Raw genomic sequence first — 115343 nt, 5'->3', positions numbered from 1 at the left:
CACCTACCGCGCGGCGGGCGACGACTACGATGTGGTGGTGCGACTGCGGCCCCAGGACCGCACCGACGTGGCCAACCTGGGCGCGGTGGCGCTGCCGCTGGGCAGCAGCGATGTGCCGATCAGCAGCCTGACAACTATTGTCTCGGATACCGGCCCGACCTCCATCCGCCGCAACAATCGCATGGCCGAGATCGTGATCGGCGCGAACAACATCGGGCGCAATGTGAATGATGTGCAGGCCGATATGCGGGCGCGCGTGGCGGCGGCGGATCTGCCGACGGGGGTGATCATCAGCAACGGCGGCTCCTCCGAGGATCAGAGCGAGGGCTTCCGCTCGCTGCTGCTGGCCGGGTGCCTATCGGTGCTGCTGGTGTATGTGGTGCTGGCCTCGCAGTTCGGTTCGTTCCTCCAGCCGCTGGTGATCATGCTGGCCATGCCGCTCAGCTTCCTGGGCGCGTTCGTGGGCCTGTGGCTCACCGGGCTAGAGCTGGACATCGTCTCGATGATCGGCATGCTGATGCTGCTGGGCCTGGTGGTGAAAAACTCGATCCTGCTGGTCGATTTCACCAACCAGCTGCAGGCGGCGGGCATGGGCAAGGAGGATGCGCTTGAGCGGGCGGGCGCGGTGCGGCTGCGGCCCATCCTGATGACATCGACCACCATCCTACTGGGCGCGGTGCCCTCGGCCATCGGCCTGGGCGAAGGCTCCGAGCTGCGGCGCGGCCTCTCCACGGTGGTGATCGGCGGGGTGATCACATCCACGCTGCTGACGCTGCTGCTCATTCCCACGGCCTATAGCCTGCTCCAGTCGCTCACCGCGCGCGTGGGGCGCGGCCAGCAGCCCCAGGCCGCGCCCGCGCCCGCAGGCGACGACTAGGGCGCGTGGCACGGCGGCTGCTCATGCTGGGCAGCGGCAGAGCGAAGGAGCAGACGATAATGGCATATGAGGCATACGATCAGGGCGCTGGGCGGGCGGCCCGCTACGCGGCGGCGCTGGGGCTGTGCGCGCTCACCGGGGCGCGCTCGGCGGGGCCAGCCGCGCTGGTGCGGCTGCTGGGCGGCGGGCGCGGCGGGCAGGCGCTCAGCGCCGCGCTGGCGGCCGCCGCCCTGGGCGAGCTGGTGGGCGACAAGCTGCCGACCACGCCCGACCGCACCAGCCCGCCCGCGCTGGCCGGGCGGGTGGCCATCGGCGGGGGGCTGGGCGCGCTGCTGTGGCACCGCGAGGGCGGCGCGGCCTGGTGCGGGGCGGTGGCTGGGGCGGCTGCGGCGGCGCTGGGCACCTACGCCACCTACCACCTGCGCCGCTGGCTTGGCCGCGCCCTGGCCGCGCCCGACCCGCTGCTGGGCGCGGCGGAGGATGCGCTGGTGCTGGGCGCGGGGGCCTGGCTGGCGCGCAGGCTGGGCGCGGGCCTGCCCAGCGCCAGCTAGCCGCCGACCTCGCGGCTAAAGTAGCCGATCACCTGATCGGCGATATGCTGCGGGTAGTCGAGGCCGCGCTGGCCGAAGATCTCGACCGCATCCTGGTTGAAGGTTCGCATCCCCGCGCTGATCGCCGCCGCATATGCGGCGGCGTCTGGCGTGGTGAAGTAGCCCAGCAGGTGCCGCTGCTTCTCGTGCGGCACGCACTGCCGCACCTTGGTTTCCCACGCTCCCCAGTCGAGCGTATCGTAGGCCGTCAGCAGCAGGTCGACGTGGGCGTGGAACAGAAAGTCCATATTCTTGATGATCTTGAAGATATCGCCGCGCTTGAAGTACTTGACCTGCATCTCGGCGTGAAACCAGTAGGTGTCGAAGCAGCGCTGCGGGTCGGGCAGGGCGCTCTCGGTGCGCAGCCCACGGTCGAGCAGCGCGGCCACATCGCCGCTGGCGTCGTAGATGATGTGCTCGCGGGTGCAGCCCTTCAGGTGCTGGCGGCACCACCAGTTCTCAACATGATCTTCGTTGAGGATAAAAAAGTCCAGCTGGTGCAGATTCTGCTTGATCCGTATGAGATTGCAGAAGTTCTTAAAGTACGCGCTGTTGTAGTCCTCGGCCCAGCAGATCAGCAGCTCGTCGCAGGCGTGGCGCACGAATCTGGCCACATCTAGCGAAAACGCCTCGAAGTGGCGCTGGGGCACCAGAAACACTGGGTCGTAGTCGGAGTACTGATCGGACGCCCCGTGGCTGATCGACCCATAGTGCCAGCCGCCCTTGCAGCGCGGGTCGGCCTTGATCACCTCAATCATCCGGCTGAATCCATCGACAAGATCAGGATGCATGCGTGGATACTCCTTTGTATGCGTCTCCTGCCCGTAGATTGCGCTCGGGCAAGTAGTGTCGCCTTTGTGGCTCTTTTACGGCGATATGGCTATGCTGCGCTCTCTCTAGATGAATTACCACCGCCATGGGGCCTATTTTGATCGTAGGCGCTGGGATGTGTGCGTGGGCTACGTGGCGAGCGCGGTGGAGCGCGGCGCGCCGGCCCGCTTCGGCTTCACGGGCGAGCTCCAGCAGGGCAGCAGCGTGCACCTGCGCGCGCGGTGGTACAATGCCGCCAGCGGCAGCTTCGCCAGCGTCGACCCCTACGCGGGCGACCCCGCCAACCCCGCGCCGTATATGTACGCCTCCAACCAGCCGACGCTGTTCACCGACCCGAGCGGGCGGTGTATCTTTTTTGCAGGTGTTGATGCGGTGGGCTGCATTCTCATAGGCGCGGCAATCGCGGGAGGCGCGCTGGCGGTCGGTTTATCAGTTAATCAGGCAGTATCACAGTGTGGCTATGCGCACTGCTTTGATGGATTGTGGCCAGATGCCGCTACTATAGAAAACAATAGTGCCCAGATTGCTCGTGGATGGGATTTTGTTTCCCGAGGTGGCCAGGGTATGTGTGGACAGACAACAATCAGTTCTCACAACAAGCGCCGACCGGGTTGACCCACACCGGGCATCCCCAGCCACCCATTTAGTATGAGCCGCCCACCGGGCCGACACAGCGCAATCCGTCAATGGAGGTCTCGGGCTTCCCGCTGCCTGGGCCATCCTGCCCGGATCAGGAGGGCTTCAGCCTCAATGGGCCATTCGATTGGTCCTCGTTCCGCACCCCGCCCATGGACCCAGGCCCGCAGGTACATGGGCCGCAGGTATCGGCTATAAAAATGGGAAGGATTAATATTCTTGATTATCCTATAGGCACAGGATTTTCTGGAGTGTATAATCGAGAAACTGTCAAATATCTACTTATGCCTAGCAGTAGCGAGTTAACCACTGAACAGGAAGATGCTGGGTAGGTTCGGAGGAAAACAGGACATATTACAGTTCAAGAGCAGTTGCACGAAAAGGGTTTAGTTACTGACTATTATCAAGATGTGGGTTTTGCGATAATTTACGTAGAATATAACAAGCTAGTAGTAACATTTCGCTCTATGGGTGTAAATCAGCCTTTATATGGCAGTTCTTAACCACCTGCGGAAATTATAAATGAAGTAATGGATTCTATATTTCAGGACGCTCCCGGTATTACTGTAGATATAATGGATAGTTACCCATGATATATCTATAGTAAGTAAAATAAATATCCAATATAACCGTATTGAATTTATGTAAATATGGTTATATTGGATGGATGAAAGGGTGAAAGAATGAGCATTCAAATAGGGTCTCCTTTCTTATTAGACATTATCGACTTACCTGATGGTGCAGAACCTTTAATTTTACGTTGGATCGAACCTGGAAAGATTCGAATGGGTAGTAGTTGGTTAAACGAAAAAGAAAAATGCTTTGATGTTTATCTTACTGAAGGCTTCTGGATTGGACAATATGTAATTACCGAAGCACAGTGGTATACTATCACCGCATCATGTATGCCAAAGATAGATAAAGAAACATACAATCGACCTATTGTTCAAGTCAGTTGGGAAGAAGCTATATCTTTTTGCGATATACTTAATGCTAAATTTTCCGATCAAATTCCAGGTTTATATCAATTTAGCTTACCCTCAGAAGTGCAATGGGAATATGCTTGCCGAGCAGGAACAGAAACCCGATACTATAATGGTAATGAAGAAGCTTATCTTGATCAAATCGCTTGGCACAAAGAAAATAGCGGCGGAATGCTGCAGCCTGTAGGAAAAAAAGAACCTAATCAATGGGGATTATATGATATGATAGGAAATGTTATGGAGCTATGCTTTGATGAACCCAGTATCTATCCTAGTAGCGTTGTTTTTGACTGGATTGGTAAAAGTTCATCATTCACAACAAAGCGTGATCAACATATTGCATCTCGATTTCATATTTTTCGTAGTAGTCATTTTGCGATGCCCCATAACTCAGAACTAGTTTGGGCCACATTTTTTGACGAACCTGCTCTTATTAAGTATGACCTCAAAAGTCCTTGGATAGGCTTTCGAATAGCATTGCGAGTTGTGCAATAGAAGAAAACATCGCAATTTAATAGGCTCTTTCTGACAATCCGATATCGGGGTAGGCCTATTTATGCATCTTTGCAATTTACAACGCTAAGGAAATGCTTCACAAAACCGGGCTAATTGCTATCTTCCACCTTGGTCTTCCTGCCGCGCACCAGCAGGATGCGCCGCCCCCCCCACCGCGCCCCTACCTCCTCCCTCAAAACTTCACATAATCCACCGCGTTATCATCGAGGGTCTGCACGTCGTGCGCATACCGCATGGTGGTGCGCGGACCCTTGTGCCGCGCCGCCGCCTGGGCCACGCTAGCCCCGCCCCGGATGGCCAGGGTGACGAAGCTGTGCCGCAGCGCGTGCGGCAAGCGGCCCTAGGCTAGGGCCGACTCTAGCTCGGCCCTGGCCCAGCGCTCGGCCAGGATGAAGTACCCGGTTGGGATGGCTCCAACCCACCTCCAGCATGCCCTCGCCGCTACTGCTATCAATCTCATTGGCCGACAGCAGCTATCTCGGCTCAACCCCTAAGAGTCAAGACTTTATCTCAAAGTGCTCCACAGCGGCTGGCGCGGCGGCGAAGGGCGCAATCATGGCATACCACTCGGAAAACAGCGGCCCTTGCCGGAAAGCCACGGTGTGGTCTTCCAGCGTGTCCCAGAAGGCCTGCAGGATGTAGCGCTCGGGGGATTCAATGCCATGGTGCACCTTGCAGCCCTGAAATCCCTTGGCGCGCACCGCCACTGTGTCGATGCCGCGCTGGACGGCCTCTTCAAAGGCTGCGTTCTGACCGGGGTGAATACGGATGTCGGCAAGTTCAACAATCATGGGAAGCTCCATTCGTTAGCGATACAAGAAAGAGATATCGACCGATGATGTGGTCGTCACTATCCATCCGTGCTGGATGGCCAAGCCAGGCTCACCCCATGGGGATGACGACCAGTTTTCCTGCGGGTGAACTGGTGTTCTCAAGCTCGATGATGGCCGAGATCGCCTCGGACAAGGGCACGGTTCGGCCAATGGTCGGCGAGAGCTTGCCTTGCTCTACCGCTTCTACAAATTGCGGCGTCGCGTGCCCCATAACGGTCTGATGGCGGGGCGAGAGCATGCTCCAGATCATCTTTGAAGCTGTTGGAACAATATGCAGCGCCACACCGCCGCGTTTGAGCATCGTGCCACACTGGCGCAGCGACAGCGCGCCATGCGTATCGAACACCACATCGAAGCGACCGCGATAGGCATTGGCATTGAAGGCGCGATAGTCAACGGCTTCCTTGATGCCCAGGGCCAGCGCCTCATCACGTCGGGATGCACCACAGCTGCCAGTGACCTCTGCGCCGCGCATCCCAGCGATTTGCACTGCGATACGCCCAACCCCCCCAAGGCAGCCCGCGATGAAGACCCGCTGGCCAGCTTGCAGCTGGGCCTTGTCGATCAGCGCAGTCCAGGCCGTCCCGGCGACCACGGGCAAAGCGGCGGCCTTCTCGAACGAAAGGGACTGCGGTTTGCGGAAGACCATCGTATCATCGGTGACCAGCGCCTCGGCGAATGCGCCCGCCGCCTTCAACCCCGCTGCGCCGTACACCTCATCACCGACGTTGAACCGGGTCACATGCGGGCCCACGGCCTCCACAACGCCCGCGAAGTCGTGGCCGAGGCCGCGCGGAAACGTGCGGCCCGTGATCAATTTCATCTCGCCTTTGAACATCTTCCAGTCCATCGGGTTGGCGGCTGCCGCCTTGACGCGAACACGGATTTGCCCGGGGCCGGGGTCGGGGGGCGTAAAATCCTCTAGGCGTAGTACCTCCGGTCCGCCGTAACGATGATATTGGATACGCTTCATCCCCACTCCTTTGCGCTACTCCCATCTGTGGGCTACAATATGTCAGTGACTGACTATACCACAAATGTCAGTCACTGACAATACCCAAAATGTCAGTGGCTGACAATAAGGAGCCTCCAATGCCTAAAAAGAGTGCCGAGGCGCACCGCAAGTTGCAGCAGGCGGCTTTAGAGCTGTTCCGCGAGCGCGGCTACGAGCAGACCACAGCAGCCGAGATCGCGGCGCAGGCTGGGGTGACGGAGCGAACCTTCTTCCGGCATTTTGCAGACAAGCGTGACATCCTGTTCGACCGCGAGGTGAGCGTGCAGGCCGCGCTCGCTGAGGCCATCGCCAGCGCGCCTGCTGATCTTACGCCGATGCAGGTTCTGCTGCTCGCCTTCCATGGGATGGAAGCGATCTACGAAGATAATCGTTCATTCTCGGCACCTCGGCAGGCAATCATCGCCGCGACACCGGCCTTACGGGAGCGGGAGCTAACCAAAATGGCGGCCATGATCGCGGTGCTGGCTTCGGCGCTGGAGCAACGAGGGGTCGACCCAAAGCTGTCGACCCTGGCTGCCCAAGTCGGCACGGCGGCGTTTACCTACGCGCTGATGGAGTGGCTTGACGATACCTCGTCTGGGTTGGGTGCTCATCTGGATCGCGCCTTCAATCAGCTCGTTCTGTTGTCCTCGGGGTTTCGGGAGCAATGGCATGAAACGTCCGGTTAGGTGGAATCGTATAGACGGCCCCATCGCATAGCCGCGCAAGGAGTGCATTTCCCCCTTCTCTGAGAAATTCACATCATCCACGGGTGGGGCGAGCGGCCTACATCTTCCCTTGGTGTCTTGGAGCCATAGAGGTACATCGTTCTTCGCGCCTTCGTGGTAAAGAGCGCTCGGCCCCGCCGCGCGCCGCGCGTTCTCGCGTACAATAGGGCGATAATCTTGGCCCGTGTGTGGCAACGATAGCGAGAACACAGATGCAACAGGCGACGAAGAGCGTGCCAGCGGCGCGCTCGTTTGATTTCCGGGTCTTTTCGGCCTACGCGGCCATCTACATCCTCTGGGGGTCGACCTTCCTGGCCATCTGCTACGCGGTGGAGAGCATCCCGCCCTTCATGCAGAGCGGGGTGCGCGCGCTGATCGCGGGCGGCATCCTGATGGCGTGGGCCTGGGCGCGCGGCGAGCGCCGCTTCCGGCTGGCCGACTGGCGCAGCGCAGCGGTGGGCGGCTTCTTCTTCTTCGTGGTCTGCCACGGCCTGCTCAGCTGGGGCGAGCTGCGGGTGCCCTCGGGCGTGGCCTCGGTGGTGCTGGCGCTCATCCCGATCTGGGTGGTGCTGCTGGACTGGCTGCGCCCTGGCGGGGTGCGGCCTGCGGGGGCCACGCTGTTCGGCGTGGGGCTGGGCTTCGTGGGCCTGGTGATGCTGGTGGGGCCGGGGGCCTTCGCGGGCGTGGGCGGGCTGGATGTGGTGGCCACCATCGCGCTGGCGCTCTCGGCGCTGGGCTGGGCGGTGGGCACGATCTACAGCCGCTACCGCCCGCTGCCCTACTCGGCGGTGGCCACCTCGGCGCTGCAGATGCTGGCGGGCGGCGCGCTGCTGATGCTGATCAGCGCGGCCAGCGGTGAGTGGAGCGCGCTCACCCCCGCCATCCTGGACACGCGGGCCTGGCTGGCGGTGCTCTACCTGGCCGTGGTCGGCTCGGTGATCACGTTCAGCGCCTACAGCTGGCTCATCCAGGCCAGCTCGCCCTCGCGGGTCTCGACCTACGCCTATGTGAATCCGGTGGTGGCGGTGTTTCTGGGCTGGCTGCTGGCGGGCGAGCAACTGACGCTGCCCACCATGGCGGCGGCGGGGGTGATCGTCGCGGCGGTGGTGGTGATCATCACCAGCCAGGGCCAGGCTGCGAAAGCGCGCTAGCTGGCGTGCAGATGCCAAAAAGCGGCCCGCGACCCAGGCCTGGGTCGCGGGCCGCTTGCTGCGCTGTGGCTAGCGCGGGTGCAGCGCGGGCAGCTGCTGGTAGAGCGCCTGCCACTCGGCGAAGGTCAGCGTCTCGGCGCGGCGGTCGGGGTTGATCTGGGCGGCGGCCAGGGCCTCGCCCATCTGCTCCTTGCTCACCTGTACGCCGATCGAGGCCAGGCCGCTGGGCAGCGCGTTCGAGAGCTTCTTGCGGGCCTGCAGGAACCCCGCCTTGATCAGGCGCATGTGGCTGGCGATCTCGGCCTCGGGCACCAGCGGTTGGGGCCGCACCCGCAGCCGCATGATCGCCGAGTCGACGGCGGGCGGCGGCAGGAAGCTGCTGCCGGGCACCTTCTCGATGATCTCGGCCTCGGCGTAGACCTGCACCGAGTGGGCCAGCACGCTCAGGTCGCCGGGCTTGGCGGTGATGCGCTTGGCTACCTCCCACTGCACCAGCACCACCAGCACCGTGGGGCGCTGGGCTGATTCCAGCAGGTGCCGCAGCACCGCACTGGTGATGGCGTAGGGCAGGTTGGCCACCACCTTGTAGGGCTGGCCCAGCAGCTCGGCGGGCGCGCCGTTGGCGGCCAGCGCGGCCTCGGGCGCGATCTTGAGGATGTCGGACTGGACGATCGAGAGCTTGGGGTCGTGGCCCAGCTCGGTGTGCAGGCGGGCGGCCAGGCGCTTGTCCAGCTCCACCGTCACCACGCGGGCGGCGCGCTGCAGCAGCTCCCAGGTGAGCACGCCCAGGCCGGGGCCGATCTCCAGCACGGTGTCGTCGGGGGCCAGCTCCGCCGCGCGCACGATCGTCTCAAGGGCGTAGGAGTCGAGCAGAAAGTTCTGGCCCATGCCGCGCGTGGGCGTCAGCTCTAGCGTGCGCAGCGCGGCCTTGATGCGGGCGGGGTGGATGTAGGGATTCTCTAGCGACATGCAAAACCTAGTGCGGCGGGCGCAGGGGCCGCCGCGTTATGTGAGCGGAACAATAATCTTGACAGTGGTGCCCTCGCCGGGGGCCGAGTACAGCTCGGCAGCGCCGCCGATCAGCTTGGCGCGCTCCTCGATGTTCAGCAGGCCGAACGAGCCGCGCTGCTCGTAGGATGCCAGCACCTTCTTCAGCTCGAAGCCCAGGCCATCATCCTGCACAGTGGCCTCCAGCCGGTTGTTGCTCTGCTTCAGGCGCACCCAGATATGCTTGGCCTTGGCGTGCTTCAGCGCGTTATTCACCGACTCCTGCACGATATTGAACAGCGTGCTCTCGGCCTTGCTGTCCAGGTCGGCGGTGATTTTGTCGGCCTCAAGGATGACCTGGGTGGCGTTGCCCTGGAAGCGCTCGACATACTGGCGCAGCGTGTTGTCTAGGCCCTGTTTCTCCAGCACCAGCGGGCGCAGCTCGAACAGCAGGGTGCGCACATCGTGGGTGGTGCGCTTGGCCAGCGCGGCCAGCTTGTCCAGCTCCGGCTCCACGCGCGAGGGGTCGCGCTCCAGCAGGCGCTTGATGAACTCAAGGTTCATGGTGATCGCCGCCAGAGCCTGGGCCGGGCCGTCGTGCAGGTCGCGGGCCAGCTGGTGTCGCACGTCCTCCTCTTTCGAGATCAGCTTATTGCGCTCCTCGCGCAGGTCGTGCACCAGCTGGGCGTTGTGCAGCGCGATAATCGCGTAGTTGGTGAGCGCCGTGACCATGGAGAGCTGGTTGGCGTCGAAGGCGTTGTCATCGCTGGCGGCGATCACGAACATGCCGTAGCTCTTCAGCCCGGCGCGCATGGGCACCACGCACGCCGAGCGGCATGTGCGCAGCGCCTCGAAGATCTGCAGCTCGGGGTGCTGGGCGGGCGCGCCCACGATCACCGGCTCGCCGGTGCGCATGGTGTTGCCCACCGGGCCATCGGTGGTGATCGGGCGCAGCTGCTTATCGTTCTCGCTCAGGCCCACCGATGCGGCCACGTAGAGCTCATCTGGCATGCCGGTGGAGAGCAGGGTGAGCGCGCTGGTGTAGGGCACCAGCTTGCGGCACTCCAGCAGCATCACGTCCATCACACTCTGGTAGTTCATGGTGGTGGAGAGCGTGTAGGCCACCTCGAACAGCGCCTTGGTCTGCTCGCGGTAGGCCAGGGCCTCGTGGGTGGCGCGCTGGGTCTCCTGGCGGGCCTGCACCACGCTGTGGCGGTTGAGCTGGCCGCTGCGGTCGGCCAGGCCGCCGGTGAGCCATGGCACGATGATCAGCGCGGTGCAGCGCATGGCCAGCGCCACGATCGCCAGCAGGTTGGATGTGGGGCCAAGCTCGATCTGCATGCGCAGGGCCAGCACCGCCGCCACATAGCCGCCCGCCGCCAGGCAGCCCAGCAGCAGGCTGCGGCGCGCGTTCATCTGCATGCCAGCGCCCACCAGCGGCAGAAAGTACAGCGGGTAGAACAGATCGCCGCCGCTCTGGCCGAAGTAGGCCAGTAGCGTGATGATGATCACATCGACATAAAAAGCTAGCCGATTGATTGACGTCAACGGCTTGACAAACAGGGCCAGGGTTTCGAGCAGGCTAAACAGCGCGTGGAAGCCGATGATCAGCACCACCGGCTGGCGCATCCAGGCAGGCGAGAGCAGCTGGTCGCCGGTGATTAGGCCGCTGATCAGCACCAGCACCAGCACCACCACCCATCGGACCGCCAGGTAGAACGCCTCGCCGCCGAACACCACCTTTCGACTCCCAGCCGCCTGTGGTTGGACCGAGTTATCAGTAGCCGCCAATGCATCCCTCCAGCAAGAAACAGTGAAGATCAGGGGATACGGTCGCTAGATCTGGTCGAGCAGCGCGCTGGCCCCGCCGAAGCGCCGCACCAGCCGCTGCTTGAGCAGCTTGCGGGCGTGGAAGAGCCGCGATTTGATCGTCCCTTCGGGCAGCTCAAGGATCTCTGCGACCTCTTGGATCGAGTACTCGTGCAGGTAGAAGAGCGCCAGCACCGCGCGGTGGTTCATGGGCAGCTCCTCCAGGGTCGCGTGCACGATGTCTTGGATCTCGTGCTGCTCGGCCAGGTGCTCTGGCGAGCGCCCGTGGGGGGCGAAGAGCCGCTCGGTGAGCAGCGTGATCGGCTCCATGAGGTTCCAGCCCCGGCGCGCGCTGTTGTACGAGAGATTGGCCGCCACGCGATACAGCCAGGGCAGCAGCGGCTGCGAGCCATCGAGCTTGGTGGCGTTGGTGTACAGCCGGTAGAAGGTGTCCTGCAAAATCTCTTCGGCGGTCTCGTTGCTGCGCGTGATGCTCTGCGCGAGGGTGTAGATCGGCCGACGATAACGCGCAAAAAGCTGCTCAAGGGCGTCGATATCGCCCTGGGCAACTTGCATCAGCAGCAACGCATCGTTCGGTTGTCGATCATCCTTCTCGCTATTTAGCATACCTATGCACATTCTGCGCCGTTGCCGACGTTTGCGCTGGCATTGCGCAAGAAGGATACCACAAAATAGCGATGTTGGTGTAGGGCTATGGTATCGGCGCTGGGCCTATGCGCTCTCAGCAGAGAACGATTCTTTTACCACCAAGACTCCAAGACACCAAGGAAGAAAAGTGAACGAATACCCATGAAGCATGAAGATTCGACGAGAAAAGAGATAAAACCTTTGCGCCTTCGCGTCTTCGTGGTGAAAATTTTCGGTTACGTAAGAACGCGTAGGCCCTGGGTATCGGCGGCGGCGCGCCCCATGGCCTCAATATGCGCAGAAGGACCAGAGCGTATGCTCCGGTCCTTCTGGAGAGCGCTGCGATTCCTACGTGGAATCGGCCTCGTCGGATGTGCTAGATCATCGCCTTCAGCGCGGCCACCGAGCTCGCCACGGCCTCGGCGCTCTTCTTCACCTCGGCCAGCTCGGCCTCGTTCAGCGGCAGCTCGATGATCTTCTCCACGCCGTTCGCGCCCAGCACACAGGGCACGCCGAAGTAGATATCGTTCAGGCCGTACTCGCCCTCTAGGTAGCAGGCGCAGGGCAGCACGCGCTTCTTGTCGCGCAGGATGGCCTCGACCATCTGCACTGTGGCGGCGCTAGGCGCGTAGTAGGCCGAGCCAGTCTTCAGCAGGTTCACGATCTCGCCGCCGCCCTTGCGGGTGCGGTCGATGATCTTCTCCAGCTTCTCGCCCTCCACGAACTCGGTGACGGGGATGCCCGCCACGGTGGTGAAGCGGGGCAGCGGCACCATCTCGTCGCCGTGGCCGCCCATCAGCACCGCCTGGATGTCCTCGACGGACACGCCCGTCTCCTGGGCGAGGAAGGTGCGGTAGCGGGCGCTGTCCAGCACGCCGGCCTGGCCGAGCACGCGGTTCTTCGGGAAGCCGCTGACGGTCTTGGCCAGGTAGGCCATGGTGTCCAGCGGGTTGTTGACAATGATGATCACCGCGTTGGGCGAGAGCGGTGCGGCCTTCGAGATGCAGTCGCGGGTGATGTTGGCGTTGATCTTGATCAGATCCTCGCGGGTCATGCCGGGCTTGCGCGGCGCGCCCGAGGTGACGACGATCACGTCCGAGCCAGCGGTGTCGGCGTAGTCGTTGGTGCCGACGATGTTCAGGTCGTAGCCCTCGATCGGGGCGGCCTCAAGCAGATCCAGGCCCTTGCCCTGCGGAACGCCCTCGACGATGTCGAGCAGCACCACGTCGGCAAGCTCTTTCGTCGCGATCCAGTGAGCGGCGGTAGAACCTACGAAACCAGCCCCGATGATGGTCACTTTCGAGCGCATGGAAAGCCCCCTTATAGGTGATCCTTCGCGGCACGTGCGGCGAAGAATCGACGATTCTTGCGGAGCGATGATAATACATGTTTGGTGGCGTTGTAAAACGCCCGCACCACTGGAGTATCGCCCCTGAATATGTGGTGCACTGTAGATTGTACTTGCAGATCGGCGTGTTGAGCGTTACCGAACTGCAATTTGCAAGCGGCAATCTGCAATTATTGTGCCATTTTAAAAAGATAGCTCCTGCGGAAGAGAAAGCCTCCGCAGGAGCATGGCGTGGTGCCTGTGGTGCGATGCTAGCGCGCCCTGGCCCGCAGCTTCTCCAGCGAGGCCGCTAGGTCGGGCGGCAGCGGCGACTCGCAGCGCACCGGCTGGCCCGTGCGCGGGTGGTCGAAGGCCAGCTGGTAGGCGTGCAGGAACTGGCGCTGCAGGCCGAACAGCGCTCGGGGGCGCTTGGGGCCATACAGCGCGTCGCCCAGCACGGGGCGGTGTATGTGGGCGAAGTGCACGCGGATCTGGTGGGTGCGCCCGGTCTCCAGCTTGGCCTCCACCAGGGTGTACTCGCCCAGCTCCTCGATCACGCGCCAGTGGGTGCGGGCCTCGCGCCCGCCTGCCACGATCGCCATGCGCAGCCTGTCGCTGGGGTGGCGCGCGATCGGCGCATCCACCACGCCCGTCTGCTGCTTAAAGCGGCCATCGGCCACCAGCAGGTAGCGCTTGTCCATGGTGCGGGCCTGCTGCTGCTGCTGGATGGCGTGCAGCGCGGCGTCGTTGCGGGCGATCACCAGCAGGCCGGATGTGTCGCGGTCGAGCCGGTGCACGATGCCGGGGCGCAGCTCGCCGCCCACGCTGATGCCGGGGTAGCGCGCCAGCAGCGCGTTCACCAGGGTGCCGTGGCTGTGGCCGGGGGCGGGGTGCACCACCATGCCCGCTGGCTTGTCGATCACCACCAGGTCGTCATCCTCGTAGACGACCTGCAGGGGGATGTCCTCGGCCTCGATCGCCACCGGCGCGGGCGGTGGGCGGCGCACCGCCACCACGTCGCCGGGCTGGATGGCCGCGCTGGGCTTGGCGGGCTGGCCGTTGACCAGGATCTGGGCCTCGTCGATCAGGCGGCGGGCCATGCTGCGCGACAGATCCTCGATCTGGTCGGAGACATAGCGGTCGAGCCGCTGGTCGCGGTGCTCGGGCTGGGCGGTGAGCAGGATATCTTCTTCTTCCACCGCGCGCCCCTACGAGCCCTGCTCGCCCAGCGCGGCCTCGTCGGCCACGGGGGCGGCGGGCTGCTCATCGCCCTTGATCGTCAGGTAGAGCGCCATGGCCACCACGCCGCAGCTGATGCATGCGTCGGCGAAGTTGAAGATGCCCGGAAACCATGTCACGTGCACGAAGTCGACCACGTAGCCCTGCCGCACGCGGTCGATGATGTTGCCCACCGCGCCGCCGATGATCGCGCCCAGGCAGATCTGGATGAGCGGGTTGTGGTGCGGCAGGTGGTAGCGGTAGAAGTACAGCGCGCCGATGCTGATCAGAATCGAGGTGAAGGTGAAGAACTGCGGGATGTTCTGGAACATGCCAAACGCGACCCCGGTGTTCCGCACATAGGTGAACTTCAGCCAGTCGCCAAGCAGCGGCACGCTGGTGCCTGGGACATCGCCCAGAAGCTGCAAGATCCAAACTTTTGTCAGCTGGTCGAGGATGACCACCACGATGGCGATCAGCGCCGGAACCAGCCAGATCCGTGGGAGACCACGCGTCACGTATTTTTCTCCTGCTCCACAAGCTGTTGGCCTTCAATTGTATAGCGGGCGTAGGGCAGCGCCTCAAGCCGCTCAAGCGGGATCTGCGCGCCGGTGCGCTCGCACACGCCGTAGGTGCCGCGCGCGATCCGCCCCAGCGCCGCGTCGATCTCGGCGATCAGGTCGCGCTCGTTGCTGTCGAGCGCCATGTCGCGCTCGCGCAAAAAGGCGTCCGAGGCGCTCTCGGCGGGGTGGTTCGAGACCCCGTAGCCATCCTGCTGATCGTCGCTGGCGGTGACTAGCCCATCCTGGCGGGCGGTCAGCTGGTCGCGCTCGCTCTGGAGGCGCTGGCGGAAGTGCTCAAGCTGCTGCGTGTCCATAGGTTCGCTCCATCATCTCTGGTGCCGCGCGGGCTGCGCGGCGGCGGGTGCGTGCGCATCACGCCGTGTCGACCGAGCGGTACCCGGCGATGCCCGATGGCGCGAACGTCTCGGCGAGCGAGTGGAGCAGGGCGGCGACGATCGTCAGCTCGTCGCGCAGCGCCTCGCGGATGGTCTCGGGCTGGCGGTTGCTCCAGAGGTCGCTCAGATCGGTCACGTTGGTGCCGATCAGCTGCACGTAGGCCTGCACCGGGCGGTCGTTGCTCAGCCGGTAGCCGCGCCTCACCTCCACCGCGATGTACTCGGCGGCGGTGAAGAGCTCGGGGGCGATCTTGCGGATGGCGGCGCGCACGGCGGCGTGGAAGGCCCGCGAGAGATCGGTGTCGTTGCGCTCGGCCTGCTGCCGCACATCGATGGTGTAGGTCCAGGTTAGCTCGGTGACACCTGGCGATATCTGCACACCCTCGGCATGCAATTGCTGTGCCGGGCTCCATGTGAAGCTGACCTCGACCCAGGGCACCGTCACGCCCTCGCCCAGCGGCTCCGGGTGCTCGGGGAAGAGCTCGGCGCGGTAGGTGCGCTCAAGCACCTCGGGGTTGATCGTCTCGTTGATGGTATGCTCGTGCAGGCCCACGAACGCCCACGCATCTTCGAGACCGGCGGCAAGTTCTTCGTATGTGATCACAGAGTATCCTGTTCGCTGTATTTTGACTCTCTATTGTACTGCGAAGCAGGGGTGGCGGCAACTAGGTGCGGCGGCTTTTCTCGGGCCTATGGGTGCTCGTTCGGCAGCGCGATTTTACCACCAAGACTCCAAGACCCCAAGGGACCACGGGAACGAATTATATGCTTTGCCGCCGACAGCGGGTGCGCATGGGCGCGATGGATGCGGCGTAGATTGCATCGTCATACCCCCATTATTTGTGCTTCCTTGGTAGTTTGGTGCTTTGGTGATAAAACGGTCGCTTGTGCTCAAAATGGCAATTTGACAAAGTTTTGCAAGTATACTATGATAGTTTTAGTTAACAACTTTATAGACGCTTATCCAGAGAGGCGGAGGGACCGGCCCTATGAAGCCTCGGCAACCACCTACCAGCGCGGCGCACCACATGTGCCCTAGCGCGGCGGGAATGGTGCCAAATCCGGCAGCGACGACTGGAAGATGAGCGGCGAGTCCTGGATACTGGCCCCTTCCCACTATGGAAGGGGCTGTGTGTTTTCTGCGGCGGCCTGCCACATCCCCATCTGCGGCCCTCCCTCGCTGGATCAAGCGCCTACCGCTATCGCGCCAGCTGCTGAAGGGAGCCGACCGCTATGAGTTCACACGCCACATCCGCCGCATCGTTCGATCTGAGCGCCCAGGTGACCGGGCACGACAACCAGGTGCCGCTGCTGGATGGCAGCTGTACGCGCCCGATCAACTTCGACCACGCCGCCAGCACCCCCGCGCTGCGCTCGGTCCACGAGACGGTCAACAAATTCCTCAGCTGGTACAGCAGCGTGCACCGTGGCACCGGCTTCTCCTCGCAGATCTCCACCGCCGCCTTCGAGAACGCCCGCACGATCGTGGGCGGCTTCGTGAGCGCGCGCCCCGACCAGCACGTGGTGATCTTCGGGGCCAACACCACCTGGGCAATCAACAAGCTGGCGCGGCGGCTGGCCTTCCGCCCCGGCGAGGTGGTGATCACCAGCGAGCTGGAGCACCACGCCGACGATCTGCCGTGGCGGCAGGTGGCCCGCGTGGCCTACATCCGCGTGGATGAGCGCGGCCAGCTGGATGAGGATCACCTGGCCTACCTGCTGAAGCAGCACGAGCGCCGCGTGAAGCTGGTGGCGATCAGCGGCGGCAGCAATGTCACCGGCACGCTGCCCAACATCCACCGCATCGCCGAGCAGGCCCACGCGGCGGGGGCCAGGATCGCGGTGGACTGCGCGCAGCTCGCGCCCCACCGCGCGATCGACATCGGCGACCTGGATGACCCGGCCCACCTGGACTATGTGTCGCTCTCGGCCCACAAGCTCTACGCCCCGTTTGGCACCGGCGTGCTGATCGGGCGGCGCGACACCTTCGCCAACGGCACGCCCGAGACCGTGGGCGGCGGCACGATCAAGGTGGTGACGCCCAGCGACATCATCTGGGCCGATGCGCCCGCCCGCGACGAGGCGGGTACGCCCAACGTGGTGGGCGCGGTGGCGCTGGCCGCCGCCGTGCAGGCGCTGGAGCGGATCGGCATGGACAATGTAGCCGCACACGAGGCGGCGCTGACCGCCGCGCTGCTGGAGCGGCTGCCCGAGGTGCCCGGCATAAAGATCTTCGGCGATACCGACCCGGCCAACGCGGCCAGCCGCCTGGGCGTGGTGCCCTTCCAGATCGAGGGTGTGGACCACCGCCTGATCGGCGCGGTGCTGAGCAGCGAGTACGGCATCGCGGTGCGCAGCGGCGCGTTCTGCGCCCAGCCCTACCTGCGCCGCCTGCTGAACCTCTCGGACGACGAGCTCTCCTGCGAGCCGACATCCAAGCCGGTGGGCCTGGTGCGCGCCAGCGTGGGCCTGGCCAACACGCTGGAGGATGTGGATGCGCTGGTGGCCGCGCTGCACACCATCGCCAGGGGTGAGCACCGTGGCACCTACGAGCTGGACACGCACGAGGGCGTGTTCCGCGCCCAGGGCTGGCAGCCCCGCCTGGAGGACTACTTCGACCTGTTTGCGGCCTAGGCTTTACACCCTAACGTAGATGGTGGCAAAAAGGGCAGGGCAACCTGCCTTTTTTGTAGGGTCTATGCGTTCTGTCTGCGCTTTGTTTGCGTTTTGGCAGCTTGGGGCAAATCGGTTTTTTCCTTTGTGCCTTCGGGTCTTCGTGGTACATAGAGTCTGGTGCTGCTTGGTGTTTTGGTGGTTAAACCGTTCTGCCGAATGAGAACGCATAGCCCTGGCCCTTTTTGCACCCTGTTTTCTCGCGCCGTTCGGTGGTATCATTGGGCTGTATCCGCCGCCCAGCCCTCAAAATGCATGACACGAACGCTGCGCGAGCTTTTTGTCGATAGAACCCGCCAGATCGACGCCTTCCAGAAGATGATGGATGGCACCTCCCCGCGCCGAATCATGGTTCTCACTGCCGGGCCTGGGATGGGCAAGAGCTGGCTCATCCACACCTTCGAGCAGCTGGCGCAGGCGCGCAGCCTGCCGCTGGCGCTGTTCGACTTTGCCGATGGCAATGCCTACGACGCCCTCACCCTGATGACCAAGGGCCGCGACCTGCTGGGCGCTGGCGGCTTCGCACGGCTGGCGCAGGCGCTGGTGGATGCTGCCACGCCCCACGTGCAGGTGGATGTAGTCGGCGCGCCTGCGCCCGCCCCGATCAACCTGAGCAGCGCGACCGTGGGCGGCGATGTGACGATCAGCCAGGGCAACACCACGATCACCGGCAACACCTTCAACATCCAGACCAGCGACCCGCTCATCCGCCGCGCCATCGAAGATCGTATCACCAGCGTGTTTTTTGAATGCCTGGCCGACCTGAGCCAGCAGCAGCGCGCCGTCTTCCTGTTCGACAGCTACGACCGGCTGAGCAGCGACGACGATGGCTGGGCAGCCAGCCCGGTAAACCGCTGGGTGGTGGGCGAGCTGCTGGCCCGCATGCGCGATGGCCGCCTGCCCAACGTGATCGCGGTGCTGGCCGGGCGGCGCGCGCCCAGCTTCGGGGTCGAGTGGAATGATGTGCTGGGCCGTATCTCGCTGGATGCGCTGTCGGATGACGATGTGCGGGTGTACCTGCGCGAGCGGCGGGGCCTGGGCGTGATCACCGACGCCGAGATGCTGCGGCTGAGCCAGGCGATCGGCGGCAACCCCTCGGTGATGGGGATCGTGGGCGACAACCTAGAGCAGGCCAATGGCGCGAAGGCCACCGCCGACGACCAGTGGTAGGGCGAGGAGCCGGGGAGAACAGTGATGTCGGACGATCTTGATGTTTCCTGCCCGAACTGCGGGGCGGCCAACCCGCCCGACGCCCTGCGCTGCCGCCAGTGCGGGCGCGAGCTGGCCCCCCAGGGCGCGCAGGCGGTCTCGGCGCTGAGCCGTGAGATCGACCGCGTGACCGACCCGCTGCTGGCGCTGGGCGCGATGGCCCCGCGCGAGCTGATCGGCACCTCCATCCAGCAGATCCTGGCATCCGCCGGGCCAAAGCAGGCCGATGTGCTGCGCCGCGCGGCCATCCCGCGCTGGTTCGACGAGGGCGTGCTGGGCGTGCTGCGCGAGCGCGACGACGGCAACGACCGCGTGCTGGAGCTGCTGCGCGGCTACAGCTTCGTGCGCCCGATGGATCAGGCCCGCTACGCCTACCACGACGAGGTGCGCGAGGCGCTGCTGGATGAGTGGCGGCGCGATGACGCCGAGGGGTTCGCCCAGATCAACCGCGACCTAGCGCGCTACTTTGGCGATCTGGCGGTGTCGCTGGCCCCGGCCACCCCGCTGCCGCGCGGCCTCGCCCAGCAGACCGTGTGGGTGGCGGTCAGCGGCTCGTGGGATATCTACCGCCGCGAGGCGCTCTACCACCAGCTGGCCGCCGACCAGCATGCCGGCATGGATGCCCTGCTGCTCGCCTTCGGCGAGGCCGAGGCCGAGCACCAGCTGGGCGAGGCCGAGGCCCTGCTGCAGATCCCGCGCGACATCCCGCTGGGCGAAAGCTGCACCTACAAGCTGCATTTTATGCGGGCGCGCTTCGAGAAGGCCTCGCTGGCCCTCGACCAGGCCGAGCTGCACCTGAGCGAGCTGCTGCGCATAGCGGATATGGACGCCATGCTGCGCGCCCAGGTGCAGCAGGCCCTCGGCGAGATCTACGTCGAGACCGCCCGCTGGGTGCAGGCCACCGAGATCTACCACCGCGCGCGGGCCACCTACGAGGATCTGGGCAGCCGCGAGCATGCCGCCGAGATCTGGCGGCTGCTGGGCGAGGCCTACCAGGCGCTGGGCGCGAGCACGGGCGGCTGGCATGTGCCCGCCTACCCGCGCAACCCGCTGCTGCGCGGGCTGGCCATGCTCTGGGATTGGCTGATGTCGCTGCCGTTCTACCCGCTGCTGCTGCTGATCCGCTCGGGCGACGAGGTGCTGCCCAGGCCGCGCTACTTCGCATCCTACCAGAACTGGACGCTGATCTGGCTGTTCCGCGCCGCGCTCTCGTGCTACGAGCGGGCCATGGCCGCATTCCGCGAGCTGGGCGACGACGTGGGCATGCTGCGCACTGAGCGTCAGATCGCCGATATCGTGCGGAAATTTGGCTACCCCGAGCGCGCGCGGGCGCTGCTGGCCTCGGCCAAGGCGCGGCCAGCGGCCCAGGATGCGCATACGCGGGCCTGGCTGGATGTGGTGGTGGCCAAGTCGCTGATCAACCAGGGCAGGCGCGCCGAGGCCGAGCAGATGATCGGCCAGCTGATCGCGGTCTTCCGCGAGCAGAGCGACTTCCGCCTTGAGGCGGTGGCGATCGGCATGCAGGCCCAGCTGCTGGCCGACGCCCAGGACTACGAGCAGGCGCTGGCACGCTACCGCGAGTGCCTGGCCTATGTGCGCAGCTGGGGCTATGTGGTGGGCCGCGAGCAGCTGCTCTACCACTTGCGCATGATCCGCCGCCGGGTCGGCCCCGGCGAGGTGGCGCAGCAGATCGCTGCCATCCTCGCCGCCGAGCCAGAGAAGCAGTATGTGGCCCGCTTCCCCAACTCGCAGCTGCCGCTGCTGCGTGTGCTCTCGGTCATCGCCCTGCCCATGGCCATGCTGGTGATGGCGGTGTTCGCGCCCAGCGCCACGATCACGCGGGTGGCGCAGCTGGCCACGCTGCAGATCACATTCGATCCGCTGCGCAGCCTGGTGGTGCTGGCGGTGCTGCTGGTGCTCTATGGTGCGATCTACGCTGTGGTGGCGGTGGGCGTGATCTCGTTCGTGGCGCTGGGCGACCTGAGCCGCGAGCAGCCCGATCTCTTCGTGACGGACACTGAGGGGATCGCCTACTACAATGCGCGGGGCGAGCTGAGCCAGCACTTCCGCTGGCGCGATGTAGGGCGCTGGCTGCGGATCGAGCGCAAGCTGTGGAGGATGCCGATGGCGCTGCTGACGGGGGCATTTCTGGAAAATCGCGTCGGCGATGATATGCACATCGAGGGCATCACCGGCTGGTTCACGAGCCTGCAGGAGGATATCGACACGCGGCTGCAGGCGGTGCGCAGCCCGGTGGAGCCAGAGCACTATGGCTTTGTGGTGCTGCGCAGCCGCGCCGGGGCTACGGCGGCGGCGGGCATGGTGCTGCTGGCGATCTTCCTGGCCGATCACGCCGCAGGTGCGCCGCTCGCCAGCGTGCTGCCCGCGCCGATCTACGTGGCGCTGGCGCTGCTGGCCTTTAGCGGCCTGCTGACCGTTGGGCCGGTGGTCTACTGGGTCGGCATCATGCCGATGGCCATGCGCCGCGTGCTGGGCATCCGCGACTACTTCCCCTTCGCAGCCGTGGCCGCAGGCGGGCTGATGCTGGCCGCCGGGATGCTGGGCATGGTGCCGCTGCTGCGCCCGCTCAACATTGGGCTGGCGGTGAGCGGCGCGGCGGTGGTCGCCTACGCCCTGGGCCAGCTGGCCCAGCTGCCCAGGCACCTGATCCGCGCGGCGGTGGCGGCGGCGGTGGTGGCGGCGGCGGCTGGCTACGTGGGCATCCAGGGTATCTCGACCTACAACTTGCTGATCTCGCAGGTGGAGGCCGAGCGCGCGCTGGATGTGCTGCCCGCTAGTGTGCAGGAGCACGCGGCGGGGGCTGCGATCCAGGCGGGCGACCGCGTGCTAAACAATAGCGATGCGACTACGATGGAGCAGGCCCAGGCCTACCTGAGCCAGGGCAACGCCTACTATGCGGTGGGCGACTACGACCGCGCATGGGAGGCCTACACGCAGGCGCTCAGCCTCTACGACCAGGTGTCGGGTGACCAAGCGGCCAAGGCCAAGGCGGCGGCGCTCTACAACCGCTACATGGTCTGGAAGATGCGCGGCGGTCGACCGAACGCCGCAGATGTGACCAACCCCGATCTGCGCGCGGCCTGCGATCTGGCCCCGCAGATCAGCGCCGAGTGCGTGCTTATCCAGTCCTATGATGATGGGCGCTGATCTCGAACCTGCCTATCCCCGCGCCGTGCGCTGCTGGCTGTGGCCGAGCGCCTCGGCCACGATCTGCGCCAGCGGTGCGCTGCCGCCCTCGGCCCAGGCCGCCGCCGCCTGCCGCCCGTCGAGCGCGGCCACCACCTCGGCTCGCCAGCGGTCGTGGGTGGCCTGCTCGCTGGGGCTGAGCGGCATCGCGACCGCGCTGAAGATCGCCTCGGCGGCGGCGTAGAAGCGCGCCGCCTGCGCCGGATCGCCAGCGTGGATCGACACCACCGCCTGGGTGGTGAGGTTGAACGCGATCTGCACCTGGTTGCCAAGCTCCCACGCGAGGCCGAGCGCCTGCCTACCCAGCCGCTGCACCTGGGCGATATCGCCGGTGTGGATGGCGGTGGAGGCGAGGCAGAGGCTTGCCATCGCGACGCCCAGCGGGTAGCCGATCTGCTCGTAGATCGCCAGGCTCTCGCTGAGCAGCGGCGTGGCTACCGCCGCATCGCAGCGGTGCACCCCCACGATCCGCCCGATGTTCAGCAGCATATTGGCCACCCGCTCGCGGTTCCCCAGCGCGCGAAAGTCCGCAAGCGCCTCGCGGAATAGCTCCTCGGCGCGATCCAGCCGCCCCACGGTGTAGGCCAGCTGCGCCATCTCGGCCAGCGATTCGGCCAGGTAGCGCGGGTCGCCGAGGGCGCGGGCGGCGGCCACATGCTGCTCGGCCAGGTCGGTGGCGCGGGGCACATCGGCCTGGTCGACCGCCATCATCAGCGCGCCGTGCAGCGCGTGGATGCGGGTGCGGTCCAGCGGGAGCGCCACGCTCGCCTCTAGCGCCGCATCCAGCCAGCGCCGCCCCTCCTCGAACAGGCTGCGCACCTTCCAGAAATCGGCCAGCTCGCCTGCCATCGCCAGGGCCTGGGCCGCGTCGTCGCGCAGCAGCCAGGCCAGCGCGACGCGAATGTTGTCGTGCTCGATGTTGAGCCGCCGCAGCCAGGCGGCCTGCTCTGGCCCGAGCAGCTGGGGCTGGCCCTGCCGCACCATGGCGGCGTAGGCGCGTGCGTGGCGTCGGCGGGTGGGGGCAGACTCGTCGCCCGCGTCGAGCCGCTCCAGCGCGAACTCGCGGATCGTCTCAAGCATGCCGATGCGCGGGTTGATCTCGGGGCTGTCGGAACGCGGCGGCAGCACGTAGAGTAGGCTGTGGCTCACCAGCGCGAAGACGATCGCATCCACCTGGGCCTGCGGCTCGGCGCACACCTCCGCGATCATGTCGAGGGTCGCGCCGCCGCTGAACACGCCGATCTTCTGAAACATGCGCCGCTCGTCGGGGGCCAGCAGCCGGTAGCTCCACTCGATGGTGCTGCGGATGGTCTGCTGGCGGCTTGGCCGATCGCGCCCGCCGGTGAGGAAGGCGAGCCTGCGGTCGAGCTTGGCCAGCAGCGCCTGGGGCGGGAAGAGCTTGATGCGCGCCGCCGCAAGCTCGATAGCGAGCGGCAGGCCATCGAGCTGGTAGCAGATCTCGGCCACGGCGGCGGCGTTCTCGGCGGTGATCTCGAAGGATGGCCGGGCGGCGCGGGCGCGGGCGCGGAACAGCCGGATGGCCTCGTACTGTGTGAGCTGGGGCAGCGGCGGGAGGCGCGCGCGGTCGGGCAGGCCCAGCGGGGGGATGGGCAGCTCGTGCTCGCCCATCAGGCCCAGCGCGATCCGGCTGGTGGTCAGCGCCTTCAGCCGGGGGCACGCGCCCAGCAGGGCGGCCACATCGGCCCCGCCATCCACCACCTGCTCGAAGTTGTCGAGCAGCAGCAGCGCCGCGTCGCCGCGCAGCGCCTCGGCCAGCTGCGCCAGCAGCGGCCCCGCGCCGCGCGGCAGGGCCACGGCCTGGGCGATGGCGGCCAGCACCAGCGCCGGGTCGGACACCGGTGCGAGGTCGACAAACCACACCCCGCCGGGGAAGCTGCTCTCCAGCAGCGCGATGCTCTCGACCGCCACGCGGGTCTTGCCGGTGCCGCCCGGCCCGGTGAGCGTGACCAGCCGCACGTCGGGGCGCAGCAGCATGCCGCGCAGCTCGGCCAGCTCGCGCTCGCGCCCGATCATGCCGGTGAGGTGCGTGGGCGCGCCGTGGCGTGCGTTCGCGGCGGGCAGCACGGCTGGCGCTGGGCCGGTGCCGCGCGCGAAGGCTACGATGGCGGCGACCTGCTCCTGCTCGCCACCGAGCACCATGGCCAGCCGCGCCGCCAGCTGCTTGGATGGGCGGGCGCTGCCGGTTTCGATATTGCGCAGGGTGCCCAGGGCGCATCCGGCCTGCTGCGCTAGCTCGGCCTGGGTGAGATCGAGCTTTTTGCGCTGCTGCTGGAGCCATCTGCCAAACGGGATCGTTGCGGTCACGGGTGTTCCTTCGCTCTGTGCTTGTTTTGCCTAACTATTATCTAGTGAAGAGGGTGCAGCTGCAGCCAGGGCATCCTGCGGCGCAGCTCGGCGTGCAGCTGGCTGTTCTGCGGGTAGCCGAAGCCCGAGATCGGGATGCTGTAGCGGATTGGCTCGCTGGCGGCGATCGGCGGGCGCAGGCGCTGCTCCCACTGGCGAAAGTCGGTGTTGTTCGGGTTGAAGTACATGTTCATCATGTAGCTCATCAGCGTGCGGTCGATCGACTTGATGTTCCAGTAGGGCGCGGTGAAGCGCACCCCTGGCGCGTCGTACTCTAGCGCGGCGGGCGAGAAGATGAGCATGCGGCTGCCAATGTGGTCGTGGAAGATCGCGCTGGTGTCGCCGGTGCTGGCGGCCTGCTGCGCTGGCCCGGTAGCCAGCAGCGGCTGGCGGCAGCGCTTGCAGATGCTGCGCTCGCGGATGTTCGGCAGGCCGCAGTGGGGACATGGGATCATGGGTTGCTTCCTTGATGTGCGGATGTAGGCAGCGTTCCCAGCGGTTGGTGCTTCTTTGCTCATGGATACTGCGACGTGTGCTCATAGACGTGTGCGCCTATCGTAGCACATCTTCCCTGCCCTACGGTGGCGACCCGCAGATGTGCGTGCCAGGCCATGCCGAACACAGGTACGCCTGATGGTGTCTCCCCCTTGGCGGCAATGCCGCGCCAGCGATGCGATCCGTTCCGTAGGGGCAAGCCTCGTGCCCACCCACGCTGTCGTTGTTGCGCACATCGAACGCCCATGCGGTTCGGGCGGCGCAGAGCGTAACGGAACGCGCCGAAATCATCGGATTCGGGATTCGATGATTTCGGCGCATGGCGATGGGGCGGGCACCAGACCCGCCCCTACACCCGTTGGAGATCATTGCAGGCATCGGATCTGGGGCGATGACCGCAATGTGGGATTGTTGTTGCTCCCTCCCCGCTCGGCCCATGTGGCGTCGTATTCAGACGGGCTACGCAGAAAAGTGCCATTTGCCGCACCACATCCGCACACATGCCAAACAGTATCTTTATAGCTTCTGAACATCGAGCCGCTATCCTTCACAGCGGAACAAGATCGGTCTGCCAGGGTGAGGCAAGGGCGCATCCCCACGCCGCAGAGCGTTGATCATACCAGGCAATGTTGGCGTGCGAGCACTGGGCTGGCGCGCCGCGAGAGGGGACAGAGCGTATGGCAGTCACACGTGAGACATTTCGCGCGGGCGAGGAGCGCGCGGCGCGGCGGGTATCGCGCCTGCCGTTCGGCCTGAGCTGGACCGCGCTGGCCCTGCTGGGCATTGTGGCGCTGGCGGCGGCGCTGCGCTTCGGCAACAGCGGCGCGATCGGCCAGGCCAACACCTACTACACGGCGGCGGTGGAGGCCATGCTCCAGTCGTGGCACAACTTCTTCTTCGTGTCGGCGGAGCCGGGCGGCTCGGTCTCGGTGGACAAGCCGCCAGTGGGGCTGTGGCTCCAGGCGATCTCGGCCTACTTCCTGGGTGTGAACGGCTTCGCGGTGGTGCTGCCGCAGATCCTGGCGGGCATCGGCTCGGTGCTGGTGCTGTTCCATCTGGTGCGGCGGTCGTTTGGCAGCGTGGCGGGCCTGCTGGCCGCGCTGGCGCTGGCCGTCACGCCGGTGGCTATCGCGGTGGAGCGCAACAATACGCCCGACGCCACGCTGATCTTCACGCTGCTGCTGGCGGCCTGGGCCTTCCTGAAGGCGGCGGAGGCCAAGCGGCTGCGGTTTCTGATCCTGGGCGCGGTGCTGGTGGGCATCGGCTTCAATATCAAGATGATGCAGGCGCTGCTGCCGCTGCCCGCCTTCTACGCGATGTACCTGTTCGGCTCGGAGCAGCGCTGGTGGAAGAAGATCCTGCACCTGGGGCTAGCCACGGCGGTGCTGGTGCCGGTGGCGCTCTCGTGGGCGATTGCGGTGGACATGACGCCCGCCGACCAGCGGCCCTATGTGGGCAGCAGCTCGTCGAACTCGGAGATCGACCTGATGGTGGGCTACAACGGCCTCCAGCGGCTGCTGGGCAACCGCAGCGGCTGGTCGTGGCAGAGCATCTCGCAGATCTTTAGCCGCACATCCTCGGGCGGTGCCACGGCGGGTGCCGCGCAGCCCGATGGCCAGAGCGCACCGAGCGCACCGGGCCAGATGCAGCCGCCGAGCGGCCAGAGTGGCGCCGATGGGCGGCAGGGCCGCGCTGGCCAGGGCGGCTTCCCGGGTGGCGGGCAGGGCTTCCCGGGCGGGCAGGGCGGCCCAGGTGGCGGTGGGATGGGCGGCGGCAACATGTTTGGCACGGGCAACCCCGGCGTGCTGCGCCTGTTCCAGTCGGGGCTGGCGGCCCAGGTGAGCTGGATGCTGCCCTTCGGCCTGATCGCGCTGGCGGCGATGGCTACGGCGGCGTGGCGGCGCGATCAGATCGTGCTGCGGCGCGGGGTCATCCTCTGGGGCGGCTGGCTGCTCACCTGCGTCGTGTTCTTCAGCGTGGCTGGGTTCTTCCACCAGTACTACCTGGCGATGCTGGGCGCGCCGCTGGCGGCGGTGGTGGCGATCGGCGCGGTCTGGATGTGGCGGCTCTACCGCCAGAGCGGGCGGCTGGCGGCGGCGCTGCTGGCCGGGGCAGCGGCGGTCACGCTGGCCTACCAGGTCTACGCGGTGAACATGTACGGCTCGCTGAGCTGGTGGGTGGTGCCTGCGGTGGCGCTGGCGGCGCTGGGCGCGGTGCTGCTGGTGGCGGGCCTGTTCGTGGATGGGCGGCGGCTGCCCCAGGCGGCCTTCGCGCTCATCGTGCTGGGGCTGCTGGTCATCCCCGGCGTGTGGTCGGGCCTCACCACGGCCTACGCCAACACCAGCGGCGCGATGACCCAGGCATACAGCGGCCAGAGTGGGCAGGGCGGCCCAGGCGGCATGGGCCGCGACGGCGGCAGGCGCGACGGCGCGTGGTCGAGCGGCCAGCAGCCCAGCGCGCCTACCCAGGGCGATGCGGCGCAGAGCGGCGGGAAGCAGTCGCTGGTGGCCTACCTGCAGGAGCGCACGCAGGATGTGAAGTACCTGCTGGTGGTGCCCAGCTCGCAGGCGGGCGCGGAGTATGTGCTCCAGACCGGGCGGCCCGTGCTCTACGCGGGCGGCTTCAGCGGCAGCGACCCGGTGATCGACGCCGAGGGCCTGGCCAAGCTGGTGGCGCAGGGCGATGTGCGCTACGTGCTGTGGGGCGGCGACCGCGGCGGCCCGGGCGGCGGTAGCTCCGGCATCACCAGCTACCTCCAGTCATCCTGCACGGTGGTGACGGATGCGAATGTGGACATCAGCGGCGCGCGCGGCGGCCCGGGCGGCGGGGCCTCGACCCTGTACGCGTGTGGTGTGAGCTAGGGCGGCGCAGCGTCGGCGATGGGCGTGGCATGCATCGCGTGTCTGCCCGATGCACGCGGCGCAATACCATGCGCACGATGTGGGCGGGCACGAGACCCGCCCCGACGTCGGCGATGGGCGTGGCGCACGTGGCGTTCATGGTGGGCGGGCACGAGACCCGCCCCTACGTCGGCGATGGGCGTGGCATGCATCGCGTGTCCGCCCGATCACATAAAAGAGCCAGTACAATCGGTAGAAAAAGATCAAACATGCGATATATCACGATATATACTCTATTTTTCATACTATGAGCTATATTCACAAGATACTATAGGCGGTTTTGAAAGTGAAATGATGCCGTAGATATATGTGTGTGTTAAGAATAGTTTGAGATTAAAGTCATATGGTCAAAAATACTCGGTAATAATCATGGAATACCGTGTAGATTGATAGAATGGCGCGTAGATTGACTTAAGGTCAGGGGGAAGTGACCGAAGGCCAGGGGGAAACGACCGAAGGCCAGGGGGAAGTGACCGAAAGTCAGGGGGAAATGACCGAAGGTCAGGGGGAAACGACCGAAGGTCAGGGGGAAACGACCGAAGGTCAGGGGGAAACGACCGAAGGTCAGGGGGAAACGACCGAAGGTCAGGGGGAAACGACCGAAGGTCAGGGGGAAACGACCGAAGGCCAGGGGAACTGACCGAAGGCCGCGCATCCGGCCCTGGGCGAAGATGCGCCGAGCGACCGTAGGCAATGTTTGGAGCGTTGCCAGCGGTCGCTCGGTTTGGGGTAGCGATAGCCTACCCCGCTCGCGCCCGCTCTACCACGGCGCGGGCCTCGGCGGAGAGCCGCGTGATCTCGTCGAAGCGACCGGCGGCGATCAGCTCGGCGGTGGCCATCCAGCTGCCGCCGCAGGCCACCACGTTGGGCAGCGCCAGGTACTCGGGCAGGTTGGCGGGCTTGATGCCGCCGGTAGGCATGAAGCGCACGTCTTGGTAGGGGCCGTGCAGCGCCTTGAGCATGCGCACGCCGCCCGCCTCCTCGGCGGGGAAGAACTTGAGCAGGCGCAGGCCCCTGGCCAGCGCCATCTGCACCTCGGTGGGCGTGGCCACGCCGGGCAGCATCAACACCGCGTGCTCGCGGCTCCAGTCCACCACGGCGGGGTCGAAGCCGGGCGAGACGAGGAACTTTGCCCCGGCGTCCGCCGCCTGCTGGGCCTGGGCCACATTCAGCACGGTGCCCGCGCCCACCAACAGCTCGGGCACCTCGCGGGCGATCTGGCGGATGGCCTCGGCGGCGGCGGCGGTGCGGAAGGTGATCTCGGCGCAGCCCAGCCCGCCCTCAAGCAGGGCGCGGGCCAGCGGCACGGCGTCCTCGGGGCGGTCGATCTTGATGACGGGAACCAGGCCAATCTGTCCCAGCGCTGCGGTGATGGTATCCATGGGCGTCTCCTTTGTCGTAAAAATGGCGTGTCCGCATTATCGCACGGCTGGCGCGGCGCGCTGCGGCCTATGGCTCGGTCTTGAGGGCGCAGCGGAAGCGCAGATCGAGCACTTGGTCGGCACGGTCGGTCAGCGCACGCAGCCGCAGGCGGTAGGCGGTGGTGGGTGTGCCTAGCAGCCCGAACGAGGGGATGGGGTCGACGGTCGGCTCTAGCAGCGCGGGGTCGAAGCGCAGCGTCACGTTGCCCAGGATGCCCTCCCAGGTGGCCGTGCCCTCGGCAAGGGTGGGCTTGCGCAGGCTGATCAGGCACTCCTCAAGCGAGGTCGGCGGGGCGCTCAGGCGGAAGCTGTCGCGCAGCACCATGGTGGCCGCCTGGGCCTCGTGGTCGATCTGCCAGTCGAACGAGCGAATGAGCGAGTCAAGCTCGTCGCTGGCGTAGGCGTGGGTCAGATCGAGCACAAAGCGCACCCCGGCGGGCTGCCGCTCGTAGTGCAGCACCCGGGCATCGTACCTGCGGCCCACCTGCTGGGGCTGGCCGTTGATCAGCGGCACCGAGTGGCCGTAGGAGCTGGCGTGGATGTCCTCGTAGCGCTGGCCGCCGAAGTACTGGCGGGTGTAGATGCCCGGCCCGAGGTCGGCCAGCAGGCTCTCGCCGCCCACGTGCAGGATGAAGTGGCCCAGGTCGTTGTGGTTGTGCGGCTCGCCGTTGTGCCCGCCCTTGGCCGAGAAGGCCAGCGCGCGGCCCTGCAGCATGCGCCGCTCGACCACCCAGCTGAGGTCGGGCAGGTAGTACGACCCGTCGCCGATCTGGCCGCCCAGCGCCGCGTCCTCGCTCCACAGCAGGTCGCGGCTGATGTGGCCCCAGCGGTAGCTGTGGTCGTAGCGGAAGCTGGGGGCGGGCAGCCCCGAGAGCGGCTGGCCGAAGCGCCGCGCCAGGTAGCAGCCCAGGCCGGGGTGGTAGCGGGCGCGCTCGGGCGTGTCGGCGTAGTTGATGTAGGTGCCGTTGCCCAGCGCCACCGCCAGCGGGAAATCGGCGATCTGCTGGATCTTCTCGCCCTGCAGCAGGTCGAGCCGCCCGCCGGTGAAGCGGGCCAGCGCGTCGGCGAAGTAGACATAGAAGGCGAACCCGTAGCCCCAGCCCTCTACGCCCTCGATGAAGCCGCCATCCTCGCTGAATCCCTCGATGAAGCTCTCCAGCGTCTGCACCACTCGTCCAATGATCCCGGCCAGCCGCTCGCGGTCATCCTCGATCGCCAGCGCGGTCATGCCCACGCTGCCCGCGCATGCCCCCGCCCAGTTGCTGTGGGTGTGCTCCCAGTGGAAGGGCCGCACGTCGCTGGCGAAGGGCTGGAGGATGCGCTCCTCCACCTCGCTGCGGATGCGGTGGCGCAGCCACGGGCTGAGCCGCTCGCCCAGCAGGGCCAGCAGCTCGGCCAGGGCGTGGCCGGTGTGGGAGGAGAAGATGTCGATCACCTGCCGGGGCGGGCGGGTGGCGCGCGCTGCCTCGTGGCCGAGCGGCAGGTGCGCTGGCAGCGCCCAGCTGTGCTCGTCGCAGATCGCCCAGATCAGGTCTTCGAGCGCGGGCAGTGGGCCGTCATCCCCGTCGACGGCCACGGTTAGGGCCAGGGCCAGCAGCCGACGGCGGCGGTCGAAGTATGGCTCCTCGTAGGTGTAGCGCTCGCCGGTGGCCTCGAACATACGGAACTGGCTGAAGGTGAGCGCTGGCGGCGGCGTGGCGCTGGCGCGGGCCGCCTCCTCGCGCATTTTGGCCAGGAAGGGCTGAAGGTGCGGCGCGGCGCGCAGCTGGCGCAGTCGCCCGGCGTCGAGCAGCACGTCGAGCGGGAAACCGGCGGGGCGCGGCGGTGCGGCCTTGATGGCGCGGTAGATAGTGTGGAAGCTGGGCAGCATGCGGTCGTTGTGCTCCTGGTGTTCCTATGGCTGGCGCGTGACGCGCGGCGGGCTGCCCGGCCCGCCGCGCAGATCGATGCGGTCGGTGCGCAAACTATACCACGCCCTGCCGCCGGCGGCGCGTGGCCGTTGGGCATGCGGCGCGGCGCATATATGCTGGCTAGGGGCGGTGGCAAGCACTTGCGTGAGGTCGCATGCGCATCTAAGGCGTTGTGATGTGCTAGGCGTAGCTCTATGGTGTTGCGGTACCCAGCCGACCAGGAGACATGTGATGCGCGTAAAACTCATCCTGCCCTCCCTCACCGAGGCGCACAGCCCATTCTTCCGCCCGGTCAAGTACTCGCTCTTCCCACCCCTTGGCCTCGCGACGCTGGCCGCCTACCTTGACCCCGATGATGCGATCGTGCTTCAGGATGAGCATGTGGAGCCGCTTGAGCTGAACGATGCGCCGCATCTGGTGGTCATCCAGGTCTACATCACATCGGCCTACCGCGCCTACGCGATCGCCGATCGCTACCGCGCCCAGGGCGCGCACGTGTGCCTAGGCGGCCTGCACGTCACGTCGCTGCCCGATGAGGCGGCCCGCCACGCCGATACGATCTTCCTTGGCCCCGGCGAGGACACCTGGCCACAGTTTCTTGCCGATTTTCGCATGGATCGCCCGCAGCCGCTGTATCGCTCCACCCAGCGCTCGCTGCTTGGCGCTCCGCCCGCCCGCCGCGACCTGATCAAGCGCCAGCTCTACCTGGTGCCAAACTCCATCGTGGTCTCGCGCGGCTGCCCGCACAGCTGCGATTTCTGCTACAAGGAGGCTTTTTTTCAGGGCGGGCGCTCCTTCTACACCCAGGCGGTGGATGACGCTCTGGCGGAGATCGACCGCCTGCCGGGGCGTCATCTGTACTTCCTTGACGATCATCTGTTTGGCAATGTGCGCTTCGCCAGCGCGCTGTTCGATGGGATGCGCGGCATGGGGCGGCTGTGGCAGGCGGCGGGCACCCTCCAGTCGGTGCTGCGCTCGGGGCTGCTTGAGCGCGCGGTGGATGCGGGGCTGCGCAGCCTGTTTGTGGGCTTCGAGACGCTGAGCCAGCAGAACCTGCGCGCCCAGGGCAAGACCCAGAACCTTGATCGCGACTACACCGCCGCCACCCGCCGCCTGCACGATCTGGGCGTGATGGTGAACGCCAGCTTTGTGTTTGGCATGGATGACGATGGCCCCGATGTGTTTGCCCGCACCGTGGAGTGGGCGGTGTCGCAGGGGATCGAGACCGCCACATTCCACATTCTGACGCCCTACCCAGGCACGGCGCTGCCTCCTTTTTCCTTCGCGTCTTCGTAGTATTCGCGCTCTTTTGTTCCTTGGTGCCTTGGAGTCTTGGTGGTGAAAAATCTTCGGCGCGCCGCGAGCATAAGGCCGTTGGGTATGCGCCAGAAGGTGACAGCGACGCCAGATTGCTCTAAGATAGGGTCGTTCTTGCATGAGTAGGAAAGCGACCGAAATATGTATAAGCGTGGCTGTGAACATATGATTGGCGACGCCCCCGAGCTGGCGTGCGCTCATCTCTTTGGGGTGGAGTACCCCGACTACTACCGCTGGTATACCGGCGAGGGCATGCGCTCCATCCTGCTCTGCCAGCAGTGCTTTGAGCAGCCCGAGCAGCGGGCGGGCACGCTGCGCCAGGTGTGCCGCGCCTGTTTCGAGCGCGTGGAGGAAGATGGTTGCCTTGAGGCGGTGGGCGGTATGCCGCAGGTGCTAGAGCGCGCCACGTCGCTGCGGTTTACCCACCGCGATCTGGCGCTGCCCGCCGATCTGCTGGGCGATGTGCTGGTCATCGCGCCGCTGCTCGGCGAGGCGCACTCGGCGTGGGTCGCGCTCACATCGTGGGGGGCGCTGGTGCGGCTCGACCTGGGCGCGGGCACGGCGCAGACCCTGGCGCGGCTGCCGCAGGGCGCGCTCGACCTGGCCGCCCCGCTGTCGCTCCACATCGCGCCCGACGGGCGGGCGGCGGCGGTGGCCAATACCTACGGCAGCTCCGGGCGGGTGGTCGATCTGGCCAGCGGCGCGGTGACGATGGAGCTGGATCGGAAGAAGTACCACGTGGATGTCTGCCAGTTTCCGCTGGGCTTCTTCATGCACGGCGGGCGGCTGCTGCTCATCCACGCCACCGACTGGAATCGGCTGGATGTCTCGGACCCGCTTACTGGTGAGTTGCTGACGCCGCGCGCCTACGAGAAGCCCGAGCCGACATCCGATAAGCAGGTGCAGCCAGAGCACTACCTCGACTACTTCCACGCCGGCCTGCACGTCTCGCCGGATGGCCGCTGGGTGGCGGATGCGGGCTGGGTCTGGCACCCGGTGGGCATCGTGCGCACGTGGAGCCTTGCCGACTGGCTGGGGCAGAACCCGTGGGAGTCGGAGGATGGCGCGTCGGAGCGGCGCTTGACCTATGCGCACTACCTATGGGATTCGCCGATGTGCTGGGTGGGCGATAGCACGCTGGCGATCTGGGGCGTGGGGGCGGATGAGGAGGTAATGCTGCCCGCCGTGCTGCTCTTCGATGTGCCGAGTAGCACGCCCACCCGCGCCTTCGGCGGGCCGCAGGTCGCCCCGCACAGCGGCTGGCCGCCCCGCGTATCGCGGCTGGGCTGGCTGGCCTACGACCGCTGGCTGTTCGCTATCTCGCCCGAGTGCGGCACGGGCGTGTGGGATGTGGCCACGGGCGAGCGCCTGCACCACGCTGCTGATTTCGCGCCCACGGCCTATCACTCCGGCGCGCGCCAGTTCCTCACGGTGCTGCCGGGCGGCGCGCTGCGCCTGAGCGCGCTGGAGGGCGAGGCCTAGCCGCCGAGTGCGCCATGGCTTGCAGATGCCTGCATCCACCGCGTCTGCAAGCCATGGGCATTTTTCGGGTACGACGGTGAGATGATCGGGCGTCATTCCGCTGTATCAGAACAAGTTGCCCTTGCAGACCTATGTATTCGCTGGGTGTTACAGGTATACTCCCCTCATCCGACAGCGCGAGCCTGGGCAGCGCTCCACAAAGGCCAGCAGGCTCTGCCGCTTCTGTCACCGGCACAAGAGAAGAAGGATATGAGGAGTAGCAAGATGACGCACACTGGACGCCACGCGGTTGTGATCGGCGCGAGCATCGGCGGGCTGCTGGCGGCCCGGGTTCTATCCGACCGCTACGAGCAGGTGACGCTGCTGGAGCGCGACAGCTTCCCGGCGGCGATCGAGCCGCGCAAGGGTGTGCCGCAGGGCCGCCACGCCCACGGCCTGCACGCCCGTGGCCGCGCCATCCTGGATGAGCTGTTCCCCGGCTTCACCCAGCAGATGGTCGCCCAGGGCGCGGTGCAGGCCGATATCTCGAACGAGATCCGCTGGTACGCCAACGGCGGCTTCCACCAGCCCACGCCCAGCCACCTGCAGGGCCTGATGATGAGCCGCCCCGGCATCGAGGAGGGCATCCGCGCTCGCGTGCTGGCCCTGCCAAACGTCAGCGCGATCGAGCAGTGCGATGTCGAGGGCATTGTGGCCACGCCCGACGGCGGGCGGGTGACGGGGGTGCGGCTGGTGCGCCGCGCCGAGGGCAGCGCCGAGCAGGTGCTGGAGGCCGATCTGGTGGTGGATGCCAGCGGGCGCGGCTCGCGCAGCCCGGCCTGGCTGGCCGCGCTGGGCTATGGCCAGGTGGAGGAGGAGCGCGTCAAGATCGATATGGGCTACACCACGCGCTACTACCGCCGCACCCCCGAGCAGCGGGCGGGCTACGTGGGCCTGGCGATCGCCGGAGCGCCGCCGGATGGCCGCAATGGCGTGATCATCGCGCAGGAGGGCGAGCGCTGGGTGGTGACGCTGGGCGGCTATAACGGCGACTTCGCCCCGCTCGACCCCGAGGGCTTCCTAGAGTTCGCGCGCACCATGCCCACGCCCGAGATCTACACTATGATCAAGGACGCCGAGCCGATCACCGACCCGGTGCCCTACCGCTTCCCGGCCAACCAGCGCCGCCACTACGAGCGCCTCTCGCGCTTCCCCGAGGGCTACATGGTGTTTGGCGACGCGATCTGCAGCTTCAACCCGGTCTACGGCCAGGGCATCACTGTGGCCGCCAACGAGGCGCTGGCGCTGCAGGCCTGCCTGGCCGAGGGCGCGCAGCGGCTGGGCCTGCGCTTCTTCCAGGCCATCGTGCCGGTGGTGGATGCGCCCTGGCAGGTGGCGGTGGGCAACGATCTGCAGCTGCCCCACGTGGAGGGCAAGCGCACGGCCATGGGCCAGTTTATCAGCTGGTACATCGGCAAGGTGCATATCGCGGCCCGCACCGACTCGGCGGTCTCGATCTCCTTCCTGGAGGTGGTGAACATGATGGCCCCGGCCACCAGCCTGCTCGCGCCGGGCATGCTGGCCCGCGTCATCCGGGGCAACCTGGCCCAGCGGCCTGCCCACGCCGCGCCCGCGCCGCAGGTGGCCGCGCCCGCCAAGGCCTAGCCGATAGTAGCCCAGCCGAGGTCGCTACCCCGAGCCGAGCAGGCACCTGCTCGGCTCGGTCTTTGTGGGGTTGACGCGCTATGCTCTTTTATTGTATTATTTTTCACATACTTCTCAGCGCGCAAAGGAGCGGCTATGATCCTCTCGCTGGTCCTCTCGGCCATTGGCATCCTGATCGCCTGGATCGCATGTGATACGCTGCTGCACCGCTTTCTGCTGCACCCGCTCTACGCCGAAAACCCCAGCCTCTGGCGTCCGCTCGACCAGATGAATATGCCGCTGGTCTACGCGGTGACGTGGGTGCTGATCGCGGTGTTTGTGCTGACCTACTGGCTGCTGATCAGCCCCAAGTCGCTCGGCGCTGGGCTGCTGTTTGGCGGGCTGCTGGGCTGCGCGCTAGGCGTCGGCTCGGGCTTTGGCACCTACATCCACATGCCGGTGCCGCGCGGCCTGGCGTGGGGCTGGTTCCTGGGCGGCTGGCTGAAGGGCCTGCTGGCCGGGGCCATCCTGGGGCTGCTGGTGGCGGGCTGATGTGGTGCGCCTGCAGCACCGCTGGGTCGTTGGGCGGACGGGCAATGGGAGAAGCATTGCCTACGCCCGCTTTTCATCTACCCCTCGCGCCTTCGTGGTTCATGTTTCTCTCCGCCCCTTGGTGTCTTGGAGCCTTGGTGGTAAACCGGTCTCTGTTTCTTCGTTCGTCGGGCCGACCGGCTTTGCTTTGATGATGATGGTTCCTTGTGGTTGATGGGTGGATGCCCTGCGCGGGCGGCGGCTAGGGGCCAGCCCCTAGCGACCCCGCGATGGGGCTACGCCCCCTTCGAACCCCCAATTTGAGGCGTTCCTATGCTGGTCGCTGGCGGCTGGTGTTCGTGCATATGGCCATCAAGACTATAGCGGCACCTTCGCCGCATGGGCCAGGTGGGTAGAGCTGGCCCATCGCCATTGTTTTCTCTTGGTGTCTTGGAGCCTTGGTGGTAAACCGGTCTCTGTTTCCCCTCCCCGTTCGTGCCTTCGCGCCTTCGTGGTTCATGTTCCTCTCCGCCCCTTGGTGTCTTGGAGCCTTGGTGGTAAACCAGTCTCTCCTCCCCTCGTGTCTTCGTGTCTTCGTGGTTAATGCGTCCCCTCGCGGTAGAGCGCCGCCTGTGCCGCGCCCCAGTTGGTGCCGGGGCGGGGCGCGTAGGTGCGCTGCGGTGCCGAGCGGGCCACCGCGGCGCGGCCCGCCTGGATGCTTGGCAGCGCGCCGCTGGCCACGGCCTGCACCAGCATGTTGCCCAGCGCGGTGGCCTCGACGGGGCCTGCCACCACCTCGCGCCCGCAGGCGTCGGCGGTGAGCTGGCAGAGCGTGGCGTCCTTGGTGCCGCCGCCCACCATGCGGATGGTGCGGATCTGCCGCCCCGTGAGCGCCTCGATCTGCTCGATCACACGGCGGTAGGCCAGGGCCAGGCTCTCCATGCAGCAGCGCACCACCGCGCCCGCGTCGGCTGGCTCGGGCTGGCCGCTGCGGCGGCAGTAGGCCCGGATGGCGGCGGGCATGTCGCCGGGGCTGAGGAAGTCGGGCGCGTCGGGGTCGACCAGGCTGCGCAGCGGCGGCGCGGCCTCGGCCAGCGCGCCCAGCTCATCCCAGCCGTAGGTGCGGCCCTCGCGCTGCCACTGGCGCTGGCACTCCTGCAGCAGCCACAGGCCGCCCACGTTCTTGAGCAGGCGGATGCTGCCCGCCACGCCGCCCTCGTTGGTGAAGTTGAGGTGCTGGGCCTGCTCGCTGAGGATGGGCGCATCCAGCTCGACGCCCACCAGGCTCCATGTGCCGCTGCTGATGTAGGCGCTGTGCGCATCCAGGCCGGGCACGGCGGCCACCGCGCTGGCGGTGTCGTGGGTGGCGGTGGCGTAGACTGGGGCGGCGTGGCGCAGGCCGCACGCCGCCGCCAGCTCGGGGCGCAGCTGGCCCAGCGCGGTGCCGGGGGCCACCACATCCGGCAGGATACGGGCGGGCACGCCCAGCGCGTCGAGCAGGTCGCCCGCCCAGCACCGCGCGCGCGCATCCAGCAGCTGGGTGGTGGATGCGTTGGTGTACTCGGCCACCAGCTGGCCGGTCATCCAGTAGTGGAATAGGTCGGGGATGAGCAGCAGGTGCGCGGCGTGGTCGAGCGTGCGGTCGCCGTGGGCGCGCATGCTGGCCAGCTGGTAGAGCGTGTTGATCGGCATCTGCTGGATGCCGGTGCGGGCGTAGACCCGCTCGGGCGGCAGGCTGCGCGCCACCGCGTCGGGCATGCCTGCCGTGCGCTGGTCGCGGTAGTGGTGGGGGTTGCCCAGCAGCCGCCCGGCCTCATCCAGCAGCGCGTAGTCCACCGCCCATGTGTCGATGCCGATGCCATCCAGCGGGGCATCCAGCAGCGCGGGCAGCTTGGCCAGGCCCGCCGTCACCTCGTGCCAGAGCCGCAGGATGTCCCAGTGCAGCCCGGTAGGCAGCTGCACCGGCGTGTTGGCGAAGCGGTGGATCTCCTGCGCCTCCAGCCGCCCGTCGCCCAGGCGGCCCAGGATGAGCCGCCCGCTCGATGCCCCGATGTCGATCGCCAGAAAGGTGTGCATGTGCTTGCTCCGTTGCAGGCGGGCGGCTAGTACAGCGTGGTCGGCACATCGAAGGCGCGGACGACCGCCCGCAGCTCCTCGTCGCTCAGGCCCTCGCCCCGGCCACCGGCCACCATGTCCATATACTCGTAGCGGGCCGCCGTCTCGATGTAGTCGATCCGGTCGGCGGCGCGCAGCACCCCGGCGTCGGAGCGCGCCATCAGGCCGTGCTTGCTCCACAGCGTCAGCTGGTGGGCGCGCAGGCTGGCCACGTTGGCCTCCATCATGTCGGGCGAGCCGGGCAGTAGGAAGGGCAGCACGCCGATACCCTCGGGCAGGTTGATGATCGTCTCTGGCTCCCAGCGCAGCAGCCGCCGGTTGCAGAAATCCTCGTCGCGGTAGGCGGCGATCTGGCTCAGGTAGGTGAGGTAGGGCGGTTGGGCGTGGATGAGCGCGTGGAAGTTGCCGCCGCCGCGCGCGAGCTGGTCGTGGTGCACGGCCAGGTGCGAGTTGAACTCGCTGGTGACGCGGGCGAAGGCCCGCTGCGGCGCGCTGTGCAGGGTGCCGCGCCTGCCCTCGGCGTCGATGGCCACCGCGCCCACACATGCGGCGGGGTCGCGCTGGATGTCGCGCAGGCGCTGGCCCGAGCCGCTGACCAGCACCACCATGCCGGCCAGCGCGGGCACGGCCAGCGGCAGCTCCACCGGCTCGGCGTTGGGGAAGATCGCGCCCAGCTCAAGCGGCCAGCCGACGCAGATCGAGATGTTGCCCGCCGCGCCCTCGCAGGCCTCGATGTCGTTCATGCGCTGGCCCGCCTCGCCCATGGAGGCGAGCAGCTCGGGCAGGGTGGGGAATGGTTCGCTGAGTGCCATAGCTTTCCTCTGTGTTGTTTGTTGTGTCGGTCGTTATTCTACGATGTCGACGGCGGTGGAACGATCCGCCGCGGTGGTGGAACGATCCGCCGCGGTGGTGGAACGATCCGCCGCAGTGGTGGAACGATCCGCCGCGGTGGTGGAACGATCCGCCGCGGTGGTGGAACGATCCGCCGCGGTGGTGGAACGATCCGCCGTGGTGGTGGAACGATCCGCCGTGGTGGTGGGTCTTTCCAGGCTGATGCCAGAGCCTTTTTTGCACGGCGCGGGCATGCCCAGCGCGGCGGCGCTTTTTTTAAATGATGCTAGCTGCGCTGCGATAGCACTGAGCGCTCGTAGCTGCGCACCTCGTTCAGGAAGGACAGGCCCACGGGCGCATCGTGCCGCTCGCAGAACTGATCCCAGACCGCGCCCCAGGGCATGCCGCGCAGCTCCTCCATCAGCGCCAGCCGCGCGGTGTAGTCGCCCTCGGCCTCCAGCTCGCGCAGCCGCGCCGTCGGCTCCAGCAGGGCGATCATGGCGGCGCGCAGCACGTTGCGCGAGCCGATGGCCCAGGCGGCCACGCGGTTGATGCTGGCGTCGAAGAAATCCAGCCCGATGTGGACGCGGCCAAGGTAGCCGCCCGCCACCACCTCGCGCAGCATGGCCTGGGTCTCGTCGCCCAGCGCCACCACGTGGTCGCTGTCCCAGCGCACGCCCCGGCTGATGTGCAGCAGCAGCTCGTCGACATACAGCAGCACCGCCGAGATCTTGTCGGCCAGCGACTCGGTGGGGTGGAAGTGGCCGCTGTCGAGGCACAGCAGGATGCCATTGGCCATGGCGTAGCCCATGTAGAACTCGTGCGAGCCGACGGTGTAGCTCTCGGCCCCGATGCCGAACAGCTTGCTCTCGACGGCGTCGAGGTTGTGGCGGCGGTCAAGCGGCTCGGCCAGGATGCGGTCGAGCGACTCGCGCAGGCGCTGGCGGGGCGCGGCGCGGTCGGCGGGGGTGTCCTTCATGCCGTCGGGCACCCAGATGTTGGTGACGCAGGGCGTGCCGAGCGCGCGCCCGAACGACGCGCCGATCTGGCGGCTGGCGATGCAGTGCTCGACCCAGAACTGGCGGGTGGCGGGGTCGGGGCTGGCCAAGGTCATGCCGCCCTCGGCCAGGGGGTGCGAGAAGCAGGTGGGGTTGAAGTCGAGGCCGTGGCCGCGCGCCCTGGCCCACTCGACCCAGCCCGCGAAGTGCTCGGGGCGCAGCTCGTTGCGGGGCACGGGGCGGCCCTCGGTCTCGGCGTAGATGGCGTGCAGGTTGAGGCGGTGCGCGCCGGGGATGAGGCGGTAGGCCTGGTCGAGGTCGGCGCGCAGCTCGTGGGCGCTGCGGGCCTTGCCGGGGTAGTTGCCGGTGGCGGCGATGCCGCCGCCCAGCGGGCCGCCGGGGTTCTCGAACCCGGCGACGTCGTCGCCCTGCCAGCAGTGCAGGCTGATGCTGACGCTGGCGAGGGCGGCGAGGGCCTGCTCGGTGTCGACGCCGAGGCTGGCGTAGCGCTCGCGGGCGAGGGCGTAGCTCTCGCGGGTGCGGTCGGTGGCGGGGAATGCGTGCTTCATGGCAGTGCCTTTCTGTCGTAGAAAGCGGGTCTGCAGGTCGGTATCGCGCGGGCGGCGCTGGTTCTTTCGTTCCCTTCGGGTCTTCGCGCCTTCGTGGTGAATCGGTTCTGCTCGGTTGGTGGGTGGATGCCCTGCGCGGGCGGCGTCCGGGGGCCAGCCCCCGGAACCCCCGCGAGGGGCGATGCCCCTTCGAACCCCAATTTGGGGCGTTCCTATGCTGTTTTCTGGCGGCTGGTGTTGGTGCATATGGCCATCAAAACGCTAGCGGCACCTTCGCCGGATGGGCCGGGTGGGTGGGGTTGGGCGGTGCGCAGGTTCCTGCCCTTTTGTTGCCCTTGGTGCCTTGGTGTCTTGGTGGTGAACGGGTCTCCCTTTTCCCTTCGTGTCTTCGCGTCTTGGTGGTGAATTAGTTCTTTCGTTCCCTTGGTGTCTTGGAGCCTTGGTGGTTAATCGTCCTCCTCGTACGCCACCTGCCAGCGGTGCTGGCCGGGGCCGACCTCGAAGGGCTGGCCGCCGGGCAGCGCGACGGTGGCGGCGGTGCTGGGTGGCACCGTGGCCTCGACGGTGAGCGTGCCGCCCGCGAGCTGCCAGCTGCACGCGGCCATGCCGTAGGGCGTGGCGTGGCGCGCGCTGGCCGATGTGAGGCCGCCGCCCGGCAGCGGCTGGATGCGGATGCGGCGGTAGCCGGGCGCGTCGGGCGCGAGGCCCGCCACCGTGCGGTGCAGCCAGTCGGCCACCGCGCCCAGGGCGTAGTGGTTGAACGAGGTCATCTCGCCGGGGTTGATCGAGCCGTCGGGCAGCATGCTGTCCCAGCGCTCCCAGATGGTGGTCGCGCCCATGGTCACGGGGTAGAGCCACGAGGGGTTCTCGCGCTGCATCAGCAGGGCGTAGGCGTCCTCAAGCGCGCCCGCCTCGCACAGGGCGTCGCACACCAGCGGCGTGCCCACGAAGCCGGTGCCGATGCGGTGGCCCTCCTCGCGCACTAGGGCGGCCAGGCGCTGCCCGGCGCGCTGGCGCTGCTCGGCGCTGGGCAGCAGGCCGAAGGCCAGGGCCAGCGCGTAGGCGGTGGCGGCGTCGCTGCTCATGTGGCCGTCGGGCGCGGCGTAGGCGGCGGCGAAGGCCTGCCGGACCTCGGCGGCTAGGCCCAGGTAGCGCTCGGCATCCTCGGCGCGGCCCAGCACCTGGGCGCTGCGGCCCACCACCTCGGCGCTGCGGGCCAGGTAGGCGGTGGCCACGATGGCGGGCGCGGTGCGGGCCTCGGCGGGGCGCTCGGGCGGGGCGGCGGGGTCGAGCCAGTCGCCGAACTGGAAGCCGGTGTCCCACAGCCGCCGCTCGCCCGCCGCTGCGGCGATGGTGTCCACCCAGGCGCGCATACTTTCAAATTGCTGGGCCAGCACGCCCGCGTCGCCGAAGCGCTGGTACAGCACCCACGGCACGATCGCGGCGGCGTCGCCCCAGGCGGCGGCGGGCGGCTGCGGCCCCCACGGGCTGTCCTGCGGCAGCACGTTGGGCACGGTGAAGGGCACCACGCCGCCCATGGCCCGCTGGTCGATCTCCAGGTCGCGCAGCCACGAGCCGAGGAACCCGGCGCAGTCGTACAGGAAGCTGGCGGTGGGCGCGAACACCTGGATGTCGCCGGTCCAGCCCAGGCGCTCGTCGCGCTGGGGGCAGTCGGTGGGGATGGAGAGGAAGTTGCCGCGCATGCTCCAGACCACGTTCTCGTGCAGGCGGTTGAGCAGCGGGTCGGAGCACGCGAACCAGCCGGTGCGCTCCATGTCGCTGTGGCAGACCACGGCGCAGATCTGGTCGGGGCGCAGCTCGCCGGGCCAGCCCTCCACCTCGGCGTAGCGGAAGCCGTGGAAGGTGAAGCGCGGCTCCCACTCCTCCGGCCCGCCGCCGCGCAGGGTGTAGCGGTCGGTGGCCTCGGCCACGCGCAGCGGGCGGGTGGCCAGCTCGCCGTGCTCCAGCACCTCGGCGTGGCGCAGGGTGATGGTGCGGCCCGCCTGGCCCTCGGGCCGGATGCGCAGCCGCCCCACCAGGTTCTGCCCGAAGTCCACCAGCGTTTTGCCGCTGGGCGATGTGAAGATCCGCGCTGGCTCGACCAGCTGGGTGCGGCGCACCGGCGGGCCGAGCGGGGCCTCCAGCGCGGCCAGGTCGCGGGCCAGCGGCGCGGCGGGCTGCCAGCCGCTGTCGTCGAAGCCGGGGCTGTCCCAGCCGGGCTGCTCCAGGCGGGCGTCGTAGGTCTCGCCGTCGTAGATGTCGCTGGACAGGATGGGGCCGCTGGCCGCCTTCCACGCGCCGTCGGTCACGATCCGCTCGGCGCTGCCGTCGGCGTAGTCGATCTCGATCTGGGCCAGCAGCGCCAGCCGTTCGCCGTAGCAGTTGCGCCGCCCGCCGCCGAAGCCCAGCCGCCCACGGTACCAGCCGTCGCCCAGCAGCGCGCCGATGGCGTTCTGGCCCTCGCGCAGCAGCGGGGCGATGTCGAAGCTCTGGTAGAGCACGCGCTCGCCGTAGCTGGTCCACCCGGGCGCGAGCACGTGGTCGCCCACCGCCGCGCCGTTGATGCTGGCCTCGTAGACGCCCAGCGCGGTGATATAGAGCCTGGCCCGCGCCACGCCCGCCCGCACGGCGAACGCGCGCCGCAGCATGGGCGCGGGCTGGGGCTGGCTGGTGTCCTCATCCCATGGGGCCGCGATGAACTGGGCATCCCAGTCCTCGGGGCGCAGCAGCCCGGCCTCTACGGCGGCGGGCGCGCTCCACGGCGTGGGCTGGCCATCCTGGCCCCAGGCCCGCACGCGCACGGCCACGCGCTCGCGCGGGCGCAGCGGCGCGAAGGGCCACGCCACCAGCGCCGACTCGCCCGACTCGGCCCGCGCGGGCTGGTCGCGCGGCTCGCCGCCCGGCCCGAAGCTGGCCAGCTCGTAGCCCGCCTGGCTCCAGCCGGGGGCCGCCGCATCCACCACCCACGAGATGCGCGGGGTGGCCGTGCCCACGCCCAGCGGCTCGCGCAGGTGCTCGAACTGCACGCGGGCGATAGATACCGCGTGGGTGTGCTCGGAAAGATCGTGCGTCATTGCCTGCTCGTTTCTTCGCTGATCGGATCGCCGCCATTGTAGGACAGATCGAGGGTTCCTGCGAGCGCGGTGTGGCGGGCGTGCTGGCCCACGTACACGCGGCACGCCCCCGCGACCACACGCCACGCGCTGGCCTGCGCATCCCAGGTGCGCAGCGGGCCGTCCGGCGCGCGCGGGTCGATGGCCACCGCCACGCGGCGCTGCTCGCCGGGGGCCAGCGCCACCCTGGCCCAGCCCGCCAGCTGGCGGGGCGGCGCGGCGGCATCCTCGGGCAGGCCCAGGTAGACCTGCGCCACCTCGGTGCCTGCGCGCTGGCCGGTGTTGGCCAGCGTGAAGCGCACCTGGATGACGCCCTCGGCGTCGGTGGCCAGCTCTAGGTCGCGGTAGGCGAAGCTGGTGTAGGTTAGGCCGTAGCCGAAGGGGTAGCGCGGCTCGATGCCCTGCGCGTCGTAGCCACGGTAGCCCACGCCCAGCCCCTCGCGGTAGTGCACCGCGCCGCCCACGCCGGGGTACTGCTCGGGCGCGGCCACCGGGCTTTCGGTCATGCTGCGCGGGAAGCTGATCGGCAGCCGCCCGGCGGGCGCGGCATCGCCCAGCAGCAGCCGCGCCACCGCCGCGCCCTGCTCCTGCCCGGCGTACCAGGCCTGCAGGATGGCGGGCGTGTGGTCGGCCCAGCTCGCCATCTCCACCGGCCCGCCGCTCATCAGCACCACCACAGTGCGCGGGTTGGCCGCCGCCACGGCGCGGATGAGCTGGGCCTGATCGTTCGGCAGGTCGAGGTTGGGGCGGTCCATCTCCTCGCTCTCGAACGTGCGGGCCACCACCACCGCCACGTCGGCGCTGCGGGCCAGCTCCGCCGCCTCGCGGATGGCGGGTGTCGCCAGCTCCGCCGGGGGCTGCCAGCCCAGCCGCAGCGCCGCGTCGCGCAGCGGCCAGAAGCCCGGCGCGTCGGCCACGTACTCCACCAGCAGCGGGTGCTCGCCCTGCGCCAGCGCGATGCTGGCGCTGGCCACCCGCGCCGCCGCGCTGGCCCCGCCGAAGGCCGGGTCGGCCTCGCCGCCCGCCTGGCTGGGCAGCTCGATCAGCGTCGCCCCGCCCACTGTTAGCCGCCCGCTGCCCAGGCATGTGAGCGAGAACGTGTACTCGCCCGCCACGTGGGCGCGCAGCGTGCCCCGCCAGCGCGCCGAGAACGGCGCGGGCATGTCCATGGGCAGGCTGGCCGCGCCCTGCGAGGCCGCGCTGAAGCCCGGGATGTCGAACAGGCCGCGCACCAGCTCGGCCCTCGGCTCGCGCCGCGCCAGGCTCGGCTCGCCCGCGAAGCTGGGGCTCGGCCAGTAGGCCGCGCTCAGGCCGCACCCCTCGCCGCCCTCGGGCGCGAGCGCGCCGGATGGCACGGCGGGCAGACCGGGCAGCAGCGCGCCCGGCCCCAGCGGGTCGCAGCCGGGGGCGTGGGCCACCGCCGCGTGCGGCAGCGCCCGGCGCAGGCCCTCCACCACGCTCACCGCGTAGGTGGGCCGCACCAGCGAGCTGCCGCCGCCCGCCGCCGCCACGCTGGCCGCATCCACCCCGATCACCGCCAGCGAGCGGATGGCCTGGGCGTCGAGCGGCAGCAGCGGGCCGTCATTCTTCAGCAGCACCGCGCCCTGCTCGGCCAGCTCGCGGGCCGCCGCGCCGTGGCGCTCCACGGGGATCGCGCCAAACGCCACCGGCCTATCGACCATGCCCAGCGCCACGGCGGGCCGCAGGATGCGCCGCACCATCTCATCCACCACACCCAGCGCCAGCTCGCCGCTGCGCACCGCAGCCAGCAGCCGCTCACCCCACATCCGCTCGCCCAGCTCCCAATCCAGCCCGGCCTCGGCGGATGCTACCGTGCTGCGGTTGGCCAGGTAGTCGCTCATCACAAAGCCCTGGAAGCCCAGCTCGCCGCGCAGAATGTCGGTCAGCAGCTGGCGGCTCTCGCAGGCGTAGCTGCCGTTCACGCGGTTGTACGAGCCCATCACCGCCGCCGCGCCGCCCTGCTGGATGGCCGCCGCAGCGGGCCGCAGGTGGATGCGCGCAGCGTGCGCGCATCCACCTGCACATCGATGGATGCGCGCTGGCTCTCCTGGTTGTTGGCCAGGTAGTGCTTGACGCAGGCCGCCACGCCGTGGGCCTGGATGGCGCGGATCTCGGCCACCGCCATGCGGGCCTGCAGCAGCGGGTCTTCGCCAAACGACTCAAACAGGCGACCGCCCACCGGCACGCGGGCGATGTCCACCGCCGGGCCAAGCATGATGTTGTGGCCGGTGGCGGCCATCTCGGCCCCCACCAGGTCGCCGTAGCGCCGCGCCGCATCGACATCCCATGTGGCGGCCAGCGCGATAGGCGCGGGCAGCGCGGTGGCGCGCTTCTCGGGGTTGCCGGGGTGGTTCACGCGCACCCCGGCTGGGCCGTCGGCCAGCGAGAAGGGCGGGATGGGCGGCTCGGTGGGCAGGGCGGCGGCTCCCTCGTGCTCGAAGGCGTGCCTGCCGCTCACGATGCGGATCTTGTCCTCAAGGCCGAGCTGCCCAAGCAGCCGCTCGACCAGCTCGGCGTGTTCTGGTGTGGTCATCATGGTTCCTTCATCGGGGGCGGGCTGCGCTTTTGGGTCTGCCGCGCCCGCCTGCCACGGCGCTGTGTGCTGTCGCAATGTTCGCCCGCCTCGGCGGCGCGAGCCTCGTCGCTGCGGGTGTGATCATGGCCAGCTGGCCCGCGTCAGCGCCTTCGCTGGATGGGCGAGGCCGCGCTTGTTGCCGTGGCGGGCGATTTCCAGTGCATGTTTGGGAATATCGTATCTTCTACGCTAAGAGTTATCATACGCTCTTGAGTGATGCGTTTGCGCCAATAGGCATATCATATGGTGAAACCAGTTCTTTAGGGCTGTATGGGTTCATTTGTCCGGTGAACCCCCCTGTCTGGGCGGTGAACCCCCCTCTTTTCCTTGGTGTCTTGGTGTCTTGGTGGTAAACGGTTCCCCTCTCCCCTTCGCGGTAAGACGATCCCTCTTGTTTGGTGGGTGTGTGCCCTGCGCGGGCGGCGTCCGGGGGCCAGCCCTCAACAGGTGTCACGTTGTACCACGTTTCAAGGCTTTTTTGGCACCCATGCATGATCGTTTGCCGATGCACTGCATTGCCGTCATCGTATCCGACCCGATGGTCGCAATGCCCCACAACGGGTGTAGGGGCGGACCTGGTGTCCGCCCCATCGCCATGCGCCGCCCGCATCGCGACCCCACTCGATGAACACGGCGCGTTCCGATGCGCCCCTCGCCGTGAGCATCGACATCATCGAACGATCCTCCGATGGGCACGATGACCACGGCGCGGGCGGACACCAGGTCCGCCCCTACGGCAATGATTCCGTCGTGCGTATGACTACCTGCTCCCCGTGACAACCAGCGGTCATGTCCCGGTAGGCGGGTTGGTTCCGCGTGCCGCACCCCAATGCCTTGCTCGGCAAAGTGACGCCATGTGAAGGTGTTACGCCCTTCGAACCCCCAATGTTGAGCGTTCCGATGCCGTTCCCTGGCGGCTAGTGTTCGTGCATATGGCCAGTTTGCGTGAGTGGCACCTTCGCCGCATGGGCCGGGCGGGTAGGGCTTGGCCCCGCGCTTTTTTCTATGACTTTTCTTTCCTTAGTGTCTTGGCGTCTTGGTAGTAGATGGTTCTTTTTCCCTTCGCGCCTTCGGGTCTTCGTGGTAAATAGGTTCTCTTCCCCTTGGTGTCTTGGTGTCTTGGTGGTAAACGGTTTTCCCTTCGTGCCTTCGGTTCTTCGTGGTTAATACGTTCTCTCATGCTGGCCAGCGGGCAGCTCCAGCGGCGGCTGGCCGGGCAGGTCGAGCGTGAACGGCACCGGCGAGTCCACCGCCACCCGCTCGCGGTCGACCGCCACGTGGATGGGGCCGTGGGGTGTGGGCGCGCTGCCTCTGGCCCAGGCCAGCCCGCCTAGGCGCGGCGCGACGCGGGCGTGGGCGTAGCCGGGCTTGGCGGGCGTGATGCCCAGCGTGTAGAACACCATGTCGCGGGTGGGTGTGCTGCTCCAGCCGTGGGCGTGGGTTCCGAAGTCCCAGCACTCGCCCAGCGTGTCGTAGCCGCCCGCTAGGAACTGCGACCAGCGGCGGTACATGGCGGGCAGCCTGTCGGCCTGGCCCGCCAGCGCCACCGCGTCGTGCACCACGTAGCTCATGAAAGGCTCGGCCAGCACGATCTCGCGCTCCACATCCCACGTGATGGTGTACTCGCCGCGCTCCACCTGGGCCTGCCAGCGCTCCATGGACTGCTCGCCTGCGCCGTTGCCCATCCACGAGCGCACCGCCAGCCGCGCCGGGTCGGTGATCGCCGCCACGATCTGGCCCCAGCGCTCCTGCGGGGCCAGCCCCGCCACAATCGCCAGCGCCCCCGGCAGCTGGCTGACCGCAGGCTGGAGCGCCGCGCCCAGCATGTGGTCGCAGTAGCAGCCGCGCCGCGCGTCCCAGAACTGCTCGAAGCCCTCGCGCACCCGCCCGTAGGCCTGCTCGGCCCAGCGCCGCCGCCCGTGGTCGCCCAGCCAGCCCGCCAGCTCGGCGAACTCGCGCAGGCCCCTGGCCCACAGCGCGGTCAGCGCGGCGCTGGCGTCCTCGGTCGAGATGCTGGCCCAGTCGATCAGGCCCCACTCGGTCACATCGCGCAGCACGCCGCTGGCATCTTGGAAGGGCAGGAACCAGCGCAGCACCCGCTCGGCGGTGGGCATGCGGGCCTGCGCGGCCTCGCGGTCGCCGCCGAAGCGCATCAGGGCGTGCAGCCCGTGCAGCCAGTGCAGCGACCAGCTGGGGATGCTGTACATCCCGCTGGCCTCGATGTCGCCCACCACCGTCATGGGCAGCAGCCCGTCGGGGCGCGGCGAGTCGGCCATGGCCAGGTAGTGCCAGGCCAGCCGCCAGTCGGCGTTGGTGGCCAGGTGCACCATCTGGTGCACCACCGCGTCGCCCACCCACGCGCGCTGCTCGCGGGTCGGGCAGTCGATCAGCGCGTCGTGCGAGCATACCTGCACGGTGCGCAGCCCCGCGCGGTAGATGCGGTTCAGCTCCTCGTCGTCGCAGGTGAAGCTGGCCTCACCCTGCCAGGGGTAGAGCCGCTCGCGCACGCCGAAGCTGCGCAGCGCCACCCGCCCGCCCCCGCCGATCAGCGCGTAGGCGTAGCGGAAGCCGTTCGAGTCGAACAGCTCGAACGCGTCGTGGTGGCCGCGCGCAGTGTAGCGCGTCCCGGCGCGCATCTTGTCCATGCTGATGCTGGCCGCCAGCGGCTCCTCGGCGTAGGAGAGGTCGAGCGTGGTGCCCGCCGGGGCATCCAGCGCGAAGCCGACCAGCCCCGAGACCACGCGGCCCATGTCGATCACCACCAGCGCCGCCCGCCCGGGCGGTAGCTCCAGCTCCAGCGGCAGCTCCGCCGCCTGCGCCGCGCCGAAGGGCAGCGCCAGCGCCGCTTGGAGCTGGGCTATGGGGCCGCCCGCCTGCGTGGGCTGCGGGCCGAGGGCCACGCTGGCCGCTGCGGGCTGCCGCAGCTGGCCGCCCAGCTGGCCGAACGGGCGCGGCAGCAGCGCGCCGTAGGGGTCGGCGGGGGGCTGGGCGCGGGCGAAGCCGCCCACGTGCATGGCCGGGATGGGCTGGGCCTGGCCCCAGCTGCTGTCGTCAAAGCCCAGGCCGCGCCAGCTGTGGGCCAGCAGCCGCGCGTCGAACACCTCCACCGGCACGCCGCCGCCGTGGTCGGTGCCGTCGCGCCCGCCCTCGCCCCAGGCGCTGGCCAGCTGGGCCTTCCAGGTGCTGTCGGTGGCCAGCCAGCCCGCCGCGCCCAGGTCGGCCTCGAACACCAGCGCGCCGGTGCCGCCCAGTGTGTTGTTGGGCTTTGCTGGCATCCAGAACGAGGTGGCCTGGCCGTAGTGCTTGACGTAGATCGCCACCACGTTCTCGCCCTGGCGCAGCAGCGGCGCGAGGTCGGCCATGTCGTAGTGCATGCGGCGCGGCTGGCTGCGGATGGGGCCGCGCGCCAGCTCGTGGCCGTTCACCCACAGGGCGTAGCGCGCGTCGGCGCTGATGCGGGCCGGGGCGCGCTGGGGCGGCGCATCCAGCCAGAAGCTGCGGCGGAACAGCCCGTGGCGCTCGCGCGGCGGCCTGGGGTCGGCCTGCCAGAACCCGCTGGGCCGCACTGGCTCCTCGGGCACCCACACCCACTGGCCGCGCCAGCGGATCGCGGGGAAATCGTGCGGGGTGATTGGTTCAGACATAGGAAAAACCTTCTAACAGTCGCGCCGCTAGCCCTTCACCGCGCCGCTGGTCAGCCCACGGATGACCAGGTTGTTCATCAGCATGTAGATGACCAGGATGGGGATGACGGCCATCGCGATGCCCGCGAAGGTCGGCCCCCACTGGCGCTGGCCGTACTGGCCCACGAAGTTCAGCAGGCCGGTCTGGATGGTGCGCAGGCTGGTCTCGTTCACAAAGGTCATCGACAGCACCAGGTCGTTCCAGATGAAGAAGAACTGCACTAGCGCCACCGTTACAATCGCGTTCATGAGCATGGGGATGACGATCCGGAAGAACACCTGGTAGATGTTCGCGCCATCCACCACCGCCGACTCGATCACCTCCAGTGGGATGGGCTTGATGTAGCCCGAGAACAGGAAGACCGTGAGCGGCAGCCCGAAGGCGGTGTAGGTGAGGATGAGACCAAGCAGGTTGTTGATCAGGTGCAGGTTGTAGTAGATGGTAAACAGCGGCAGGATCACGATCTGCATGGGCACCATGATGCCGACCAGAAAGGTCATCAGCGCCAGCTTCTGCAGCCGCCAGCGCATGATCTCCAGCGCGAAGGCCGCCGCCACGCTGGCCAGGATGATCAGCGCCAGCGAGGGGATGGTGACGATGATGCTGTTGCGGAAGTAGGTGCTCATGTTGCCGCGCGTCCAGGCGTCGGCATAGTTCTGCCAGTAGAAGCCCTCGGGCAGCGCGTAGATCGGGCGCAGGTTGAACTCCTTGGGCGCTTTCACCGACGAGAGCAGCAGCCAGATGATCGGGTAGAGCTGGATGACCAGCAGCAGCGCGATCAGGCCGCCCACCAGCACCGATCCAAGCTTCAGCCGCCGCCGCGTGGCCGGGGCTGCCGCGCCCATGGCGCGTGATGCGGTTGCCATAGTTCGTCTCCTTATGCGTTATTCCGCGTCACGCGGTAGGCCACCAGCGACACGATCAGGCAGTAGATCGCCAGCATCACCGCCACCGTGCTGCCGTAGCCGTAGGCGTTGTTGGTGAACGCCGAGCGGTACATGTAGAGTGTCAGCGGCGTGGTGGCGCTGCCCGGCCCGCCGTTGGTGAGCGCCACAATCGAGTCGAACACCTTCAGCGTGCCGTTCAGGCTGAAGATCAGCGACGAGATCAGGATGGGCAGGATGAGCGGGATGATGATGAACTGCACCAGCCGCCAGCCCTTCGCGCCATCCAGGCTGGCCGCCTCCAGCACGTCGCTGGGGATGTCGAGCAGCCCGGCGTAGAGGATGACGGCGTAGAAGCCCATGGCCCGCCAGATGTCCATGATCGCGATCACCCAGAAGGCCGAGCCGCCGCGCCCCAGCCACGAGACCACCGCCTCTTTGCCCATGAACAGGTCGATCAGCGCGTTCACCAGGCCGTACTGCGGGGCGATCGCGAACAGCTTGCTGAAGATCGCCGCCACCGCCACGGTGGGCAGCACCACGGGGAAGAACACCAGCGTGCGCACGATGGACGAGCCGCGCTTGAGGTAGAAGTGGAACAGCAGCGCCAGCAGCAGGCCCAGCACCACCTGGCCGCTGGTGACCACCGCCGCGTACTGCGTGCTGAACCACAGCGCCTGCCAGAACTTGGCGTCGCCGACAAGCTCGACATAATTTGTGATACCGTTGAAGCGGAACCCGCTCACGGGCGAGCCTTCAAAGAAGGTGTAGCCGACCGACCACACGATCGGGATGAGCAGCACCAGGGTGTAGAGCAGCAGCGCTGGCCCGATAAACACCAGGATGGCGCGGCGGTCGCGTAGCACGCGGTCCATAGGGGAAGCTCCTGTCGCTAGGGGCGGGCGCAGCGTGGCACCCGCCCGGCCTGGCCGCGCCGCTACTTCTCCAGCGCCTGCTGGATGCTGGCCACAAAGTCCTCGGCGCTCATGTCGCCCGTCACCAGCAGCTGCACGTTCTTGTACGATGTGGTCTGGGCCTCGCCCGCGAAGTAGCCCTCGAAGTAGAGGAAGGCGTTTTTCGCGCTGTCGATGGTCTGCTGCACCAGGTTGGTGAGCGCGGGCACGTCGCTGGGCATGCTGGCCACGGTGAAGCCTGTGATCAGGCCCTGATCCTTCAGGGCGCGCTCGCCAAACGCCTTGAACACGTAGGTGAGCCACTTGCCCACCAGCTCGGGGTTCTTGCTGTACTCGGCCTGGCCGATGGCGATAGGTAGGCCGGTGTTCATCGACCAGTCGTCGGCGCTGCCCGCGCCGCCCGCCACCGTGGGGGTGTTGAAGAAGCCGATGTTCTCCGCGCCGATCTGGTTGCGCTCGGCGTTGTTGAAGTCGCCCACCACCCAGCTGCCCATGTAGAACATGGCGGCCTTGCCCTGCAGGAACAGGTCGGTGGCGGTGTCGTAGTCCACTGTGCTGACGCCCTCGCCGAAGTAGCCCTTGGTGCCCAGATCCTGCACGGCCTTGGCGGCCTCCACAAAACCGGCGTCGGTCAGCTTCAGCTCGCCCTTGGCCACGCGCTCCATCACATCCGCGCCGTACTTGCGCACCGCGTAGCCGCCGATCAGGCGCGTCAGCGGCCAGCCCTGCTCGCCCGAGGCTGCGAAGGGCTGGATGCCCTTGGCGCTCAGCGCCTCGGCGGCCTTGGCCATGTCGTCCCAGGTGGCGGGCACGCTCAGGCCGTTCTCGGCGAAGATCTGCTTGTTGTACCAGATACCCTCGATGTTCAGCTCGGTGGGCAGCACATTCATGCTGCCGCCGCCGATCTTGCGCACCAGATCCGCCGCCACCGGCTTGATCGTGTCGAAGATGCCCAGCTCTTTGAAGGTCTGCTCGACGTTGACCGAGAGGCCCTTTTTGGCGATCTCGTTCATGGTGCCGGTGGCGGGCGAGACGAACAGCAGCGGCAGGCTGTTGCTGGCCACCAGCAGCTGGATCTTCTGCTCCACATCGGTCTGCGGCGACTGCTCGTACTCGTACACCGCGCTGGGGTTCTGCTGCTGGAACTCTTTGCTGAGCGCGCCGATCACGCCGGTGTAGCCCGCGTTCTCCACCTGAGCGCTCAGGAAGTGCAGCTTGACCTGGCCGCCAGCGCTGGGCGCGCTGGTCGCTGCGCCGCCCTCGGCGGGGGCTACGGTGGCGGTGGTGGCGCTCTGGCCGCCGCCGCAGGCCGCGAGCAGCAGCGATGCGCCGCCCATGCCGCCCATGGTCTTCAGGAATGCGCGCCGCGAGCTGTGGTTGTGATCCATCGTGGGTCTCCTTTTCGTGTCGTTGAAATCGGCTATGTGCGCAGCGATGCGCTCTGTTTTTGCTGGCGAAAGGTATGCGGCGGCGGCCCAGCGCCGGGTGGCGTAGGTGCGGTGCTGCGTGGCCGGTGGCGGCTGGGTGTGGCTGAGGTTAGGTGGGGTGGTGCATAGGCAGAACTCCGCGCTGAGTGTGTGCTGTGTTGGCTAGTTGTCTCGTGGTATCGGCGCGGTGAATAGCTCGCTGAGCACCACGCAGGCTGCGCCGCGCGCCCACACGATGTCGCCGCTGGGCGCGATCTGGATGTCGAGGTCGTCGGCCAGCCCGTCGAAGGCGCTGGCTAGGATGGACTGGCGCATGGGGCCGAAGTACCAGTCGCCGCAGCGCACCACCTCGCCGTTGATCACCAGGCGCTGCGGGTTCAGCATATTGATCAGGTTGGCGATGCCCACGCCCAGCCAGCGCCCGGCCTCGGCCAGCACGCGGCGGGCTAGGGCGTCGCCCGCGTCGGCGGCGGCGGCCACCGCGTCCAGCGTGGGCGGCTGGGCCTGGGCCAGCGCGCTCGGCTCGCCCTGGGCCAGCGCCTCGGCCACAGCGGCCAGGATGCCGCGCTCGCCCGCCAGCGCCTCAAGGCAGCCGCGTTTGCCGCAGGTGCACAGCGGCCCGCCCGGCAGCAGCGCCATGTGGCCGAACTCGCCAGCGCCGCCGTGCGCGCCCCGGTAGACCCGCCCGTTGCTCACGATGCCCGAGCCGATGCCGTAGCCCACCGAGATGCCCACGAAGTGATCGACGCCGCGCCCAGCGCCAAACCACTGCTCGGCGATCGCCAGCGTGCGCGAGTCGTTCTCCAGCGAGACGGGGATGCCGAAGCGCGCGGCGATTGGCGCGGCCAGGGCCACCTCGCGCCAGCCGAAGTGCGGGGCCGAGCGGCAGACGCCCAACGCCGCATCCACGATCCCGTTCACCCCGATGCCGATGCCCAGGATCTGCTCGGGCGGGATGGCCGCCGCCGCCAGGATCTGCTCGACTGCCGCGATGGTCATGCGGATCATCTCGTCGGGCGCGTAGCGGGCGCGGATGTCGTCGGGGGCGGCGCTGAAGGCCAGCGGCGCGCTGGTGCTGTGCAGCACCGTGGCGTCGAGGTCGGTCACCACGCAGTCGATCGAGTGCATGGCGAGCTTGACGCCCACCACGAAGCCCGCCTGCGGGTTCAGCCGCAGCAGGATGGCCCTGCGCCCGGCCCGCCCGCTCTCCTCGGTCTCGCCCACCTCCTGCACCAGGCCGCTCTCGATCAGGCCGGCGGTGATGCCGGACACCGCCGCCGGGCTGAGCCCCGACTGCTGCGCGATGTCGCGCCGCGAGATCGGCCCGCTGCCCTGGATGATCTGCAGCACCATGCGCTGGTTGGATTGCTTCATCAGCAGGCGGTCGGTTTTCTGGGTGTAGCTCATCGTCGCGCTTTTCTTTATTTCATTCACTGAATGAAATAAATATAGAGTACCCTTTTGTTTTTGTCAAGCAGTATTTTTTGAGAAAAAAGTGCGGCGGCACGTGCTTGGCGTGCCGCCGCGCTGGGCGTGGTGGTGGCTATTCTGCCGCCCTAGGAGGCGCGAGCGGCCCGCACCAGCGCTCGCGTGGCCGGTGCCACCTCGCTGGCGAACAGCTCGATGGTCGCCTCGTCGCCCACCGCCAGGATGAAGGTGCTGATGCCGTAGGTCAGCGCGGCGTCGGCCAGCTGGCTGGCCCACATGTCGGGCGGCCCGGCCAGCAGCCCGCGCGGCTCGCGGCTGAACTGCCCCGCGATGTTCAGCATACGCCGGATGCCGCGCGGGTCGCGCCCCGCCGCCGCCGCGCCCGCGTCGATATGCCCGTTCATGGCCTCCAGGTCGGGCAGGCCGCCGGGCAGGTAGGCCAGCGAGGGCAGCCAGCCGTCGGCGGCGCGGCCCGTGAGCCGCAGGATGCGCGGCTTGTAGGCCCCCAGCCAGATGCCGATCGGGTGGGCGGGCGCAGGCCCGCGCTTGGCCCCGACCACGTGGTAGCGCCCGCCATCCACGCGCACGCCGCCTGGCTGGCCCACATCCCAGATCTGCCGCATGATCGCCATCGCCTCCTCCAGCGCCGCGATCGACTCGCCAGCCGTCAGGCGGTCGCCGCCCATGGCTGCGATGCCATCCCAGAACGCGCCCGCGCCCAGACCCATCTCGAAGCGCCCACCGCTCAGCAGGTCGAGGCTGGCGGCGGCGCGGGCCAGCACGGCGGGCTGGCGCAGCGGCAGGTTCAGCACGTTGCCCGCCACGCGGATGCGGCTGGTGCGCGAGGCCACGTAGGCCAGCAGCGTCCATGTGTCGTAGAACTTGCCCTGGTAGGGGTGGTCTTGGAACGTGACCAGATCCAGCCCGGCCTGCTCGGATGCGATCGCTAGCTCGACGGCGCGGCTGGCGGGCTGCGCCGCCGGTGTGATAAAGCTGCCAAACTGCAGCTCGTGCCCATAGTCGCCCATGGCGTCACGCCCCTTCCTGCTGCGGTGCAATGTTGAAGTTGTCGCGGAACACGTTCTCGGGGTCGTAGCGGCGCTTCAGGTCGCGCAGCCGGGCCAGCGTGGCGGGCGGGAAGGCCTCGGCCACGCGTTCGGGCCGCAGGTCGGTCTCAAAGTTGAGGTACAGCCCCTGAAAGTGCCTCGCCATGCCATCCCACAGCGCATCCAGCCGCAGCCTGCTGGTGCCAAACGCGTTTACCGAGAAGTTGGCCTGGCGGTGGGCGTAGGCCGTGGCCTCGGCGGGCACGTCGGCCACCGCGCCGCCCAGCGCGCGGATGTGGAAGAAGTAGACCACGCCGCTCTGCAGCAGCCGCGCGGCGTCGGCGGCGAACGCGGGCGTGATCTGGCCCAGCAGCCCGGCCCGCCCCAGCGGCTCGCCCTGGCCGTCGTGGTCGGCGGGGTCGGCGTTGGCCATCACGCTGGCGTACGATGTGAGCACCACGCTCTGGTCGTACATCGGGGCGATGTCGGCCAGCGGCTGGAGCTGGCGGATGATCGTGTCGGGGTCGTCCGAGTCGACCATGGCCATCACCTGAGCGATCGGCGGCTGGCCGCGCCGGGGCGGGCCGAGGATGATCGCGCTGGTCAGGTCGCGCGGGGCGGCCTCCACCGCCGCGCCCCAGCGCTGCAGCAGACCCGCCGTGTCGCTGGCGTCCATCACCAGCTGCGCCCAGCCCACCCGCCCCACCGCGTCGGCCTCTAGCTCGAAGGCGGTGGCGATGCCGAAGTTCGCGCCCGCGCCGCGCATGGCCCAGAATAGGTCGGGGTTCTCGCGCTGGCTGGCCCGCACCTGGCTGCCGTCGGCCAGCACCACATCCACGGCGCGCACGTGGTCGATGGTCAGGCCGTGCTTGCGCGCCATCCAGCCGATGCCGCCCGCCGTGGCCAGCCCGCCCACGCCCACCCCGCCATAGTCGCCCGAGCTGATCGCCCAGCCGTACGGCTCCAGCGCGGCGGCCACATCCATCCAGCGCGCCGCCGGGCCGAGCCGCACCCGCCGCGCGGCGCGGTCGATCACCTCGATGCTGTTCATCTGGTCGAGGCTGATGATAATCCCGCCGTCGTTGGTGGAGCGCCCGCTGATGCCGTGGCCGCCGCTGCGGATGCCTAGCGGCACGCCCTGCTGCGTGCGGGCGAAGGCCAGCGCCTGCGCCACCTGGTCGGGCGTGCTGGGCCGCAGCACCAGCCCCGGCGCACCGCGCCGCATGTAGGTAGATCGCACGCGGGCGAAGGCGATGTCGCCCGGCTCCACGGCGGCCTCGCGCAGCGCGGCGGGGATGCGGTCGTAGTCGATGCCCTGCCGCCGCTTGGCCAGCGCCGCCGCCCGCCGCACCGGCCCCGCCGCGCCCTGGGGCGCTGCGGCTAGCGCGGCCTCGCGCAGCGGCGGGGCCACCTCGGCCATAAACTGCTCCATCACCTCGACGTCGTCGGCCATCAGGATGAGCGTGCTGATGCCGTGCTCCACCACCAGCGGCAGCAGGTCTTCCACCCACTGCTGGCTCGTGCCCTTCAGGAAGCCGCCGCGCTGCGCGGTGAACTGGCCCGAGATGTTCAGCAGCCGCCGGATCTCGCGCGGGTCGCGGCCGGCCTCGCGGGCGGCGTGGTCGATGGTGGCGTTGGCGGCGGCGATCTCGTGTGGCTGGATGTAGCCCAGCGAGGGCAGCCAGCCGTCGGCCTTCTGCGCTAGCAGCCGCAGCATGCGCGGTTTGTAGGCCCCCACCCAGATCGGGATGTCGTGGGCGGGCGCGGGGCCGCGCTCGGCCCCGGCCACCGCGTAGTAGTCGCCATCCAGCTGCAGCGGCCCGCGCTCGCCGGTGTCGAGCATGCCGCGCACGATGTCGATCTCCTCGCCCAGCGCGCCCACGGCCTCGCCGGGGGCCAGCCGCCAGCCACCCATGGCCTTGATGCCATCCCAGAACGCGCCCGCGCCCAGCCCCAGCGCCAGCCGCCCGCCGCTCAGGCGGTCCAGGCTGGCGGCGGCGCGGGCCAGCACCGCTGGCTGGCGCAGCGGCATGCTCAGCACGTTCGGCGCGATCTGGATGCGCTCGGTCTTCCCGGCGACCCAGGCCAGCAGCGTCCAGGCGTCCAGCAGCGCAGGCTGGTAGGGGTGATCCTGAAAGCTCACTAGGCTGTAGCCCAGCGCCTCGCTGCGCTGGGCCAGCGCCACCACGCGTTCGGGCGCGTCGCTGCGCGGGGTGATAAAGGTGCCGAAGGCGAGCGTATGTCCGTAGTTCATCACGGTGTGCCCTTGCTTAGGTTGATATATCAACCAGTATAGCAGCATGCGGTTGACATATCAACTATACTGTGGGCATGAACAAGCACCCGCTTACCCCCCAGCAGGCCGCCGCCTGGGCCAGCTACCAGCGCATGCGCGCCCGCCTCACTGGGCGGCTTGGCCGCGATCTCGCCAGCGCCACCGGCCTCTCCGAGGCCGACTACGAGATCCTGACGGTGCTGATCGCCTCGCCCGACGAGTCGATGCGCTCGCTGGCGCTGCGCTGCGGGCTAGCGTGGGAGAAGAGCCGCCTCTCGCACCAGCTCCAGCGTATGGAGCAGCGCGGCCTGCTCACCCGCGAGCAGTGCGCCGAGGACAGCCGCAGCACGCTCATCCGCATCACCCCGCAGGGCCGCGCCCTGGCCGCCCAGGCCCAGCGCCACTACGAGCAGGCCGTGCGCCAGTATGTGATGGATGTGCTCAGCGCCGATCAGGTCGCGGCGCTGGGCGCGATCGCCGAGGCGGTGCTGGCCCAGCTGGAGGAGCCGCACCGCCACTAGGATCAGGCCCATGAGCGAGCAGGAGCTTGGCCGCACCCGCGCCCTGGCTGAGGAGTACGTGGCCCTGATTGTGAATTACGCCCATCGGGGGATGATGAAAAACGATGATGTAGGGGCGGGCTTTATGCCCGCCCACATTGCATGCATCGGGGATGGTGTCGATGGATGCGATGGCCACGGCGCGGGCGGGCACGAGACCCGCCCCTACACCGTGGCGGGGCATCGCGCCCATCGGGGGACGATGAAAAACGATGATGTAGGGGCGGGCTTCATGCCCGCCCACATTGCGCGCTTCGTGTGCGCCGCGTGCGCTAGCGCGCCACCAGCGGCAGGTAGACGGTGCGCCCCGGTTCGGGCGTGCTGGTAGGCGTGGCGGGCGTGCTCGTGGGCGTGGCTGTCGGTGTGGGCGCTGTCGCCGCGCCGCCCCAGAACCCGCCGGAGAGCGCGTAGCCCCCGTCGCCCAGCGCGGCGGCGTCGGCCTGCCCGGCGGTGCCCGCCAGCACGTAGCCGCCCCCAGCGCTGGCCCCGCCCCCGCCATCCACCGTCAGCCACGTGAGCGTGTAGCCGCCCTCGGCCAGGGCCAGCGATGCGCCCAAGCCCAGCAGCGCGGCCAGCAGCAGCGCCAGCAGTATATGCGTGTGTGATCGCTTCATGGCTATCGCCCCGTCACGAGCACTTGGAAGTCGTTGTCCACCAGCGCGCCGCTGCCGTTGTAGATGTACACGTCGAAGGTATTGCCCGCCGCCACCTGGTTGGTGGCCACCATGCGCACATTGGCCGTGCCGGTCGGCGGCAGCCCGCCCACCGGGTCGCTCTCCACCGTCACCACCGGCACTAGGCTGAAGCCGCTGCTCAGCGAGCTGCCCAGCACGATGGTGTAGTACCCCGTCGAGATGCGCGTCACCGACGCGATGTTGAAGTTGGTGTCCAGCCCGCCAGCGGCGCTCACGCGCGCCCACGCGACGATGGCGTTGTCGCGGTAGCGCGTGCCCACCGGCACCACCTTGCTGCCCCCCGCGTCGTTGGCGATGAACATGCCGTTGGCGGCGCGGATGGCGAACTGGTTGTCCGCCGTGGATGAAAAGTCGGCGTTGGTGCTGTCGGCCCACACGAACGAGCCGGTGTTCAGCGCCTTGGCCCGCCGCCCCGCCGCCATGCTGAACGCGCCCGCGCTGTTGCTCAGGCCCCCTGGCACTGTGGCGTAGGCCCCCGTGGCGCGGTTGCCCTCGCCGCCACCCACGGTGGCCCCCACCGCGTCGGATGTGGTGCCGCCGCTGTTCCCGGCGGTGTTGCCGCGCCCGCCGCCCACCGTGCCGTAGTCGTCGGTCACAGACTGGGTCTGGCCGCTCTCGCCGCCGCCCGCCACCGTCGCGCCCACCGCGCCCGCTGCCACCGCGTTGCCCGCCGCGCCGCCGATGATGTTGGGGCTGGTCTCGTTCTGCTCGGTGCGCAGCCCCACCAGCGCCAGCGCGTAGGGTGCGGGGGTGAGCGACTGGCGCGGGCTGAGCGTGGCGTAGGCCGCGTCGCCAGCGCACTTGACCGCCACCTGCAGCCAGCGGCCCTGCCCGTCGAACGCGCTGCCGCCGAACTGCCCGCTCTGGTTCAGCTGCACGGTGAACAGGCCGCTGGCCACGGCCACGGCGGCCACGTTCTGCGTCGCGCCCAGCTGCGCGCCGGAGCTAGCCGCATCCCACAGGCTGAACTGGAAGTCGCAGGCGGCGGTCACGGGGCCGCTGGCGTTCTTCAGCTGGCCCTGGTAGGTGAATCCGCTGCCCGCCAGCGCCTGCGCGCCGATGGCGTCGGGATGGGCCGAGGCCGTGCTGGTGAGCAGCACGCCGAGGATGGCCACGAGCAGCACATTGGTGATGCTGTGTCCAGATGCGGGGAGTCGCATGGGGTGCCTCCTGTCTTGATCTGGTCAATAGGTACAGGCCGACATCGGTACAGGCTATGTGGTTGAAAGGTGGGTCTGAGCAAATAAACGAGGGGTGCGGCTCGATCGGGGCGGGATGTTTTGATAAGCGTAGCAATGCGGCACACAAAAGCAGGCGGCCCACCGGATGTCCGGTGGGCCGCCTGCGCCTGGTACCCCCAGCGGGATTCGAACCCGCGATCTTCACCTTGAAAGGGTGACGTCCTAGGCCGCTAGACTATGAGGGCGCACAACGCATGGGATTATAGCAGAGGTTGCCCCGCCGCGCAAGTTGGCGGGGCGGGGCGGGGTGGGGCACCTGCCTAGCTCAGGCATAGTACGGTTGGGCGCTGTATGTAGATCATCTGATGGCTTAGCAACTGTGGGTGTGCCCACCATTCCATCATGGGTGGGAATTGCATAACATCAGACAATTGGCCTACTAGTATGGGAGCACCTGGATGGCATCGACATCGATAAAGGTGCCGCAGGTTGCGCTTGTGGCAGGGCAGCTTGTTGTGCCTTTGACCGTAATGGTAATCGTGTGGATGTAGGTGTTGGAATTAGCAGGCACAGAGAAATGCTGATATTGCTGCCGTGTTACACCACCCCCATACTGATCCATATATCCCAAGTTTACCCCATCGATAGTCACTGCGGCAATACCGCGATTATAGGCGCGGGTAAAGTATACGAGTACCTCGGGGCCAGTAAAGTTGAGCCGGATCACCTGACCTGGCGTCTGTGAGAATGTCTGCGTGTTATTGATTGCGCCAGTTGCTGCCGTGTCACGAGTCCATGTGCCAATGGTGCGCATCAATGTGTCCGAGTCATCAATTGTGGTCAACCCCGGCGCGGCATCTTGGTTGACGATAAAGGCATCAAAATCGATGATGCCATTGGGCGCGCCAGGAAGGAGATAGATAGTGATGACATGGTTGCTGTTATGAGTTGATACCGGCCATGTCTTGATGACTTGGCGTCGGGTTTCGGGTGCATAGGCATTGATCTGATCAATCGTCTGACCATCAAGCTCAACCCGAAAAGAACCTCGGTTTGCCGCCATGGAGTACATGAACCCGATTGATGTGCTCTCTGGAGCGAACTGGAACGAAACGCTATTCCCTGGTGTTGTCGCGTACACAATCGTGTTCCACGCTGCCAGCGGCTCGTTGAGCAGCGTGCCCCAGCCAGGGTTGCTTGGGTCAGCAGTGTTGTAGGTTACATATCCTGCCTGCGAGGGTGGCTGCGCGTCGTAGGTACCTGTGCCCGGTGGTGTATAGCTTGGCGCGGCAACGGCGGGGGCTGCGGTCATGGTTGAGCTGAGAACGATAGCAAGGCCGCCGACAGCCATGCCGAGCGATTTCCAACTGAACTTCATACGAACTCCTTGTGTGGAAAAGAATACGATATCTAAACATGCCGTATTGCATGTTATAGATCGGTTAAGGGTGCTTGATGCGCTGATTATTGTTTTGTTAGTGTGTAAAATGAGTATATAGGGCGGAATTAATTTGTCAACAGCTTATTTATTTACATATATTTGACTTATAGTAAATAGAAAGGTATATGTTAATTTTTATGTTTGTTTGAGGTTAAGATATTTGCACAATGAGCGATATATGAGATGTGAATCGTATTAAATGATTGATTGTGGGAGGTGAAGGCTGGATTTTCGCTAGGTTCTTAGGCGGCGGTACCAAACGGATCTACCCGCCAGAATTGTTGCTCATATGTTCGGATCGGCGTATAATATCAAGCCGATGTCGCACAAGAAGGAGAGACGAGGATGACCGAGCGCCCGACCCTGCTGCTGATCGATGGCCACGCCCTGGCCTTCCGCGCCTTCCACGCCCTGCGCGAGGCAGGCATGCGCGCATCCACCGGCGAGCCGACCTACGCGGTTTACGGCTTCCTCTCGATCATGCTGGGCGCGGTCGAGGAGCACCGCCCGCGCTATCTGGCGGTCTCCTTCGACATCGGGCGCACCTTCCGCGACGATATGTACGACGCCTACAAGGCGGGCCGCGCCGAGACCCCCGAGGAGTTCCACCCCCAGCTCGACCGCATCAAGCAGGCGGTGCAGGCGCTGAACATCCCGATCTACACCGCCGAGGGCTTCGAGGCCGACGACGTGATCGGCACGCTCTCGGTGCAGGCCGCCCAGGCCGACGTCGGCTCGCTCATCCTCACCGGCGACACCGACACCCTGCAGCTGGTGAACGACCACGTGCGGGTGCTGCTGGCCAACCCCTACGCGCGCGGCAACAAGACCACCACCATCTACGACGAGGCGGCGGTGGTCGAGCGCTACAAGGGCCTGCGCCCGACGCAGCTGGCCGACCTGCGCGGCCTCAAGGGCGACACCTCCGACAACATCCCCGGTGTCAAGGGCATCGGCGAGGCGGGCGCGATCGCGCTGCTGAACCAGTTCGGCACCGTCGAGCAGATCTACGAGCGCATGGACGAGGTGCCCAACCGCTATCGCAAGCCGCTGGCGGGCCAGCTGGATGCCGCGCTGTTCTCCAAAAAGCTGGCCACCATCGTGTGCGACGCGCCGGTGCAGCTAGATCTGGCCGCCACCGAGATCGGCAGCTACGACCGCGCGGCGGTGCTGGGCCTGTTCCAGGAGCTAGAGATGGGCACCAGCCTGATCAAGCGCCTGCCGCCCAGCGGCACCGCTGGCATCGAGGTGCGCGACCTGCCCGCCGCGCCCGCGCCGCGCGCCGATGGCCAGATCAGCATGTTCGACGCGCCCGCCCCCGCCGTCCCCACGCCCAGCGGCCCGCAGCAGCTGGCCATGTTCGATAGCGGCGAGGCCGTGGGCGGCGTGGCCGCGCCGCTGGCCGCTGGCCCCATGCCCGCCATGTTCGGGCGCTACTACGCCGTCACCACCCAGCCCCAGCTGGATGCGCTGCTGGCCGAGCTGGCCGCCGCGCCCGGCTTCGCCTTCGACACCGAGTCGGATGGCCTGCGCCCGTTCGAGAGCGCGCTGGTGGGCATCTCGATCGCCACGCAGCCGGGGGCCAGCGCCTACATCCCGGTGGGCCACACCACCGGCGAGCCGCAGCTGCCCAAGGATGTGGTGCTCGACGCGCTGCGGCCCTTCTTCGCCGACGCCAGCAGGCCCAAGTATGCCCACAACGCCAAGTTCGACGTGGAGCTGCTGCTGCACGCGGGCGTGGCGGTCGAAGGCGTGACATTCGACACCATGCTGGCCGCCGCGCTGCTCGACAAGCGCAAGGGCCTGAAGGAGCTGGCCTTCAGCGAGCTGCGCCTGCCCGAGCCGATGACCGACATCGATCTGCTGATCGGCAAGGGCAAAAGCCAGATCACCTTCGCCCAGGTGCCGCTCGACCGCGCCACGCCCTACGCCGCCGCCGACGCCGACATGACGCTGCGGCTGTTCCAGGCGCTGCGCCCGCAGCTCGACGCGCTGCCCAAGGTGGCCTGGATCTTCGACCAGCTGGAGATGCCGCTCATCCCCGTGCTGGTGCGCATGGAGGCCGCTGGCATCGGCATCAACGCCGACTACATGCGCAACCTGGGCAAGACCCTGGGCGAGCGCATGGCCGCGCTGGAGCAGGAGATCTACGCCTACAACGGCAATATGCCCTTCAACATCAACTCGGGCGCGCAGCTCTCCGATGTGCTGTTCAGCAAGCTGGGGCTGGACACCACAGGGCTGGAGAAGACCAAGACCGGCCAGTTCTCGCTGACCGCCCAGGCCATGGAGTCGCTGCGCGACCGCCACGCCGACGACGCCAGCTACCACATCATCACGCTCATCCTCCAGCACCGCCAGCTCTCCAAGCTCAAGTCGACCTACGTCGACGCCCTGCCCGAGCTGGTGAATAGCGAGGATGGCCGCATCCACACCACCTACAGCCAGCTCGGCGCGGCCACGGGCCGCCTGTCGTCGAACGACCCCAACCTGCAGAACATCCCCACCCGCAGCGATGAGGGCCGCGAGATCCGGCGCGGCTTTGTGGCCGCCCCGGGCTGCCAGTTCGTCGCCGCCGACTACTCGCAGATCGAGCTGCGCGTGCTGGCCTCGATCACGCAGGATGAGAACATGGTGGCCGCCTTCAACGAGGGCCAGGACATCCACGCCGCCACCGCCGCTCAGCTGTTTGCCGTGCCCGCCGCCGAGGTGACCAGCAACCAGCGCCGCGTGGCCAAGACCACGGTGTTTGGCATCATCTACGGTATCAGCTCGTTTGGCCTCGCGCCGCGCATCGGCACGAGCCGCAGCGAGGCCCAGGCCCTGATCGACCAGATGTTCAAGCAGTTCCCCGGCATCCGCCAGTATATCGACATGACGCTGGATGCGGGCCGCCGCGACGGCTTCGTGCAGTCGCTGTATGGCCGCCGCCGCTCGATGCCCGAGCTGAAGGTGAGTGGCCCGCGCCGCCAGGCCGCCGAGCGCGAGGCGATCAACGCGCCTATCCAGGCCACCGCCGCCGATATCATGAAGCGCGCCATGATCATGGTCGACAGCGCCATCCGCGAGCGCGGCATGGCCACCCGCATCCTGCTGCAGGTGCACGACGAGCTGATCCTGGAGGTGCCCGAGGCCGAGCTAGAGCAGGCGATAGCGCTGGTGCGCGACCAGATGGAGGGCGCGGTCGAGCTGGAGAATGTGAACCTACGTGTGGATGTAGAGGCGGGGCCGAACTGGCTGGAGATGCGCGAGGTGGCGGGCTAGGGCTATGGTACAATAGCTGCCAGGAGCGCGCCGATGTGAGCCGCGCCAGGAAGCACAGAAACATGATCGACACATACACTACACCCGACAAGCGCAAAGCCGACGCGCAGGAACGTCCGGTCATCTCGGTGGTCGGCCCAGTGTTCAACGAAGAGGCGCTGATCGCCGAGTTCTGCGCCCGCGTGGCCGAGGTGCTTGAGCAGCACGGCGAGCCATTCGAGATCGTCCTGGTGAACGACGGCTCGCGCGACCGCTCCCCCGGCATCATCCGCGAGATCCACGAGCGCGACCCGCGCGTCAAGGTCGTGAACTTCTCGCGCAACTTCGGCCTGCAGGCCGCGCTCACCGCCGGGCTAGACTACACCAGCGGCCAGGCCATCATCGTGATGGACACCGACCTGCAAGACCCGCCGGATGTGCTGCCGCGCCTGATCGAGAAGTGGCGCGAGGGCTACGACCTGATCTACGCCCAGCGCGCCGAGCGGGCGGGCGAGACCTGGTTCAAGAAGTTCACCGCCTCCACCTTCTACCGCCTGATCACCCGCATCACCAGCGTGGAGATCCCGGTGGACACCGGCGAGTTCCGCCTGATGGACCGCAAGGTGGTGGACGCCCTGATCTCCATGCGCGAGTACAACCGCTTTATGCGCGGCCTCTCGGTGTGGGTCGGCTTCAAGCAGACCGGCATCCGCTACGACCGCGACCCGCGCAAGGCGGGCGAGACCAAGTTCTCCATGAAGAAGATGGTGCGCCTCGCCATGGATGGTATCACCACCTTCTCGTACCTGCCGCTGCAGCTGGCCACCTACTTTGGCTTTTTCGTGGCCGCGCTGTGCCTGCTGTTCCTGATCGTGGTGGTGGTGCTGCGCCTGTTCAACTGGACGGGCGTCGCGGGCGACCAGGCCTTCTACGGCCAGGCATCCACGCTGGTGGCGGTGCTGTTCTTCGGCGGCGTGCAGCTGATCTTCCTGGGCATCATCGGCGAGTACCTTGGCCGCATCTACGACGAGGTAAAGCGCCGCCCGCTCTATATCGTCGACACCGCGCTGGGCTTCGGCGAGGACAGCGAGCGCGGCAAGATCCGCCAGCGCTAAGCCAGGGCCGATGCGCTCTTGATTCACCAAAGATTTGTTACCACGAAGACGCGAAGGCACGAAGGTTTCCCTTCCTTTTTCCTTCGCGTCTTCGTGGTCATTGAATCCTTTTTTTGGGGTCTTGGAGTCTTGGTGGTAAAATATTCTGCCGAATGAGAACGCATAGACCCAAGCGCTGGCGGTTGTGGGATGTGTTGGCCGCATGGTACAATGTTGGAAACAAAACATTTCCTGTGGTGGACATAATCGCATTCGAAGACAACAGTAGATATGCAGCGCCTCGGCCACAGGTCGGGGCGCTTTTGTCTTAGAGACTATGCCGCACCCCAATGCGGCAAAGCAAGGAGCAACGGCTATTTCCGAGCAAACGCTTTCCCAGCAGCCTGCTGTGCGCGGCCTTCACGAGACGAAGGCCCCCCGCGAGCGCGCATTTTTGATCGGCACCGAGCTGACCGGCGGGCGCAGCCAGTGGTCCGCCGAGGACTCGCTGCAGGAGCTGGCGCTGCTGTCCGACACGGCGGGGCTGGAGGTGGTGGGCAGCGCCGCCCAGCGCATCAAGCAGCCCTACCCCAAGCACTACGTCGGCCCTGGCAAGATCCAGGAGGTGGCCGAGCTGCGCGCCGAGCTGCGCTACGACGTGGTGGTCTTCGACGACGAGCTGACCCCTAGCCAGTCGCGCAATATCGAGGCCGCCCTGGGCGCGCGCGTGATCGACCGCACCGGCCTCATCCTCGATATCTTCGCCGGGCACGCCCGCACCCACGAGGGCCGCATCCAGGTGGAGCTGGCCCAGTACAAGTACCTGCTGCCCCGGCTGCGCCGCGCCTGGACCCACCTTGAGCGCCAGGCGGGCGGCGGCGGCGGCGCTGGCGGGTCGGGCGGCGCTGGCGGCGTGGTGGGCCTGCGCGGCCCCGGCGAGACCCAGCTGGAGCTGGACCGCCGCATGATCGGCCACCGCATCGCCCTGCTGGAGCGGCAGATCGCCGATGTGCACCGCCAGCGCGAGCTGTACCGCGCGCGCCGCCGCGAGAGCGGCACGCCGATCGTGGCGCTGGTGGGCTACACCAACGCGGGTAAATCCACCCTGCTGAACGCCGTGTCGGGCGCGGGCGTGCGCGCCGAGGATCGGCTGTTTGCCACGCTCGACCCCACCACGCGCCAGGTGGATCTGCCGGGTGGCCAGCAGATGCTGCTCACCGACACCGTCGGCTTCATCCAGAAGCTGCCCACCGAGCTGGTTGCGGCCTTCCGCGCCACCCTGGAGGAGATCAAGGAGGCCGACCTGCTGCTGCACGTGCTCGACATCACCCACCAGAATGCGGCCCAGCAGACCCAGACCGTGCTGGACACCCTGGCCGAGCTGGGCGTGGGCGAGAAGCCCGTGCTCACCGTGTTGAACAAGGTCGACCTGCTGGAGGGCGTGGATGAGCGCGAGGTGGCGCAGCTGGCCAAGGAGCTTGGCCTGCCCGACGACCATATCGCGGTGTCATCCTACAAGGGCTGGGGCATCCCCGATCTGCTGGCGCGGATCGAGCAGACCCTTGCACAGCGGATGGACACGCTCTCGGCATTCATCCCCTACCGCCGCAACGATCTGGTGGCCATGTGGCACCAGCGCGGCCTGGTCGACTCCGAGCGCTTCGAGGCCGAGGGCACCTATGTCGAAGGGCGGCTGCCCCACGCCCTGGTGGCGCAGGTGGCGGCGTACCGCGTGGCCTCCATCCCCGAGTAGGTTTCTCACACTGGTCAAAAACGCCGCCCGCCCTTTGCAAAGGGCTAGGCGGCGTTTTTGTGTGGGGTACTGGGCGGCTGCAAGACATAAAAAGCGGGCGTGAGGGGAACAAAAGGCCTCGCGCCCGCCGGAACAACAGAACAAGAGCGGTGGCTATTCCATGAATTTGTAGCCGATGTTGCGGATGGTGAGCAGGTGCGCTGGCTCCTGCGGGTCTTTCTCCAGCTTGGCCCGCAGCCGCCAGATCGAGGTGGCCACAATACTGCGCGCCTGCTGGCCGGTGAAGCCCCATACGTGGCGCACGATCTGGTTGTTGGTGCAGACCTGGCCGCAGCGCTTCATCAGGAACGAGAGCAGGTGCACCTCGCGCGGGGTCAGCTCGACCGAGCGCTTCTGGTCGATCATGCACGTCTGCCGGATGGGGTCTAGCTCCCACTCGCCCACGGCCAGCGTGGTCTTGGGCGGCTGCCGCGAGCTTTCGGCGCGGCGCAGCACGGCGTTGATGCGGGCCAGCAGCTCGGCGGGCTGGCAGGGCTTGGCCAGGTAGTCGTCGGCCCCTAGGCGCAGGCCCTCGACCTTGTCCTCGGCGCGGGCGCGGCTGCTCAGGAATACCACCGGCACGTCGGAGACGCGGCGGATGCGGCGGCAGACCTCGAAGCCCTCTTGGTCGGGTAGCACCGCCTCCATCAGCACCAGATCGGGCATCTGCTGTGCAACAACGCGCATGATCTCCCGGCTGCTGCTGGCGCGGGTCACATGGTAGCGGGCCTGCTCAAGCAGCCCGGCGTTGGTCTGTAGGCTTGAGCTGTCGTTGTCGGCAACAAGGATGTGTGGCATAGTGCGTTGCTCTCCACTACGGCCCCGCTTGCTCGAATAACGCTAGTGCGACTGCGGGGTTCTTGAGGCTATTTTTACCATATTTTTACATGTCAAGTCTATTGCTTTCTGCTCACCATTTGCTCATTATCTGTCATGCTGGGGCCGTTTCTCATTCTGATGCCTTGCATGGAGAGGCAGGCGTGAAAAGCAGATGGGACTGTCTCATTATGCTGTGGCATTTTGTCCCAATATGCTGTGGAACGCTGCGCAAAAAAAAGCACAGGCGGCATTTATTAGGGTAGAATGCCACCTGTGCCCGCTGACGTTTGGCGAAGCTGCTTAGTCTTCGCGCTTCTCGCTAGGCCGCCCCAGGCCCACCGACTCGCCCGCCAGGGCCAGGGCCGTGCGGGTCTGCAGCAGGATGCGGTCGAACACTGTGGGGTCTGGCTCCTCCACCGGCAGCTCCATCACGAAGTGGTTGAGCACATGCGACTGGGTGCGCAGCAGGTCGGCGTAGCCCGCCTCGGGCTGCTCGCGGCGCAGGGCCTGCACGTGCAGGTCGGCGAACTCGCGCAGCTTGTCGGCGGTGTCCGGCGTCAGGTGGGCAGCCGCGCCGCCAATGTAGAAGCGGCTGCCCAGCGGCAGCAGGTGGACGATCAGCACCTCGCCGACCTCCACGTGGCGCGAGGCGGCGTGGTCCTCGATCGGGTACTCGGTCTCGCCCAGCAGCTCGCGCACGATGATCTCTTTGCCCTTGATGATCCGGTCGATCACATAGGGCTGGAGCCGCACGGCCTTCCACTGGCCCAGCACCTTGGCCTCGTCCTCGCTCAGCGGGAAGTCCTCGGCGGCACCGCTGGCCAGCTGCTCCACCAGGGTCTGGCCATCCTCCAGCGGGTGGTCGAAGGCGAACCATGTGAGGAAGCGCTCGGCCCCGCGATCCTCGATGTCATCTAGGTTGGCCATCTGGTCGGAGGTATACTTGCCGTTCCAGTACTGGGTGAAGGCCGCCGGGATGGCGGCGGTATGCATCTGGGCGCGCTCGACGATGCGCGGCAGCAGCGCGTCGCCCGCCTGCTTCAGCTTGCGCTGATCGGCTGCGGCTGCCTCGTCGATAGCGAGGTGGCAGTGCTTATATTTCTTGCCGCTGCCACACCAGCATGGTTCGTTGCGTCCAATTTTGCTCACAGAAAGACTCCTTCAAAATGACAGGTAGACGATAAGCTCGCGCTGGGCATCCATCAGGTGCAGCATAGCCCAGCACCAGAGCGCCGCGCTGGCGGCGGCGTAGGCCACGCGCTGCCAGCGGTGTGCGCCCGCCCGCTCGGCCAGCTGGCGCACCGTGGCGACGGCGAACAGCACCAGCGCTGGCATGACAGGCAGGAAAAAGCGCTCCTTATTATACGTCAGTGTGACGGCGGCGGTGTAGACGCCCACCCACAGCGCCAGCAGCAGGTAGCGCCGGTCGCGCAGGCCCAGCAGCCCCAGCGCCACGCCCATCAGGGCTAGCACGCCAAACGGCCACACCAGCGCCTCGTGCAGGGTCTGCTGCCCGGCCAGCTGGATGTTGTCCATCCAGTGCCGCCACAGCAGCGAGGGGTCGAAGGTGAGCGTGTTCAGCATCTGCTGCATGCTGGTGTCGCCGGGCGGGCCGCTCTGGCCGCCGAACGCGAACACCCAGATGTTGGTGAACTGCGTGGTGTAGAAGGGCCGCCCGAAGTCGCGGATGTCGAGCAGCCACTGGGGCGCGGTGGCCAGCACGAAGGCCGCGCCGCACACCAGCGGCAGCGCCAGCCGCCCGGCGCGGCGCAGCCAGGCCAGCCGCTGGGGCAGCTGCTCGGGGGCGGGCTGCAGCAGCAGCCAGAGCAGCGCGGGGGCCAGCAGCACCATGGCCTGGTAGCGGAACAGGTAGCCTAGGCCCAGCGCCAGCCCGCCCAGGGCCGCGCCGCGCCAGGTGGGCCGCTCATCCCAGCAGAGCGCCAGCAGCGCCAGGGCCACCCAGCCCGCCAGCGGCGCGTCGGTGCTGGCCAGGGTGCCATAGGCCACCACCATGGGCGCGCCCAGCAGCAGCGCGCCACCCAGCCAGCCGTAGGCCCGCCCGCATATGCGCCAGGCCAGCCCCATGGTCGCGGCCATGGTGGCGATGGTGGCCAGCCCGCCCGCCGCACGGCCAAAGAGCACATCCTGCCCGCCCGCCAGTTGGCCCAGGTAGAGCAGCAGTGGGAAGCCAAACGGGTAGAAGCCGTGGGCGCGGAACACCCGATCCCACGATCCGCCGTGGTTCAGGTGCCAGCCGTAGTCGGGGCCGGTGAGCGCCCAGAAGCTGCCCAGGCTCACCAGCAGCGCGGCGAAGAGCGCCAGCACCGCCGCGCAGGCCGCCAGCGCGGCCCAGCGCGCCCCGCCCGCCGCCCGCGCCAGCGCCAGCCCCACCAGCGCCAGCGCGGTGGCCCCCGGCAGCCACACCGCTGGCAGCCAGGTGTACGACGCGGTGGGCGGGTTCCAGGCCAGCAGCCAGAACAGCAGCGGCAGCCCCGCCGCCGCGCCCAGCAGCGCGCCTGCCCGCCAGCGCGTGAGCGGCACCAGCAGCGCCAGCAGCGCCAGCAGCGCCAGGCCCACCAGCAGCATGGGCGCGATGGGCGCGCTCCCAACCGCTAGGTCGCGCGCGCCGATCTGGCTCATTGCCATGCCATAGATCCGGTCGTCGCCCTCGCGCAGCGGGCGGGCCTCGGCCAGCAGCGTGAACTCGTGCGCGCCCAGCCCGGCGGGGGCGAACTCGGCCACCGGCGCAGGCCACAGCACGTGGTAGGTGCGGAAGCCCGGCTGGATGCCAAACGTGGCCCAGCGGCGCTGGCCATCCAGCAGCTTCAGCGTGTAGGGCTGGCCGGTGCCGGTGTCGGCGCGAAACGAGACGATGTACTGCGAGCGCAGGTAGGGGATGTGGAACCCGGCGGGGCCGTTAGTCCAGCGGAAGGCCACGCCCTCGCCCGTCACCTCTTTGGTATAGTAGCCCGCCCCCAGCAGCGCCGAGTCCTCGCCGCCCACGGTGGCGCGCATACTCCACGGCGGCGCGGTCAGCGCCCAGGTCATACCAAGGCCGATGGCCAGCGCGAGCACTGCGACGAGCGCGGCAGCAAGCGGGCTGCGGCGCAGAACAGTTTGCCGAATAGGTTGGATCACAGATCGCTTTCTTTCCCTGTGCGAACCGGCCTATTGTACCACCGCCCGCCCGCGCCGCAGGAACAGCGCCGCCGTGGCCAGCGTGGCCAGCAGGTAGCAGCCACCGGTGGCTAGAAACAGCGGCCCGAAGCCGTAGCTGGCCTGCACCCAGGTGCTCACGCTGGGCGCGAACAGGTAGCCCACCGTCGAGGCCCCGCCGATGATGCCGATCACCGTCGGTCGCAGCGCCTCGCGCGTGCGCTCCATGGCGAAGGCGTGGTAGAGCGGCTGCGCCATGTTGATTAGGCCCCCGCGCAGCATCGCCGCGCCTACCGCTACGCCCAGGCTGGGCGCGAAGCCCATGAGCAGCAGGAACGGCAGCGAGAGCGCCTGGCCTAGTACGATCGTGGCCACCTTGCCGTAGCGCCTGCTGAAGAGCGGCCCGGCCAGCACCGCCGCGCCCGTCGCCACATTCATCAGCGCGAAGATCAGGCCCAGCGCCGCATCCGACGCGCCAAAGGTGCTGCGGAAGAACAGGTTGAAGTAGGGCACCAGCAGCGCCGCGCCCACCGAGATCAGCGCGGGCGAGATCGCGAGCGCCAGGATGGCGGGCGCATCGCGCCAGAGCGCCACCAGCAGCGCCAGCGGCCCAGGCTGGTCGGGCGCGCTGGGCGCGGCCTCGCCCGCGCTGGGCAGATCAGGGGTTCTGGGTGCGGCCTCGCGCCAGGCTGGCCACCAGGGCAGCAGCGGCACGCAGGCCACCAGCGTGCCCGCCGCCGCGACCAGGAACGCCGCGCGGTAGCCGCTGGCCCCTGCCCCTAGCAGCCCTGGCAGCGGCCCCGCCAGCAGGCTGGCCAGCCCCGCCACGCCGATACCGATCGCGCTGTTGGCGCTGAACAGCGTGTCGCGGGTCGCCGCATCCGAGTGGCGCATCATCAGCGGGGCGGCGCTCACCTGCAGCAGCACCGCGCTGCCCCCCGACAGCGCCGATGCCGCCAGCAGCCAGCCCAGCGATGGCGCGAGCGCGTAGGCCGCCGTGGCGCAGGCCTGCAGCGCGCCGTTCAGCAGCAGCGCGCTGCGCAGCCCCATACGGCTGGCCAGCCACCACAGCGGCAGGCTCAGCGCCGCCGAGGCCGCCACCGCCGCCGTGGCGATCTGCCCCAGGTCGGCCAGGCTGTAGCCAAACTGGCGGATGGCCAGGTTGAAAAACAGCTCGATGACCGCTTGCCCAGCTGTGAGCAGCGCGATATGCGCGAGGTAGAGGCGGGCGGCCCCGCCGATGGCGCGCCAGTGGCGGGAAAAGCGAGCGAGCGGTGCAGACATGGGCTGTGTTAACATTCTTAAAAGCGATATGATAATGGTATAATAGTCTACTATCGTGATTGTGCAAAAAGTCACACCATAGGAGTCAGCGTTATGACCGAGCCACACGCCGTTGTGCCGCCGCTCACCATCCTCCGCCAAGGGACAGAAGTGACCATCCGCGCGCTAGGCGAGCAAGATCGAGATGCCATGCTGCAGTTTGGCGCCGCGCTCCCCACCGACGACGTGATCTACTTTGAAGATGACTACCATAGCCCCGAGATCATCACTCGGCTCGTCAACGCATCGTTCGCCGAGAACTGGCGGCAGATCGTGGCTCTGGCCGATGGCCAGATCATCGGCTACAGCGCGGTGCGCCGCCTGCCCGGCTGGTCGAAGCACGTGGGCGACATCCGCCTGCTCACCCGCCCCGACTGGCGGCGGCGCGGCCTAGGCACCGCCATGGCCGACGCGATCTTCGACGCTGCTCGCGACCTGGGCGTGGACAAGGTGATCGTGGAGATGCTGGAGACCCAGGTGGGCGGTAAGGCGATCTTCGAGCGGCTTGGCTTCCGTGTCGAGGGCGTGCTGAGCGAGCACGCGCTGGATCGCCAGGGCCAGCGCCACAACCTGCTGGTGCTCGCCTACCACATCCGATCCTAGCTGTGGCGCAGCCAATAGGCCTAGATCATATAATTTGACTACGCCTAACACCTACGAAAGAGGGATGCACCGCGTCTTGCAGCCCGCCTATTGCGCTGGTACAATAAACCTCTAGATCGCTGATAGGTAAAAAGAAACAGCATGCCAGAACATATATTAGTGATAGAGGACGAGCCTGAGATCAGCAACTACCTGCGGCGCGGCCTAGCCTTCGAGGGCTTCACGGTCGAGGTCGCAGCCAACGGCCTGGCGGGCCTCGCCGCCGCCCGCGAGCGCCCGCCGGATCTGGTGGTGCTCGACCTGATGCTGCCCGGCATCGACGGCCTGGAGGTCGCCCGCCGCCTGCGCGCCGCATCCGATGTGCCCATTCTCATGCTCACCGCCCGCGCCGATGTGGCCGACCGTGTTACCGGCCTTGAGGCCGGGGCCGACGACTACTTGGTCAAGCCCTTCGCCTTCGAGGAGCTGATCGCCCGCATCCGCGTGCAGCTGCGCCGCCGCACCCGCGAGAGCCAGCCCGCCGTGCTGCGCTACGGCCCGATCGAGATGGATACCGCCGCCCACGATGTGCGCATCGACAGCCGCCGTGTCGAGCTGACCGCCAAAGAGTACGAGCTGCTCGATCTGTTCATGCGCCACCCGCAGCAGGTGCTCACCCGCGAGGTGATCTACGATCGGGTGTGGGGCTACGACTTCGGCGGCGAGAGCAATATCATCGAGGTATATGTGCGCTACCTGCGGCAGAAGCTGGAGGCCGCAGGCGAGCCGCGCCTGATCCACACGGTGCGCGGCGTCGGCTATATCTTGCGCGAGGACTCGTAGCGGTCTGTCGCAGCCGGGTGTGCGTCGCGCACGCTCGGCTGTGTCGCGCTCCTTGCAGGCAGCTGCATCCCCTTGCCCGCCCCGCCCCATCTCCTGCGGGGTGTCACAGACCCGTAATCTTCTTACCTCGTTAGCATGCCCTCGTATATGGTATCCTCAATCTCCATCAGGGATAGGGTTGGGGATACCAAATGAAGGTCTCAAAGCTGGCGGGCTGGGTCCGCCGTCGTGAATCGCGATGGGCGCTGGTGTGCGCCAGCGGCATCGCCGCCGCCGCGCTCTTCGCCGCTATTGGCCAGCCGATCGCGGCGGCGCTGGTGGTGATCGTGGGCGCGCTGCTGCTCGACATCGAGCAGCGCAACGCCCGGGTTCGGCACCTGGCCCAGCGGCTGGTGCTCGGCCACCCGCTTGAGAAGCTAGAGGTGCCGCGCGGGGCCTGGGGCGAGCTGTGCCGCGCGATCAACACCATGGTGCAGGAGCAGCGCCTGCAGGAGAAGCTGCGCGCTAGCGGGGCCGCAGCCCTGCCCGAGGCCGGGGTGCGCGCCCTGTTCGATGGCTCGCTGCCCGGCGGCGGCAGCCAGCGCACGGCGGCGGTGCTGATGGTCAGCTGCCTTGGCCCCACGGTGCGCCGCAGCCCGCTGCACCCACCTGTCTCGGCCTGGCAGGCCCTGGCCGACTCGGCCCAGGCCACCGCCCAGCAGTACGGCGCGCTGCTGCAGCCCTGCGGCGACGCGATCATGCTGGTCTTTGGGGCCTTCACCGACCTCACCCCCGAGGTCTCGCTGCTGGCCGCCGTGTCCGCCGCCGACTCGCTGCGCGCCTCGTGGCGCGGCTCGCCGCTGGCGCTCAGCATCACCAGCGGGGTGGTGGCGATCACATCGCTGCCTGGCCTGGGCTACTGCGCTATCGGCGACCCCGTCGAGCAGGCGGTGCAGATCGAGCGCATCGCCCTGTCCTCATCCAGCTATGGCATGCTCTGCGATATGAGCGCCTACTACGCCCTGCGGCGGCACGCCCAGCACCCCTGGCAGCCCACCGAGTTCCGCATCCAGTCGCGCGATGGCCACCCGCAGATTGTCTACGGCATGCCCGCTCGCTAGCACAGGCCCCGCTTCCGCCTCAGGTCAACCACCCCGCTTTTCCACCAAAGCCGCAGCGCCCCGCGTTTGTTATCATGAACATCATCCATGCTCTAGCTGGCACCTTTGTGTGCTCTGGCGCTGCCCGACCTGTGTATGGCTGCTCGATCTTGTTTGTGCGCTTGGCCAAGATGGCTCGCCAGCCACGCTTTTTACACATTTCGAGCAGAAATACCGCATGCGGTTCGCTTGCAGCACATACCAGCGGTATGGCATCGGCTCCCATTGAGCCATTACCCCTATAGCCCCAGCCTGTAAATGCGCTGCTGTGGCGGTTTTGATCCCATCTCGGTACATAAACGTGACGCACTGCTGCCGAAGATCTGTATTATTATCCACTCAGCCACAATCCGTTGAGCGATAGAACGCCATGTGGTGCTTGGTTTGGGCGCACCCCCACGTCTTTTCGCCCGATCGACTGCATATTTTGCTCGAAGAGATCGATATGCCTTCGCAGCGAATGGGAGCGATAGTATGGCGACGATCCTCATCCTAGACGATCGAGCGGCGAACCGCGAGTTTCTGGTCACGCTGCTGAGCTATGTTGGGCACACCCTAATCGAGGCCGAGCATGCCGAAGAGGCGCTGGCGCTCGCGCGTGCCGCTCAGCCAGATCTGGTGATCGCCGATGTCTTGATGCCCGCTATCGATGGTTTCGAATTTGTCCGCCGCCTGCGCAACGACCCCCAGATCGCCAGCACGCGGGTGGTCTTCTACACCGCCACCTACCTCGAGTCCGAGGCGCGCTCGCTGGCCGAGGCCTGCGGCGTGGTGCATCTGCTGGCCAAGCCCGCCGAGCCGCAGGCCATCCTACAGATGGTGCAGCTCGTGCTCGGCGAGCCGCAGGCCTACCAGCCGCCGCCCCAAGAGGACTCGTTCGAGCAAGAGCACCAGAGCCTGCTGCTGAATAAGCTGCTGCAGAAGGTGGATGAGCTGGAGATGGTGAACGCGGGCCTGGAGCGCCGGGTCGCCGAGCGCACCGCCGAGCTGGCCGAGGCCAATGTGCGCCTGAGCGAGCTGAATGCCTTCAAGGATAACTTGCTGGCCATCGCCTCGCACGATCTGCGCTCGCCGCTCGGGGCCATCCAGACCACCGCCGATTTCCTGCTGGATGATGACTCGATCTCAGGCGAGTCGCGCCGCCTGATTCAGAATATCTACTCGTCGGCGCAGCGCCTGAGCGATATGGTGCGAAAGCTGCTCGATCTCTCACGCCTGGAGGCGGGGAAGGTCGAGCTGGATCTGATGATGCTGCGGGTGAGCGATGTGGCGTCGCAGTCGATCGAGGGCCTGACCGTGACCGCGCGCTCCAAGCAGATCTCCTGCTCGCTGCACGTGCAGCCCGGCGAGATTATGCTCTTGGCCGATTGGACCAAGCTCTCCCAGATCTTCACCAATTTGCTGAGCAATGCGATCAAGTTTACGCCATCGGGAGGTGCGGTGTGCGTGGATGTCGCCTCATCGATCAGCGGCGTGTCCATCCAGATCTCCGACACGGGGATGGGTATCCCTGACGAAGAGCTGCCGCACTTGTTCGAGAAGTTCAAGCGCGTGCATCGCTGCGGCACTGCTGGCGAGCAGGGCAATGGCCTCGGCCTGGCGATCGTGCGCCAGCTGGTCGAGCTGCATGGCGGCACCATCGAGGTCGAGAGCCAGGCGATGCGCGGCAGCACCTTTCATATCTACCTGCCCTACCGATCTGACGAGCGCCAGGAGCGCGAGGTAGAAGTAAGCAGCTAGGGATGTGTGGTCGTTGGGTGGTGATGCATAGTGGTGGGGAGCATCCCGCACAAGCGATCTGGTGTTTGCAGGTGTTGTCCCTAACCAAGGCATGCGGGCGTCGGCGCGAAACCCGGCCCGATCACATCCGCAATCTGTATCCCTCGGCTGCACATGTACTGAGAAATCTCCCCCCGAGTATGGCAGGAGGTTTGTCTATGTCCAAACGGCTAACCCGACTGGTGTTTCTGGGATCGTTGGGTGTATTGTTGGTGCTGCTCGCTACATCGCTTTTTACCATCCACCGCACGCTTGTCCTGCGCGAGACCATGCTCCAGCTGACCGATGGGACTATGCTCCACACGCGAATTGTCGATGACTTTAATGTCAGCGCCCATCGCGTGATCATCGAGGCCCAATCGATCATGCTCAGCCCGAGGGAGAGCGAATTTGAAGAGATCGATGCGGCGTTGGCCAACGCTCGGCAGGCCTCGGATACGCTCGGCGCGATGCGCCTGCCCGATTTTGGCGATGCCGCACTAGCCCAACGCTACGAGGATTTGGATGTGCAGCGCCAGAGCCTGCTTATGCTGCTGCAGCAGATGGCTGTGTCGGTGAAAGCCGATGCGCAGGTGGAAATGGGCCAGTCCGACGAGATGTTCGAGCTTGTCGAGCAGAGCGAGGATCTGCTGGGCGAGGTGGAGGAGCAGAGCGACGCGACCCTGACCTACGAGCAAGATATGGCCTGCGAGCTTGCCAAGCAGATGGTTCTAGAGGTGCTGGTGAGCGTTGTGGTCAGCCTGCTGCTGCTTTTGGCAACGGCGATTGGGGCCTATCTACTGCTTCGGCGGGCGATTGTCCACCCGCTTGTTGCGCTCACCCAGGCGCTGCGGCTGTTTACCGATCGGCAGCGCGCCGAGCCGATCGTCGTCACCAGCAAGACCGAGATAGGCGATCTCCAGCGCAGCTTCAACCACATGGCCCATGTCATCGATACCCAGCAGAGTGATCTGCGCGCCCAGATCGATCTGGCCGAGCAGGCCCGCAGGCGCGCCGAGCAGGCCCAGCACGATCTCTCGGCGCAGATGCTGGTAGTGGAAGAGCAGCGTGCGGTGATCCGCGAGATGAGCGTGCCAGTGCTGCCGGTCAGCGAGTCGATCCTGGTGATGCCGCTGGTGGGCGCGATCGATGCCGAGCGTATGACCACTATGCAGCGCCAGGCCCTGCGGGCCATCCAAGAGCACCGCGCCACCAAGCTGCTGATCGATATCACCGGCATACCGCTGATCGACACGCAGGTGGGGCAGGGGATCATCCAGATCATCCGGGCCGGGCGGGTGCTGGGGGCCGATATCATCCTGATCGGCGTGCGCCCTGAGGTGGCGCAGGCGATTGTGATGCTGGGGGTAGATCTCCCCACGCTACACACGGCGCGCGATCTGCGCACCGTGCTGCAGCTCTAGCTGCAAGACGCCGCGACGGCGGGGCACAGGCCCCGCCGTCGCGCATGCTGCCGGTGGTGCTCGCCTAGGTGCGGAAGAAGTCGATCACCGAGCTCCGCTCTTCCTCGCTGGGCATCAGCTCGATAAAGGTGATGCGGTGCCAGGGGTAGATGACGCTCTGCACGCCTGCGGTCAGGTAGCTCACATCCTTCCCGTCGCGCTTGCGCAGGTTGGTGACCCGGATGAAGTTATCGCTGGGCACCGGATCTTGATCCATGTCCGCCAAGATGGGATCTTCACCCGCAATATGCAAGATAACCGTCTTCGCCATATATGTTCCCTTTCAAAAATGATGTGTGCACCATACCAAGGCTGTTTGCTGCGGGTTAGGGGCTGATCTCAATGCGTAGGCCGAGCATGCCACAGCGTAGCTCATCCCCGTTGTGCAGGGGCTGCCGCGCCTGGGCGGCCACACGTCGGTCGTTGACAAAGGTTCCGTTTGCGCTCGACAGATCTTCTACCTCATAGTGGTCATCTTTCCAGATGATCAGGGCGTGGCGGCGCGAGACCCCAGCGTCATAGCCGCCATCCTCGTTCAGGTCGATCTCGGGGTGGATACCGCGCGCATCATCGCGCCGCCCGATCAGGAACTGCTGCTGGTGGGGCAGGCGCACCTGGCGGTTGGTGCTGAGGATGTATATCGACAGGCGGATCTCGGCTGGGGCCACCGTGGGGGCTGTCTCTGGCGCGTGGGCGGGCTTGGGCAGGGCGATCTTTTTTGGCTCGATCAGGCTTGTCGAATGGTGCTGCGGGGCGCTAAACAGCAATGCTCCGCATTCGGCGCAGAAGATAGTACCATCGAGTTGTTGGGCCTGACAGTTTGGGCAGCGTTGCATAGCACCAGTTCTCTCATCGCGTGAGGGTCAGTGTTCTAGGGGTTGCTCTTCCGTTGGGCTGCCGATCAGGCCGCGAGTGCCAAAGCGAATGCGTTTTCGTCCCTCGTCGCTGGCGGCCCCGCTGCGCAGCAGGCGGGTGGCCTCTTCTTGAATGGTGCGTGCCAGCTCGCGCTCACCGGCCTCAAACAGGCGCGTGCCTGCCATCTGCAGCCGCTTGGTTGCCTCCTCAATCCGCCCCGCCTCTAGATCGGTCCATGCGCTTGACTGCAGCCGATAGGCTACCAGGCGCTCCAGCCAGTGTTTTACCAGCGGGTCAACCTCGGTGGCCACCTCGGCCTCGGGGCGTATGCTGATGCGCACCACATCCTCGCTCACTTGGTCGCGGGCGTTGGCGGCGGGCAGGTCGTAGCGTAGGCCCAGCTTGAGCAGCGCGTGGTCGCCCACCTCCAGCGGCGGCACCACCACCTCCAGCAGGATGCTGTGTGCATCCGAGCCGGGCCAGTCGCCCAGGCTGCCGGTCCAGCGGCGCTCGCTTTCCTCGCTGATCGTGATCGGCGCGATGAAGGGGCGCACCCGGTCGGCGGCGCGCAGCATGCCGCCTGGGCGTAGGGCCGCGCTCATCGTCACGCGCTGCGCGAAGATCGAGTGCAGCCGATGTAGCTCTTCGCTGAATACCTGGCTGATATCGCTGGCTGAGAGGATGTACTGGGCGCGGCTATTCTCGCGGGCGGTCATGGTCTCCAGCAGATCTTCGTTCCACTCGACCCCGATGCCCAGCGCGGTGATGCCGATGCTGCGATCTTGGGCGCGGCGCGCGATCTCGACGCAGCGCGCTTCATCGCCATAGGTTCGGCCATCGGTCAGCAGCATGATGCGGCTGATACCGCGTGACATCATCGCACGCTGGATCTCTTGGAGTGCCACCGCCATACCCGTGGCCATCTCGGTGCCGCCCGAGGCCTCGATGCTGTTGATCGCGCGCTTCAGCTCGGCTTTCTGCGAGGCGCGCTGGCAGGAGACCACCACTTCGGCACGGTCGTTGAAGGTGACGAGCGAGAAGAAATCATCCTGCGCAAGCTGATCAACAATTTTGTTGGCGGCGTCTTTTACCTGCTGAAGCCGCTCGCCGCGCATCGATGAGCTGCGGTCGATCAGCAGGCACAGATTCAGCGGCAGTTTGGGTGCCTGGGTGGGGATTCCCTCTGGCGTCGCTTCAACAAGCACATAGAGCAGCTGCTGCTCGGTGCTGGCAGCTAGGGTGGTACGGCTGAGAGTGCGTTGAAGGCGGATTCCAGGAGCCATATACCTACATCCTACATTCTACCAAGTGCCCAGAACGAGCGGTTGGATGCCTGTGGGCTGTGCCCTTCTTCACAAGAATAATACTACGAGATAAGGTATTGTGATACCCTATGATTACGACAATTCGGGATGAGCTGGCGGCTAGAGCTCGCGGATGACCCGCGCTGGCATGCCAACTGCGAGCGAGCGCGGCGGGATATCGCGCGACACCACGCTGCCTGCGCCGATCACGCTGCCTGCGCCGATCGTCACCCCGCGTAGGATTGTCACCCGCGCACCGAGCCAGACATTTTCGCCTATCGTGATCGGTGCCGATGGTGGGCGCTCCTCGCGCCGCTCTGGCTCGAGCCGGTGAAAGTCGTTGTCCATGATGATGGTGTAGGTGCCGATATTGCACCGTGGCCCAATGCTGATCCGCTCGGTGGCGGCGATCGAGCAGCCATAGTTGATAAAGCTGCTCTCGCCGATCTCAAGCGTGCCGCCTGGGCCGACCGCCAGCTCCACAGGGGTGATGCGCGACTCGATGCGCACGCGGTTGGCGATCAGCAGCCGCCCGCGGTTTTTGACAACCGGGTGCCCCCACACACGGATGCGCGCCCCACCAAGCTCGGCGTGGCGTAGCCACCAGCGGGCGCGCAAGGCTGCGAACACAATGCCGATGTTCACGGTGCTGCCCTTCCCCTAGCCCAGCGAGACCACGATCGCGGAGATGTTGTCCTCGCCCCCGGCGGCGTTGGCGTGGGCAATCAGCGCCCGGCATGCGTCGGCTGGCCAGATCGTGCTGCTGATCAGGCGGTGCAGCTCGGGGTCATCGAGCATGCTCCATAGCCCATCGCTGCAGAGCAGCAGGTGGCTGGCCTCGCCTGTCTGGAAGTAGTCATAGTCGACCGCGACCTCGGGCGACTGGCCCACCGTGCGGTAGAGGTGCGAGCGCATGGGGTGCTCGCGCGAGTCCTCGGGGCTGAGCTGGCCAAGCTCGATCAGCCGCCCAACCGCCGAGTGGTCGCTGGTCAGCTGCTTCATGCGGTCGGGCGTCACGAGGTAGGCGCGCGAGTCGCCGATATGGCCGATGTAGACGGTGTGGCCGATCAGCAGGGCGGCGGTGCAGGTGGTGCCCATGTCGGTGCCATTGGTCTGGGCGGCATTCCAGATCGCACGGTTGGCCTCCTGCAGGGCTTTGGTGAGCATGCTCTGGATAGAATCGGTCATCGCCTCGTCGAGCGCGGGGATGATCAGATCGGCTATGAGCGAGTTGGCTGCGGTGCTGATCGCCATCCTGCTGGCTATTTCGCCGCCGTCGTGCCCGCCCATCCCGTCGGCCACGATGAAGATGCCGATCGGTACATCGCCGCTGGCCCGTGGCACGGTGGCGATCATGCCAAACACGCTATCTTGGTTGATCGAGCGGATCTGCCCAATATCACGCTGGGCTGAAAAGGCTAGGCCGTGGGCGCTCGGCTCGAAGGGCGCGGCGGGTGCGGCGGCAGGTGGTAGATCGGCAGGCTGCGCAGTCGTGGGCAGCGGGGTGGTGATGGCGCTCTCGTCGCTGCTTGCTGATGCGTAGGGGCTGTCGCCTGTGGGCGGTGGCTCGCCCGCTGTAGGGTTCTCTAGCCACCATGTGTCATCGGGTGCGTCTGCCGAGGTTGCCGTGACAGCCTCGACCGACGAGGTTTCGGCCTCAGCTGTGGGGTGTGGCGCCTCGGCAGCCTCAACCGCTGGGGGCTGCGCCTCGTCGGGCTGGGGCACAGGGTTGCCTCCCCCTGCGCCCGTTTCGTCTGTGCTGAAAACAGGGTGCTGCATTATCACCTACTCGCACATGACCCCTATATGCTAGGGGTCGCTGCTTGTCTGCCTCACGCCTTCAGTGCGTAGAGGTGATGATCCATTGAGCCGACGTAGACAATGCCCTCGTTCACGGTAGGTGACGAGACCACAGGGCCGCCGGTGGTATGCTTCCAGATCACGTCGCCAGTTGCGGCGTCCAAGCAGTAGACATAGCCATCCACCGCCCCGAAGTAGACCCGGCCACCATCGACATAGGGCGAGGATGTGATCTGGCTGCCGGTGTCAAACTTCCAGGCGGCGCGGCCATTCTTCACTTCGAGCGCGTACATCAGGCCATCGACCCCACCGATATAGACCCGGTTGCCAGCCACAAAGGGCGAGGAGTTGACATAGTGATTGGTGCGCACCTTCCAGGCTGGCCAGCCGCCCTCGGAGTCGAGCGCGTAGATGTTCTGATCCATCGAGCCGACGATCACGAGGCCATCGACAAAGGCTGGCGATGAGATGATCGGCTGTTGGGTCTTCTGTTTCCACTTCAGCGCGCCGTTGCGGATGTCGACGCTGTAGACATGGCCATCGTTGCCGCCGAAGAACACCATGCCATTGGCCACACGTGCCGACGAGCGGATGGGCATCCAGGTGCGATATTTCCAGATCCCGGTGCCACGCAGGCCATCGATCGCGTGCATATGCTGGTCATCCGAGCCGACAAAGATCACGCGGTCTTCGACGCGGGGCGAGGAGCGCACCGGCTTGCCGGTGCGGTAGGCCCAGCGATGGCTGCCGCGCCGCTGCTCAAGGGCGTAGACCCCACCATCTTCCGATCCAAAGATCACGATATCTTGCCAGATAGCCGGTGATGATGCGATCCCGCCTTCGGTGGCGTGCTTCCAGCGGAACTCGCCGCGCAGGGCGTCGAGCGCGTAGAGGTTGGTATCATAGCAGCCGATAAAGACCATCCCATTGCCCACACAGGGCGAGGATCGGATCTCATCTTCTGCCTTGAATGCCCAGATCACCTCGGCTTTGGTGGCGCTGCTGCGTGTGGCTGCTGCCACCTTTGTGGCGGCGGGGGCACTGCTGCTGGGCATCGCAACCGTGCCGCCCAGGCTAAGCAGCGCCTGCTTCATCTCGCTGGCCGACGACCAGCGCTGATCGGCCTCGTAGGCCAGCGCCCGCTCGATGATCGCCTCAAGGTTGGGGTTGATCTCGGGGTTGAACTTGTTAATCGGCCGCTCATGGAAGGTGAACGGTGTCTGCAGGCGCGGGTCGGTATTGGTGAGCAGGTGGTGCAGGGTGGCCCCAAGGGCATAGATGTCGCCACGTGGCTCGGCCATGCCGCGGTACTGCTCGGGCGGCGAGTAGCCCTCGGTGCCGATCATGGTGCCTTTGCGGTCGGTGCGCTCAAGCGTGCGCGCGATGCCGAAGTCGATCAGCACGATGCGGTCTTCGGCGGTGACAATCGCATTTGATGGCTTGAGATCGCGGAAGACGATCGGATCTGGCTCGTGGCTATGCAGGTAGCTCAGCACATCGCAGATCTGAATAGCCCAGCTGATCACGCGGGCCTCGGGGAGGGGGCCGTGGGCCTCATCGAGCACACTCTCAAGGTCTTTGCCTGCCACCAGCTCCATGATCAGGTAGACGCGGCCATTCTCTTCAAAGAAATCGTAGACCTTGGGGGTGGCAGGGTGCTGGATGGTGGCGAGCAGGCCGGCCTCGCGCTCGAAGTTCTTCAGGTTGAACAGGCGCGTGTTGGAGTCGGGCGCGCTCTGGTACATCTCTTTGATCGCGCACGAGCGCACCACATCCTTGAAGCGGAGATCGCGGCCTTTGTAGACCACGCTCATACCGCCGATGCCGATCGTGCTCTCGATCTGGTAGCGCCCCTGGAGGATGACCCCTGGCTGCATGGTGGGTGCGGCTGGCGCGCTGGGCGCGGCAGGGATGGCGGCGGTACCAGGTGCTGGCTCGGCTGGCGGTGCAGCTGCGCCAATGCTCTTGGTGGTTCCTGATTTCTTAATAAGCGGCATGCGGTCCTCCGGCGGAATGCCGAGTTCGTCGCAGTACTAGAGTGCGCACGGGGAACTTCGGCCACATAGCCGCTATTATAGGGCTATTAAGGCTGCTCGGCAACAATCTGCCGATGCCGGTTGCGTCACAATCTAGTAATGGCGAGAACATAGGTTGGTTTACACTTTTGCGGTGTGGGTATGGTACGATCGGTTTTGCTATGGTCTAGGGAAAGAACTGAACATTTTCGAGTGGCCAGTATTTTAACACAACCCGCCCGACGATTTGCCCCCCAGGCACTGGCCCAAAGCTGCGCGAGTCGCGGCTGACACTCCGGTTGTCGCCGAGCATAAAATACTCGTCGTCGCCAAGCACCCATGGCCCACACGAGGTGATGCAGCTGGTGGTTACGCCGTGAAGATATGGCTCCGCTTGTTTGTGGCCATTAAGGTAGATTGCCCCATCCTGGATGCTGATGGTATCGCCCGGAAGGCCAATCACTCGTTTGATCAGCGGGTCTCCAGTGAGGCTAGGGGTGTCATAGAATACCGCTATCTGCCCATGCTGAAAGAGGGTGATGTCGGGGCTGGGCTGGCCTGCTGCGTGGGCTGTGCCGACGAAGATGTCGTTCCAGAGGCTGCCGACCCTGCTTACCACCACGCGCTGGCCTTCGTGGAAGTTTGGCTCCATGCTGGTCTGGCGGATGACAAAGCGCCCTAGGAAGGTTGTGAGCAGCAGAAAGAGCAGTGTGGATTGGATACAGGTCTGTATGAAGGGACGAATGACCTTGCGCGGCGTGGTGTGAGATGGTAGGTGCGACACGGCAATGATCCTTATGATGCGACTGTTTGAGATACGGTAGTGCCGTATTTCTAACGTTTTGTATTGTAACAACCGCGTTTTTATGGAACAATAAGACATTGGTCCGGTGGCTGTATGCGGGATCTGTCGGTTTGGTGGCGCATAATAGTAAATAAGACGTTAAAATGGTAGATGGGAAAATGAGCATATGTCGGAATGATTACAATTTGTGCTAAACTTGCTACTAGTAATACCGTAACGTTATGGCACAATAATAGATAGAGGCTCTGTATCGGTCACAGCCTGCTGCACTAGGGGAACCCATATGTGTTTTGATGGCTATTCATAATGGCCATACCTTGATCTGACATTCGCCGTTTCATCCCCGTCCTGGTCTCACGTCTGTCACATGTTGTCTTGGAGGAAGACACATCTATGAACACACCCTTCCGTGGAATGCTTTCAGCACGCTGGCGCTGGGCCGCGATTATTGCGCTATTAAGCACATTTTTCCTGAGCCACTCTGCCTGGGCCGCCCCCGACCCAAACTTGGATGTTACCCTTTCTGATAACACCGCCACTGCGGTGTCGAATCAGGAAATTACGTATACGATCAAAATTGTTAATTCAGGCCCCACGGTTACACCCTCTATTGTTTTTACTTTTCCGGCCAATATCACCTTCCAAAGTGCCCTGCCTGCGCCCGATGCCTCAACCGCAGCAGATCTGACCTGGACCACCCAGCCAATCGCTGCGGGCGCTACGGCGCGCTTCTATGTGACGGTCAAGATTGATCCGAGCCTCAATAATGGCACGGTGCTGACATCGCAGGTGGATGTGACGACAGGGAGCGGCACCAACACCGCGACCGATGTGACCACCATCCAGGCGCCACAGCTGACCGCCACCCCCACATCACTTGCTTTCGGCAACCAGCGCGTGGGCACCACGTCGGCGGCGAAAACCGTCACCCTCAAGAACACCGGTGCCCAGCCTGTGGTACTGTCGGCATCCTCGTCTTGGTCGTTCTCCGCGGCTGGCTATGCGGTTTCCTCCACTACCTGTAATGGGGCGACGCTGGCGGTAAACGCTACCTGCACAATAAGTATCACATTCACCCCGCCGGCCACAGGTACTATCAACTCGACGCTGTCGGTCCCGAGCGATGCGCCATCCAGCCCGCTGCAGATCAGCCTGACCGGCACGGGCACCGCTCCGGCGATCTCGGTGACGCCTACGGCTCTGACGTTTGGTGTCCAGAAGGTGAACACGACCAGCGCTGCCCAGGTCGTTACCATCACCAACACGGGCGATGCGGTGCTGACCTTCACCTCGACCAATATCACCGGCAACCCCGAGTTTACTTCGACGAAGACATGTGGCGCCACGCTTGCTGCGGGGGCGTCGTGTACGATCAGCGTATCGTTCCGCCCGACCGGCACTGGTGCGCGCACCCAGGGTACGCTCACCATTGTCAGCAATGCGAGCAACACCCCCTCGGTGCCCGTGACTCTGGATGGCACCGGCGCGGCCCCTGCCGTGCTGCTGAGCACAAACTCGCTGGATTTCGGCACGCAGACCCTGAACCAGACTACCACCGCCCAGAGCGTGACCGTGACGAATGATAGCGATGTCTCGCTGGTCATCTCGTCGGTGACGATTGTTGGCACCAACCCTGGCGATTTCGCGCAGACCAATACCTGCGCGACAGTGGCAGCCCATGGGACATGCACGATCAATGTCACCTTCAAACCCACTGCGGTGGGCGCACGCAGCGCGACACTGAGCATCGCAGATGATGCGAGCGGCTCGCCCCACACCGTGGATCTTGCTGGTGTTGGTGTGAATGCTGCGATTGTGCTGAGCCCTACAACGCTGGCCTTTGGCGATCAGATCGTGAATACGGTGAGCGCTAGCCAGACATTTACCATCACCAGCAGCGGCGGCGCGCCGCTGAATGTCACGAATGTGACCTTCCCTGCCCCCTACCAGGGTACACCGGGTACCTGCACCGGCACCTCGTTCACGCTGAACCCCGGATCGAGCTGCACCTTCACCGTGACATTCGCGCCGACCTCGGCGGGCGACTTTAATCTTTCGGCGCTGATCTATAGCAACGCCAGCGCGCGGCCAGTGGGCGTAGCGCTCACCGGCAAGGGCGTTGTGGTGGCACCGGCGGTCACGCTGAATCCGACCTCGCTGGATTTCGGCTCGGTGGCCTACGGCGTGGCCAGCCCGCCCAAGACGGTGACTCTGACCAATAGCGGCAATGCTACGCTTTCGATCACCGGCCTAGTGCCGCCCAGCAATGCCGATTTCGCTGTCAGCAGCGACTGTTCGGCCACCCTGGCCGCTGGGGCATCGTGCACGATCACCGTGATCTTTACGCCGTCGGTTGGGGGCGCGGGCACGGGTGTGATCTCGGTTGAGACCAACGCGGCCAGCTCGCCCGACCTCATCCAGCTGACCGGCGTGGGCGTTGCCCCGAAGTACGGCTCCTCGCCCGCCGCTGGTGCGCTGACGATCTCAAGCGTGATCGGCTCCTCCAACACCGTGGTGATCACGGTCAACAACACCGGCAGCGCAACGCTGAATGTGAGCGCCCCTGCCGAGACGGTGGCTGCACCCTTTGGCGTCACGCCCGCCTCGGCCTACACGGTGGCGGCAGGCGCGAGCGCGCAGGTGGCGGTGACATGTTCGCCGACCGCCGCTGGCCCCTACAGCCAGGTGCTGACCTACACGACCAACGACCCCACGCTGCCCTCGGTGTCCTACAATATCACCTGCAATGGCACCGCTACGCCCACGGCAGGCTTTGCCTCGTCGCCTGCTGTGGGTGGCACGATCGCCTTCGGCGATGTGGCCGCCAATACCACGGCGACAAGCGACCTGATGATCAGCGAGGTGGGTACGGCAGATCTGATCGTAGGCCTGAAGGGCGGATCGGTTGCCACCGCCCTGACGGGTGCGCAGGCTAGCAGCTTCAGCGTCGCTGGGGCATTCCCGCTGACTGTCGCCGATGGCGCTGCTGGATCGACCTTGGTGGTGTCATGCGGCCCGCAGGCCGAGGGTGATCTGACGGCGACGCTGACCCTGACCACCAACGACCCGGCCCAGCCCGAGGTATCCTACACCCTCACCTGCAAGGGCGTGGGCACGCCGATCCACCTGCTGTACCTGCCGCTGCTGGCCCGCGCGACCGATCCGGCCGATCTGGTGGTGACCGCGTTCACCATCACGCCCATGTCGCTAAAGGCTGGTGATCCGGTGGCGGTTAGCGCGGTGGTCTCGAACAATGGGCAGACCACGACGGGCGGCTTCTGGGTGGACCTGTACCTGAACCCGACGGCTGCACCGACGGCGGCCAACCTGCCCTGGAACGAGACCTGCGGGCTGCTGCAGCCGTGCTACGGCCTCGCCTGGTATGTGGAGGGCCTGGCGCCTGGGGCGAGCATCACGCTCACCTCGAACGAGGGCAGCTACTTTGCCCAGAATAGCAACTGGATTGGCACCTTGGCCGCAGGCACCACCACCGCGTACCTGTATGCCGACAGCTGGAACCGCGATGATACGAATGGCACGCGTGTGGAAACAGGCGCTGTCGTTGAGAGCAACGAGTCGAATAACCGAGCGGATATCTCGGGGATCAGCGTGAGCGCGAGCGGTCTGCGACTGAAGAGCGCTGACACGACATCGCTGCCGCAGCGACCGCTGCACCCGAAGCAGTAGAGCAGCATCGGCGATGCGAGGCTTGCCTCGCATCGCCACAGAATGTACTACAACATCCTAAGCAAGGAGATCGACACTATGCGGATAAAAACATTTGCGACTCTTGGCCTGGCTGGGGGGATGCTGGCCCTGGCCTTTAGCCTGGGCATCCCGGCGGCGAACGGCGCTCCGGCGAGCGCCCCGCTGCTGCAGCCCTCGCCGCGCCCCACGCTGATCCCCACATCCACGGCCCGCCCGACAGCCACCACAGCGGCTACGGCAGTTGCCACCACGGTGGCCACCGCCAAGCCCCACGCCACTTCGACATCGAAGAACAATAGCAAGGAAGAGGTGGTGCGCTATGGCCACATCACTGGCACGGTCATCGATGAGCGCACCGGCGCTCCGGTGAGCTATGTGAAGGTGATGGTAGGCAGCTACACGCTGATGACCGATGTGAGCGGCAACTATGATCTGTGGGTGCCCACCGGCACCTACGATGTGGTGCTTTCGCTTACGGGTGGGCAGGGTACCCCGGTGCACGCCTCCTCGAAGGTGACGATTAAGGCCGACACGACCACCGTGGAGCACCTGAGCTTCCGATCGGCTGCGCCTGCGGTGGCTGCGCCTGCCGAGATCGCCCCGGTGGTGGCCCCCGATACGGCGGTTGCCCCTGTGGTCGTCGAGGCCCCGGTGGCCGAGGCCCCGGCTAAGGCCCCGACTCTGACGGCCAAAGAGTCGCCGGAGCGGCTGCCGACCACCGGCGAGGGCGACTCGCTGCCGATGATGGTGATGTGGGTGGCGGTGGTGCTGGTGCTGATGGGCGGCCTGCTAGCGATCCCCCCGGTTCGGCTGGCGCTGGTGCCCATGTTTGGGGCCAGCCACACCAACAAGGCTGCCGATGAGCGCCTGCTCAGCCGCCTGATCGGCGCGAAGAGTGCAAAGACTGACGAGGAAGATCGGGCATTTTTGGATGATCTGCTGAAGTAGCACATCCTGAAAAGCACGGAAGCGGGGGCGATCCTAACATCACATGATGTAGGACCGCCCCTCGGTTTTTTTGCCATTGGGAAGCCGTAAATTGCTGGTTGATAGACCCGCAGATTTCTGCTATCATATTGCCTGAAATGGATCGTACACGGTGTGGTGTCGAGCACTCCCCTGCGGTTTGTGCGCCGAAGGGGTTTTTTTTCTAGCAGATCTCAAAGATACAGGAGCGCATCATGCACGATCAGGATGTTGTGATTGTGAGCGCAGCACGAACGCCCATTGGCAAGTTCCAGGGCGCATATAAGGATATGTCGGCGACCGCCCTTGGCGGCCACGCGGTGCGCGCCGCGGTGGCGCGGGCAGGGGTCGATGCCGCGCTGGTGGATGAGTGCATCATGGGTAATGTGGTGAGCGCCGGCCTGGGCCAGGCCCCCGCCCGCCAGGCCGCGCTGGCCGGTGGCCTGCCCGATAGCGTCAGCACCATGGGCGTGAGCAAGGTCTGCGGCAGCGGCCTGAAGGCCGTGATGCTGGCCACCGCGCTGATCCGCGCGGGCGATGCCCAGGTGGCAGTGGCGGGCGGCATGGAGAACATGTCGCGCGGGCCGTACCTGCTGCCCCAGGGCCGCAGCGGCTACCGCCTTGGCCACGGCGAGATCCTGGATGCGACGGTGCACGATGGCCTGTGGTGCTCGTTCGAGAACCACCACATGGGCCTCTCTGCCGAGTGGATCGCCAGCGCCCAGGATGTGAGCCGCGAAGCCCAGGATGCCTACGCCTTCGAGTCGCACCGCCGCGCGATCGCCGCGCAGGATGCGGGCCTGTTCAACGACGAGATCGCGCCGGTGGAGATCGCGCTGGGCCGTGGCAAGACCGCCACGGTGAGCGCCGACGAGCCGCCCCGTCGCGACACCAGTATGGAGGCGCTGGCCAAGCTGCGGCCCTCGTTTACCAGCGATGGCACGGTGACGGCGGGCAATGCCCCCGGCATCACCGACGGCGCGGCGGCGCTGGTGCTGATGAGCGGCGCGAAGGCCCGCGATCTGGGCCTGCAGCCGCTGGCCAGGGTCATGGGCACGGCCCAGGCGGGCGTGAAGCCGCTGGAGATCTTCACCGCGCCGCCGTTCGCCGTCCGCCGCCTGCTGGAGAAGACCGGTACGACGGTTGATGACTACGACCTGTTCGAGCTGAACGAGGCGTTTGCCGCCCAGTCGGTGGCCAACGCCCGCGCCCTGAACCTGGATGTCGATCGCCTGAATGTGCACGGCGGCGCGATCGCGCTGGGCCACCCGATTGGCGCGTCGGGCGCGCGCGTGCTGGTGACGCTGATCTATGCCCTGCGACAGCGGGGCGGCCAGCGTGGCATCGCCTCGCTGTGTATCGGCGGCGGCGAGGCCGTGGCGCTGGCAGTGGAGCTGATGTAGCAGCACCTGGTGCTATACATATTGTTTTGTCGATGTTGCACATACCATACAAGGAGGTTCTGGCCATGACACAGCAAGACCTACTCGAAACGCTCGAAGAAGGCGTGAAGAATGGTCGGCTCTCGCCGCATCTGGCTGCTTTTATTGCCGCAGATCTGCTGGGCACCGAGGCGTCGGAGACGGATTTTGAGGACGTGGCGCTGGCAGTTGACGATGATGCCCGGCGGAACTAGCCGGGGCCGCCAATGGTTGGAAGCCACCCTTTGAGCAAGGTGCCATGGTAGGAATTCTCTGGTTGGCTTATCCCTAATCATTGGCGATTAGGCGTAGAGGCGCGGGGCAGTGTGGCCCCGCGCTTTTTTTGTGTCAGACTTTCTTCCCCCTACGCATAGAAAAGATCGCACCCCTATCGTTTATTTTGATAGATCCTGGTGGTATACCTGTTGACAAGCGCAAAAAGAAAATTATAAGATACAGCAGATCTTTCACACGGATACATAACGCTTTGACATGATGAATAGGAGCTAGGATGGACCGACGCCATAGTCTTTTGCGGCGTGCGCCGATGGTGGTGCTGATCCTTGCCATCTTGATAGGCGCGCTGCCGACACGGGCGCAGGCGCAGACCCCGGCGCGCTACTTCTCGCAGACGGGGCACTACCTCAAGGGCGTGTTTCGCACCTACTGGGAGAGCAAGGGCGGTGTGGCGATCTTTGGTCTGCCGATCACCGAGGAGTATATCCGCCGCGCCGACGGCAAGCTGGTGCAGTATTTTGAGCGCGCCCGCTTTGAGCTGCGTGTGCAGAACAACCAGGGCTTTGTGGATCTTGGCCGCCTTGGCGCAGAGGTGACGGGCATCCAGCAGCCCTCGGGCGCGATGGGCGGCGCGTTCAAGGCCTACTGGCAGAGGTACGGCGGCACCGCCATCTTCGGCGTGCCGCTCACCAACGAGTACGGCGAGGTGCAGTCCGATGGGCGCACCCACACCGTGCAGTGGACCGAGCGCGCTAAGTTCGAGCTGTGGGGCAGCGAGGTGCGCCTGTCGCTGCTGGGCCGCCTGCTCGCGCCGCCGCAGCTGCTGGCGGCCTGGCCCGCCGACACCCAGCCGGGCGCTCCGCTGGATGAGGATGGCGTGCCGCTACCCACTGGGGCGGGCAGCGACAGCTACGGCAGCACATCCGCCGCCGCGCGGGTGGTGCCCGCAAGCGGCGCTCCTGGCCAGGTCTTCACCATCCAGGGCGAGGGCTTCCAGGCGGGCGAGCCGGTGACGCTGTGGCTGACATCGCCGGATATGAAGGTGCGCTCGATCAAGCGCAAGCCCACCGCCAGCGGCGCAGGCTCGATCACTGGGTCGCAGGTGAGCTTCACCAGCGGCGACTTTAGCAACGGGCGCTGGGCGATCTCGGCGCGGGGCGAGAAGAGCGGGCGGGTTGCCATCGGCTACTTCACCGTGATCGGTGCGGTGGGCGACCCCAACAAGCTGGGCGAGATGCTGCATACCACGCTGCAGCCCATGGGCCGCGGCTCGATCGCGCCGCTGGCGGCGGTGCCGGGCAGCGCCTTTGTGTTTAGCGCCGCCGGGTTCGACCCCAACGAGGAGGTGGGCGTGTGGCTCACCAAGCCCAACGGCGCTGGCCTGGAGTCGGTGAGCGATGGGGCGGTGCAGCGCGACGGCGGCGGCGGCATGCGCGTGGTGGTGAAGCCGCAGGCCAACCTGCAGGGCGTGTGGCTGGCCACGGCCCAGGGCAAGAACACCAAGCGCGCGGTGACAGCGCTGTTTAAGCTGACCAGCGATTTCTACGCGCCGATCGGCACGCCGCGCCCGGCCAACCGCAACGGCAGCGTCAGCCCCGCCGAGGGCGGCCAGAGCACCCAGTTCAACCTGGGCGGCAGCGGGTTCCGCGCCAGCGAGCAGGCCGAGCTGTGGGTGACGACCCCCGACGGATCGTACTACCTGATGGGCAATGTGCAGGCCAATAAGAGCGGGCGGATCGCCTACACGGTGAAGTTTACCCTTCAGAACGCGCTGGGTGTCTATGGCTACCACTATCGTGGCCTCTCCAGCGGCAACCGGGTGGATCTGTATATGACCTTCAATGGCACGCCATAGGCGCTGGCGCATACTGCTCTGGTGGGCTGGCCGAAGGGTGCGGGACGCTCTTCGGCCTTTTCTTCTTGCAACGAAGGCCCGCCCCGATTCGTACACTACAGTGGGCGGCTCTGAGCCGAGCTACTGTGCCCGATAGGCGCTGCCACTGGTGCGCCCTAGCCTATGAGGTTGATGATGCTGCGTCTTTCCCGAATGATCGGTACGGCATTTCTTCTGGTGGCGGTGCTGGTGACGGCGGCCCGGCTGCTGGGTGCGCCGCTGGGCAGCGGGCTGGCGGGTGTGCCGATCGAGCCCAAGCGCGAGCCGGTGGTGCTGACGCTCTGGTATAGCACCGAGAAAGAGCAGTGGCTCCAGGCTGCTATCGCCCAGTTCGCCGCCACCGCGCCCACGGTTGATGGCCGCCCCATCCAGGTGAATCTGGTGGGCCTCGGCTCGAACGAGATCGTGGAGCGGGTGGCCGCGCAGAGCTGGGGCGCGGGCGCGGCCCCGGCGGCGATCAGCCCGGCCAGCCAGACCCAGATCGACCTGCTGCGCGCCAGGGCGGGCGATGTGGTGCTGGGCGGCGCGGATGCGCCCCAGCCGCTGGTGGTGACGCCGCTGGTGCTGGTGGCCTGGGCCGACCGCGCCAGCGCGCTCTGGCCCAGCGGCCTGCCCAGGCAGGGCTTCTGGCAGGGCTTCCACGACGCCCTGCTCGATGACAAGGGCTGGAAGGCCCACGGCGGCAAGGAGGCCTGGGGCCTGATCAAGTTTGGCCATACCTCGCCCGCCAGCTCAAACAGCGGCATGCAGACCCTGGCGCTGCTCTCCTACGGCTGCCACGGCAAGGTGAGCGGCCTGACCTTGGCCGACGTGCAGGATGCCGAGTGCCAGGCCTGGGTGAGCGACCTAGAGCGCACGGTGCCTGATTTTGCCGAGAGCACGGGCGCGTTTATGACCGATATGGTGCGCTTCGGCCCTGGCAAGTACGACATGGCCACCGTCTACGAGAATGTGGCCCTGGAGCAAAGCGCGGTGGCCAAGGGCCGCGGCTCCTCGCTGAAGATCTTGTACCTGCCCGCCACGCTGCTGAGCGATCACCCCTTCGCCATCCTCTCGGGGGCGTGGGTGGCCCCCGAGCAGCAGCAGGCGGCGCGGGCGCTGCGCAGCTACCTGCTGAGCGAGCTGGTGCAGCAGCTGGCGCTGCGCAGCGGCTTCCGCCCATCCAACTCCAGCGTGTCGATCGGCCAGGGTGGGGCCGACAACCCCTTTGTGAGTGCGAAGGACAGTGGCGTGCAGATCGACCTTGGCCCGCAGGCCGAGCTGCCCAAGGCCGAGGTGCTGCAGGCGCTGGTCGATGCGTGGACCCGGCAGTTTGGCAGATAGCATAGGCTGCAAGCCAGATAAAGGAGTGACCGATGCGACGAATGGTTGGGCTGCTCTGCGCGCTGCTGGTGGGCGCGCAGCTGGTGGGCTGCGGCGAGCAGGCTGGCGGGGGCGCGCAGACCCCTGGCGAGGCACCGTCGAACGCGGTGAAGATCACCATCGCCTATAGCCCCGAGAAAGAAGAGTGGCTGAAGGAGCGGATCGCGACGTTTAATGCCAGTGGTGCGAAGCTGAACGGTAGCCCGATTTTTGTCGAGGGCTTGAATAAATCGAGCGGCGCGGCGCGCACCGAGCTGAAAAACGGACAGCTTGATGTAACGGTGTGGAGCCCGTCATCATCGACCTGGCTTGAGGTGCTGAAGCAGGAGAGTGGCAACGCCAACATCGCCGTCTCCAGCCGCCCGCTGGTGCTCACGCCGGTGGTTATCTCCATGTGGAAGCCGATGGCTGAGGCGCTGGGCTGGCCGAACAAACCGATTGGCTGGAGCGACATGCTGGCGCTGATCAACGACCCGCAGGGCTGGGGGGCCTACGGCCACCCCGAGTGGGGCAAGTTCACCTGGGGCCACACCGACCCCGAGATCAGCACCACCGCGCTCTCCACGCTGCTGGCCGAGTACTACGCTGCCGTGGGCAAGCAGCGCGACCTGACCGTGGCCGACGTGCAGAAGGCCGAGAGCCAGCAGTTCATCCGCGATCTGGGCAAGGGCATCAAGCACTACGGCTACAACACGCTGGTGTTCAGCGACAACATGCAGAAGTTTGGCACCAGCTATATTTCGGCCTTCCCGATGGAGGAGATCACGCTGATCGACTTCAACAAGAACAAGGCCCCCGCCGTGCCGCTGGTGGCGATCTACCCCAAGGAGGGCACCTTCTGGCACGACGACCCGTTTATCGTGATGTCGAAGGCCAGCGCCGAGCAGCAGCAGGCCGCCGAGACCTTCTTCACCTTCCTGATGAACGACGAGAGCCAGAAGGCCGCGCTGAGCTACGGCTTCCGCCCTGCCAGCGCCAATGTGCCCCTGGCCGACCCGGTGAGCGAGCGCTACGGCGTGCAGCCCCAGGGCGTGCAGAACGTGCTGCCGGTGCCATCTGCCGATGTGATCGTGGCGGCCAAGAACGTGTGGCAGCAGAACCGCAAGCGCGCCGACATCGTGCTGCTGGTGGATACATCCGGCTCGATGGAGGGCGACAAGATCGAGCAGGTCAAGGCTGGGCTTGAGACCTTCCTGGCCCGCATCCTGCCCGAGGACCGCATCGCGCTGGTGACGTTCGACTCCACGGCCACGGTGGCGGTGCCGCCCGCGCCGCTCTCCGAGAACCGCATCGCGCTGAGCGAGGCCATCCAGCAGATGCGCGCCACCGGCAAGACGGCGATTTACAACGGCCTGGATTCGGCCAAGCAGGTGCTCGATGGCCTGCCCAAGACCAGCGAGGACCGCATCCAGGCGATCGTGCTGCTCTCGGATGGGGCCGATACGGCCAGCTCGATCAGCTTCGAGCAGATCAAGGGCAGCTATGAGGAGACCGGCATCAGCATCTTCCCGGTGGCCTACGGCGCGGATGCTGACAAGCAGGTGCTGCAGGACATCGTCGACTTCTCGCACACCATCTTGGTCGAGGGCGACACCGGCAACATCGGCCAGATCTTTGACAATCTGAGCCGCTACTTCTAAGATCGCTGGCGGGCGGCTTGCCCACGGCCTCGCAAGCCGCCCGCGCTATCGCTTTTCTCCACCTGCAACAGCTTCGAGGAGCCTATGAACGCATTCGGACGCGCTGCGCTGCAGCCGCTTGCCATCGTGGTTGGGGTGTGTGCGCTGGTCGGCGGCGTGGTGGTGACGTGGTGGCTGCTGCCGCTGGGGCTGCTGGCCTACGCCGCCATGGTGGCGCTGGCCGCCCGCGACCCGCAGCTGCAGCTTGCCCCGCCGCCCAAGGTGACGCGCCCGCAGCTGAGCAGCCCAACCTTCCGCGCCCAGATCGAGGCGATCGAGCGCACCACCCAGGCCATCTCGCGCAGCATCGGCCAGTCCTCCGGGTCGCTGCGCGCGCTGCTGGCCCGCATCGATGACCAGGCCCGCGAGCTGCTGCGCGAGGCCTACACCCTGGCTGGCAAGGGCCAGGAGATCGAGCAGTATCTGGTGGGCGTGAACCAGAACGCCATCCAGAAGCAGATCGAGGCGCTCGACATCCGCCTGCGCTCGACCCAGGACCCCTACACCCGCGACCAGCTGGGCGAGACGCGCCAGGCCCTGACCGACCGCCAGAGCAACGCCCGCGACCTGGAGACCTACATCGAGCGGATCAACGCCCAGCTGCAGAACATCGCTGCCAACCTGGAGAACGTACAGGCCGAGACGGTGCGGCTGCGCACATCCGACGCGGTCAGCGCCGACACCGCCACCAACCAGGTGGCCCAGCGCCTCACCGACCTGAAGGCCGATATGGACGCCTTCCAGTCGGTGCTGGACACCGCGCTGACCCAGACGGCGCACGCGCCCTAGCCCGCACACCGCGCCAAAGGCCCGAGGCCACCTGCCTCGGGCCTTTGCCATGCTTGCAGCCGCACACCAGCGCTGGTAGCTGGTGCTGCATATCTCGTTTCTTCACCAGTTATCTACCATTACCCCACTTCACCCAGCGATTCGTGTCTGCTATAATGCAATTGGAGCCTCTTTCTCCCAGATCGTACCGAACGGATGTTTTCGATATTTGATCGTAGAGTATTTTTCGATAGTTTTTAGCGTTTTATCCTAACATTTACCTGCATTTAACTATTGGGAAGATCGATGCCACAAAGCCGTGCGGTTCGGCTCCCTGGGCGGCATCGTTGGCATATGGAGTACCATTCCATGCGTCGTCTCTGCACCCCCATCATCACCTTCCTGACGGTCATATCTTTCCTTATCCCGCTTACCGCGTATGCTCAGAGCGAATCGTTATGCTTTAGTGAGACCGGCTTCTGCATCAGTGGTCGTATTCGCGAATACTGGCAGCAGAATGGCGGTTTGCCCGTGTTTGGCTACCCTGTGACGGATCAGCACGAAGAGCAGATCGAGGGCAAGCCCTACCAAGTGCAGTGGTTCCAGCGCAACCGTCTAGAACTCCACCCTGAGAATGGCCGCCCCTACGATGTGCTGCTCGGTCGGCTCGGGGCCGACCGTCTGGCCCAGCAGGGGCGCGACCCGTTTACCTTCTCCAACAGCGAATCCCAGGCTGGCTGCCGCTACTTCGCCGAAACCCAACAGAACGTGTGCGGCGATATTCTGAAGGCATGGCGCGCCAGCGGTATCGAGCTGGATGGCAAGGGCGGCAAGACCGAGGCCGAGAACCTAGCCCTGTTCGGGCTGCCCCTTTCGGATCTGATGACCGAGACCATGGCTGATGGCCAGCAGCGCCAGGTGCAGTGGTTTGAGCGCGCCCGCTTCGAGCTGCACCCGGAGAACGCTGCGCCATACAATGTGCAGTTGGGCCTGCTGGGCAACGAGATCCGCGAGGCCGCTGCTGCGCCGCAGCCCACCGCCGCACCAGCAGCCCCCACGGCGGCCCCCTCGCCCATCCAGCCCCAAGAGGTGCTCGACAGCTACCGCAAGAAGATGCCTGCTGGCCTCTGGCAGGTCAATGTTAACGGTGTGCAGGTTTCAGCCACAGGATTTAAGTACACGGACAGTATCAACCGCTACAAGGCGACGAAAGATGAGAAGTATGTGGTGTTTGCAGTCGAAGTGGCCAATACCGGCTGGCAGAGCCGTTACCGTGATAGCTTCTTTGCAAATCCAGCATCCTTCGATCTGATCGACCTTGATGGTGGTACTCATACAGTCGAGACTGCACTCTACTCACTCGATAATCGATTCGACGGTGGTAACTTCTACAACGGTACTAAGGCCAGCGGTGTGCTGGTCTTCAAGATCCCGAAGAACTCCGCCCCAGCCATCGTCGTGTTTGATGGCCCCGATGACAGTATCCGCCTGGATCTGCGCGTCGCACCTATTCAGTAGCTTATCTGCTCCTGCCAGCACTCCATGCGGGGTGCTGGCTTTTTAGTTTACGCTTTTTGTATGTTTTTGCTTCCTACAAACATCCTCATATCTAGCATCAGACACTAATACTTTTATAGGAGCAATGATGGGACACAATTTTGAAAGATCAATGGTAGAATAGCCCCACACATCACCCCGCACATCGCTGCCCTTCTCCATAGCCAAAGGCACCACGCATGCACCGGAACCCCATCGCGATCACCGCCGCGCTGACGCTCGGCCTGCTGCTTCTGACCACGTTGCCGCTGGGCGCGGCCTCGGGCGAGTTTGGTGTCTACCTGCCGCTGGTGGTCAAGGCCGCGCCCACCACCACGCCCTGGCCCACTGCCGCGCCGACGGCCACGCCCACCGCGACCGTCACACCCACCGCAACCACCACGCCGACCGCGACGGTGACCACGCAGCCGACGGTGACCACGCAGCCGACGGCCACGCCCACCCTGCCGCCCGCCAGCTTCAACGGCTGCCGCCAAGACCCCAGCTCCGGCGCGGCCCCCGGCTACCCGGTGCGGATCACCGCGATCAACAAGTTTGCAGAGACCGTCACGCTGATGAATGTGAGCGCCAGCGCGGTGACGCTGGATGGCTGGCACATGTGCAGTATCACTGGCAACCAGGAGCACAGCCCGATCGGCGGCACGCTTGCGCCGGGGGCCTCGCGCACCTTTGGTCACACCGGCGACAACATCTGGAACAACCTTGATCAGGATGACGGCGCGCTGTACACCGACGCGGGCCAGCTGGTGAGCTACTGGGTCGATCGGTAGCGCATAGGGCTGGGGCAAGCAATCTGTGGCGGCTCAGGATCTGCGTGATCCTGAGCCGCTTTTCTGCGCGCGCCGCGCTTGGGGGCTAAAGCTCCTGCCGGTGCTGCTGGCCGGGGCGGTACTCGTAGGTGTCCAGGCTGGCCACAAACCGCAGCGCCATCGCGGCAGTCTGCAGCGCCTCCTTGCGCAGGTTCTCCCGGCTGGCCTTGTGCGGCTCGTAGGCCAGCTGCAGCACCTCCTTGGTCAGCTCGCCGAACTCCTCGCCCAGCACCGCCAGCGCGTGGAGCGGGTCGGTCGGCCAGGTTGGGAATTTGGCGATGGCCCGCGATAGCTCCTCCATCACCGCCTCGGCGATCAGATCGTGCTTGGGCATATGTTTCTCCTCTGTACTATCCGTAGGCCTCGATTTTACCACTGGCCCTGGATGGGGGTAGGGCTATGCCGTGGCAGTGAGATGATGATCGCGCCGCGCTTCCGGCCATATGGCTCTCGCATATTTCCGCATTGCAATGCCATGCGCGTAAGGCCAATAATCGGGCAGACTTAACGCAAACTTAACACAAGCATTGTTGCGTGTTAATCTACGGGTGCTACTCTTCCAGCATCCAAAGGTACGTAGCTAGGAGCAAGTCTAGCCCTGAAGCTACACCTCGCAGCGCAAAAGCGCGAGGATTTCTACCTACGTGCCGCTGGTTGGAATAGGATGCTACGAGGAGGAATAGTTCGCATGTTCTCGATTCTCCCGACCTCGGCGAAGCGCGCGCTTGGCCTGGCCCTGATCATCCCGGTGATCGCCGCCTGCGGCACCACCGCGTCGACGACCCCCACAAATGCTCCTGCGGCTGCGACCGCCGCTCCGGCTGCCACCGAGGCCCCCGCCGCCACCGAGGCCCCCGCCGCTACCGAGGCTGCCACCGAGGCCCCCGCCGCCACCGAGGCCGCCACGGCAGCTGCCACCGCTGAGGCTTCGGCCACCGCCGCCGCCGTCAGCTTCCCGTCGATCACGCCCCGCGCGGTGACGGCGACCCTGACCGGCTCGGGCGCGAGCTTCCCCGACCCGATCTACCAGCAGTGGATCGAGCAGTACAAGACCGTGGCCCCCAGCGTGACGATCAACTACCAGAGCGTCGGCTCGGGCCAGGGCCGCAAGGACTTCTTCAACGCCGTGACCGACTTCGGCGGCACCGACAAGTTCGCCTCGGATGACGAGCTGACCAAGTACGGCAAGACGGTGCTGAGCATCCCCACCGTGCTGGGCGCGGTCGTGACCCCTTACAACCTGCCCGGCGTTGAGGGCCTGCAGTTCTCGGGCGAGACGCTGGCCAACATCTTCCTTGGCAAGATCACCAAGTGGAACGACGCCGCCATCGCCGCCGACAACCCCGGCGTGACCCTGCCCGAGACGGCCATCACCGTGGTGCACCGCTCGGATGGCTCGGGCACGACCTCGATCTTCACCAACTACCTGAGCAGCGTGAGCGCCGACTGGAAGAGCGCCGTGGGCGCTGGCGACACCGTGCAGTGGCCGGTGGGCGTGGGCGGCGAGAAGAACCCCGGCGTGGCCCAGGCTGTGCAGCAGACCGAGGGCGCGATCGGCTACGTCGAGCTGATCTACGCGCTGGGCAACAAGCTCCCGGCCCCGAAGATCAAGAACGCCGCCGGCACCTACATCGAGCCGACCCTGGATAGCGTCTCGGCTGCCGCCGCCGCCTTCCTGCCCGAGACCCCGGACGACCTGCGCGTGAACATTGTGAACCCGCCCGCGGGCACGCCGGAGTCGGACTCCGCCTACCCGATCTCGGGCTACACCTGGGTGCTGGTGAACGCCGAGATGACCGACGAGGCCAAGGCCCAGGCCCTGACCGACTTCCTGTACTGGAGCCTGACCGACGGCGCTGCCGGCGCGAAGGATCTGGGCTTCGCCCCGCTGCCGGCCTCGGTGCAGGCCAAGGCGATCGAGAAGCTGACCCAGGTTCAGGTGGGTGGCAAGGCCGCCTTCGAGCTGGCCAAGTAGCTCGCCTCTAGCCCTTTGTGCCGCCCCGACCATGTGTCGGGGCGGCACCGCCATAAAGCTGTGATATTTTCTCCCATAAACTGTTTCCGCGACGAGTGATACAATAGTAGAGCTGTAGCTACCAAAGAAAAAGGTCAAGAAAGGAAGCTGTATGGCCCAAGCAAAGAACCTGAGCGCCTGGGCGTCTTTGCAACAGCGCACGCGCCATGGCGACTCGCTCTTTGCATTCATAACGCTGGCCTTTGCGCTGCTGGTGGTGGCGCTGGTCGGCGTTATTGGTGTTGTGACCTGGGTGAACTCGACCGAGGCCCGCGATAAATTCGGCATCTCGTTCCTGTTCCAGCAGGGCTGGAACCCTGTGACCGGGCACTTTGGCGCGCTGCCCGCGATCTACGGCACGCTGATCTCGTCGCTGATCGCGCTGGTGATCGCCGGGCCGCTGGGCGTGATGATCGGCGTGTTCCTCTCCGAGCTATGCCCGCTGCGGCTGCGCACCTCGCTCTCGTTCCTGGTCGAGCTGCTGGCGGCCATCCCCAGCGTGGTGTATGGGATGTGGGGCGTGTTCGTGCTCATCCCGTTCTTCCAGACCTCGGTGGCCAACCCGGTGGCCGGGTCGATCGGCCAGTGGCTGCCCTTCCTGGGCGGGCCGGTCTCGGCGCGCAGCCTGGCGGCGGCGGGCGTGGTGCTGGCGATCATGATCCTGCCCACCATCGCCTCGATCACCCGCGATGTGCTGGCGGTGGTGCCATCCAACCAGCGCGAGGCCATGCTGGCCGTGGGCGCAACCCAGTGGGAGACCATCCGCCACGCGGTGCTGCCCTATGCCCAGGCGGGCATCATCGGCGGCATGATGCTGGGCCTTGGCCGCGCCCTGGGCGAGACGATGGCGGCGCTGATGATCATCGGCAGCCTGAAGGACCGGATCGAGCCGTCGATCTTCCAGGCCAGCATCACCTCGGCCTCGCTGGTGGCCAGCGAGCTGTCGAACGCGAACGATGAGCTGCACGAGTCGACGCTTATTCTGATAGCCCTGGTGCTGTTTGTAATTACGCTGCTGCTCAATGGTCTGGCGCGCTTTATCGTGTGGCGCGCTGGCCGTGGGCCGGTGGGGAGTGCGCGGGCATGAGTATTGTGGTCAATGCGCCGAACATCGGGCGACGCAAGGCGGTGGATCGGGCGATGCGCGGCTGCGCGGTGGTCGCCACGCTGCTGGCGCTCATCCCGCTGGTGCTCATCCTTGGCTTTGTGCTGGTCAAGGGCGTCTCGTCGCTGAATATCGACTTCTTCACCAAATCCTACAAGGCCCCCGGCCTCAGCCTGAGCGGTGCGGTGCAGGCGCAGGGCGGCGTGCTCAACGGCATCGCTGGCTCGCTGCTGATCGTGATGTGGGCCACGCTGATCGCGCTGCCGGTGGGCATCCTGGCGGGCGTCTACCTGGCCGAGTACAAGTCGAACCTGTTCTCCACGGTCGTGCGCTTCTGCACCGATGTGCTGAGCGCGGCCCCCTCGATCGTGGTGGGCGTGGTGGCCTACGCGCTGATCGTGGTGCGCTACAAGCAGTTCTCGGGCTGGGCGGGCAGCATCGCGCTGGCCATCCTGATGGTGCCGCTGATCACCCGCACCACCGAGGAGATCCTGCGGCTGGTGCCCTACTCGGTGCGCGAGGGCGCGATGGCCCTGGGCACGCCCAAGTGGCAGACCACCTTCACCGTAGTGCTGCCGGCGGCGGCGGGCGGCATCGCCACCGGCGTGCTGCTGGCCGTGGCCCGCGCCATGGGCGAGACCGCCCCGCTGCTGCTGACCATCCTGGGCAACAACAACGTCTCGTTTAATATGTCGGCCCCGATGGCGGCGCTGCCGCTGCTGACCTATAAGTACACGCAGTCGCCCTACCCAGCCGAGAACGACCTGGCCTGGGGTACGGCGCTGGTGCTGACCACGATTGTGCTGGTTACGAATCTGCTGGTTCGCTTTGCCACACGTAGCCGACTGAAGTAGGGATGCTATGACCACAACTGGTGCGAATCAGATAGAGCTGCGCAACCTGACGCCCTTCTACGGCGCGAAGCAGGCGCTCAAGCCGGTGGATACCACCATCGCGCCCCGCAGCGTCACGGCGTTCATCGGGCCGTCGGGCTGCGGCAAGACCACCGTGCTGCGCTGCATCAACCGCATGCACGAGATGGTGCCCAAGGCGCGGGTCGAGGGCAAGATCCTGCTGGGCGGCGAGGATATCTACGCCCAGGGCGTCGAGCCGCAGGCGGTGCGCCGCAAGATCGGTATGGTCTTTCAGCAGCCGGTGCCGATCAAGATGATGTCGATCTACGACAATGTGGCGGTGGGCCTGAGGCTCAACGGCGTGCCCAAGCGCGAGATCGACGAGCGCGTCGAGATCTCGCTGCAGGCGGCGGCGCTGTGGGATGAGGTGAAGGACAAGCTGCACCACTCGGGCCTGGCGCTCTCGGGCGGCCAGCAGCAGCGCATGTGCATCGCCCGCGCCGTGGCGCTGGAGCCAGACATCATCCTGATGGATGAGCCGTGCTCGGCGCTTGACCCGATCGCCACTTTCAAGATCGAGGAGCTGCTGCACGAGCTGAAGAAGCGCTTCACGGTGGTGATCGTGACCCACAACATGCAGCAGGCCGCCCGCGTGGCCGACCACACCTGCGTGTTCATGGTCGACCGCGAGGCCGAGAAGCCGATCGGCTTTTTGGTGGAAGAGGGCCAGACCGGCCAGATCTTTTCTGCGCCGCGCGACCCGCGCACCGAGGCGTATATTAGTGGCCGTATCGGCTAGGAGCGATACCATGAGCGATGCGTTCTCTACTGGGGCGATGGTGCGGCAGAAGGCCGATCTGAGCGTGTTCACGCGGGCCGCCGAGCCAGAGCTGCCGCTGAGCGAGAAGACCAAGGTCGCTGCGGTCAACTTCCAGTTCTACTATGGCGCGTTCCAGGCGCTGCGCAATATCAATCTGAGCATGCGCGAGCGGGCCATCACGGCCTTCATCGGGCCGTCGGGCTGCGGCAAGACCACGCTGCTGCGCGCGATCAACCGCATGCACGACGAGACGCCGGGGGCGCGCGGCACTGGCCAGATCCTGCTGGATGACCAGAACATCTACGCCGAGGATGCCGACCCGGTGATGCTGCGGCGGCGGATCGGCATGGTCTTCCAGCGCCCCAACCCCTTCGCCAAGTCGATCTTCGACAACGTGGCCTATGGCCTGCGCGTCAGCGGTTGGCGCGACCGCAAGGCTATCGAGCAGCGGGTGGAGGAGTCGCTGCGGGCGGCGGCGCTGTGGGATGATGTGAAGGACCGGCTGCGCAGCTCGGCGCTGGGGCTTTCGGGTGGCCAGGCCCAGCGCCTGTGCATCGCCCGCACCATCGCGCCCCGCCCCGAGGTGGTGCTGATGGACGAGCCGTGCTCGGCGCTCGACCCGATCGCCACGCTGAAGATCGAGGAGCTGATGGTGGACCTGCGCAAGGATTTCACCATCATTATCGTGACCCATAACATGCAGCAGGCCGCCCGCGTCTCCGACGAGACGGTGTTCATGCTGATGGACCCCGAGACCCGCGCGGGCCAGGTGGTGGAGATCGCGCCCACCGCCACGCTGTTTAATACCCCCAAAGACAAGCGCACCGAGGAGTATATCTCCGGTCGCTTTGGTTAGGCGTGCCTCACATCGCTGGCTAGGCCGCATATGTGCCCACATATGCGGCTTTTTTTGCGCCCGCATTGGGATGCGCTTGCTGCCAGAGTTATGATCGGAGAACTAACAGCTGCTTGTATTGCTATTGTGATCTTGGATAGGCAGTGGTACACTGGGCAGGCAACACCGGAGGTTGAGCGACAAGCTATCACTGCCATGGGGCGATGTACTACCCATGCAGATCACAGCGTTGTGCGGATGCGAAGCATGCCTTGTTACGTTAGGGGTTGCTTTGATGCGGAGCGGCGGCCTAGCTGCCTTACCACTCGGGCATCGGAAGTGCAGGAAGTATCTCTATAGTGTTAGCGCAAGACATGTCAGCAGATCAGATGTTTGAGCGTGACCCTAGCATATATATGATGCCGCAGGGACTCGCATCGCAGCAGTTGGCTGCGATCCTTGGCGCGCTCCCCGATGCGTGCTATGTGTTTGATCGCGATGGACGTTATATCTACGGGAACGGTGCTGCCGAGCGTTTTCTGGCCGCTGGCCGCGAGCGCCTGCTGGGTGCGCTGGCATGGGATATTCTGCCCGATGCCGATGGGGGGCTGCATGATCTGCACCTTCGTGCCATGATCAACCGCCACCCACTCACCAGCGCGATCTACGCCCCATGGCTGGGCCAGTGGTTCGACGTGGCCATGCAGCCCATGGATGGCGGCCTGCTGGTGGTGACGGCCCGCCGCTGCCAGGGCGGGCAGGAGCCGAGGCCGCCCCACAGCCCGCCGCCCGAGCTGGCCGCGCCGATCGACGGGGCCGGGCGCGATGTGTTCTGGCTGATCGACGCGCGCTGCCACCAGATCCGCTATGTCAGCCCCTCCTACGACAAGATCTGGGGCCGCTCGCACCACCCGCTCTACCATAGCCCCGGCCACTGGCTGCAGGCGGTGCACGCCGATGATCGGGAGCGCGTGCGCCAGGCCTATGCGCGTGGCCTGGAGATCGGGCTGTATGATCTGGAGTATCGGATCGTGCGTCCCGGCGGCGAGCTGCGCTGGATTCACGACCGGGCCTATCGGGCGGTGGGGCGGGCGGTGAGTGCAGATGTGCTGATTCGGATCGCCGAGGATGTGACCGCGCAGAAACGTATGGCGGCGGAGCGCCCAGCCTTAAGCGAGCTGAATGAGAATCGTTCAGACGCCATACATAGCCAGCTATCGGCACTGCGCCAGAGCCTCACGATCCTGGACGCCGCCAACTCGCCCGGCGAGGTGCTGGATGCCCTGCTGGGTGTGGCCCACAGCGGCCTGGGGGCCTATGCCGGCGCGCTGTTTGTGACGCAGGGCGAGCCGCCGACGCTCACCGAGCACCGCACGCAGGGTGGCTTTGCCGATCTATGGCTCACCCACCAGGCCCCCGCCGCGCCCCATCCGCTGATCGAGGCGCTGCACGATCGGCAGCCGCACTTCTATGCGCCGGGCGAGTGGGCCGAGCATTTCCCCGCGCTCTACGAGCGCTGCGGCGCCCATGTCGGCTCGTGGCTGGCCACGCCAGTGCTGCTGGGCGGCCAGCTGGTGGCCGTGCTGGGCCTAGCCTTCACCTATGGCCGCGAGCCAGGCCAGGCCGACATGGACTACCTCGACATGCTGGTGCAGCAGGGCTGCCACGCGCTGGAGCGCGTGCGGCTGCACCGCGATGCCCACGAGGCGATCTCGCAGAGCGATGCGGCCTGGGCGCGGCTTGAGAGCCTAGTGCACACCGTGCCGGTGGGTCTGGCGATCTGGGATTCGGATCTGCGCTATGTGCACATCAACCCGGCGCTGGCGGCCCTGAACGAGCTGTCGGTCGAGGAGCACCTGGGCCACACGGTGCACGAGATGTTCCCCGCGCTCTCCCCAAGCATCGCCGCCTCCTTCCAGCGCGTGCTCGGCACTGGCCAGCCACTGCTGAATATGGAGCTGCACGGCTTCTTCCCATCGCGCCCGGATGGCACGTGGCTGCTCTCGCTTTTCCCAGTGCGCATGGCCAGCGGGGCGGTGGCTGGCGTGGGCGCGGTGGTGATGGACATCACCGAGCGCAAGCGCGCCGAGGCCATGGGCGCGCTGATGACCCAGATGACCGGCGCGCTGACCCAGGCGCTCACGCCTGCGGCGGTGACGGATGTGATCATCGCGCACCTCAATCAGGCATTCCCCATCCGTGGGATCTGGGTGATGCTGCTGAGCGAGGATGGCGAGTGGCTTGAGCTGGAGCGTGCCCACGGCTACTCGGCGCAGGCGATCGCGCGCTGGCGGCGCATCCACCGCACATCCACCATGCCAGCGGCGCGCACGGTGGCCATGGCCGAGCCGCTGTGGATCGACCCGCCCAACGCTGGCGTGCCCAGCCTGGCCGCCGATGGCCAGCCCGCCAGCGGCACCCTGGCGGCGATCCCGCTGGTGGTGAACCGCCAGCCGATCGGCTGCCTGTGCCTGCGCTTCAAGGCTGTGGACTGCGTCGCCCCCGACGAGCGCGCCCTGCTCTACACCCTGGCGCGCTACTACGCCCAGGCGCTGCAGCGCGCCCGCCTGGATGCCGCCGAGCGCCAGGCCCGCCTCGATGCCGAGGCTGCGGTCGATCTGCGCGACCAGTTTCTTTCGGTGGCTGCCCACGAGCTGAAGACCCCGCTCACCTCGCTGCTGGGCACGGCCCAGCTGCTGCAGCGCAGCTTGGCCCGCCGCGACGACCTGGGCGAGCGCGACCGCTGGGCGCTGCAGGTCATCCAGGATCAGTCGTGGCGGCTACACCAGATGATCCTGACCATGCTCGATATCTCGCGCATCCAGGAGGGCCAGCTGGCGATCATGCGCGCGCCCGTGGATCTGGCCGATCTGGCCCGCCGCGTGCTGCGCGAGCTGCAGCTCATCCAGGGGCCGTATGTGCTGCAGCTGCACGTGGCCGACGACGCCGAGCTAGTGGTGGATGGCGACGAGCTGCGGCTGGAGCAGGTGCTGCAGAACTTGCTGCAGAATGCGATAAAGTACAGCCCCAGCGGCGGCGATATCGCGGTGGGGCTGGATCAGGATGGCGACTACGCCCAGATCACGGTGCGCGACCACGGCATCGGCATACCCGCCGATGCGCTGCCGCACCTGTTCGATCGATTCTACCGCGCTGAGAACATCGACAGGCGTAAGATATCGGGCCTGGGGGTGGGGCTGTATGTGGTGGGCGAGATCGTGCAGCAGCACGGGGGCGAGGTGCTGATCGACAGCGCCGAGGGCCATGGCAGCACCTTCACGGTGCGCCTGCCGCTGCGGCTGGCCCGCGAGCGCGCCGCAGCGGCAGGGTGATGTGCGCTAGACCTTCAGTCGCGCGGCGTGGCTCTTGCGGAACTTGCTGACCTTGGGGGCCACCACGGCGCGGCAGTAGGGCTGGTTGGGGTTGTTCGCGAAGTACTCCTGGTGGTAGCCCTCGGCGGCGTAGAACTGCTCGAAGGGCACCACCTGGGTGACAATCGGCTGCGCGAAGGCGCGCTGCTCAGTCAGCTCGGCGATCACCTCCTGGGCCACGCGCTGCTGCTCGGGGCTGTGGAAGAAGATCGCCGAGCGGTACTGCGTGCCCACGTCGTGGCCCTGGCGGTTGAGCGTGGTGGGGTCGTGGATGCTGAAGAACACGCCCAGCAGCTCGCGGAAGCTGATCTGCTGCGGGTCGAAGCGCAGCTGCACCACCTCGGCGTGGCCGGTGCCACCGGTGCACACCTGCTCGTAGCTGGGGTTGGGCACACTGCCCCCGGCGTAGCCCGAGACCACGTCGGTGACACCGATGATATCGTCGTAGATCGCCTCAAGGCACCAGAAGCACCCGCCCGCCAGTGTTGCGATCTCTGTTCCTGCAGTCATTAGTTAGGTTCCTTTGCCTGGACCCACCCCAGGCGGGCATGCGCACGTGGGCGGCATGCCTGCTTGGGCCTGGGCTTCTCCTCTCTTCTGCACCCTATTCTACGGCTGCGCCTGCCCGCTGGATGTAGGAGGGCGATGTACCACCAAGACACCAAGGAGACGAATACCCATAAGGGTGCGAAGGCGCGAGGGAGAATGGTACGATGCCACCCCCACCCACCTGGCCCATGCGGCGAAGGTGCCGCTCGTGTAAACTGGCCATATGCACGAACACCAGCGGTCAGGGAATGGCATAGGAAGGCCTTAAATTGGGGTTCCAAGGGGCAACGCCCCCTGGCGGGGTTCACAGGCGCAGGCCTCTGTGCGCCGCCTGCGCAGGGCATTCACCCAGCATACAAGCGGAACCGCTATCGTGCATGGCACCTTGGGTCGCCCCGACCGTGCAACGCTGCAAGCATTGCCTACGGTCGACCCGACCCAAAAACAACCCTAAAAGTGACACCACGTGAGGGGCGCACGCCGCAGAAACAGCGCGGCGCACCCCCTAGCTACTAGGAGGTGCGCCGCATTCGGGTGCGCTTGCTGTGGTGCGGGCCTAGTCCGCCGGCTCTGGCTCAAGGATGAGCGGGTGGCTCAGCAGGTAGGTGTAGGCGCTCTGGGCGGCGCGCACGCCCTCGCCCACGGCGATCAGGCTGTGCTCGCCGAAGCGGGTGGTGCAGTCGCCAGCGGCGAACAGGCCGGACACGCTGGTGTGGTTGCGCCCATCCACCTCGATAAAGCCATCCTCATCGAGCTTGGCCAGGTTGCGCACGACGCCGGTGTTGGGCAGCAGGCCCAGGTCGGCGAAGATCGCATTCACGCGCAGGTACGACAGCTCCTCGTCGCGCTCGATCACCACCTGCTCCACCGAGGTGGTGCCCTGCACCTCGCGCACCTTGTAGTTGCGCAGCACCGTCACGTTGGGGTAGCGGGCCAGCGTCGCCGCCAGCGGGTCGATCAGGTCGTGCTTGCCTGCGGTGACGAGGTAGACCCGCGCCGCCGTGCGAGCCAGCTCGATCACGCCAGCCACCGCGCGGGGCGTCGCGCCGATCACGGCGGCGGTCTTGTTCTCCAGCAGGTGGGCGTGGGTGGTGGCCGAGTAGCCGATGCCGTGGTCGGCGAACTGGCGCGCGCCCGGCACATCCAGCTTGATCGGCGACGCGCCGGTGGCAACGATCACGCTGCGCGCGGCCAGCTTGCCGTTGATCTGGGTCTCGACGATGAAATCCTCGTGGCTGCGGGTGATGCCCAGCACGCGGTCGCGCAGCACGGTGCTGGCCTGGGCCGTCACGCGGCGCTCGAACTGCATCACCGCCTCGGCTCCGGCCAGGTACTCCTCGTTGTCCTGCTGGTGCAGGTGCTGCTGCCGCCCGGTCTTGCCGCCGACCTCCTGGTAGATCACGCGTACATCCAGCTGCTTGCTCTGGGCGTACAGCGCCGCCGAGAGGCCCGACGCCCCGCCGCCAATAATGATGAGGTCATGCATTGCGTTCCTCGCTCCTTTGAGAGGACGAAGGCCGAAGCTCCCGAAGACGAAAGGTCGAGCATGGGTTGGGGATGCGATATGTCTTCGATTTTCGCGCTTCGCTCTTCGGTCCTGAGTTTGTCTTGCCGGTAGTATAGCTCATGCCGCACCATTTTGCGAAAAGAAGCACAATATTCGTGTTAACAAACCTTTACTGCTGGATGTTGACGTTTCCACTCTCTTTTTTAGCTGGCGCGGTATAGTATACCCATGGTAAATGCTTTGGTATGTGCGATTGTGCATTTCCGAACAATATATATCGACCCTCGAGGAGGTTCCGATGTCGTCGTTCATTGAAGAGCAGACCGCTGAGTACGTCATCCCAGGCTGGCGCGGGTTCGTCGGCGGTGCGTGGCAGGATCATATCGACGTGCGCGATTTCATCCAGCGCAACTACACGCCCTTCGAGGGCAATGATACCTTCCTGGCCCCCGTCACCGAGCGCACGCAGGCCGTGTGGGCCAAGCTCAGCGATCTGTTTGTCGCGGAGCGCGCCCGTGGGGTGCTGGATGTCTCGCAGATCCCCACCAGCATTACCGCCCACGCCCCCGGGTATATCGACCGCGAGCGCGAGATCATCGTGGGCCTGCAGACCGATGCCCCGCTCAAGCGCGCGATCTTCCCCAACGGCGGCTGGCGCATGGTCGAGTCGAGCCTGGAGAGCTACGGCTTCGAGGTCGACCCCCAGGTGCGCGATATCTTCACCAAGTATCGCAAGACCCACAACGACGGCGTGTTTGATGTCTACACCCCCGAGATCCGCAAGGCCCGCAGCTCGCACATCGTCACCGGCCTGCCCGATGCCTATGGCCGTGGCCGCATCATCGGCGACTACCGCCGCGTGGCGCTCTACGGCGTGGACCGCCTGATCGAGGCCAAGGAGCAGGAGAAGGCCAGCATCGACGGTATGCACTCCTCCGAGGACATCATCCGCGACCGCGAGGAGCTTTCCGAGCAGATCCGCGCGCTGAACGAGCTGAAGCAGATGGCCGCCGCCTACGGCTTCGACATCTCGGCCCCGGCCAGCAACGCCCGCGAGGCTGTGCAGTGGCTGTACTTCGCCTACCTGGCCGCCGTGAAGGAGCAGAACGGCGCGGCTATGTCGCTGGGCCGCACCTCCACCTTCCTGGATGTGTTCTTCGAGCGCGATCTGCGCGAGGGCACGCTGGATGAGACCGCCGCCCAGGAGATCATCGACGACTTCGTGATCAAGCTGCGCATCGTGCGCTTCCTGCGCACCAAGGAGTACGACGAGCTGTTCTCGGGCGACCCGACCTGGGTCACCGAGTCGATCGGCGGCATGGGCATGGACGGCCGCTCGCTGGTGACGAAGACCAGCTTCCGCTACCTCCAGACGCTCTACAACCTGGGGCCAGCGCCCGAGCCGAACCTGACGGTGTTCTGGTCGCCGCGCCTGCCCGAGGGCTTCAAGCAGTTCTGCGCCAAGGTCTCGATCGACACCAGCGCCATCCAGTACGAGAGCGACGAGCTGATGCGGCCCTGCTGGGGCGACGACACCGCGATCGCCTGCTGCGTGTCGGCGATGCGCGTGGGCAAGCAGATGCAGCTGTTCGGCGCGCGCGTGAACCTGGCCAAGTGCCTGCTCTACGCGCTGAACGGTGGCCGCGACGAGGTCAGCGGCAAGCAGATCGCGCCCAAGGCCGAGCCGTTCAAGGGCGAGGTGCTGAGCTACGACGAGGTGATGCAGAAGTTCGACGTGATGATGGACTGGCTGGCCAAGGTCTACGTCAACGCCATGAACTGCATCCACTACATGCACGACAAGTACGCCTACGAGCGGATCGAGATGGCGCTGCACGACTACAGCCCGCTGCGAACCATGGCCTTCGGCATCGCCGGTCTCTCGGTGGTGGCCGACAGCCTGAGCGCTATCAAGTTCGCCAAGGTCACACCTGTGCGCGACGAGACCGGCCTGATCGTGGACTTCACGACCGAGGGCGAGTTCCCGACCTACGGCAACAACGACGACCGCGTGGATAGCATGGCCACCTGGCTGGTCGAGACGTTTATGCAGAAGCTGCGCCAGCACCCGACCTACCGCAACGCCACCCACACCCAGTCGGTGCTCACCATCACGTCCAACGTGGTGTACGGCAAGGCCACAGGCAACACGCCCGATGGCCGCCGCAAGGGCGAGCCGTTCGCCCCTGGCGCGAACCCGATGCACGGTCGCGACACCCACGGTGTGGTCGCCGCCGCGCTCTCGCTGGCCAAGATCCCCTACGAGCACGCCCAGGACGGCATCTCGTGGACAACCTCGATCGTGCCCTCGGGCCTGGGCAAGACCCGCGACGAGCAGGTGGAGAACCTGGCGGGCGTGCTCGATGGCTACTTCGGCGAGACTGGCTTCCACGTGAACGTGAACGTGCTCAACCGCGATACCCTGGTGGACGCGATGGATCACCCGGAGAAGTACCCGCAGCTGACCATCCGCGTGTCGGGCTACGCCGTAAACTTCATCAAGCTGACGCGCGAGCAGCAGCTGGATGTGATCGGCCGCACCTTCCACGGCGTGATCTAGCCAGCGGCGCGGGCCGCTGAGGCCCACTGGAACAGGCAATCTCCACAGGGGCGGCGCGCCGCCCCTGTGGTATTTCTGGGAAACCCATGGAACAGAAGAACCCGCCCCCGATCAAGAGCCTCAGCGGCTCGCCCTTCGAGCTGCGCCTGCACGGCAGCGCCACCGACGAGCAGGCCGAGGCCGAGGCCGCCGTCGGCGAGTTTGGCTACCTGCACTCCTACACCACCGGCTCGGCGGTGGATGGCCCGGGCATCCGCACGGTGCTGTGGACCACCGGCTGCCACTTCCGCTGCCAGTACTGCCACAACCCCGACACCTGGCACCTCAAAAACGGCGCGCGCGTCTCCGCTGCTGAGGTGCTGGCCGAGGTGGCGCGCTACCAGGGCTTTATGCGGGCCGGGCGCGGCGGCGTGACGATCAGCGGCGGCGAGCCGCTGGTGCAGGCCCCCTTCGTGCTGCGCATCCTGCGCGGCTGCCAGCAGCGCGGCATCCACACCGCGCTCGACACCAACGGCTACCTGGGCGATGTGCTGCGCGACGAGGATCTGGATGCCGCCGACCTCTACCTGCTCGACATCAAGTCGTGGGATGTGGCCACCCACCTGCGCGCCACCGGCAAGGATGTGGGCGACGTGCTGCGCTTCGCGCGGCGGCTGGCCGAGCACCGACGCCCCATGTGGCTGCGCTTCGTGCTGGTGCCCGGCCTCACCGACGAGCGTGCCAATATCGAGGGCCTGGCCGACTTCGCCGCCACGCTCGGCAATGTCGAGCGGGTTGAGGTGCTGCCGTTTCACCAGATGGGCCGCTCGAAGTGGCAGCGCCTGGGCTTGCGCTACACGCTGGATGCTACCCAGCCTCCCAGCGCCGAGGCCACCCAGCAGGCCCAGCAGATCTTTCGCGAGCGCGGCCTGATGGCGGTGTAGCGGCTAGGTTTTTGAAACGCCCGCCCGGCGCTGCTGGGCGGGCGTTTTTGCGCCCTGGTACGGCTTTTGCTCATCGCAGTGGTGGTGGAACGATCCCACGCGGTGGTGGAACGATCCCACGCGGTGGTGGAACGATCCTGCGTGGTGGTGGAACGATCCTGCGTGGTGGTGGAACGATCCCACGTGGTGGTGGAACGATCCCACGTGGTGGTGGAACGATCCCACGCGGTGGTGGAACGATCCCACGCGGTGGTGGAACGATCCCACGCGGTGGTGGAACGATCCCACGCGGTGGTGGAACGATCCTGCGTGGTGGTGGAACGATCCTGCGTGGTGGTGGAACGATCCTGCGTGGTGGTGGAACGATCCTGCGTGGTGGTGGAACGATCCTGCGTGGTGGTGGAACGATCCTGCGTGGTGGTGGAACGATCCTGCGTG

Annotated in this window: 83 protein-coding genes, 1 tRNA gene, 4 pseudogenes and 1 riboswitch (2 of these 89 running past the window's edge); of the genes and pseudogenes, 42 read left to right on the top strand and 46 right to left on the bottom strand. The window is 66.3% G+C overall.

Features of this window, described 5'->3' with window-relative positions; all coding sequences use genetic code 11:
- Together F8S13_12715 and F8S13_12710 are read left to right on the top strand one after the other, a co-directional pair.
- A protein-coding gene (locus F8S13_12715; protein ID KAB8143091.1) for an efflux RND transporter permease subunit crosses the window boundary here: on the top strand, positions 1 to 877 show its 3' end. The gene continues 2468 nt to the left of window position 1, outside the view; the window shows 877 of its 3345 coding nt (coding positions 2469-3345); the start codon falls outside the window, past its left edge; its stop codon occupies positions 875 to 877.
- A gap of 59 nt (positions 878 to 936) precedes the next feature.
- Positions 937 to 1428 carry a hypothetical protein gene (locus tag F8S13_12710; GenBank protein KAB8143090.1) on the top strand — a complete coding sequence of 164 codons (492 nt, stop codon included), beginning with the start codon at positions 937 to 939 and terminating at the stop codon, positions 1426 to 1428.
- On the opposite strand, the gene F8S13_12705 is transcribed toward F8S13_12710, so the two are convergent.
- A complete protein-coding gene (locus F8S13_12705; protein KAB8143089.1) occupies positions 1425 to 2258 on the bottom strand; it encodes an adenylyltransferase in 834 nt (277 codons plus the stop codon). The genes F8S13_12710 and F8S13_12705 overlap by 4 nt on opposite strands.
- Positions 2259 to 2367: 109 nt before the next feature.
- On the opposite strand from F8S13_12705, the gene F8S13_12700 reads away from it, so the two are divergent.
- Both F8S13_12700 and F8S13_12695 read left to right on the top strand, forming a co-directional pair.
- Positions 2368 to 2913, top strand: a complete 546-nt coding sequence (locus tag F8S13_12700; GenBank protein ID KAB8143088.1) for a hypothetical protein — start codon at positions 2368 to 2370, stop codon at positions 2911 to 2913.
- A 704-nt stretch (positions 2914 to 3617) separates the two neighbouring features.
- Positions 3618 to 4412 (top strand): formylglycine-generating enzyme family protein, encoded by a 795-nt coding sequence (locus F8S13_12695; protein ID KAB8143087.1) that lies wholly within the window; start codon positions 3618 to 3620, stop codon positions 4410 to 4412.
- 518 nt (positions 4413 to 4930) lie between these two features.
- Here the strand turns inward: F8S13_12695 and F8S13_12690 are convergent.
- Both F8S13_12690 and F8S13_12685 read right to left on the bottom strand, forming a co-directional pair.
- Positions 4931 to 5224: an antibiotic biosynthesis monooxygenase gene (locus F8S13_12690; protein ID KAB8143086.1), complete on the bottom strand. Its 294-nt coding sequence runs from the start codon at positions 5222 to 5224 to the stop codon at positions 4931 to 4933.
- A 91-nt stretch (positions 5225 to 5315) separates the two neighbouring features.
- Positions 5316 to 6239, bottom strand: a complete 924-nt coding sequence (locus tag F8S13_12685) for an NADP-dependent oxidoreductase (protein ID KAB8143085.1) — start codon at positions 6237 to 6239, stop codon at positions 5316 to 5318.
- A gap of 119 nt (positions 6240 to 6358) precedes the next feature.
- On the opposite strand from F8S13_12685, the gene F8S13_12680 reads away from it, so the two are divergent.
- Both F8S13_12680 and F8S13_12675 read left to right on the top strand, forming a co-directional pair.
- Complete coding sequence (locus tag F8S13_12680) at positions 6359 to 6949, top strand: TetR family transcriptional regulator (protein KAB8143084.1); 591 nt, start codon at positions 6359 to 6361, stop codon at positions 6947 to 6949.
- Positions 6950 to 7200: 251 nt separating this feature from the next.
- Complete coding sequence (locus F8S13_12675) at positions 7201 to 8139, top strand: EamA family transporter (protein KAB8143083.1); 939 nt, start codon at positions 7201 to 7203, stop codon at positions 8137 to 8139.
- A 69-nt stretch (positions 8140 to 8208) separates the two neighbouring features.
- Here the strand turns inward: F8S13_12675 and rsmA are convergent, their stop codons facing one another.
- The 8 genes from rsmA to F8S13_12635 form a co-directional block, all read right to left on the bottom strand.
- Positions 8209 to 9108: a 16S rRNA (adenine(1518)-N(6)/adenine(1519)-N(6))-dimethyltransferase RsmA gene (gene rsmA / locus F8S13_12670; protein KAB8143082.1), complete on the bottom strand. Its 900-nt coding sequence runs from the start codon at positions 9106 to 9108 to the stop codon at positions 8209 to 8211.
- A 36-nt stretch (positions 9109 to 9144) separates the two neighbouring features.
- The gene (locus F8S13_12665; GenBank protein KAB8143081.1) at positions 9145 to 10917 is read right to left on the bottom strand and encodes a GAF domain-containing sensor histidine kinase; all 1773 of its coding nucleotides are present in this window, start codon (positions 10915 to 10917) and stop codon (positions 9145 to 9147) included.
- Between the two features lie 45 nt (positions 10918 to 10962).
- Positions 10963 to 11574: an RNA polymerase sigma factor gene (locus tag F8S13_12660; GenBank protein KAB8143080.1), complete on the bottom strand. Its 612-nt coding sequence runs from the start codon at positions 11572 to 11574 to the stop codon at positions 10963 to 10965.
- Positions 11575 to 11959: 385 nt separating this feature from the next.
- A complete protein-coding gene (gene mdh, locus F8S13_12655) occupies positions 11960 to 12892 on the bottom strand; it encodes a malate dehydrogenase (protein KAB8143079.1) in 933 nt (310 codons plus the stop codon).
- 290 nt (positions 12893 to 13182) lie between these two features.
- Positions 13183 to 14109, bottom strand: a complete 927-nt coding sequence (locus F8S13_12650; GenBank protein ID KAB8143078.1) for an RluA family pseudouridine synthase — start codon at positions 14107 to 14109, stop codon at positions 13183 to 13185.
- A gap of 9 nt (positions 14110 to 14118) precedes the next feature.
- The gene (gene lspA / locus F8S13_12645; protein KAB8143077.1) at positions 14119 to 14646 is read right to left on the bottom strand and encodes a signal peptidase II; all 528 of its coding nucleotides are present in this window, start codon (positions 14644 to 14646) and stop codon (positions 14119 to 14121) included.
- Positions 14643 to 15005, bottom strand: a complete 363-nt coding sequence (locus tag F8S13_12640; GenBank protein KAB8143076.1) for a conjugal transfer protein TraR — start codon at positions 15003 to 15005, stop codon at positions 14643 to 14645. Before F8S13_12640 ends, lspA begins: the two co-directional genes overlap by 4 nt.
- A 58-nt stretch (positions 15006 to 15063) precedes the next feature.
- Positions 15064 to 15711 carry a hypothetical protein gene (locus F8S13_12635; GenBank protein KAB8143075.1) on the bottom strand — a complete coding sequence of 216 codons (648 nt, stop codon included), beginning with the start codon at positions 15709 to 15711 and terminating at the stop codon, positions 15064 to 15066.
- 332 nt (positions 15712 to 16043) lie between these two features.
- Positions 16044 to 16174, top strand: a riboswitch (SAM riboswitch).
- 145 nt (positions 16175 to 16319) lie between these two features.
- Between F8S13_12635 and F8S13_12630 the strand changes: the two genes are divergently transcribed.
- The 3 genes and pseudogenes from F8S13_12630 to F8S13_12620 all read left to right on the top strand — a co-directional run bounded on the left by F8S13_12630 (position 16320) and on the right by F8S13_12620 (position 21676).
- The gene (locus tag F8S13_12630; GenBank protein ID KAB8143074.1) at positions 16320 to 17720 is read left to right on the top strand and encodes an aminotransferase class V-fold PLP-dependent enzyme; all 1401 of its coding nucleotides are present in this window, start codon (positions 16320 to 16322) and stop codon (positions 17718 to 17720) included.
- 294 nt (positions 17721 to 18014) lie between these two features.
- Positions 18015 to 18929, top strand: coding sequence for a hypothetical protein (locus F8S13_12625; GenBank protein ID KAB8143073.1), 915 nt, complete (start codon positions 18015 to 18017; stop codon positions 18927 to 18929).
- A 2639-nt stretch (positions 18930 to 21568) separates the two neighbouring features.
- Positions 21569 to 21676 (top strand): annotated as a pseudogene (locus F8S13_12620) (single-stranded DNA-binding protein).
- 472 nt (positions 21677 to 22148) lie between these two features.
- Here the strand turns inward: F8S13_12620 and F8S13_12615 are convergent.
- Entirely contained in the window at positions 22149 to 24500 is a 2352-nt protein-coding gene (locus tag F8S13_12615; GenBank protein ID KAB8143072.1) for an XRE family transcriptional regulator, read from the bottom strand.
- Positions 24501 to 24541: 41 nt separating this feature from the next.
- Positions 24542 to 24994, bottom strand: coding sequence for a hypothetical protein (locus F8S13_12610; GenBank protein ID KAB8143071.1), 453 nt, complete (start codon positions 24992 to 24994; stop codon positions 24542 to 24544).
- Positions 24995 to 25660: 666 nt separating this feature from the next.
- Between F8S13_12610 and F8S13_12605 the strand changes: the two genes are divergently transcribed.
- Complete coding sequence (locus F8S13_12605) at positions 25661 to 27895, top strand: glycosyltransferase family 39 protein (protein KAB8143070.1); 2235 nt, start codon at positions 25661 to 25663, stop codon at positions 27893 to 27895.
- A 466-nt stretch (positions 27896 to 28361) separates the two neighbouring features.
- Entirely contained in the window at positions 28362 to 28574 is a 213-nt protein-coding gene (locus tag F8S13_12600) for a hypothetical protein (protein KAB8143069.1), read from the top strand.
- 100 nt (positions 28575 to 28674) lie between these two features.
- On the opposite strand, the gene eda is transcribed toward F8S13_12600, so the two are convergent.
- Together eda and F8S13_12590 are read right to left on the bottom strand one after the other, a co-directional pair.
- Positions 28675 to 29316 (bottom strand): bifunctional 4-hydroxy-2-oxoglutarate aldolase/2-dehydro-3-deoxy-phosphogluconate aldolase, encoded by a 642-nt coding sequence (gene eda, locus F8S13_12595; GenBank protein KAB8143068.1) that lies wholly within the window; start codon positions 29314 to 29316, stop codon positions 28675 to 28677.
- A gap of 67 nt (positions 29317 to 29383) precedes the next feature.
- Positions 29384 to 31225 (bottom strand): hypothetical protein, encoded by a 1842-nt coding sequence (locus tag F8S13_12590; protein KAB8143067.1) that lies wholly within the window; start codon positions 31223 to 31225, stop codon positions 29384 to 29386.
- A gap of 271 nt (positions 31226 to 31496) precedes the next feature.
- Between F8S13_12590 and F8S13_12585 the strand changes: the two genes are divergently transcribed.
- The 4 genes from F8S13_12585 to F8S13_12570 all read left to right on the top strand — a co-directional run bounded on the left by F8S13_12585 (position 31497) and on the right by F8S13_12570 (position 36239).
- Positions 31497 to 32561, top strand: coding sequence for a B12-binding domain-containing radical SAM protein (locus F8S13_12585; GenBank protein KAB8143066.1), 1065 nt, complete (start codon positions 31497 to 31499; stop codon positions 32559 to 32561).
- Between the two features lie 186 nt (positions 32562 to 32747).
- Positions 32748 to 34064, top strand: a complete 1317-nt coding sequence (locus F8S13_12580; GenBank protein KAB8143065.1) for a hypothetical protein — start codon at positions 32748 to 32750, stop codon at positions 34062 to 34064.
- A 264-nt stretch (positions 34065 to 34328) separates the two neighbouring features.
- On the top strand, positions 34329 to 35708 hold the full coding sequence (locus F8S13_12575; GenBank protein KAB8143064.1) for a monooxygenase: 1380 nt from the start codon (positions 34329 to 34331) through the stop codon (positions 35706 to 35708).
- A gap of 135 nt (positions 35709 to 35843) precedes the next feature.
- Entirely contained in the window at positions 35844 to 36239 is a 396-nt protein-coding gene (locus F8S13_12570) for a hypothetical protein (GenBank protein ID KAB8143063.1), read from the top strand.
- 579 nt (positions 36240 to 36818) lie between these two features.
- Here F8S13_12570 and F8S13_12565 read toward each other — a convergent pair.
- The 13 genes from F8S13_12565 to F8S13_12505 all read right to left on the bottom strand — a co-directional run bounded on the left by F8S13_12565 (position 36819) and on the right by F8S13_12505 (position 58077).
- On the bottom strand, positions 36819 to 38294 hold the full coding sequence (locus tag F8S13_12565; protein KAB8143062.1) for a rhamnulokinase: 1476 nt from the start codon (positions 38292 to 38294) through the stop codon (positions 36819 to 36821).
- 26 nt (positions 38295 to 38320) lie between these two features.
- On the bottom strand, positions 38321 to 39145 hold the full coding sequence (locus tag F8S13_12560; protein KAB8143061.1) for a rhamnulose-1-phosphate aldolase: 825 nt from the start codon (positions 39143 to 39145) through the stop codon (positions 38321 to 38323).
- A 305-nt stretch (positions 39146 to 39450) separates the two neighbouring features.
- The gene (locus F8S13_12555) at positions 39451 to 40731 is read right to left on the bottom strand and encodes an L-rhamnose isomerase (protein KAB8143060.1); all 1281 of its coding nucleotides are present in this window, start codon (positions 40729 to 40731) and stop codon (positions 39451 to 39453) included.
- Positions 40732 to 41177: 446 nt separating this feature from the next.
- Positions 41178 to 43805 (bottom strand): Bacterial alpha-L-rhamnosidase, encoded by a 2628-nt coding sequence (locus F8S13_12550; protein ID KAB8143059.1) that lies wholly within the window; start codon positions 43803 to 43805, stop codon positions 41178 to 41180.
- Complete coding sequence (locus F8S13_12545) at positions 43802 to 45805, bottom strand: beta-glucosidase (GenBank protein KAB8143058.1); 2004 nt, start codon at positions 45803 to 45805, stop codon at positions 43802 to 43804. The genes F8S13_12550 and F8S13_12545 overlap by 4 nt, the downstream gene beginning before the upstream one ends.
- Positions 45805 to 46476, bottom strand: a complete 672-nt coding sequence (locus tag F8S13_12540) for a hypothetical protein (GenBank protein KAB8143057.1) — start codon at positions 46474 to 46476, stop codon at positions 45805 to 45807. Before F8S13_12540 ends, F8S13_12545 begins: the two co-directional genes overlap by 1 nt.
- A 1127-nt stretch (positions 46477 to 47603) precedes the next feature.
- The gene (locus F8S13_12535) at positions 47604 to 50084 is read right to left on the bottom strand and encodes a Bacterial alpha-L-rhamnosidase (protein KAB8143056.1); all 2481 of its coding nucleotides are present in this window, start codon (positions 50082 to 50084) and stop codon (positions 47604 to 47606) included.
- 27 nt (positions 50085 to 50111) lie between these two features.
- On the bottom strand, positions 50112 to 50969 hold the full coding sequence (locus F8S13_12530) for a carbohydrate ABC transporter permease (protein KAB8143151.1): 858 nt from the start codon (positions 50967 to 50969) through the stop codon (positions 50112 to 50114).
- A gap of 32 nt (positions 50970 to 51001) precedes the next feature.
- Positions 51002 to 51883 (bottom strand): sugar ABC transporter permease, encoded by an 882-nt coding sequence (locus tag F8S13_12525; GenBank protein ID KAB8143055.1) that lies wholly within the window; start codon positions 51881 to 51883, stop codon positions 51002 to 51004.
- Positions 51884 to 51945: 62 nt separating this feature from the next.
- Positions 51946 to 53310 carry an extracellular solute-binding protein gene (locus F8S13_12520; GenBank protein KAB8143054.1) on the bottom strand — a complete coding sequence of 455 codons (1365 nt, stop codon included), beginning with the start codon at positions 53308 to 53310 and terminating at the stop codon, positions 51946 to 51948.
- 201 nt (positions 53311 to 53511) lie between these two features.
- Complete coding sequence (locus tag F8S13_12515; GenBank protein ID KAB8143053.1) at positions 53512 to 54756, bottom strand: ROK family transcriptional regulator; 1245 nt, start codon at positions 54754 to 54756, stop codon at positions 53512 to 53514.
- A 149-nt stretch (positions 54757 to 54905) separates the two neighbouring features.
- Positions 54906 to 55805, bottom strand: coding sequence for an LLM class flavin-dependent oxidoreductase (locus F8S13_12510; GenBank protein KAB8143052.1), 900 nt, complete (start codon positions 55803 to 55805; stop codon positions 54906 to 54908).
- A gap of 4 nt (positions 55806 to 55809) precedes the next feature.
- Positions 55810 to 58077, bottom strand: coding sequence for an LLM class flavin-dependent oxidoreductase (locus tag F8S13_12505; protein KAB8143051.1), 2268 nt, complete (start codon positions 58075 to 58077; stop codon positions 55810 to 55812).
- 77 nt (positions 58078 to 58154) lie between these two features.
- Here F8S13_12505 and F8S13_12500 point away from each other — a divergent pair, with 77 nt between their 5' ends.
- Positions 58155 to 58619 (top strand): winged helix DNA-binding protein, encoded by a 465-nt coding sequence (locus F8S13_12500; GenBank protein KAB8143050.1) that lies wholly within the window; start codon positions 58155 to 58157, stop codon positions 58617 to 58619.
- A gap of 419 nt (positions 58620 to 59038) precedes the next feature.
- On the opposite strand, the pseudogene F8S13_12495 reads toward F8S13_12500, so the two are convergent.
- From F8S13_12495 to F8S13_12480, 4 genes and pseudogenes are all read right to left on the bottom strand, one after another.
- A pseudogene (locus F8S13_12495) lies at positions 59039 to 59272 on the bottom strand (hypothetical protein).
- Positions 59273 to 59274: 2 nt separating this feature from the next.
- Positions 59275 to 60513, bottom strand: coding sequence for a hypothetical protein (locus tag F8S13_12490; protein ID KAB8143049.1), 1239 nt, complete (start codon positions 60511 to 60513; stop codon positions 59275 to 59277).
- Positions 60514 to 60702: 189 nt separating this feature from the next.
- Positions 60703 to 60779: transfer RNA gene (locus tag F8S13_12485), tRNA-Glu, on the bottom strand.
- 194 nt (positions 60780 to 60973) lie between these two features.
- Positions 60974 to 61912, bottom strand: coding sequence for a hypothetical protein (locus tag F8S13_12480; GenBank protein KAB8143048.1), 939 nt, complete (start codon positions 61910 to 61912; stop codon positions 60974 to 60976).
- 408 nt (positions 61913 to 62320) lie between these two features.
- Between F8S13_12480 and polA the strand changes: the two genes are divergently transcribed.
- The 3 genes from polA to hflX all read left to right on the top strand — a co-directional run bounded on the left by polA (position 62321) and on the right by hflX (position 68065).
- Positions 62321 to 65239: a DNA polymerase I gene (gene polA, locus F8S13_12475; GenBank protein KAB8143047.1), complete on the top strand. Its 2919-nt coding sequence runs from the start codon at positions 62321 to 62323 to the stop codon at positions 65237 to 65239.
- A 62-nt stretch (positions 65240 to 65301) separates the two neighbouring features.
- On the top strand, positions 65302 to 66333 hold the full coding sequence (locus F8S13_12470; GenBank protein KAB8143046.1) for a glycosyltransferase family 2 protein: 1032 nt from the start codon (positions 65302 to 65304) through the stop codon (positions 66331 to 66333).
- Between the two features lie 316 nt (positions 66334 to 66649).
- Positions 66650 to 68065, top strand: a complete 1416-nt coding sequence (gene hflX / locus F8S13_12465) for a GTPase HflX (GenBank protein ID KAB8143045.1) — start codon at positions 66650 to 66652, stop codon at positions 68063 to 68065.
- A 153-nt stretch (positions 68066 to 68218) separates the two neighbouring features.
- Here the strand turns inward: hflX and F8S13_12460 are convergent, their stop codons facing one another.
- The 4 genes from F8S13_12460 to F8S13_12445 all read right to left on the bottom strand — a co-directional run bounded on the left by F8S13_12460 (position 68219) and on the right by F8S13_12445 (position 73378).
- Positions 68219 to 68902: a response regulator transcription factor gene (locus F8S13_12460; GenBank protein KAB8143044.1), complete on the bottom strand. Its 684-nt coding sequence runs from the start codon at positions 68900 to 68902 to the stop codon at positions 68219 to 68221.
- 321 nt (positions 68903 to 69223) lie between these two features.
- Positions 69224 to 70072, bottom strand: coding sequence for an SEC-C domain-containing protein (locus F8S13_12455; protein KAB8143043.1), 849 nt, complete (start codon positions 70070 to 70072; stop codon positions 69224 to 69226).
- A gap of 12 nt (positions 70073 to 70084) precedes the next feature.
- The gene (locus F8S13_12450; GenBank protein KAB8143042.1) at positions 70085 to 72061 is read right to left on the bottom strand and encodes a hypothetical protein; all 1977 of its coding nucleotides are present in this window, start codon (positions 72059 to 72061) and stop codon (positions 70085 to 70087) included.
- 30 nt (positions 72062 to 72091) lie between these two features.
- Positions 72092 to 73378 carry an MFS transporter gene (locus tag F8S13_12445; protein KAB8143041.1) on the bottom strand — a complete coding sequence of 429 codons (1287 nt, stop codon included), beginning with the start codon at positions 73376 to 73378 and terminating at the stop codon, positions 72092 to 72094.
- 78 nt (positions 73379 to 73456) lie between these two features.
- On the opposite strand from F8S13_12445, the gene F8S13_12440 reads away from it, so the two are divergent.
- The 5 genes from F8S13_12440 (at position 73457) to F8S13_12420 (ending at position 79148) form a co-directional block, all read left to right on the top strand.
- Complete coding sequence (locus tag F8S13_12440) at positions 73457 to 74005, top strand: GNAT family N-acetyltransferase (GenBank protein KAB8143040.1); 549 nt, start codon at positions 73457 to 73459, stop codon at positions 74003 to 74005.
- Positions 74006 to 74146: 141 nt separating this feature from the next.
- On the top strand, positions 74147 to 74827 hold the full coding sequence (locus F8S13_12435) for a response regulator transcription factor (protein KAB8143039.1): 681 nt from the start codon (positions 74147 to 74149) through the stop codon (positions 74825 to 74827).
- 191 nt (positions 74828 to 75018) lie between these two features.
- Entirely contained in the window at positions 75019 to 75927 is a 909-nt protein-coding gene (locus F8S13_12430; protein KAB8143038.1) for a hypothetical protein, read from the top strand.
- A 513-nt stretch (positions 75928 to 76440) separates the two neighbouring features.
- Positions 76441 to 77706: a hybrid sensor histidine kinase/response regulator gene (locus F8S13_12425; GenBank protein KAB8143037.1), complete on the top strand. Its 1266-nt coding sequence runs from the start codon at positions 76441 to 76443 to the stop codon at positions 77704 to 77706.
- Positions 77707 to 77708: 2 nt separating this feature from the next.
- Positions 77709 to 79148 (top strand): HAMP domain-containing protein, encoded by a 1440-nt coding sequence (locus F8S13_12420; GenBank protein KAB8143036.1) that lies wholly within the window; start codon positions 77709 to 77711, stop codon positions 79146 to 79148.
- 64 nt (positions 79149 to 79212) lie between these two features.
- Here F8S13_12420 and F8S13_12415 read toward each other — a convergent pair whose 3' ends face one another.
- The 7 genes from F8S13_12415 to lepB all read right to left on the bottom strand — a co-directional run bounded on the left by F8S13_12415 (position 79213) and on the right by lepB (position 86044).
- Positions 79213 to 79458 carry a hypothetical protein gene (locus tag F8S13_12415; protein ID KAB8143035.1) on the bottom strand — a complete coding sequence of 82 codons (246 nt, stop codon included), beginning with the start codon at positions 79456 to 79458 and terminating at the stop codon, positions 79213 to 79215.
- A 55-nt stretch (positions 79459 to 79513) separates the two neighbouring features.
- Positions 79514 to 80023, bottom strand: a complete 510-nt coding sequence (locus F8S13_12410; GenBank protein ID KAB8143034.1) for an FHA domain-containing protein — start codon at positions 80021 to 80023, stop codon at positions 79514 to 79516.
- 27 nt (positions 80024 to 80050) lie between these two features.
- Positions 80051 to 81325, bottom strand: coding sequence for a VWA domain-containing protein (locus F8S13_12405; GenBank protein ID KAB8143033.1), 1275 nt, complete (start codon positions 81323 to 81325; stop codon positions 80051 to 80053).
- Between the two features lie 141 nt (positions 81326 to 81466).
- On the bottom strand, positions 81467 to 81991 hold the full coding sequence (locus F8S13_12400) for an acyltransferase (GenBank protein ID KAB8143032.1): 525 nt from the start codon (positions 81989 to 81991) through the stop codon (positions 81467 to 81469).
- Positions 81992 to 82006: 15 nt separating this feature from the next.
- On the bottom strand, positions 82007 to 83125 hold the full coding sequence (locus F8S13_12395; protein ID KAB8143031.1) for a SpoIIE family protein phosphatase: 1119 nt from the start codon (positions 83123 to 83125) through the stop codon (positions 82007 to 82009).
- Between the two features lie 53 nt (positions 83126 to 83178).
- The gene (locus F8S13_12390) at positions 83179 to 85143 is read right to left on the bottom strand and encodes a PQQ-binding-like beta-propeller repeat protein (GenBank protein KAB8143030.1); all 1965 of its coding nucleotides are present in this window, start codon (positions 85141 to 85143) and stop codon (positions 83179 to 83181) included.
- 205 nt (positions 85144 to 85348) lie between these two features.
- Entirely contained in the window at positions 85349 to 86044 is a 696-nt protein-coding gene (gene lepB, locus F8S13_12385) for a signal peptidase I (GenBank protein KAB8143029.1), read from the bottom strand.
- A 315-nt stretch (positions 86045 to 86359) separates the two neighbouring features.
- On the opposite strand from lepB, the gene F8S13_12380 reads away from it, so the two are divergent.
- From F8S13_12380 to F8S13_12340, 9 genes are all read left to right on the top strand, one after another.
- Complete coding sequence (locus tag F8S13_12380) at positions 86360 to 89653, top strand: choice-of-anchor D domain-containing protein (protein ID KAB8143028.1); 3294 nt, start codon at positions 86360 to 86362, stop codon at positions 89651 to 89653.
- A gap of 78 nt (positions 89654 to 89731) precedes the next feature.
- Positions 89732 to 90622, top strand: coding sequence for a carboxypeptidase-like regulatory domain-containing protein (locus F8S13_12375; protein KAB8143027.1), 891 nt, complete (start codon positions 89732 to 89734; stop codon positions 90620 to 90622).
- Between the two features lie 233 nt (positions 90623 to 90855).
- Positions 90856 to 92043, top strand: coding sequence for a thiolase family protein (locus F8S13_12370; GenBank protein ID KAB8143026.1), 1188 nt, complete (start codon positions 90856 to 90858; stop codon positions 92041 to 92043).
- A gap of 529 nt (positions 92044 to 92572) precedes the next feature.
- Positions 92573 to 94153 (top strand): hypothetical protein, encoded by a 1581-nt coding sequence (locus tag F8S13_12365; GenBank protein ID KAB8143025.1) that lies wholly within the window; start codon positions 92573 to 92575, stop codon positions 94151 to 94153.
- 162 nt (positions 94154 to 94315) lie between these two features.
- On the top strand, positions 94316 to 95515 hold the full coding sequence (locus tag F8S13_12360) for an ABC transporter substrate-binding protein (protein KAB8143024.1): 1200 nt from the start codon (positions 94316 to 94318) through the stop codon (positions 95513 to 95515).
- A 32-nt stretch (positions 95516 to 95547) separates the two neighbouring features.
- Complete coding sequence (locus F8S13_12355) at positions 95548 to 97194, top strand: VWA domain-containing protein (protein KAB8143023.1); 1647 nt, start codon at positions 95548 to 95550, stop codon at positions 97192 to 97194.
- A gap of 84 nt (positions 97195 to 97278) precedes the next feature.
- Positions 97279 to 98022 carry a hypothetical protein gene (locus F8S13_12350; protein KAB8143022.1) on the top strand — a complete coding sequence of 248 codons (744 nt, stop codon included), beginning with the start codon at positions 97279 to 97281 and terminating at the stop codon, positions 98020 to 98022.
- A gap of 348 nt (positions 98023 to 98370) precedes the next feature.
- On the top strand, positions 98371 to 99519 hold the full coding sequence (locus F8S13_12345; protein KAB8143021.1) for a DUF4352 domain-containing protein: 1149 nt from the start codon (positions 98371 to 98373) through the stop codon (positions 99517 to 99519).
- A 218-nt stretch (positions 99520 to 99737) separates the two neighbouring features.
- Complete coding sequence (locus F8S13_12340; protein KAB8143020.1) at positions 99738 to 100328, top strand: hypothetical protein; 591 nt, start codon at positions 99738 to 99740, stop codon at positions 100326 to 100328.
- A 118-nt stretch (positions 100329 to 100446) separates the two neighbouring features.
- Here F8S13_12340 and F8S13_12335 read toward each other — a convergent pair.
- Positions 100447 to 100701: pseudogene (locus F8S13_12335) on the bottom strand (hypothetical protein).
- A 354-nt stretch (positions 100702 to 101055) separates the two neighbouring features.
- On the opposite strand from F8S13_12335, the gene pstS reads away from it, so the two are divergent.
- The 6 genes from pstS to F8S13_12305 all read left to right on the top strand — a co-directional run bounded on the left by pstS (position 101056) and on the right by F8S13_12305 (position 109327).
- Positions 101056 to 102342, top strand: coding sequence for a phosphate ABC transporter substrate-binding protein PstS (gene pstS / locus F8S13_12330; protein ID KAB8143019.1), 1287 nt, complete (start codon positions 101056 to 101058; stop codon positions 102340 to 102342).
- Between the two features lie 151 nt (positions 102343 to 102493).
- A complete protein-coding gene (gene pstC / locus F8S13_12325) occupies positions 102494 to 103468 on the top strand; it encodes a phosphate ABC transporter permease subunit PstC (protein KAB8143018.1) in 975 nt (324 codons plus the stop codon).
- Entirely contained in the window at positions 103465 to 104340 is an 876-nt protein-coding gene (pstA, locus tag F8S13_12320) for a phosphate ABC transporter permease PstA (GenBank protein ID KAB8143017.1), read from the top strand. Before pstC ends, pstA begins: the two co-directional genes overlap by 4 nt.
- Positions 104341 to 104347: 7 nt before the next feature.
- Positions 104348 to 105139, top strand: a complete 792-nt coding sequence (gene pstB, locus F8S13_12315; GenBank protein KAB8143016.1) for a phosphate ABC transporter ATP-binding protein — start codon at positions 104348 to 104350, stop codon at positions 105137 to 105139.
- Between the two features lie 37 nt (positions 105140 to 105176).
- Positions 105177 to 106016 (top strand): phosphate ABC transporter ATP-binding protein, encoded by an 840-nt coding sequence (pstB, locus tag F8S13_12310; protein KAB8143150.1) that lies wholly within the window; start codon positions 105177 to 105179, stop codon positions 106014 to 106016.
- A 353-nt stretch (positions 106017 to 106369) separates the two neighbouring features.
- A complete protein-coding gene (locus F8S13_12305) occupies positions 106370 to 109327 on the top strand; it encodes a PAS domain-containing protein (GenBank protein KAB8143015.1) in 2958 nt (985 codons plus the stop codon).
- Positions 109328 to 109333: 6 nt separating this feature from the next.
- On the opposite strand, the gene msrA is transcribed toward F8S13_12305, so the two are convergent.
- Together msrA and F8S13_12295 are read right to left on the bottom strand one after the other, a co-directional pair.
- The gene (gene msrA, locus F8S13_12300) at positions 109334 to 109876 is read right to left on the bottom strand and encodes a peptide-methionine (S)-S-oxide reductase MsrA (protein ID KAB8143014.1); all 543 of its coding nucleotides are present in this window, start codon (positions 109874 to 109876) and stop codon (positions 109334 to 109336) included.
- A 595-nt stretch (positions 109877 to 110471) separates the two neighbouring features.
- Positions 110472 to 111401 carry an NAD(P)/FAD-dependent oxidoreductase gene (locus F8S13_12295; protein KAB8143013.1) on the bottom strand — a complete coding sequence of 310 codons (930 nt, stop codon included), beginning with the start codon at positions 111399 to 111401 and terminating at the stop codon, positions 110472 to 110474.
- A gap of 319 nt (positions 111402 to 111720) precedes the next feature.
- On the opposite strand from F8S13_12295, the gene pflB reads away from it, so the two are divergent.
- The 3 genes and pseudogenes from pflB to F8S13_12280 form a co-directional block, all read left to right on the top strand.
- Positions 111721 to 113982 (top strand): formate C-acetyltransferase, encoded by a 2262-nt coding sequence (gene pflB / locus F8S13_12290; GenBank protein ID KAB8143012.1) that lies wholly within the window; start codon positions 111721 to 111723, stop codon positions 113980 to 113982.
- Positions 113983 to 114068: 86 nt separating this feature from the next.
- Positions 114069 to 114905, top strand: a complete 837-nt coding sequence (gene pflA / locus F8S13_12285) for a pyruvate formate lyase-activating protein (GenBank protein ID KAB8143011.1) — start codon at positions 114069 to 114071, stop codon at positions 114903 to 114905.
- Positions 114906 to 114971: 66 nt separating this feature from the next.
- Positions 114972 to 115343, top strand: a pseudogene (locus F8S13_12280) (hypothetical protein); it runs 192 nt beyond the window's last position.

This window comes from Chloroflexia bacterium SDU3-3, from assembly GCA_009268125.1.
In the GTDB taxonomy this organism is placed as follows: domain Bacteria; phylum Chloroflexota; class Chloroflexia; order Chloroflexales; family Roseiflexaceae; genus SDU3-3.
This window is presented reverse-complemented; position numbering and strand designations above follow the sequence as displayed.

Coding starts and splice junctions, on each gene's coding strand:
- F8S13_12430 (KAB8143038.1), top strand. CDS start 75,019: ATGAAGGTCTCAAAGCTGGCGGGCTGGGTCCGCCGTCGTGAATCGCGA.
- F8S13_12515 (KAB8143053.1), bottom strand. CDS start 54,756: ATGAGCTACACCCAGAAAACCGACCGCCTGCTGATGAAGCAATCCAAC.
- eda (KAB8143068.1), bottom strand. CDS start 29,316: ATGGATACCATCACCGCAGCGCTGGGACAGATTGGCCTGGTTCCCGTC.
- F8S13_12305 (KAB8143015.1), top strand. CDS start 106,370: ATGTCAGCAGATCAGATGTTTGAGCGTGACCCTAGCATATATATGATG.
- F8S13_12500 (KAB8143050.1), top strand. CDS start 58,155: ATGAACAAGCACCCGCTTACCCCCCAGCAGGCCGCCGCCTGGGCCAGC.
- F8S13_12390 (KAB8143030.1), bottom strand. CDS start 85,143: ATGCCGCTTATTAAGAAATCAGGAACCACCAAGAGCATTGGCGCAGCT.
- F8S13_12675 (KAB8143083.1), top strand. CDS start 7,201: ATGCAACAGGCGACGAAGAGCGTGCCAGCGGCGCGCTCGTTTGATTTC.
- lepB (KAB8143029.1), bottom strand. CDS start 86,044: ATGTCTTATTGTTCCATAAAAACGCGGTTGTTACAATACAAAACGTTA.
- pstB (KAB8143016.1), top strand. CDS start 104,348: ATGACCACAACTGGTGCGAATCAGATAGAGCTGCGCAACCTGACGCCC.
- F8S13_12610 (KAB8143071.1), bottom strand. CDS start 24,994: ATGATCCCATGTCCCCACTGCGGCCTGCCGAACATCCGCGAGCGCAGC.
- F8S13_12505 (KAB8143051.1), bottom strand. CDS start 58,077: ATGAACTACGGACATACGCTCGCCTTCGGCACCTTTATCACCCCGCGC.
- F8S13_12580 (KAB8143065.1), top strand. CDS start 32,748: ATGATTGGCGACGCCCCCGAGCTGGCGTGCGCTCATCTCTTTGGGGTG.
- F8S13_12405 (KAB8143033.1), bottom strand. CDS start 81,325: ATGGCTCCTGGAATCCGCCTTCAACGCACTCTCAGCCGTACCACCCTA.
- F8S13_12395 (KAB8143031.1), bottom strand. CDS start 83,125: ATGCAGCACCCTGTTTTCAGCACAGACGAAACGGGCGCAGGGGGAGGC.
- pflA (KAB8143011.1), top strand. CDS start 114,069: ATGGAACAGAAGAACCCGCCCCCGATCAAGAGCCTCAGCGGCTCGCCC.
- F8S13_12380 (KAB8143028.1), top strand. CDS start 86,360: ATGAACACACCCTTCCGTGGAATGCTTTCAGCACGCTGGCGCTGGGCC.
- pflB (KAB8143012.1), top strand. CDS start 111,721: ATGTCGTCGTTCATTGAAGAGCAGACCGCTGAGTACGTCATCCCAGGC.
- pstB (KAB8143150.1), top strand. CDS start 105,177: ATGGTGCGGCAGAAGGCCGATCTGAGCGTGTTCACGCGGGCCGCCGAG.
- F8S13_12695 (KAB8143087.1), top strand. CDS start 3,618: ATGAGCATTCAAATAGGGTCTCCTTTCTTATTAGACATTATCGACTTA.
- F8S13_12340 (KAB8143020.1), top strand. CDS start 99,738: ATGCACCGGAACCCCATCGCGATCACCGCCGCGCTGACGCTCGGCCTG.
- mdh (KAB8143079.1), bottom strand. CDS start 12,892: ATGCGCTCGAAAGTGACCATCATCGGGGCTGGTTTCGTAGGTTCTACC.
- F8S13_12350 (KAB8143022.1), top strand. CDS start 97,279: ATGAACGCATTCGGACGCGCTGCGCTGCAGCCGCTTGCCATCGTGGTT.
- F8S13_12445 (KAB8143041.1), bottom strand. CDS start 73,378: ATGTTAACACAGCCCATGTCTGCACCGCTCGCTCGCTTTTCCCGCCAC.
- F8S13_12705 (KAB8143089.1), bottom strand. CDS start 2,258: ATGCATCCTGATCTTGTCGATGGATTCAGCCGGATGATTGAGGTGATC.
- F8S13_12560 (KAB8143061.1), bottom strand. CDS start 39,145: ATGGCACTCAGCGAACCATTCCCCACCCTGCCCGAGCTGCTCGCCTCC.
- F8S13_12680 (KAB8143084.1), top strand. CDS start 6,359: ATGCCTAAAAAGAGTGCCGAGGCGCACCGCAAGTTGCAGCAGGCGGCT.
- F8S13_12425 (KAB8143037.1), top strand. CDS start 76,441: ATGGCGACGATCCTCATCCTAGACGATCGAGCGGCGAACCGCGAGTTT.
- F8S13_12520 (KAB8143054.1), bottom strand. CDS start 53,310: ATGGATCACAACCACAGCTCGCGGCGCGCATTCCTGAAGACCATGGGC.
- F8S13_12355 (KAB8143023.1), top strand. CDS start 95,548: ATGCGACGAATGGTTGGGCTGCTCTGCGCGCTGCTGGTGGGCGCGCAG.
- F8S13_12370 (KAB8143026.1), top strand. CDS start 90,856: ATGCACGATCAGGATGTTGTGATTGTGAGCGCAGCACGAACGCCCATT.
- F8S13_12605 (KAB8143070.1), top strand. CDS start 25,661: ATGTTGGCGTGCGAGCACTGGGCTGGCGCGCCGCGAGAGGGGACAGAG.
- F8S13_12570 (KAB8143063.1), top strand. CDS start 35,844: ATGATCCTCTCGCTGGTCCTCTCGGCCATTGGCATCCTGATCGCCTGG.
- F8S13_12360 (KAB8143024.1), top strand. CDS start 94,316: ATGAGGTTGATGATGCTGCGTCTTTCCCGAATGATCGGTACGGCATTT.
- F8S13_12440 (KAB8143040.1), top strand. CDS start 73,457: ATGACCGAGCCACACGCCGTTGTGCCGCCGCTCACCATCCTCCGCCAA.
- F8S13_12345 (KAB8143021.1), top strand. CDS start 98,371: ATGCGTCGTCTCTGCACCCCCATCATCACCTTCCTGACGGTCATATCT.
- msrA (KAB8143014.1), bottom strand. CDS start 109,876: ATGACTGCAGGAACAGAGATCGCAACACTGGCGGGCGGGTGCTTCTGG.
- F8S13_12480 (KAB8143048.1), bottom strand. CDS start 61,912: ATGAAGTTCAGTTGGAAATCGCTCGGCATGGCTGTCGGCGGCCTTGCT.
- F8S13_12535 (KAB8143056.1), bottom strand. CDS start 50,084: ATGTCTGAACCAATCACCCCGCACGATTTCCCCGCGATCCGCTGGCGC.
- F8S13_12700 (KAB8143088.1), top strand. CDS start 2,368: ATGAATTACCACCGCCATGGGGCCTATTTTGATCGTAGGCGCTGGGAT.
- F8S13_12555 (KAB8143060.1), bottom strand. CDS start 40,731: ATGAAGCACGCATTCCCCGCCACCGACCGCACCCGCGAGAGCTACGCC.
- pstC (KAB8143018.1), top strand. CDS start 102,494: ATGGCCCAAGCAAAGAACCTGAGCGCCTGGGCGTCTTTGCAACAGCGC.
- F8S13_12545 (KAB8143058.1), bottom strand. CDS start 45,805: ATGGGCTCGTACAACCGCGTGAACGGCAGCTACGCCTGCGAGAGCCGC.
- F8S13_12625 (KAB8143073.1), top strand. CDS start 18,015: ATGACACGAACGCTGCGCGAGCTTTTTGTCGATAGAACCCGCCAGATC.
- F8S13_12585 (KAB8143066.1), top strand. CDS start 31,497: ATGCGCGTAAAACTCATCCTGCCCTCCCTCACCGAGGCGCACAGCCCA.
- rsmA (KAB8143082.1), bottom strand. CDS start 9,108: ATGTCGCTAGAGAATCCCTACATCCACCCCGCCCGCATCAAGGCCGCG.
- F8S13_12530 (KAB8143151.1), bottom strand. CDS start 50,969: ATGGGCGCGGCAGCCCCGGCCACGCGGCGGCGGCTGAAGCTTGGATCG.
- F8S13_12295 (KAB8143013.1), bottom strand. CDS start 111,401: ATGCATGACCTCATCATTATTGGCGGCGGGGCGTCGGGCCTCTCGGCG.
- F8S13_12410 (KAB8143034.1), bottom strand. CDS start 80,023: ATGCAACGCTGCCCAAACTGTCAGGCCCAACAACTCGATGGTACTATC.
- F8S13_12565 (KAB8143062.1), bottom strand. CDS start 38,294: ATGCACACCTTTCTGGCGATCGACATCGGGGCATCGAGCGGGCGGCTC.
- F8S13_12710 (KAB8143090.1), top strand. CDS start 937: ATGGCATATGAGGCATACGATCAGGGCGCTGGGCGGGCGGCCCGCTAC.
- F8S13_12690 (KAB8143086.1), bottom strand. CDS start 5,224: ATGATTGTTGAACTTGCCGACATCCGTATTCACCCCGGTCAGAACGCA.
- F8S13_12415 (KAB8143035.1), bottom strand. CDS start 79,458: ATGGCGAAGACGGTTATCTTGCATATTGCGGGTGAAGATCCCATCTTG.
- F8S13_12685 (KAB8143085.1), bottom strand. CDS start 6,239: ATGAAGCGTATCCAATATCATCGTTACGGCGGACCGGAGGTACTACGC.
- F8S13_12660 (KAB8143080.1), bottom strand. CDS start 11,574: ATGTGCATAGGTATGCTAAATAGCGAGAAGGATGATCGACAACCGAAC.
- F8S13_12490 (KAB8143049.1), bottom strand. CDS start 60,513: ATGCGACTCCCCGCATCTGGACACAGCATCACCAATGTGCTGCTCGTG.
- F8S13_12435 (KAB8143039.1), top strand. CDS start 74,147: ATGCCAGAACATATATTAGTGATAGAGGACGAGCCTGAGATCAGCAAC.
- polA (KAB8143047.1), top strand. CDS start 62,321: ATGACCGAGCGCCCGACCCTGCTGCTGATCGATGGCCACGCCCTGGCC.
- F8S13_12420 (KAB8143036.1), top strand. CDS start 77,709: ATGTGTGGTCGTTGGGTGGTGATGCATAGTGGTGGGGAGCATCCCGCA.
- F8S13_12510 (KAB8143052.1), bottom strand. CDS start 55,805: ATGGGCGACTATGGGCACGAGCTGCAGTTTGGCAGCTTTATCACACCG.
- pstS (KAB8143019.1), top strand. CDS start 101,056: ATGTTCTCGATTCTCCCGACCTCGGCGAAGCGCGCGCTTGGCCTGGCC.
- F8S13_12640 (KAB8143076.1), bottom strand. CDS start 15,005: ATGGACACGCAGCAGCTTGAGCACTTCCGCCAGCGCCTCCAGAGCGAG.
- pstA (KAB8143017.1), top strand. CDS start 103,465: ATGAGTATTGTGGTCAATGCGCCGAACATCGGGCGACGCAAGGCGGTG.
- F8S13_12365 (KAB8143025.1), top strand. CDS start 92,573: ATGGACCGACGCCATAGTCTTTTGCGGCGTGCGCCGATGGTGGTGCTG.
- F8S13_12550 (KAB8143059.1), bottom strand. CDS start 43,805: ATGACGCACGATCTTTCCGAGCACACCCACGCGGTATCTATCGCCCGC.
- F8S13_12525 (KAB8143055.1), bottom strand. CDS start 51,883: ATGGACCGCGTGCTACGCGACCGCCGCGCCATCCTGGTGTTTATCGGG.
- F8S13_12460 (KAB8143044.1), bottom strand. CDS start 68,902: ATGCCACACATCCTTGTTGCCGACAACGACAGCTCAAGCCTACAGACC.
- F8S13_12470 (KAB8143046.1), top strand. CDS start 65,302: ATGATCGACACATACACTACACCCGACAAGCGCAAAGCCGACGCGCAG.
- F8S13_12375 (KAB8143027.1), top strand. CDS start 89,732: ATGCGGATAAAAACATTTGCGACTCTTGGCCTGGCTGGGGGGATGCTG.
- hflX (KAB8143045.1), top strand. CDS start 66,650: ATGCCGCACCCCAATGCGGCAAAGCAAGGAGCAACGGCTATTTCCGAG.
- F8S13_12590 (KAB8143067.1), bottom strand. CDS start 31,225: ATGCTGCCCAGCTTCCACACTATCTACCGCGCCATCAAGGCCGCACCG.
- F8S13_12630 (KAB8143074.1), top strand. CDS start 16,320: ATGAGTTCACACGCCACATCCGCCGCATCGTTCGATCTGAGCGCCCAG.
- F8S13_12575 (KAB8143064.1), top strand. CDS start 34,329: ATGACGCACACTGGACGCCACGCGGTTGTGATCGGCGCGAGCATCGGC.